This window comes from Paenibacillus wulumuqiensis, from assembly GCF_000971965.1.
Classification (GTDB): Bacteria; Bacillota; Bacilli; order Paenibacillales; family Paenibacillaceae; genus Saccharibacillus; species Saccharibacillus wulumuqiensis.
In genome coordinates this window covers 576,714-692,056 of sequence record NZ_LAQP01000001.1, presented here as the reverse complement: position 1 = coordinate 692,056, position 115,343 = coordinate 576,714, and the positions used below count along the sequence as shown (strand labels likewise).

Below are 115,343 nucleotides of genomic sequence, written 5' to 3'. Positions count from 1 at the left end.
GGAATACTTATTATGGAAAAGAAGAAATTGAGCACCAAACAGCAAAGCCCGAAGCCAAACCGAAAAGCGTACATATATACAAGTCTGACCCTGACAGCAGTAATTGCGCTCGTTCTGCTGCTGGTCTTTTATAGTCCTGCTCAAAAGGCAGCGCAGCAAGTACCAGTCGCTGCAGCTTCGTCTTTGGCACCTGCTGAAGAAAAACCTGCTCTTTTGGATTACGGCATAGGTGGAGGTACAGGGGTCAACGCGATGAGATTCCAGCATGAAAAGTCCTTTCCCATGCTGAAAAAAGACAAGCTCAATGCACCGCCGCAATCCACCAAAACGGTGTTTGTGAAACAGTTATCCGACACTCAAATGTCCCAGCCTTTTCATATACCAGAGGGTTATGGATTTGTTAAAATATGGGTGAAAAATGCAGGCAAGCAGCGTATGGCGATTTCCCTTTCCAAAGATTCGCCAACCGGCGAGCTGATCCCCGACAGTATCATTAGCATTCAAGGCGGAAGTATCTGGTCGATTTACAAAACAACGCCGTGGGAATCAGGTAACTATTATGTAAATTTCACTTCGGAGGGAGCTCCGCTCAAAGGAGTCGCTGTCGGACGGGTAGGTGCCCGGTTGGCTGAACTGAATCCCTGATTTATTGAATACACAGTATCCAAGCGAAGACCGCTCTTTCGATCGCGAAAGGGCGGTTTTTGGTATGTCGATATAGTGCTTATACAGTGCGTATGGTGTGCACAGAATAGGGCAGCGGCGAATGATGAAGCAACTTTTCACACTGACCAAAATAGGCTATGCTTAGAAGAATTGGAGAAAAGCCATTCATGTTGGAGGAATGCCAAAGATGAATACACCCGCAGAAGTGATCGCATACAATTACCAAGGAATCGAAGGCAGCTTTATTTATGATCTGCATGAACAGAATTACTTTAATCCGGCCAGCTTCCGGCAGTATGTGCAAGCGATTACCGAACTGACCCCGATAGGAGCAGACACTGCTGTAGATCGCACACTGATGGAACAGGTGTTTTTTACATACAGTTATATTTTGAAAAGTATCATGTGGCATTTTGATATGAACGATCAGTCCGTGATCGACAATCTGCCCGAGGAACAGCTGGTGGAATACGTGGATCGCCTGGAAGCAGTAGTCCGACAGTTTATTCGCGGAGAAGCTATGCTATAAGGTAGTGTATGGAAAGTAATATGTGGTGAGCGGCATACATTTGCGCAGCCATATTTTTGAGTAGGGAAAGGAAGAATATATTGATGAATAATCAACAGTATACGAACGATCCGGCTGCGCTGCAGTCGGTTAAAGGTGGAATTATTGGGCTGTTCACCGCCGATGCGCTGGGCGTACCTTATGAATTTATGAGCCGGAAGGAGATAGCGGCTCGTCCTGCAACCGATATGATCGGTTACGGGACGCATAATCAGCCGCCGGGAACATGGTCGGATGACAGTACGATGACATTATGTCTGCTGTACAGCCTGGTGATGCATCCACAGCTAGATACCGATGATCTGGGTCGGCGGTTTATCCAGTGGTATCGGCAGGGATTATGGACGGCTCATGATGAGCTGTTTGATATCGGCATTGCGACCCGGCAGGCGCTTACGCGCATGGAGAGCGGTGCTGTTCCTTACGAGCAGGCTGGCGGCGAGGATGAATACAGCAACGGAAATGGTTCGCTGATGCGCATTTTGCCGCTGGTTTATAGGTTGTCTCACACTACGATTGCAGAGCGTTATGAATGGGTGCGCCGGGTGTCTTCGCTAACTCACCGGCATCCGGTATCGCTACTGGCCGGCGTGATCTATGTGGAGCTGGGAGTGGAGCTTCTGCATTCTCCGCCGGCACGGAGTCTGCGGGACAGTTATCTGGCGGTGTGCGAGACGATCCGGAGACATTACAGCGATCATGCGGAATATGATCGGTTCACCCGCATTTTGCAGGGGAATCTGGATCAGCTGTCGGTCGATAATATAGCTTCGGGCGGTTATGTGCTGCATACACTGGAAGCGAGCATCTGGACGCTGCTGACTACAGACAGCTACCGGGAAGCCGTACTGACAGCGGTCAATCTTGGCGAAGACACCGATACGACAGCAGCGGTGACCGGCGGACTGGCAGGTCTGTATTATGGTTATGATGCCATACCGGCCGAGTGGCGCAGCCAACTGGCTCGACTGGACGATATCGAAGAGATCTGTGAACGTTTTGATCGGATGATCCAGAGCCTTTCATCACAGACCGGGGGAGGAACAAATCATGAATGAGAACATATGGGGCAGCCGTACCTTGATCGGCAAAATAGTTGTGCTGGCCGTGCTGCTTATCGGAACGCTGTTTTGCGTATGGATGGGGCAGCATCTGCGGGATTACACGGGGCGTTCGCTGTACCGTTTTCTGAACTGGGATATTTTCCTGGCCTGGGTGCCGGTTGGATTCGCCGTGCTGCTCGATGGAGTGGCTTCCATCTACCGGCAGCGCCGAATGTTCTGGCCGATGAAAATAGTGACCGGGCTGCTGATTATCGTCTGGCTGCTATTTTATCCGAACTCGGCCTATCTCGTTACGGATATGATTCATCCGTTTGTACATTACAAGCCATCCGACCGTTTTGTGCATGATCTGGAGTTCTGGTACCATCTGTTTCTGTTTATTACCGCTGCAGTAGTTGGACTGGGACTGGGTACGTATTCGCTGTCTTCGCTGCAGCAGCTGGTCGCAGAGCGTTATGGAGCGGTGCGATCGTGGGTATTTGCGTGTATTGTGCTGGTACTCAGCAGTATCGGCATTTATATTGGACGATTTGTCCGCTGGAACAGCTGGGATGTATTTACCGATCCGCACAAGATTGTGAGCGATGTGATGAATATTGTGAGTGATCCGGCTGAACTTCATTTTATGCTTGTATTCAGCGGAATGATGCTGGTGATCAGCCTGGTGAGTTATCTGATCATGCGCGGCGGTATGTTTAGGATGCAGCGGAGAGGTTACCGCTGGTGAATTGAAGGAGTGCGATGAGAGTGTACCGCTATAACTTATTTACCAAAATGATTATTCTGCTTGTCGTGATGCTGATTCCGATCATCCTTCTGTATACGTACTCCAATCAGACCACAACGAATGTACTCGGGCAGGAGCTGAATCAGTCGAATATGAATCAGCTCAGTTTTTTTCAAAATCAGGTGAATACGAATATTGAGCTGCTGTCCTCCTGGCCGAATCTGCTGATTCATGACCCGGATGTAGTGAGCTTTAACGATATGTATTTGCAAAATGGCTATCTGAATCTGGATTCGATCAATCTGGTCAAGCGGATTCAAAGCAAGCTGGCGATTCAGGAGAGCTCTTCCAACTGGAGAGCTCATCTGTCGATCTATTCGCCATCCCTGCAGCGGCTGGTCACGGACAGTGATGCAGCATCTATAGATCCGGCCGTCGCGGCGCAGGATTTTCATTCCGGCTGGCAGGTTACCCGGGTACCGGATGCCACATCTTCCGCTCCGGCCCGGTTTGTCTTTTCCTGGACCTCTATTTCTCCTTATAATGCCACAGTCGACTCATCGGATATCAGTACGGTAATCAAGGTTGAATTTGATAGCGGTAACATTCAGGATATGCTGGACAAATTCAAAAGTGACGGGCGCAGAGACCCATTTTATTATAATCCCGAATTTGGCACGATCTATAACCGCTCTGCTGATCACCGATTAACCGATGCGCTGATCAGCTCGATGCATGAGCAGTCGCTCGGAGAGGTCGAGAGCCGGACGGTCAATGTGAACCATCAGTCGTATATGGTCAATGCGGTGCGTTCGGAAGTGACCGGCTGGTATATGATCGACTACATTCCGCTTAATGATATTTTGCAGCCGATCCAGGATTCCAACCGATTGTTTTATCTGTCGGTCATTATTTTGCTGCTGATGAGCTTTATCGCTGCCTATCTGCTGTATGCACAGGTGCAGGTGCCGATGCGGCAGCTGATCGTCGGCTTTAACCGGCTCAAGCAGGAGGATTATTCGGTACGGATTACGCCGAGAGGGCGCAATGAATTTGCCTACCTGTCGGATCGGTTCAACTCGATGGTGTCCCAGATCCAGACATTATTTGAACATGTGTATCTGGAGAAAATTCATGTGCGGGAAGCCCGGCTCAAGCAGCTGCAGTCCCAAATCAATCCGCATTTCTTTTATAACTGCTTTTCCTTTATTACAAGTATGGCCAAAATGAACAACCAGCAGGCGGTTATCGCCATGTCCCAGAATCTGTCGCAGTATTACCGCTATACGACACGTCAGGAACGCGATCTGGTACCGCTGTCTGAAGAGATGGATTTTGTGTGCAATTATCTGGCGATTCAGCAGATGCGGATGGCCCGGCTGCAATATAGTATAGAGCTGGAAGATGCGCTGCAGAGCGTATTGATTCCGCCGCTGATGATCCAGCCGCTGGTGGAGAACGCGGTCATCCACGGAGTGGAGCGATATTCTTCAGCCGGGCAGATCCGGGTCACCGGACGAAGGGAAGGAGAGTACTGGCTGTTCAGTATCGAGGATGACGGCAAAGGCATGGATCCCGAGGCGATGCACCATCTGCAGGCCAGTCTGGAAGAACCGCTCGGCGAAGAGATGGGCTGCGGATTATGGAATGTGCATCAGCGAATGCAGCTGCGCTTCGGCGAGGGTGCAGGCGTTACGCTATCACCGTCTCCGCTGGGAGGATTGCAGGTAACCCTGCGCTGGCAGAGCGAATCGGGTGTCGGCACAGTCTGACTCCGGATAACCAACTTGGGTGCACGAGAACAAACAGGATATTACTGAGATCAGGGAAGTGAACAGAATGGTCAATATTTTACTGGTAGATGATGAATCCTATGTGACAGAGAGCCTCGCGCTCACGATTCCATGGGAACAGCTGCGCATTCAGGAAGTGTATCGTGCCGATTCGGTTGATCAGGCACTGGAGCTTATGAACCGGCATGATATCGATATCGTCGTTACCGATATCCGGATGCCGGATCGTGACGGTCTGGAGCTGCTGAGCGAAGTGTCGCGCCAGTGGCCGGACGTGCGCACGATGGTGCTGACCGGACATTCGGATTTTGAATATGCACAAAAGGCAATCCGGCTCAAAGCGAGCGATTATATCCTCAAGCCTGTTGATGACGAGCAGTTTATCAAAAGTGTCAGCACCGCTGTACAGGCGATCGAGCAGGAATGGGGACAGCTGGACCGGTATAATCAGCTCTCCTACCGTCGCCAGTCGGAGCTCGAGCTGCTGCGTGAAAGTCTGTTAAGCGATCTATTGCTCGGACGTGAGCCGGGCGAGCGGGAACTGCTGACCCGTCTGGAAAATTATGAAGTGGCGCTGCGTCCCGGCGACTCTGTGCGGATGCTGTTCATCCCGACCAGTCCGTCGCTGCGGGGGATGGAGGAGAGTGAAGCCCGGCTGCTTGAATATGCAGCGGCCAATATCGCTGCCGAAGTGTTATCCGGAGAACGTCCGCTATGGTCAGGCCGAGCGCCGCATAACGGACTGATTATGCTGTGGAGAAATGCAGAACAGGATACGCAGCAGGAAGATCAGCAGATGCTGGAGTCTTTTGTAGATAATGCCGGTCGTTATCTGAAGCTGCAGCTGGCTGTGTATGTGAGTGAAGTGATTATTTTCCCGGATGGACTGGCATCGGCGTACCGGCAGATGCTGCGGTTTGCCCAGTGGTCCTCTGTTGCCGAAGAGTCGCAGATTCATTATCTGCAGCCCCAGCATTACACACTGGAACGCCCGGCTATTATCAAATATATGGAGCCGCTCTACCGTCCGCCGACCCTGATCCATCTGCTTGAATCGGGCCAGTGGAATACCGCCAGGGAAAAGCTCACCGGCGTACTGGATTCACTGGAATCGCTGCCGCTGACCCATGAGCAGCTGTACGAAGTGTATCTGGCTGTCAGCAATGCACTGGTCTATATGGCCCATCATCATGGACATGTACTTGGAGCCAGCGACTCCGGTGGACTGGACCCTTTTGCCGCCCAGCATATTACCGGCTCGCTGGATCGCCTGCGCAGCTGGTGCATGAATGTGCTGACCCGGATGGAAGGCCAGCGCAGTTCGACTGTTGAACCCAGCCGCAGCCGGATCGTCAAGCAGGTACAGGAGATCGTCGCCGAGAACCTGGGTCAGGATGTATCGGTCAAACATATTGCCGACCGTGTATTCCTGCATCCGGTCTACCTGTCCAAAATCTACAAATCCGAGACCGGCGAAGGTCTGGGTGACTATATTATCCGTATTCGTATGGAAAAAGCACTGTATCTGCTGAAGCATACAAACCGCAAAATCTATGAAATTACCGCCGAGCTGGGCTATCAGAATCCGCAGTATTTCAGCAAATTATTCAAAAAGCACTATGGAATGACACCCAATGAATTCAGAGACAGGTAATTGCTTGCAAAAGGTGCAGGAATGTTAACTTCGTGACATAGGATGTATACGCTCTCCCCTTTATAATAAAAACATGAACAGCAAGTCACCAGAAATCAACCAATCCAAATAAGCACGGTCCAAGTTAAAGGGGGAGCAACATGGGAATCAAAAAAACCGCTGCGGTGCTGCTGACAACAGTACTCACTGCAGCTACTCTTGCCGCATGTGGAGGCGGGGGCGGAAGCAGCAGCAATTCCGCATCGGTCACTACTGAAAACGCATACAAGGAAAAGTACGATCCGCCGGTAACGATCAGCACCGTATGGGGCGTTGACCCGTCACTCAAATTCAAAAACGGCGAATCGGCTGAAAATAACGTAGCCACCAAATGGGCCAAGGATAAATTTGGCATCGATATCAAATCGCTCTGGTCGGTCACCGATACGAACGGGGCATTTGCCACCAAGATGCGTCTGTCCATGTCATCCGGTCAGGATATGCCTGATGTGGTAACAATCGGTGACACCGATGCACAGCTGGCACAAGATCTGATCGACTCCGGCATCTACAGTGAAGTTGGCCCGCTGTTTGACAAATATGCATCCGATACCTGGAAAGCGGCCATGGCAGAAGATCCAAATGTATGGAATCCGTACATCCGTGACGGCAAAAAAATGGGTATCCCGGTTCTCGACTACGCGTACAACCATGATTATGTACTGTGGATTCGTCAGGACTGGCTGGATAAGCTGAACATGAAAGCACCAACAACCATGGATGAGTTGGAAAAAGTCATGGAAGCGTTCAAAACCAAAAATCCGGACGGCCTGTCCCCGGACAAAGTCATTCCGCTGAGCATTGGTTTCAAAAACTCCATGAATACATGGATGGGTGATCCGTCCTGGATCTTTGGCGCTTACGGTACATTGCCACAGCAGTGGAACAAGGCTGCTGACGGTACGCTGCAATACGGTTCGATTCAGCCAGGCATGAAGCAGGGTCTGACCAAGATCAAGGAATGGTTCGACAAAGGCTATATTCCAAAAGAAGCTGCCCTGTGGGATGAGAACAAAACATCCGAGCCGGCTGTAGCAGGCACCGCAGGTATTCTGCCTGGGCCATACTGGATGAGCGGATGGCCGCTGCAGGATACGGTCAAAAATGCACCGAACGCAGTCTGGAAGCCGATTGCCATTCCGGCAGGTCCCGATGGCAAAGCGATGCGTCACGGTACAGCAACAACCAACGGCGTCACCCTGATCAACAAAAACATGAAAAATCCGGAAGCTTTCTTCACTTATCAGAACTACATGTTCGATCATCTGGCTAATCCAAAGGCCGACAGTGAATTCGACAACGGTCTATTTAAAGGCTATGACTATGATCTGGATGCCTCCGGCAAAGTAATGCCGATTGATAAAATTCCAGGCGGTTATGTGAACAGCGTACGTTACCTGCTCGTTCGTGACGGCGCTCGTATCCCGAATGCACAGATGGACGCGCTGCTCAAACTGGCGGATGGCGGCAAGCCGGAGACCCGTCTGGAACGTGATATCAGCAATAACTATGGCCCGCTGACACCAGAAGCAGCCAAAGTGCTGATGACCCAGAAAGACATTTCCTATCCGAATATGTTTACCGGTCCAACGACACAGAGCATGAAGACCAAAATGGATTATCTGAACAAAATCGAGAGTCAGGCTTTCAATGAAATCATCTATGGCAAGTCTCCGGTCGATTCTTTTGATACCTTTGTCCAGACCTGGAAATCTTCCGGCGGTGACGATGTAACCAAAGAAGTCAACGACTGGTACGGCAGTATTCAAAAATAAACCAGCTGTCAGGCGGACATATCAGCATACGGGAGGATAACGACCTGGCTTGCCGGGTCGTTATTTTCTTGGCTGTTATGATCTCTGCCAGACCTTTCACAGGAGGAAAGTAATGAAAACACTTCGCAAAACATGGCCTTTCCACGTGATGCTGCTGCCATCGATGATCTTTTTGCTGCTGTTCAGCTATGTGCCGATGGCCGGTATCGTGATGGCTTTTCAGGATTACAAACCATGGCTCGGTTTTACCGGGTCGGAATGGGTAGGGCTGGATAACTTCCGCTATCTGTTCGAACGCCAGGACAGTGTACAGGTCATCTGGAACACCCTGATCATCGCTGTACTGAAACTGGTGTTCAACCTGTTTGTTCCTTTTATATTCGCTCTTCTGCTAAATGAGATCCGCAGAGTACGCCTGCAGCGGACGATTCAGACGATGGTCTATCTACCGCATTTTCTCTCCTGGGTCATCCTTGGCGGTATTCTGATCGACCTGCTGGCGACAGATGGATTTGTGAACCGGATTCTGTCCACCTTTGGCGTACAGCCGATCTTCTTCCTGGGGGATAACGACTGGTTCCGCTTCACCGTCATCGTATCGGATGTGTGGAAAGAGTTCGGTTATAACACGATCATTTTCCTCGCTGCACTGGCAGGCATCAATCCTGCATTGTACGAAGCTGCCGAGATGGATGGAGCTTCCCGTTTCCGCCAGACGCTGCATATTACGATTCCTTCGATCGTTCCGATCGCAGCTGTGGTTGGTACACTGGCGCTTGGTAACGTACTGAATGCCGGCTTTGACCAGATCTTCAACCTGTACAACCCGCTGGTCTATGAGAAAGGCGACATTATCGATACCTTCGTCTATCGTACAGCGATTCTGAATGGCGAAATGGGCTTTGGTACAGCGATCGGATTGTTCAAATCCGTTATCAGCATGGTGCTGATCCTGCTGTCTTACCGCGCCGCCTACAAATGGGCCAACTACCGCATATTCTAATGACAGGCCAGGGAAAAGAGGGGAACTATGTATTATAAAACAACCGGTTACCGGATATTCAATGTATTCAATATCGCACTGCTGATTTTTCTGTCTATCATGTGTGTAGTTCCGCTCGTGCACGTACTGGCAGTATCGTTCAGTGCCAAGGCGGCAGCAGATGCGAACCTGGTCGGCCTCTGGCCGGTACAGTTCTCGCTGGAAGCCTACAAGAAAACAATGTTCAATCCCATATTTCTGCATTCCATCTGGATCTCCGTACTGCGTACCGTGATCGGTACGGCAATTACGCTGATGCTGACTTTCCTGGCAGCCTACCCGCTGTCCAAGGATGAATCGGCATTCCGCGGACGGACGATCTATTCGTGGCTGTTCGTATTCAGCATGGTATTTACCGGCGGTCTCGTTCCATTCTATATCGTGATCCAGAAGCTCGGTCTGATCGATTCCTTCTGGGTACTTGTTCTGCCCGGTGCGGTCAATACGTTCCTCGTCATCCTGATGATGAACTTCTTCCGCGGCATTCCCAAAGAACTGGAAGAAGCCGCCTTTATCGATGGCGCCGGACCATTCCGCACATTGTTCACGATGTATCTGCCGATCTCGATGCCGTCGATTGCGACGATCACCCTGTTCAGCATGGTATTCCACTGGAACTCCTGGTTCGATGGATTGCTCTATCTGAACAATTCCAACCAGTTCCCGCTGGCGACATTCCTGCAGACCGTTATCATCCAGCAGGACATGAGTTCCATGAGCTCCAGCCCGCAGGAGATGGAACTGATCTCCCAGACCACCGTCAAGGCGGCTCAGATCTTCATCGGTGCTGCGCCCATTCTGATCGTGTATCCATTCCTGCAGAAGTTCTTCGTTAAAGGAATGACGCTTGGCTCGGTGAAAGAGTAATAATGAAAGTCAAAAGCTGGGCTGCGATGTAGAGCAGACAGCACTCCGGGAAGGGAGCATCCTTCTGGCCTCCGGTTAAGACTGGATTTTTTTGAACGACCGCCTGCTGCGGTCAAAATCCAGTCTTAAAGGTCGGCTTGAAGGATGATTCCCTTCCCTCCGCTGTGTGGTGATTACTTTATGCCTGCTGTACTGATTACATACGGATTCGTCCTGATGGAAATGTATTGGATCAGTGCCGCAGTTTTACAGACGAGTTGTCCTTGTGTGCTGTATATGATGGAGCTGATCCGTCTACGTTGCTCATGCTGCTTGTGGTAGCTCTATTGACGCATTAATTGCCATACTTCATCCAGCGCATTCACCATACTTCTAGATGCATTGTATGAACAGTAATTAACTATACTCAGCCCATATATTGCAATAACTGCATCAACTCTTCTCTGCATATACCGCTATGTAAAAAGCTGCCCGGTCCATCTCATGTAACTCCTGCACCAAGCGGAGAAATTGGAATGATACTTCAGCAGCGAAGCGGCCTCATTTAAGATCGAATATCCTCCGCTGCAAGCGGACATTCAGGATATTTGATCTTAACGGAGGGCAGAAGAATCATCTGATTTTGGAGCGCCTGACCTATACACATACAAACATCGAAGTATACAATTCTGAACAACAAAGGAGACCGCTATGAACCCGATCAATACAACGACCGTTAGGCCAGCCTGGACACAGATGCTGCATGGAGCCGATTATAATCCCGAGCAATGGAGACATCGTCCGGATATTCTGGAAGAGGATATTCGCCTTATGAAGCTGGCCAAATGCAATGTGATGTCTGTCGGCATTTTCTCATGGGTGTCCCTGGAGCCGGAAGAAGGCGTGTATACATTTGAATGGCTGGATGAAGTGCTGGACCGATTTGCAGCAAATGGAATCTCTGCGCTGCTGGCAACGCCAAGCGGAGCACGTCCGGCATGGATGTCTGCCAAATATCCGGAAGTTCTGCGGGTGGAAGCAAATCGTGTGCGCAATCTGCATGGATTCCGTCATAATCACTGCTTTACCTCGCCCGTCTACCGGGAAAAGGTGACGGGCATGAACACGCTGCTGGCCGAGCGTTATAGTACTCATCCGGCCGTGATCGGCTTGCATATTTCCAATGAATATGGCGGCGAATGTCATTGTGACTACTGTCAGGAAGCATTCCGCAATTGGGTCAAGCAAAAGTACGGTACACTGGAGCAGCTGAATCTGGCCTGGTGGACCACATTCTGGAGCCACACGTATACCGATTGGTCCCAGGTAGAATCACCGGCTCCGCACGGCGAGACACAGGTACACGGCATGAATCTGGACTGGCGCCGATTTGTGACCGACCAGACTGTAGACTTTTGCCGTCACGAGATTGAGCCGCTTCGTCATGCGGAGCGTCTGCTGCCGGTAACGACCAACTTTATGGAATTTTTCGAAGGATTAAACTATTGGAAATTTGCTGATATTCTGGACATACTCTCCTGGGACAGCTATCCGACATGGCATGATCATGAAGGGGATACGATGCAGGCCGCCAAAATTGCCATGATGCATGATATCGTCCGCTCCATCAAACAGCAGCCGTTCCTGCTGATGGAGAGCACGCCGAGTCTGACCAACTGGCAGCCGATCAGTAAAAATAAACGTCCGGGCATGCATCTGCTGTCTTCCCTGCAGGCTGTGGCGCACGGATCGGATTCGGTGCAGTACTTCCAGTGGCGCAAAAGTCAGGGGTCCAGTGAAAAGCTGCATGGCGCTGTCGTGGATCATGCCGGTCATGAACATACCCGCGTATTTCGTGATGTGCAGAGTGTAGGCGATGCGCTGGAGCAGCTGCAAAGCATCCGCGGCAGCCATGTTCAGGCGGAAGTGGCCGTTATTTTCGATTGGGAGAATCGCTGGGCGGTCAAAGACAGCCAGGGACCGCGCAACATAGGCATTGGCTATGAAGAGACCGTGCTGAACTTCTATCGTACATTCTGGGAGCGCGGCATTGCTGTCGATGTGATCGACATGGAGCAGGATCTGTCCAAGTATAAAGTGGTCGCTGCCCCAATGCTGTACATGGTACGCGAAGGCGTAGGCGAGCGCTTCGAGAAATTTGTGGAAGCTGGCGGTACGCTGATCAGCACGTACTGGTCCGGTATTGTCAACGAGACCGATCTCTGCTTCCTCGGCGGCTTCCCGGGGCCGCTGCGTAGTGTGCTGGGTATCTGGTCGGAAGAGATCGACGGTCTGCATGAGAATGACCGAAACCGTATCGTAACAAGCGATAATAACGAGCTGGGACTGCAGGGCGAATATGAAGTACAAGATCTGTGCGATCTGATCCATCTGGAGGGCGCTGCCGCGCTGGCAACCTATGGCGATGATTTCTACGCCGGTCGTCCGGTATTGACAGTCAATCGCTATGGCAGCGGGGAAGCCTACTATGTAGCTGCCCGCACCAAAGATCATTTCTTGAGCGATCTGATCGAGAGCATCACCACACGTGCCGGTGTGAAGCGTACACTCTCGGCAGCACTGCCGCAAAATGTGACCGCTCATGCTCGTGTGCAGGGTGAGAATGAATTTGTATTTGTACAGAACTACAGTAATGAAGTGAAAAGTGTACAGCTGGATGACAACGATTACCAAGATCTGCTGAGCGCTGACAGTATGGCACCAGGCAGCATGCTGGAACTGGAACCATTTGGCATTCGTATTTTGAAAAGACAGCTGTAACTCTGCAGTTGATCCGGGGGAATAACGATCTCAGAGGATAGCAGTCTATTGTAAATGGAATACGGCAATATAACAGGGCAGCTTCGGAATCATGATCGATTCCGAAGCTGCCCTGTTACGGTTGAAAGAAAGCTGTACGCCGGTCTGGTGGAGTAAGTGAAGAGATCTTTAACAAAACAATCAAGATGATCATAAAAACAAAATGATCCTAAAAAAAGAAAGCAGCGTACCGCCTGATTCACCCGGCTGTACGCTGCTTTGTCGTTAAACTTTTTGCAATCATGTTAAAACAATCCAATCACCCGGCAAGCGATCCACCAATCAGGCAGGCCATTCGGATGATCTCCAATCTGCCGATCAGTTCAAAAACGCATCAAGGGCAATCGTTACTTTACCTTTGGAATCAAAAGCACCTTTGGTGTAGGCATACCATGTTCCATAAGACTGCGGTTCCCAGTAGAATACGCCGAGTCCTTTGCCGCCGGAGACGGAGCGTGTTTTGGCCAGAATGTCGGTCAGGAATGCTTTGGAAGTGGCCGGGTCAGAGGCATCCATGCCGACTTCGCATACCATCACTTCCTTGCCATAGCGTGCGACCATATCGTTCATATTGGCCAGTGTCTGCTGATTGCGTGACTGCCAGTTGCTTTTGTCCGGATAGAGGGACATGCCGATCACGTCGTATTTGGCGCCGTTTGCTTTGAGCCCGTCAAACATCCAACGGAACAGCGAGTTATCGTAGCCGTTGGACAGATGGATGATGACTTTGGTGCCGGCATTTACTTTTTTGACGGCATCATAGCCGGAGTTGATCAGATCGGCAAAGTTTTTCATATTTTTGGAGGCACGGCCTTCTTCCCAGAGCATGCCGTCATTGGTCTCATTGCCGACCTGTACCCATTCGGGCGTCACTCCCTGCGCCTTGAGGGCGGTCAGCACATCATACGTATGGTCGTAGACCGACTTTTTCAGGCCATTGATATCCTGGCTGTTCCAGGCAGCCGGTTTGGACTGCTGACCCGGATCGGCCCATTTGTCACTGTAATGAAAATCGATCATGATACGGAAGCCCATATTTTTGGCACGCACTGCCTGCTTGATCACATCGGCTTTGTTGGAGAAGTTGATTGCAGGATTCACCCATACACGAAGGCGGATGGAGTTGATGCCATGATCTTTCAGAATTTGCAGGGCGTCCTGTTTGACCCCGGCATCATTGTAAAAGGCCCAGTTGTAATGCTCCATCTCCGATAACCAGCCGACATCAGCACCTTTGGCAAAAGCAGAAGCCGCTTCGGCTGCAGGTGTAATTTGGCTATAACTGGTGCTGAGGCCGCCGATGAGCACAAAGCTGAGTACGAGCGCGGACGCTCGTTTGATCCATTTGTGGGCTGAAATCATAACATAAATCCTCTCCCTTTAGTTACTGTATGCGTTTACATTTTTGGTGGTTCTTCGCGAAGGAACACGATTAATTGTAGCCTGAACCTTGTAAGCGGAATACCTGCAAAAAACCAACATTTAAGCACTTTTATCAATCAGATTCGTTCAATAACCCGTTCCTATCAGGATGACAGTTCTGTAACAGGCTAATCCGCATAGCGGCGGGGCTGGCCGGGTCCAAAGTTTACAAGCCTGTTTATTCTGATTATCATAATAAAAGATATACATAATGCATTAAAATGTCCGAGCTGTGCAAACGGGCAGACAACCGGGAATATACACAACATATTTAATGCATGACAGGAAGGAGTGGATGATAGTCCTGGCGAAATAGTAATGAATACGATTAAAGCTGGTCGGGAGAGCTGCTTAATGTTCTTTCTGAATCAGCCCAAGAGCTGCAAAAGATGCAACGTCATTTTCCGATAAATAAAATAGTATACCGATACCGAGGTATATCACCGGCTCCGGCTGGTATTCACATATATCCAAAGGTTACACAGACACACATTAATACTTACTGGGATGAAGTGAGGGGATCATTCATTTCACCCGGGGAATGGCAGGGGACTCTATGAAAAAAGCAAATGTATGGATCATCAGTATGCTGATGCTGCTGTTTATGCTGGCATTGCCGTCGATCGGACATGCTGCACAGCAGACGCATATTAACCTTAACGGCAAGGAGATCAGTCTGCCGGCTGATGGTCAGGTGACAACAGTCAAGGGCAGTATCATGGTGCCGCTGCGTGTAGTCGTAGAACAGCTCGGCTACAAAGTCAGCTGGTCCAACGCGACGCAGACAGCGACGATCAAGCAGGGCAGCAATACACTGCAGCTGACGGCGGACAGCTATTCGGCATCGGTGAACAATAATCCGGTCGATCTGGAAGCAGCACCGTCCGTGCATAATGGCACCACGCTCGTACCGCTGCGGTTTATTAGCGAGAACACGGGAACGACGGTGAAATGGGACAATGCGGTTAAAACCGTCTATCTGACAACGGCTTCAGCAGCACCTGCACCAACGACGGCAGCTTCAACCGGCAAGGACACGGCTGCCCCGCAGCAGGAAGATCTGGCTCAGGTCAATGCGATCAGCTTTAGTGATAATCGCCTGACCATTACAGTGGATGGCAATGTCTCACCCAAATACAGTGCACTGAACAATCCCGACCGGATCGTTCTGGATTTGCCAAAAACGAGCTTTTCCAGTACATTCCTTCACGGACAAAAGCCAAGCGTAGGGGCAGTCAACAAAGTGGATGTTACCGGTTATCCGGATGTAGCGGGGATACGATACTCCCTGTTCAGCAGCTCTCCATCCACGGTACGGATCGTACTCGATCTGAACAATGCCCAGCAGTACAAGGTCATCAATAACCAGAAAGGCGTCGTCATGGTCGAACTGGATGGTGCACTGAATCCTGCGCCTCCGGCTGCGGGAACCGAGACGACTCCAGCAGGCACTACCACCGGCAGCGCTTCAGCTGATAACGAACCATCCCAGTCGGTACCGGCTACACCATCTTCCGGACCGGGCAAGAATGGCAAAATGCTCGTCGTTATTGATGCAGGACACGGAGGCAAGGACCCGGGTGCACCAAGCATCCAGCAGCGCAGGGAAAAAGACTTTACACTTGCGGTTGTATTGAAAATCCAGGCACTGCTGCAGCAGGAGCCGAATATCGACTTTGTATTGACACGCAGCGACGATACGTACCCAACGCTGCAGGGCCGGGTCAAAACAGCCAATGATCTGAATGCCGACCTGTTTGTCTCCATCCATGGCAACAGCACGTCTTCGGCAGTATCGCCAAGCGGCACAGAAATTTATTATACCCGCAGTGACAGCAAGCAGTTTGCCAAAGTCATTCACGATCATGTCGTTAGTGCACTCGGTCTGCCGGATCGCGGCATTCATACCAAGAGCCTGCATGTGACCCGGGAGACCAAAATGCCGGCCGTTCTGATCGAAGCCGGTTATCTGAGCAGCATGGTAGATGAACCATTAATGTACACGGATGACTTCCAACAAAAGCTCGCTCAGGCGGTTGTAGATGGGATGAAAGAATATCTGGGTGTCGAATAATTAGTACAAAAGTTACTTGAATATAATTTTTATGGTCGACAGAAACTGGTTCAGTATGGTATAAATGTGGTAAGCAACTATGATGAAAATATGACGAAGCTGTCATTTTGTTCTCTCACTCATAGGCTTACCACATTTTTTTGTTCATTTACTTTTCCCTATACATAACTCCACGAGCATACAACATAGAGAGAATTTCCCGAGGAGGACATCCATGAAACGAAATATCATTACCCTACTGACTGCAGCCGTATTATTGACTTCCACACCACAAGTGACGAGCGCAGCAGCGACACCTGTTCCGGTCGGCAAAATCAACCTTCCCGTCAACTTCCGTTCGGGTCCTACCACTGACAGTGATGTATACAGTACACTGCAGCCGGGAACCAGCATCAAGATACTGCGTGAAGTCAACAGCCACTGGTTGCGTGTCAAAGTAGGTGTAAAGACAGGCTATGTATCTGCCAGTTATGTGGATTATAAACCTACTTCTACCACCAATAGCAAAGATTCTACCAATAGCAGTACCACGACAATTGTGACAGCTTCATCAGCCTATACGAAAAGTTCGGATAGCGCTTCCACTGCCAATGCGACGATCTCTACCGAGACGACTTCTGCACCTGCAGCCGTATCTCCTTCCGCCGTATCCAATAAACCGGGTACCGGGGTAGTGGGAAAAGGTGTTAATTTCCGTGCACAGCCAACGACAGGCAGTCCGGTGCTGCGTGTGCTTGCGGTCGGAGAGAGCTTTACGGCATTGGAGCAGCCATCAGCAGCCTGGATCAAGATCAAGGATAAGAACGGTGTAACAGGCTATGTATCCGCAGATTATGTATCGTATACGCTGCCGCCTTCCGAGACTGCGGTATTGAATGAAGTGCCTGCGCAGACGATTGATGAAGTGGAGGATCTGCCATACAATCCGCCACAGCCTGCGGTGACGATGCCTTCACTGGCTACAGGTTCACCGCTGGATGAAGCGTCCGCAGACCGTATTATTGCGAGCGCACTTGCGCTGCAGGGAGTTACCCATTACGGATTTGGCAAGAATGAAGCTCCTACGCTGTTTGATTGCTCTTCTTTTACCCGTTATATTTACGGACTGGAAGGCATTGATCTGGCCTGGGGCACCCGTTATCAGAAAGACGTAGGGATTGAAGTGGAACGCGGACAATGGCAAAAGGGCGATCTGTTGTTCTTTTCCGGCGGTGATCCGAGCGTGATTACGCACGTGGGGATTTATGCCGGAGACAACAAGCTGATTCATAACAGTCCGAGTCTGGATGGGATTGCCATTTCCAATCTGGATCTGAATTACTGGGTGGATCACTATGTAACCGCCCGCCGTATTCTTCGCTAATTGATATCATCCCAATTTGTCCAGGCTTGTCTGATGCCGTTTACACTCCGGCCAGGCAAGCTTTTTTGCTGTATAGGGAATTTGATTGAAGGCTTGATATCTTTTATAGTGGAGAGAGTGGGGGAATAGAGGAAATGGTATCGACTGCCTCGCGTCAAACATTGCGAATAAACATTAAAAAACATATGTTTGTATGGTATGCTAGATTTAATTACAATATCATAGCTTACTGAGTCACTGAACAGCCACATATGCTGGGCAGCACTCATCCGCAATTAACTTATGATACCCATTTCAGGGAGGCAGCATGAATATAGATCCTAAAGCACCAGCCATAGACTGGGAATATGTAGTACAAAATTTGAAATCTTCAGTGACCATTGCAGATGCAAGAAGACCCGATTTTCCGCTTGTATTTGTCAATGGTCATTTTACGGATTTGACGGGTTATAGCCGTGAAGAGGCGGTAGGATACAACTGCCGATTTTTACAGGGGCCTGATACCGATCCGCAGGCTGTGCAGCAATTCCGCGATGCACTCGCCAAAAAAGAATCGGTGACCATCGAGATTCTGAATTATACCAAACTGGGCATACCGTTCTGGAATGAAGTGAACCTGGACCCGATTTTTGACCAGAATGGGGAATGTCATTATTTCGTTGGTATTCAGTTCGATATTACCAAGCGCAAGCAAGCCGAGCAGCAGGTGCTTCGGGCCAAAGAGCAGGCCGAGATTGCCAATCTGGCCAAAAGTCGCTTCCTGGCGAATATGAGTCATGAGATTCGTACTCCACTGAACGGAATTATCGGTATGACCGAGCTGATCCTGCTGAACGAGGTGGAGCAGGACTTGCGTGATAATATGAAAATTGTGCAAAACAGTGCAGAAACATTACTGATGCTGATCAATGATATTCTTGATTTTTCCAAAGCGGAAGCAGGTAAAATGAACCTGGAAAATATCGAATATAATCTGCATGAGCTGATGGATATGACACTCAAAGCCCACCGTCCATTAACTATGGAAAAGCAGATTAATCTGAATCTGCATATTGGCTATAATGTTCCTCAAAAAGTATACGGTGATCCGCATCGGCTAAAGCAGGTACTCAATAATCTGATCAGTAACGCAGTCAAGTTTACACATGAGGGTTCGGTCGATGTATCCGTCCATGGAATCGAGATCGATGAGATCAGCATCAAGCTGCATTTCAAAGTCAAAGACACCGGTATCGGTATTGCAGACAAAGACCGGGACAAGCTGTTCAAGAGCTTCAGCCAGGTGGATGACTCCCAGAGCCGTGAATTTGGGGGGACAGGGCTAGGCCTTGTCATCAGTCAGCAGATTGTGGAGCTGATGAATGGCGAGATTACCGTGAAGAGCGAACAGGGAAAAGGCAGTACTTTTGAATTCGTGATTCCGGTCAGAATTCCGGAGAGTTCTGGAGAACATCCGAAACTACCGGAAATCTCCGGAAATGTTGAAGATAGAGAAGAACAGCAGGAGTCGGTAGCTGCCTATACAGCGGTACAGACAAAGTATCCGGCAAATGGGGAAGCCGGCCGTCTGCGTATTCTGCTGGCGGATGATGACCGGATCAGCTGTATTATTACTTCCCGGATGTTGAATAAGCTTGGCTATCATGTGGATACCGTGGATAACGGTCTGGAAGCCATTCATATGCTGGAAGCGGATAATTCCTATGATATGGTGCTGATGGATATTCAGATGCCGGTCATGGACGGATTGGAGTCCACATACACGATTCGTCATTCCAGAAAAATTCAAAATCGGGATATTCCGATCATCGCGATCACAGCCAATGCATTCAAGGATGACCAGGAGCAAGTCCTTGCAGCAGGCATGAACGGTGCTCTCTCCAAACCGATTCAGATGGAGCGACTGGTTGAACTGTGCCGCCAGCTCGAAGAGCAGAAAAAGCAGAACAAAGCCTGATCCCAGGCAGCACCGATAGTATTCGATATATGCATGTATTGATAAGCAGAATAGGGAATACGCCAAATAAGCCGTCACGTTGATACGTGGCGGCTTATTTGCGGTTCACTTCAAAAGCATAGCAGAGAAATCAGCCTGCCTATTACAAAAATATAGCGTGGGAAGAAACTCAGTCTTCCATCGTGGACAGATCACCTGTCGGCAGTTCCAGCTCCCAGGCTTTGAGTACCCGGCGCATAATCTTACCGCTGCGAGTCTTGGGCAGCTTATCCTTGAACTCAATCTCGCGCGGAGCCGCATGGGCAGACAAGCCTTCTTTGACGAATCGCGTAATCTCCTGCTTGAGCTCGTCGGAAGCGGTATACCCTTCACGCAGGGAGATAAAGGCTTTGATCACTTCGCCGCGTACCGGGTCAGGCTTGCCGATTACACCGGCTTCCGCGACAGCCGGGTGCTCGACCAGCTTGCTTTCCACTTCAAAAGGACCTACCCGTTCACCGGAAGTATTGATCACATCATCGATCCGTCCCTGGAACCAAAAATATCCGTCTTCATCCATATAAGCGGAATCACCGGAAATATACCAGCCCGGAATACGCACATATTCTTCGTATTTGGCCGGATTGTTCCAGATTTTGCGCATCATGGATGGCCATGGTGTCTTGATCGCCAGGTTGCCCATACGCAGCGGAGGCAGCTCATTGCCCTGGTCATCGACGATAGCGGCTTCAATGCCCGGCAGAGGACGTCCCATAGAGCCTGGACGGATATCCATTCTCGGATAGTTGCAGATCAGCTGGGCGCCTGTCTCTGTCATCCACCATGTATCGTGAATCCGCTGCTTGTACACCCGGTAACCCCAGCGGATAACCTCGGGATTCAGCGGCTCGCCGACACTGAGCACATGACGCAGGGAGGAGAGGTCATATTGTTCGACCGCTTCATCGCCTGCACCCATTAGCATCCGAAAAGCGGTAGGCGCACTGTACCATACTGTGACTTTATAACGCTGAATCGTCTCATACCAATCCTGCGGACTGAAGCGGCCGCCGCGGATTACATTGGTTGCACCATTCAGCCATGGGGCGAAGATACCGTAGGAAGTACCGGTCACCCAGCCGGGATCGGCAGTACACCAGTAAATGTCATCCGGCTGCAGATCCAGCACGACCCGGCCGGTGTATTCATGCTGCAGCATCGCCTGATGCACATGATAGACCCCTTTGGGTTTGCCGGTCGAACCGGAAGTGTAATGCAGGATCAGTCCATCCTCCGGATCGACCCATTCGATTTCCGTCTCATCCGAAGCCGCATCCATTGCACTGGAGAAATGAATCTGGCCTTCCTGCAGTTCGGATTCCTCTCCATAGATAATAATATGCTTCAGATCAGGCAGCTCGGCAGCGGGAACACGACCGACCAGTTTCGGTGTCGTAACGATCGCTACCGCGCCGCTGTCCAGCAGACGGTCACGCACTGCCGTTTCCATAAAAGCTTCGAACAACGGCCCGGCAATCGCGCCGATCTTGAGAATGCCGAGCAGGGTAAAGTACAGTTCCGGCGTCCGCGGCATGAAAATGAATACACGGTCGCCTTTGCCAATCCCCAGTTCACGCAGCATATTGGCCGCTTTGTTGGAATATTGGCGCAGCTGCTCAAATGTGTACGATTCATCGCGCTGCGGATCGCTGTAATGAAGCGCAATTTTGTCTTTTAGTCCAGAGGCGGCATGACGGTCGATGGCTTCATGAGCCAGATTGACTTTACCACTTTCATACCAGCTGAATCTTTTCTCTACATCCGCCCAATCGAACTGTCTGCGGGCTTCTTCGTAATCCATCATGTTGGCCTGGCTAGCTTCTACAGCAATGACTTCCATCGTATCTTTTCCCATTAGTACCCTCCAAGTGAATAAGATATAGAGTTTCATTTACCATATATAGCGCTTACAAAATAAGATACTACCTTTTCACAGAATGTTCAAATTTATCTTTCATTCTCAAGAAAAGGTATCATATTCCATAGCGACATATTTATACATGCATTTATTGGAAAATTATATATAATCTTAAGAAAGCGTTATCAATACGACCAGGAAAGGAGCCCGGTATGAACCATCTGAAAATCAGACAAAAGGAAGTACTTCATACGGAGAACGGTCCGCTGGTATTGGAAGGTCCTGTGCCGCCGGAGCAGATTCAGCCCTGCCGGATGCATACCGAGCTGGATGCCTTCCGGCGGCCGGCAGAACAGAAGGAAGCGCTGATCGAGATCGCCGGTCTGCCGGAAGGGCGCATTATTATGGCTACCGATGAAGATCAAATTGTCGGTTATGTCACTTTTCATTATCCCGATGAGTACGAGCGCTGGTCCGAAGGCAATATGGAGGATCTGGTAGAGCTGGGAGCGGTCGAGATCGCCAATGAATATCGCGGCCTCGGACTTGCCAAAAAGCTGATCCAGCTCGCCTTTCGGGATCAGCAGCTCGATAATATGATCGTATTTACTACCGAGTACTACTGGCACTGGGATCTGGAAAATACCGGGCTCAGCGTATGGGACTATCGCAAGATGATGGAGAAGCTGATGAAGAATGTAGATATGGTCTGGTTTGCCACTGATGATCCGGAGATTTGTTCGCATCCGGCCAACTGCCTGATGGTCCGGGTGGGCAGACAAGTACCCCAGTCTTCGGTAGAGGCTTTTGACCGGATTCGTTTTCACCAGCGGTTTATGTATTAACCGGAGCAGATACAGAAGAGAGAGGAGTGAAGGTGATGAATGATGCTGTCTATGTACACCATCCCGATAGTCTGAAATATATATTTCATCAGGGACATCCGTTTGACCAGCGCAGGCTTGTATTAACCATGGAACTGCTGCAGCAGTCCGATGCGCTGCCGGCTGCCAGCATCCTGACGCCGGATCAGCCTCTCGATGAGGAATTGCTGCACCAGATTCATATTCCTGGCTATATCGAAGCAGTCAAGCAGCTGAGTGTTCCTGATCCCTCTGGCGAAGCTCTGCAAAATGCTGCGCAGTATGGATTGGATCACGGGGATAATCCATATTTCCCCGGGATGCATGAGAGCGCTGCAGCGATCGCTGCCGGTTCGGTCAAGGCGGCTGATCTGGTCATGAGCGGAGCCAGCCGCCATGCCCTGCATATGGCGGGGGGATTGCATCATGCTATGCCCCAGAAAAGTGCCGGTTTCTGTGTCTACAATGACGCGGCACTGGCGATTACCCATTTGCGCCAACGGTATGATGCCAGGGTGCTGTATATCGATACCGATGTGCATCATGGAGATGGCGTGGAGATCTGCTTTTATACTGATCCGCATGTATTCACTTATTCGATTCATGAGACAGGCAAGTATCTGTTTCCAGGCACCGGTCTGGTAGAGGAGCGAGGGGCAGGAGAAGGGTTTGGATTTACATTGAACGTACCGGTGGAGCCGTATACGGAAGATACTTCCTGGCTGGAGTGCTTTGAGAATACACTGACACAGGTGATGGAGCGGGCAAGACCCGACATTATCATCAGCCAGCATGGCTGTGATGCCCATGCCCTCGATCCACTGTCCCATATTCACTGCTCGATGGAGATCTACCGGCAGATGCCGCGCATGATTCATGAAGCAGCTCATACGTGGTGCGAAGGTCGCTGGGTCGCATTGGGTGGAGGCGGTTATGATATCTGGCGTGTCGTTCCCAGAGCATGGTCGCTCGTATGGCTGGAGATGAGCGGACATCCGCTGCTGGAGCAGATCAACAGAGACCCGCTGCTTTCCTTGCCGGCCTCCTGGCTGCAGCAGTGGCAGGGAGAGAGTCCTGTAGAACTGCCAACGACCTGGCTGGATAATGTGCAGCGCTGGGAACCCATCCCCCGGAGGGAGGAGATTACCCGTCAGAATCGTTATATCAGTGAGCTGGCTGCCTCCTATTTAAAATAAAAATCCCTGTTTTTATCTGGAAAATACACATTATATTATCCATCATAAGAAAATCCTTTTGTAAAAAAGTGGCGATAGAGGTTTTTTCGGGTATATAAGCAGTGCCGGGAAGACAGGCAGCTACAAATAAGGAAAAGTAATGAAGAAATGTGCAAATACGCTGCAAAATTGAAGGTTAATGCTGCCTCGATGTAGAAATATACCATAGCATCATTATTATTAGGGCTAATGAATCATTTCTTTGTATCCATGATTTACCTGCCGATCTCGAAAGGAAGAGATGTCTATGTGTTATATCCTGCTACCGGCAGAGATTTACCCGGACCGTTACTGGTTCAAGTACAGTTTCCATGATTCACCGGATCATTTGAATTTTAAGAAGGGTACTCCGCAGAAGGATTGGGCCAAGTCGCCCAAATTCCATCTTCAGGGCGAAGTTGAGCTTGGTCGGCTGCTCCATTTTGACTGGTTCATGACCGATGGGCCGGATCTTGTAGGTCCGCGTCTCGCTTCATTGATCCGTAAATATGCCCCCGGGGATGTACAGCTGATCGATGCGGAAGTGACCGTCAATGGCGAACCGCTCAAAGGTTTCCAGGTCCCTAATATCACGACTGTGATCAACTGTCTGGATATGGAGCAATCGGCGTATGTGCCGCTGCTTCCTGGAGTGCATGGCAGTCCGCCTCATTTTATTTCGGTAGCCTTCCGGCCTGATGCACTCAAAGGACACGGGCTGGTCCGTTCCAATGAAGATATCAGTCTGATCGTGGCGTCTGCCGAATTTGTGGAAGCGTGCCGTGCAGAGAACATTACAGGTATTCGCTTTCAGGATAACCTCTGATCTCCAGGCTCTGCTATCATCCGATGGACTGCAGCTCTGATCCGATGCGTCACCAGGAAGTCTCCCCTTTTTAAACGGTAATGATCTGGCTCAAGTGCAATTCAGTATTAGTCTCTCAGCGTTATCGTATTTCAGGTAAAGAATATGACAACTCACACCAAGGAGGCTTTCCCATGAAAAAAGAAGTAGTCGCTATGCTGCTTGCCGGCGGACAGGGCAAGAGACTGAAAGATTTGACCAAATCACTGGCAAAGCCAGCCGTCTATTTTGGCGGAACGTATCGGATTATTGACTTCCCGCTCAGCAACTGCGCGAATTCCTGCATCGACACTGTAGGAGTACTGACACAGTATGAGCCGACACTACTCCATGCGTACATAGGAGTCGGCAACGACTGGGATATGGACCGCAAAAACGGCGGTGTATTCGTACTGCCGCCGCATGAACGTCAGGAAGGCAGCAGCTGGTATCAGGGTACGGCAGATGCCATCTACCGCAACCTCAAGTTCGTGGAGAGTTTTGAGCCCGAACATGTGCTGATCCTGTCGGGTGACCATATCTACAAAATGGATTATCAAAAAATGATTGATTATCATAAAGAAAAAAATGCGGATTGCACCATCTCCGTCGTGAATGTAACGCTGGAAGAAGCGAGCCGTTTCGGTATGCTGAATACCCACGATGACCTCAAAATCTATGAGTTCGACGAAAAGCCAAAACACCCGAAAAGCACGCTGGCCTCCATGGGTGTCTATTTGTTTAAATGGGATGTGCTCAAATCCTATCTGATCAAGGATGAGCAGGACCCTGCCTCCTCTTATGACTTTGGTAAAGATCTGATTCCATTACTGCTTGGTGACAACAAAACATTATACGCATATCCATTCGAAGGATACTGGCGCGATGTAGGTACAATCGAGAGCCTGTGGGAAGCGAATATGGACATGCTGTCCGAAGAGCCCGAGCTGGATCTAAATGATCCCAACTGGCGTATCTTTACACGCAGTCCGAATCAGCCGGCCGCCTATATTGCTCCTACGGCAAAAGTACAGGACAGTATTGTCAACGAAGGCTGCATGGTACACGGTGAAGTAAATCACTCGGTTCTGTTCTTCAATGTGGAAGTCGGAGAAGGCAGTGTGATCACGGATTCCGTTATTATGCCAGGCGTCAAAATCGGCAAAAACGTACGCATTCACAAAGCAATCGTCAATGAAGGCATGGTGCTGGAAGACGGGGCACAGATTGGCGTAGAACGTACGGATGAGAAGGAAATCATGCTTGTAACCAATGAATCATAACATAAGGGACGGTGACTGGAATGAGAGGATTTGTAGGCGTTATTAATCTCGATCATGAACTGGATCAATTGAAGGAATTAACCTATTTCCGCTGCGGCGCGGCTGTTCCGTTTGCCGGTCGTTACCGTTTGATAGATTTTGCGTTATCCAACATGATGTATGCGGGTACACAGGATATATCGCTGTTCGTTCGCCGCAAATACCGTTCCCTGATGGATCATCTGGGCGAAGGCAGACCGTGGGATCTGGACCGCAAACGCGGCGGATTGTTCATCCTGCCTCCGGATTGGCATGATCCGACCGATACGTCGACAGGAGATCTGCAGCATATTCATAACAACATGGATTTCTTCGATCGCAGCATAGGTGATGTGATTATCCATACAGGTACCCAGCATGTGAACAAGATTGACTACAAGGATGTCTATGCCTATCATCTGGAAAAAGGCGCAGACGTGACTGTTATTTATAAAAAGGTCGATGAACTGATGCCCGAACATGGTGCTTGCCGCCGGATCGAAGTGGACGAAAGCGGCTTTGTAACGGATATTCATCAGGAACTGGATCATCATAATATTTATCTGGAAGCCTTTATCATGAGCAAGGATCTGTATCTGGAGCAGGTCAACTACTGCATTGCCCACGGTAAAAGTTATTTCTTCCGTGATGCGATCCAGAACAATCCCAATGGGCTGAAGATTGCCGGTTACGAGTATACAGGCTACAATGCCGTTATTAACTCGGTCGAAAGCTATTACAAAAACAGTATGGCTCTGCTTTGCCCGGATAATTATCAACAGCTGTTCCGCGAAAATCCAGTCCAGACCAAGATCAAATACGAGGCGCCTGCCAAATATCTCGAGTCTGCACAGGTGCATAATTCCCTGGTAGCCAATGGCTGTGTAATTGGCGGCGAAGTGGAGAACAGCATTCTGTTCCGCGGCGTCAAGGTCGAGAAGGGTGCCAAAGTGGTCAACTCGATCATTCTGCAAAAGTGTACCATTGAATCCGGAGCCGTTCTGGAAAATGTCATCCTTGATAAGGATGTGCAGATTACCCATGATCGCACGCTGATCGGTGATGTCAAACACCCTTATGTAACAGCCAAAAGTACTTCTCTGTAAATGCTGATGCCAATCTGACTGCAGGAGGAATACACTTTTGTTTAAAAACAAAGAAGAATTCAAACAAATTTTTCAAAATAACGTGGTCTCCAAGCTGGGCAAGCCGCTGAATGAAGTATCCAATGAAGACGTTTATACGATTCTAAGCCGGATGCTGCGCGAGTTTGCCGGTAAAGAGTGGGCAGCAACCAACCGAGAGCTGCGTCAGGATCAGGAGAAGCAGGTGTATTACCTGTCGCTCGAATTCCTGATTGGCCGCCTGCTGGGTAACAATTTGCTCAATATGGGTCTGCTGAAGATCGTCAAGGAAGGCCTGGATGATCTGGGCATTTCACTGGGTGATATCGAAGAGGAAGAAGCGGATGCAGGTCTCGGCAACGGCGGTCTCGGCCGTCTGGCTGCCTGCTTCCTCGATTCTCTGGCTTCGCTCGGTTATGCTGGTCATGGCTGCGGCATACGCTACCAGTACGGATTGTTTGAGCAGAAAATTGTCGATGGCAATCAGGTGGAACTGCCGGACGACTGGCTGCAAAAAGGTTTTGAGTGGGAAGTTCGTCGGGCCGACCGCAAGGTCGAGGTGCGCTTTGGCGGTCATGTTGAGACACGTGAAGAAGATGGCGAACTGTATTTTACCACCCGTGATTATGAAGCGGTCTGGGCAGTACCTTATGATGTGCCGGTAATTGGCTACAAAGGCAGCAATCCGGACTATCATATCAACACATTGCGCCTGTGGAGTGCGGAGCCGGTCCGCGAGATGGCCAATCGCAACATGGGCAATGGCGGTGGCAATTACTACAACTATCTGAACTACAACCGCTCGGTGGAATCTATCTCCGAGTTCCTGTATCCGGATGACAGTCATTATGAAGGTCGTCTGCTGCGTCTGAAGCAGCAGTACTTCCTCTGTTCTGCAGGTCTGCAGAGCATTCTGCGCACGTATGACAAGCTCAATCTGAGCTATGATCATCTGCCGGATCAGATTGCCATTCATATCAATGATACGCATCCGACACTGGTCATTCCGGAACTGATGCGCATCCTGATGGATGAGAAGGGCTATGGCTGGGAGACGGCCTGGGATATCACCTGCCGCACCGTCTCCTATACAAACCATACCATTCTGAGCGAGGCCCTGGAGAGATGGCCGGCACAGATGATTCGTGAACTGATGCCGCGTGTGTATATGATCATCGAAGAGATCAATACCCGCTTCTGCAAAATGCTGATGGATAAATATCCGAACGATCCGGACCGTGTGGCGCATATGGCGATCATTTATGATGATCAGGTCAAAATGGCTCATCTGGCTATTGCTGGCAGTCACAGCGTTAACGGTGTGGCTGCACTGCATACGGATATTCTCAAAGAACGGGAAATGCGTAATTTCTATGAGCTGTATCCACAGCGTTTTAACAACAAGACTAACGGCATTACACATCGCCGCTGGCTCATGCATGCCAATCCCGAGCTGTGCGATCTGATCAGCGATTCGATCGGCAGCCGCTGGATCACGCATCCACAGGAACTGGTCGGCATTCTGAAATACAGCGAAGATGCCGGATTCCAGGAAAAGGCAGCTGCGATCAAGCAGCATAACAAACAGCATCTTGCTTCGTATATCGAGCAAAAGTACGGAACAGTGGTCAACACCGATTCGATCTTCGATGTTCAGGTCAAGCGTCTGCACGCCTACAAGCGGCAGTTCCTGAATATTCTGCATGTCATGTATCTGTACAATCAGCTCAAATCGATGCCGTCCCATGATATGGTACCGCGTACGTTTATCTTCGGTGCCAAGGCCGCGCCGGGTTACTATCTGGCGAAGAGCACGATCAAGCTGATCAATACAGTCGCGAATGTCGTCAATAATGATCCGGATGTGAAGGACAAGCTGAATGTCTTTTTCCTGGAAAATTATTCGGTATCCCTGGCAGAAAAGATTATTCCGGCCGCCGATGTGAGTGAGCAGATCTCTACAGCGAGCAAGGAAGCTTCCGGTACCGGGAATATGAAGCTGATGATGAACGGCGCACTGACGATCGGTACGATGGATGGCGCGAATGTGGAGATGCACGAGATGCTGGGAGACGCCAATATGTTCATCTTCGGTCTGAACGCAGATCAGGTGATGAACTATTATCAGCATGGCGGCTACAACGCGCGTGATATCTACAACAGTGATCCACGGATCAAGGAAGTGGTCGATCAGCTGGTGACGCCAGGTGCATTCGCCCAGAATTCCTATGAATTCGATTCCCTGTATCGTTCGCTGCTGGATGGCAATGACGAATACTTTATGCTCAAGGACTTTGATTCGTATGCCGAGTCCCATGTGCAGATCGAAGCCGCCTACCGTAATCAAAAAGACTGGCTCAAAAAATCGATCCATAACATTGCTCATTCTGGTAAATTCTCCAGCGATCGTACAATCGGACAGTATGCTTCCGAGATCTGGAAGATTCATCCGGTAAACAAGTAAAATGAAAATAACCCTCTCACACTGCTGGGGAACAGCAGGGGAGAGGGTTATTTTATGCAAAGGCACAATTACACATTGGCATAATCATCAATCCATAATCCAGTAAAGGTGGCTATCGCTTGAATACTACCCGTACAACCATATTACTCGCCGGAGCGACAGGAGATATCGGTGAACGAATCGCCAGAGCGCTTGTTCAGCAAGGTGCGCATGTGCGTGCCATTGTCCGTCCGCATACATCTGCGGACAAGCTGGAGCATCTGCACCAGCTGGGTATCGATACGCTTCCTGTAGATTATAAGGATGCAGCCGCCATGCAGGCAGCTTGTGCAGATGTCTCCTGCGTCGTCTCGGCGCTGAATGGGCTGCGTGATGTGATGATGGATAATCAGACCCTGCTGCTGAATGCAGCTGTGCAGGCAGGAGTGCCGCGCTTTATTCCATCCGACTATTCGATGGATTACCGGAATCTGCCGGAAGGCTCCAACCGCAATCTGAATCTGCGCCGGGAGTTTATGAAGCGGCTCGATCAGGCGCCCATCGCGGCGACGTCCATTTTGAACGGAGCGTTTGGCGAACTGCTGACCGGGATGGCACCGATTGTGCTATTCCGTTACAAACGCATTCTGTACTGGGAAAATGCGGATCAGCTGCTGGATTTTACGATCAAGGATAATGTAGCGGCTTATACGGCAAGGGCAGCCTTGGACCCTCATACACCGCGGTTCCTGTATATTGCTGGCGATCAAGTCACTGCCCGCCAGCTGGCAGATATCATGACGGAGCTGACCAGCCAGCATTACCGCCTGTTCCGGGCAGGCGGGCATAAGCGTCTGGAGAGGCTGACTGCCATCGCACGCCGGTTCGATGGCAAGCAGGAAGATCCTTTTCCGGCCTGGCAGGGCATGCAGTATATGAACGGCATGTTCACCGGCGCAGGCAAGCTGCCGCAGCTCGACAATGACCGTTATCCTGATATGCAGTGGACTTCAGCCCGGCAGGTACTATCGGAACATATCAGCAGCTAGTCTACTCTACACATCATGAATGAGCCAGATACATCAGGAACAAACAATATCCATTGCAAACGATTAGCCCGAACACGAATCAGATAGGTTGCAAATGAGCAGTTCGAGCATGGATCAGATAGGGTGTAAATGAACAGTTCGAACACGCAGCAGCTATATGGCAGTGCTGGAACAGACAATGCAAGGACAATATTGCTCTCTAACTAGCCGACCGATGGATGAACAGCGAGTACTCCCCGCTCACCACCGGTCGGATTTTTGCGATACTGCTTGGGTGTGATACCGACGTATTTTTTGAATATTTTCGTAAAATAGCTCTGATCATGGAACTGCAGCATCGCGGCAATCTCTGCGAGAGAGTGGGCGGAGAGACCGATCAGCCGCTTAGCTTCTTCGATCCGGGCCTGCTGGATATACATTACCGGCGATACCCCGGTCTCACGCTTGAATACCTGTGACAGATAATCGACATTGAGCTGTGCTGCCGAGGCGAGTTGATGCAGGTGAATCGGCTCGTACAGATGATTGAAAATATAATTCCGGCAAATATTAATCCCTTCCGAATAGCGCTGCCGCTGTCCCTCCAGCACACGATCCACAAAGTCGGTGTGGCATTTTTGCAGGGCGATTTTTACTTCGGCAGGAGTCTGGCATTCTTCAATCGCCTGAATATGCAGATCGCTCAGTGTATATGCAATCTCCGCATTGACTCCGCCATCCATCGCAGCCCGGGTAGCGAGTGTGATGGAGCAGATCGCCAGGTTTTTCTCGCTGCGCAGCAGGCTTTTTTTGGACAATACGCCCAGTTTCTCGGTAGGAAATCCCAGTTCCCACTTGACCAGGTCTTCCTTGCGTCCTTCACGGATGTACTGCAGGAAGACTTTTTCCATTTCAGGGTTCTGATGATAGGTGGACTGGGTATGCTGCTCATTACCGTCATAGGGAGACGGCGGCTCATCCGGCACAGCCGGCAGCTCATTCATGGCAATATCGATATACAGTGTATGCTGAATGACCTCGGCGATATCCAGCTGCACCTGATACAGCATATAGTGGATCATCACCGCTGCATTATAGATCCGTTCCTTGGAGATCAGCGGCACCCGGCGGTAAAATTCCAGCACATTATCCTGCTGGCGAAAGGTAAGATGATAATCCCGGATAATGCCTTTGACCAGCTCCTCCGGCACAATTGCATGGAAAAAAGGTCCCGCAACCAGTGTCCCCTGCTGTATCCCATCCTGATGAAGCGGAATCATGAGATACTGTTCCAGAAAATTGGTCGCCTTGACCACGGGATAATCATCCGGGAGCTGAGCGGTCAGCAACGCAAGTCCCTGCAGCTTATCGTTATAAAGCGGGTTAAACGGCTGGATCGGGTATTCGTCGATTACTTTACTGTTTGTATCCAAAATATACATAGGCATATGGTACTCCACATACAGCATTTTCATCACAAAACGCAGCATGCTTAGAAATTCAGAATTCATTAGGTATTCCTCCATATGATGGCAGATTAATCCGCCGTAACAATTCAGTGCAACAAATCAATGATAATGAACAGGGGAAGTAGTCACAACGATTATTTCTGGCTATTTTACCAAAAACATAAGAATAATACCATAAATACACTGCAAATAAGCCTACATTATAGAGGAGCTTATTTCTATCTTCAGACCGGCTTTGTAATAACTTGAAGGGCATGGAATGTGCAGTGACATTCGATTGTCACTCCTCGCTGATTCGAGTGGATATTCCATTGCCACAGCAATAACACGGTCACACCCGGTCTGATCCAACTTATCATGACACAGGAGATGGGATACGATTATGAAAACGGAACAATCCAACATACATGCAGAATTGTCTGCACTGGTCGCTCCATACCGCAAGCAGGACGTTGCTCCACGCAGTGACGAGAATATCCGCGAATCTGCCGAGCAGCTGCTCGGCGAGATGACGCTATCCGAGAAAATCGGCCAAATGAGCCAGTGTGCCGATTCTGAATTTGCTTTTGGCGGAGAAATCGAAGCCGATCCGACCGAGCTGCTCGTACGCGAAGGACGTGTAGGTTCCATCCTCGGTGCCTTTAACAGTCGCCGTACATTTGATCTGCAAAAGCTGGCGGTTGAGCAGTCCAGACTGCGTATTCCGCTCATGTTCAATGCCGATGTGATCCATGGTTATCAGACCATTTTCCCAATCCCGCTCGCCTGGGCCTGCAGCTGGGATCTGGAAGAGATCAAGCGTGCCTGTATGATCGCAGCCAAAGAAGCGACAGCGTCGGGAATTACGTATAATCATGCACCAATGGTCGATATCAGCCGCGATGCCCGCTGGGGTCGTGTTATGGAAGGTGCAGGTGAAGATCCGTATCTCGGTTCACTGATTGCACGTGCCCAGGTTGAGGGCTTCCAGGGAGACACGTTGTTCAGCGAGGAAACACTGATCGCCTGTCTGAAGCACTTTATCGGTTATGGCGCTTCCGAAGCAGGTCGTGATTATAATACGGTAGATATCTCGGAATGGACGCTGCGCAATGTGTACCTGCCACCATTCAAGGCCGGTCTGGAAGCAGGCTCCGCCTCGGTAATGAACGCATTTAACTTTTACAATGGTATTCCGATTGCCGGTAACAAGTTCATCCTGCATGATCTGCTGCGCGAAGAGCTCGGATTCGATGGCATACTGATCTCCGATTATGGTGCAGTGGATGAGATCTATATCCATGGCGCCGCGAGAGATCGCAAAGACGCTGCCCGCCAATCGCTGGAAGCTACGATGGATATCGAGATGGTCACCCAGCTGTACGAGAATTATCTGCCTCAGTTGATTGCAGAAGGCAAAGTGCAGGAAGCCCAGATCGATGCGGCTGTACGCCGGATTCTGATCTACAAATACAAAATCGGTATTATGGATGATCCGTTCCGTTATATCCGTCCGGAAAAGGAAGAAGAGTACCATTTTCATGCCGATCATCTGCAGGCGAGCCTGGAGCTTGCCCGCAAATCGATCGTTCTGCTCAAAAACGAAAACCAACTGCTGCCGCTGCACACGGAAACAGCTGCAGCCGGTACACAGAAGATCGCCGTTATCGGCCCGTTTGCCGACAGCAAAGATATGCTCGGTACATGGCAGTTCTCCCGCTACAAGGAGGAGACCGTTACCCTACTGGAAGGTCTCACTGCCAAAGGAATCCCTGAACAGCATCTGCTGTATGCAGAAGGCAGCGGTGTACTGGAGCCAATCGAAGGCGGCATTGAACAAGCTGTACGTACAGCCCAAGCCGCTGATGTTATTTTGCTGGCATTGGGTGAACATAGCGAAATGTCAGGTGAAGCAGCTTCCCGCATGGATATTTCTATCCCTGCTCCCCAGCAGCAGCTGGCCGAAGCAATCGTTGCACTGGGCAAGCCGGTTGTACTCATACTTACTAATGGCCGTCCGCTTGTGCTGGACTGGTATGAGCAGCATATGGATGCAATCGTGGAGACCTGGTTCCTCGGTTCTCAAGCTGGGCATGCGATTGCGGATGTACTGACCGGCGATTACAATCCAACCGGCAAACTGACGATGAGCTTCCCCAAGCATGTTGGCCAGTCGCCGATCTACTACAACCGCTTTAACACCGGTCGCCCGGTAACAGTAGAGAATCAGCAAGAGAAGTACATTTCCAAATATCTGGACGGTCCGAATGAGCCGCTGTATCCATTTGGCTACGGACTGAGCTATGCGCAGTTCAGCTATTCCGATCTGAAGCTGGATCGTCAGCAGATGAAGCGTGGGGAGAGCATCACTGTGACTGCCACCGTAACCAATACAGGCAGCGTGGCCGGCGAAGAGACGGTACAGATGTATATTCAGGATCTGTACGGAAGCACCGTTCGTCCGGTCAGAGAGTTAAAAGGGTACTGCAAAGTGCAGCTCGCTCCGCAGGAATCGGCGCAGGTCGAATTTGTGATCACCGAGCAGGATCTGGCCTACTGTAATGCAAAGCTGGAGTGGACGGCTGAAGAAGGCGAGTTCAATATATATGTAGGTACGCATTCCGGCAGCACGCTGGAACAGACTTTTGAACTAATCGGATAAGTTTTTTCGACATTATTGTGTAAATATGCGTGTTGAAGGGTAATAAATACCTATACAAATGGCTGGATTTCCGTGTGGAGAAAAGGCTTACAATTATGGTTGTCATTTTATGTCGCCTATGTTAGTATGTTTGTATAGAAACCAAAACACGGATTGTTACTGAGAAATCAGGCAAAACCGAAACTGACAAGCATGTCATTTTTGGTTTTGCCTTTTTAGTATTTTTATAAAAAAGGTGATGAGAATGAAAATATCGCAGGTTCTGAATAACAATGTCGTCACCGTTGTAGATCCTGGCAAACAGGAACTGGTCGTCATGGGCCGTGGGATCGGATTCAAAAAGCATCCGGATGACCTCGTCGATGAAGCGAAAATTGAAAAGGTATTCAAGCTGGAAAGCCAGGAAGTATCGGATAAGCTAATGACGCTATTATCGGATATTCCGATTGAATACATGGAATGCTCGGATGAGATTATCCAGTATGCGCAGACTGTACTTGGCAGCAAGCTGCATGACAGCATCTATATTTCGCTGACCGACCATATCCATTTTGCTATTGAACGGCACCGGCAGGGATTGGAAATCAAAAATGCATTACTATGGGAAATTAAAAAGCTGTACCGCAAGGAATACTACATCGGTACCAAGGCCTTGCAAATGATCGAAGACAAGCTGGGTGTATCGCTTCCCGAAGATGAAGGCGGATTTATCGCGCTTCACTTTGTTAATTCCCAGCTCAACGGGCAGATGAGCGAGACCGTAAGCATGACCAATATCGTCAAGGACGTACTTCGCATCGTGACCCGGCATTTTGTGATCGAGCTGGATGAGGAGTCGCTCAATTACTTCCGGTTCCTGACCCATCTCAAGTTTTTTGCCCAGCGAGTAGTGAGTGGAGCGGCGAGTGATCAGGGTGATAGCCCACTGCACGATATGGTCAAATCCCAGTATCCGCAGGCTTATGCCTGTGCGCTGAAGATTCAGGATTATACCCGCAAGATTCATCAGCGGGATCTGTCCAATGAAGAATTGCTGTACCTGACCATTCATATCGAGAGAGTCACCAAGAAGGAAAATGCGGATCAGACGTAAGTGATACGGAACGATTCCAAGAATATGAAAGTGCATAACCAGCCGTTACAATTGAATACCCGACAGGGATTGTTACTTTTGGTAGGCAAAACCTAAATGTCGTTGAATGATAGCGTTCACCAGCTCCAAGGCTGGCATGACCTCATTCATCCACATTTAGGTTTTTTTGTATTCAAATACAGACAATAAATAGTGTATATTCCATAAAGAGGAGTGTTCGACGTGGACAAGGCGCAAGTGGCAAAAGACGTACTCCAACTGGTCGGTGGGGAAGAGAATATCGATCAGGTGACACACTGTATGACTCGACTGCGATTCAACCTGCATGATGACAACAAAGCAAACAAAGCCCAACTGGAGAAAACACCGGGAGTTATGGGCGTTATGAAAAATGGCGGCCAGTTCCAGGTCATTATCGGCAATGATGTGGCCGCTGTCTATAAAGAGCTATCCGGTGCGATGTCCGGTGGCAAGCGTATGGAGACGAACAGTACGACCGGACCAAAAAAGAAACGCAATCCGATCAGTGCATTATTCGACTTTATCTCCGGGATGTTCACACCGATCCTGCCGGCCATTACAGGCGCAGGGATGATCAAAGGGATTGTGGCGATTCTGGTAGCTCTGGGCTGGATGTCCGATAAAAGCTCCACATATATTATTCTGTCTGCGATAGGCGATGGCGCCTTCTACTTCCTGCCGATTATTCTAGCGGTGAGCGCAGCACGCAAGCTGGGCAGTAACATATATATCGGTGCAGCGCTTGGTGCAGCGATTATGCACCCGACGATTACGGCATTGCTGGCACCGGGGGATACGGTATCCTTTGCCGGTCTTCCGGTTCTCGCAGCAACCTATTCCTCAACCGTTATTCCGATTGTTATCGCCATCTGGATTGCTTCCTATGTAGAAAAAGCGGTAGACTGGATTACCCACGCTTCCGTCAAATTGCTGATCGTACCTACCGTAACACTGCTAATTATGGTACCGCTCACATTGATCGCCGTCGGTCCGCTCGGTTCTCTGATCGGTAACGGATTATCCGGTGGAATTACATGGTTGTTTGATAATGTATCTGTACTGGCAAGTATCCTGATTGGCGGCACGATGTCACTGCTGATCATTACCGGCATGCATTATGCACTGACTCCTATCGTGATCGGTTCCATTACGACGCTCGGTTATGACTTTATTATTCCACTGATGTTTGCAGCCAATCTGGGACAGGCAGGAGCGGCACTGGGCGTAGGGATGCGCGCAAAAAATAGACAGCTCAAATCGCTTGCCTATTCGACAGGTGTAACGGCAGTGATGGGGATTACCGAACCGGCGATGTATGGAGTAAATATGAAATATAAGAAGCCATTTATTGCCGCATTAATCGGTGGTGCTGCAGGTGGTGCATTTATGGGCATTATGCATGTTAAGTCGTATGTTATTACCGGACTGGTAGGTCTGCCAAGTATCGCAGCCTTTATCAGCCCGCAAATCAGCACACTTGTCTATGCGCTGATCGGCGGAGTGATCGCTCTGGTAGCTGCAGCCATCGTAACCTACTTTATGGGTATCAAAGAAGATAGCGAACAAGCGGAAGAAACCAAAGCCGTAACAGAAGAGGTGGCAACCAATACGGCTGTAGACACCGGCGCAGTAGCTGCCACACTGATGAATTACGAATCAGAACCGCGCACAGTAACACCGGTACAGATCATGAGCCCGATCAATGGTGAAGTGAAGCCGCTGAGTGAAGTCCCCGATCCGGCATTTGCCCAGGAAATTATGGGACAGGGCGTAGCGATTGAGCCTTCGGAAGGCCGTATTGTCTCTCCTGTCAATGGAACAGTATTTTCGGTCTCCAAAAGCGGTCATGCGATCGGTCTGGTCAGCGAGGAAGGTACCGAGATGCTCATTCATATCGGCATCGATACAGTGAAGCTGAAAGGCAAGCATTTCACTCCACATGCCCAGGCAGGTCAGGAAGTCAAAGTTGGCGATCTGCTGATGGAATTTGACCTTCAGGCGGTTCGTGCAGACGGCTACGAGACGATCACACCGGTAATCGTAACGAATATTCAGAATTACAATCAGCTGGAACCTGCAGGTGAGCCGATGACCCAGGCAGGACAGCTGCTGTACAAATTGAACTGATCCGAATAAAGATTAAAAAGATCCCGTAAATTGAACTTATCCAAAAAAGAGACGGAAGACATGCAGTGATCTGCAATCTTCTGTCTCTTTTTTATGAATATCGATATGGACTGCAGGAGATGCCATTGCTTTTATCGATCTGTAAAATGCTGCGTGTCAAAGGTCTCTGCTTGCATTCAATTCTTGCTAAACATAATAAACGGGAATACGAATACAGGTATGACAATTTGCAAAGGAAAAGCCTGATCAGCGCGCCTGCCGTATCAAGTACAGCAGCCTTGCTGGTTAGGCCTTAAATTTGCAGTGTATGCAGGTAAACGCTTCACTTCAGAGGAATCATTCAAGCGGAGAGCCGGAAAAAACCAGGCCTTCCACCATGAATGGGGAAGGCCTGGTTTGATAGTTGAATCGCTTTCAAAGAACGCTTACAAATAGCGTTTACATTTTGGAAGAAGCGACCATGTTGGGTTGTACTGCACCGACCGGATTGCGCCGCTTCTTGTCATTGGAGAGACCGAAGATCGAGACGATGGTAATAACCAGTACAATGGCACTCAGGAAGTAATACGTATTCTGGAATCCAATATTGGTATACATGTTGCCCGCAATACTGGAGAAGATAACAATGGCTGCCTGTTTGGCAAAGTTAAAGGCAAGCAGATAAATCGTAGCGGACAGTCGTACATCAAATACACTGGTAATGTATTTAAAGATGGATACGAGCAGCAGCGGCATTTCCACAGCAGCGATCAGACGCAGCAGGGAGAGGGAAATGGTATCGGTTGCAACAGCGCTTCCAAAGATACGTACAAAAGTCAGAACGCCGAACAGAATCAGACCATTTTTGGCACCGATCTTGTTAATGATCCATGGCATAAAGATCATCAATACTGCTTCAATCGCCGTCTGCAGGGATACCAGCTCACTGAAGCGCTGTGTACCAATCGCTGTCGTCGGGAAGAACTGATTGTAATAGTTCGGGAACTGCTGGTCGAACACGTCATATACGCTGGCCGTACCGACAATCAGCAGAGACAGGAACCAGAAGTTGCGTAATTTGAAAATGGAGAATATCCGTTCCTTGGTAATCTCGCCACCATCATTTGCCGGATCGGCAGCGATCGCAGCAGATGTATCGACTTTGGCTGTACGCAGCAGAATACCCAGCACAGCAGCCGAAGCGGAAGCGAACCAGAAAATGCTGATCGGATTGGCAAGATACATAATACCACCAATCAGTGTAGCTACAGCACCTGCGATAGAACCGAACAGGCGCACACGTCCATACTCAATGGAGCTGGCGCGGCTGGCACGTTCGATATACGCTTCGACGACCCCTACGCCACCCTGAAATACGGCACTCAGGTAAATACCACCAATGATTGCGCCTACCCAGACGTTGAATTGCAGAATCGGGATAAATACCCAGGTGAAGAATGGACCCATCAACAGGGCTGCGCAGACTACAAACCAGAACAGATTTTTCCGGAAGCCGAGCTTATCGGAGATAACGCCAAAGAAAGGCTGGTAACAAAGGGCGATCAGTGAGATCGCCGAGAACACTAGACCGGTCTGACCTGCATCAAGACCAGCCTGCTCCTTAAGCCAGATCGGCAGAAAAGCCAGTACAATCGCCCAGATTAAGAAGTAGAAGAAGAACAGACCGCCAAAATTCCAGAAATTCCATTTAGGTAATTTCATAATGTAAACCTCCTATCCAATATCAAGCATTGTCTCTATTTGTGGACTGCATATTATGGTATGTCTATATTCCAGTATGGCCTCTGCCTATAAAATCAGGAATGAACGAATCCTTCGTCCGGTACCGGCTTGCCAAAGTTAGGTGTGCCATCTTCATTCCACTCGATAAGCTGAGCACGGGTATGACGGTTAGGATCATGCAGCGGATCGCCTACAATCTCAGTGTAGTTGCGCGCATGATAGATCAATACATCATGCTGATCATCCTCTGAGCGGGTGAAGCTGTTGTGACCTGGACCATATTGTCCGTTCTCCGGTGCGCTGCGGAATACAGGCTGCGTCGATTTGTGCCAGGAGTTGATATCCAGCAGATCGCTGTTCTCATCTGCGCTCAGCAGACCCATGCAATAGTTGATGTCGGTAGCGCTTGCAGAGTAAGTAATGAAGATTTTGCCGTTCTTTTTAAGTACAGCAGGGCCTTCGTTAACGAGGAAACCAACGATTTCCCATTCCAGCTCCGGCTTGGTGAGCATAACTTGCGGACCTTTCAGTGTCCATGGGTTCTCCATTTCGGAAATGTACAGGTTGGAGTTGCCTGGAATATCATAATCGCGTTGTGCCCATACATAGTACAGTCTGTCATTGTGCTGGAATGTAGTTGCATCCAGAGCAAAGGATTCCCATTCCGTGATGATCTGGCCTTTTTCTACCCATTCGCCTTCCAGCGGATTGGCAGCATCGGTCTCGATCACATACATACGGTGGTTGAACGTATCATTGACCGGATGATCAACGTCTGCAGCTGCAAAGTAGATGTACCATTTGCCATGAATATAATGAATCTCCGGTGCCCAGATCAGCTGGCTCATCGGGCCATGCTCATGCTTGTGCCATACGGTCACAGCTTCGGCATCTCCCAGACCCTGAATCGTGGTGGAGCGACGGATTTCCAGGCGATCGTACGTAGGTACGGATGCCGTAAAGTAATAGTATCCGTCCGTGTGTTTGTACACCCATGGATCAGCACGCTGCTCTACAATCGGATTTTTAAATGTTTGAGATGAATTCATTATTTTCCACTCCTTTTTCAAATTAAACCATTCTATAATATTCAGGTAACGCTTACATGAACACTATAAAATAATGTACGTACAAGTTACCTTAACAAAAATGTTAATAATAAATAAGTACATACATAACTTGATTAAATCCTAGCACTTTTCTTTCAAGAAAGCAATAATGAATCCATAATGTTGTAGGACAACCTTTATAAAAAGACATCGTTTGGACAATGTTGTACGTACAATTGGACGGAAAAATAAATAATTAAACAAATGGGTTGATTTGGTCGATAAAGGTTATAAATGCATATGCATAAGCCAGAAATACATTCAAGGAGCCAACCAATATGAAAATTGAACTTATTGTCTTTTATGTGGCGAGTCAGCCTTATGCGATTAATTTTAATGAAATTGACGAGATTCAACCTGCCAAAAAAGGAACACCATTACCATTTGCAGAAGACTGGCATGAAGGACTGATCACGGTTCGTGGTTCCCTTTATCCACTCGTTAACCTGCGCAAATTGCTCGCCGTCTCTTACGACAGTCCAAAAGAAACAGATAAAATGATCCTGCTGCGCCGCTCTCGTGTAGCTCTGCTCGTCGATGAGCTGGATAACACGGCGATTATTGACGAGTCCGATCTGCGCGAGAACCCGGAAGTGAACAGCCGTGATATTCTGCCAAGCGCATTTGAATCCAATGGCAGTATCGTGCCGATCATTAATGTGGAAATTCTGCTGTCCTACACACGCAACTCCTACGTATAATCGTTCGCTGACGGATAAGAATATATACAACAATAAGCCTTGTCTGATTGCAGACAGGGCTTTATTTTTATTCAGGAAGAAAAAAGAAAAAAGAAAGGGTGCAGGAGACAAAAGGTGCAGAAAAGACTGCCCGGGATTGGAATAAGAGATGCGCATCTCTGAGCATGACAGAGAAGTCCGATATGCTTTATACTAAAAGAATTCTTTCGTTAATAGTACAGCAGCTAAGCTTATATACCAACTGGTCTGAATATCCAGACAAGCTATGCATACAACGTACAGAATAGTATGGTAAGACAGAGAGGAACTAAATTCATGAAATGGTCCAACAAAACAAAAATCACCAAAAGCCAGCCCAAGTCAATTAAAAGCATATCCATTCTAATGCTGAGTACCATCATGCTGCTCAGTGCCTGCTCGTCGGGTACAGCAAGTGATGAGTCCCAGGCTGCTGCCCAGGATAATGGAGCAGTCGAAACAAACGAAAAAAATCCCGCTCTAGACACTGATGCCAACCAACTCGGATCTGCTGCTGTCGATCCATCCAGTATAGATTACGCTTTTACTTCCGAAGGGCAGGATGGAGAGCGGCTGGTGCTTCAGACGATCAATGATGCCCGGCAGTCGATTGATCTGGCAATGTATAATTTATCACGCGGCTCCATCGTCAAGGCGCTGGCCAAAGCAGCGGAGCGCGGGGTGCAGGTACGAATTATCAGCGACCAATCTAAGGTGAACCTGGAAGATCTGCAAAAGCTGCTGGATGCGAATGTGCCGATCCGCATCAATACCTTTGACGGCAAAATGCATGAGAAGCTTATGCTGGTCGATGGACAGACCGCGCTGGTCGGTTCATTTAACTATACACGTGCTTCCAGTGAAGAGAATGATGAAGTGCTGCTGGCTATTCATGACGCCGCGCTGACCGGCAAGTGGAAAGAGGTTTTTGAAAAGATGTGGAACAATCAGGAACGATATCGGGACTGGAAAGGAAACTGATTGAATCCGTTCGTAGCAGAAGCTAAATCAAGAAAATAAGCATTACAACAAGGCCGTCCTGAAAAGGGCGGCTTTGTTCATTTTATGCGCAAATATAAGAGAGCAATGCACGCTTTGTTTATGATAAAATACGAAATAATCTTTTGATTTGAATATCTGTTTGCAGCAAGTAGTCAACAGCATTACATAATAGCGAAGGAGTGTGGGTTATGCGAGTGGAAGATGTATTTGGGCATTTGCCGGTATTGGAGACGGAGCGGCTGCTGCTGCGTCCGGTAACCAAGGAAGATCGGGAGGATATGTATCTATACGGCGCCGATTCGGAACTCACACGTTATGTGACCTGGCATACGTACCAGACGATTGAGGATGCGGATACGTTTATCGAGTATTTGCTGGATAGGTATGAGCAGGGACAGGTTGCACCATGGGCTATTCAGGATAAAGAATCCGGCCGGATGATTGGTACGGCCGGATTCGTAAACTGGAATATTACGCAATTCCGCGCTGAGGTGGGTTATGTGCTGGCACGCCCTTACTGGAACCGCGGCTATATGACGGAAGCTATGGAGGCGATTCTCCAATTTGGCTGTGAACAGATGAAGCTGATGCGGATCGAAGCCCGCTGTATGACAGGAAATATCGGTTCCACCCGTGTGCTGGAGAAGCTGGGAATGCAGTATGAAGGTCTTTTACGTAAGCATCTGTATGCCAAAGGCAAGTTCCATGATGTTCAACTCTATGCCGGCATTACACATGAATAAGGACTATAACAGCGATAGCTCTGTGAGTGGCTCCATTGCCTTTTCCGGAGAAGGACAGGACAAGGACGGCCGGCTGGTTCAATTGCAGCCGGGATTACATGTACAGGCAGCCAGACAGCTGCTGACTCTGTGCATGGGAGATGCACAGCATATCGAAGCAATATATACACAATACGCAGCAGGCAATTCCAGGTACTTATATGGATGGCTGCAAAAAGGAGATCTTGCCGGAATTCTTGGCATTCATATCTGTAGTGCTGACCGGCATGAGATAGCTCATCTGGCTGTTGATCCTGCTCACCAGCATGCTGGGATTGGCAGCCGGCTAATACAGACGTATCGCGGGAAATATGCGCATATTCAACTATTTGCTGAAACCGATCATGAAGCTGTAGGTTTTTACCGGAAAAATGGGTTTGTCATAAGCAGTCTGGGAGAGAAGTATGCTGGTGTGGAGAGATTCCATTGCGTGCTGTCAGCAGACTGTTGATGCCAGCCGTTCATTTTAATTGAGAAAGGAGCAGGGAGCGTGTCATCCGAACAGTCATCTAAGTCCAATCATTGGTCATCTTCTTCATCTGCGCCGGTCTCGCAGGCAGAGCTGGAGTTCTATCATCCCCGGCATCTGGAGGCGCTTATGCAATTTGAGCTGCCGGAGGAGCAGCATCGTTTTACCGCTTTGCCGGCCGAGGTGCTGGAGCAGGCACTTCGAGATCCTGACCGTTATCCGGTAGTGATTACTGCTGCCGGTGAAGCGGTAGGATTCTTTATTTTGCATATTGGCTCAGGAATCGCGTCCTATAGGGCATATACGAAGACGGATTTACCAGAGCTGATGCTGATTCGTGCACTGCTGGTCGATTATTCCCGCCAGGGGCAGGGATATGCCGCTCAGGCCATGTCCCTGCTGCCTGGCTGGGTGCATCAGCACTTTCCGGCGATTCGCGAATTGATCCTTGCAGTCAATGTCAAGAATGAACCGGCACAGCGCCTTTATCTCGGGACGGGATTTGTCGACCGCGGGATGCGCCGTCAGGGCATCGTAGGTATGCAGTGGATCATGCATTATTGTTTATCATCCAAATAGCGGGGAGAATTTGTCATGAACACAACTATTCAATTTGAAACGGTACAGGAGCAGCATCTTTCATCGATATTATCCATTTACAATTATTATGTTGTGCATACAACGGTGTCTTTTCATACGGAACCACTGTCGCTCGAGCAGATGCGGACGCAGCTGATGAATGTGCCATCTCATTACAAATCCTATATTATCCGCGATACCGAGGCGCCTGCCGATATTGCAGGCTACATACTGGTCACCCCGCACAAAAGCAAGCAAGCGTATGATACGACAGCCGAAGTAACGATCTATTTGCATCCGGATCATACAGGCAAAGGGCTGGGCAGTCAGGCACTGCGTTTTCTGGAGGAAGAAGCATCCGGGAGCGGATTCCATGTGCTGGTCGCAACGGTATGCACCGAGAATGTGAACAGCATTCGTTTATTCGAGCGTCATGGGTACGAGAAATGCGCACATTTCCGCCAGATCGGACGCAAATTTGATCGCTGGCTCGATATTGCCAGTTACCAGAAAATCATGGAGGAATAAAGTGTATAGAGGAGGCATCGTATGTCAGGCATTCTGATTGTGGAAGATGAACATAAAATATCCAGACTGCTGCAGATTGAGCTGGAAGCAGAAGGGTATGAAGTATCCCAGGCTTACAACGGGGCACAGGCATGGGATATGTACCGGGAGGGCAGCTGGGATCTGATTCTGCTCGATGTAATGCTGCCGGAGATGAGCGGAATCGAGATTTTGCGGCGTATCCGTGCCAATGATCCGGCGACGATGGTCATTTTATTGACTGCCAAGGATTCGGTGGAGGACAAAGTGTCCGGCCTAGATCTGGGTGCCAATGATTATGTGACCAAGCCATTTCAGATTGAAGAATTGCTGGCCCGTATTCGTGCTGCGCTCCGTCTGCGTGAGCAGCAGCAATCATCAGCGATGGAAGATGGTGAATGGCTATCGGCAGGAGGGCTGAGGCTGAATGAAGGAACCCATCAGGTCGAACGGGATGGACAGCCGATCGAGCTGACGCCGAGAGAATTTGAACTGCTGGCTTATTTGCTGCGCAACCAGCGTCAGGTGCTGAACCGGGAACAGATTCTGGCAGCGGTCTGGGGCTATGACTATTATGGCGATACGAATGTGGTGGATGTATACATACGCTATGTCCGTAAAAAAGTGGACCAGGGATATGAGCGGGAGCTGATCCATACGGTCCGCGGCGTTGGCTATGTGCTTCGGGATCACGCATGAAGCTGCGTACGAAGATTCATCTGTACTCCTCCGTTTTGTTTGCCCTGTTATTTATAATGACCAATCTGCTCGTGTATGTCGTATTCAGTACGATGACGCTGCAGCAGCAGCAGAGCCGGGTTGAATCACAGACGAACAAGACTGCGGATAACATGCGTCAGTCATCGGCAGATACGTCTGCGGCCGATCTGCTGCGTGCCTATGTTCCTGTAGAAGGCATGATCCGTATCGTGCGGGAGACCGGCAGCAATACGCTGCTCGTCACTTCTGCCGATCAGCAGCAGCTGGCCGAGCGTCCAGTCAGCTATCTGGAAGAACGCAGCGCAGAGATTATTACGTATAATCAGCAGCGCTATGTATTCGTATCGGTACCTGTCATCTGGAATGACGGTCAGGTCGTGGATATCCAGGTGACCGAGAGTCTGCGGCAGACCGAGCAGTATCTGAATGCGCTGCGGATAGTACTGCTGATCGTGACCGGTCTGGCGATGATTCCGGTATTCCTGTCAGGTCATGTGCTGGGACGGATCATTATTCGCCCGATTGCAGCCATCACCGCCACGATGCGGGATATTCGCAGAAGCGGCCAGTTCCAGCGCTTAACAGTGCCGTCACCATCCAGCGACGAACTATACGAGATGAGCGCTACATTTAACAGCATGATAGATCTGCTGGAAAGTAATTATGATAAGCAAAAGCAGTTTGTCTCCAATGCCTCGCATGAGCTGCGTACGCCGCTGACGATTATCGAGAGTTATGCCAGCCTGCTGAAGCGCCGTGGCATGAATCGGCCGGAATTGTTCCAGGAATCGGTCGAAGCCATTCATTCCGAAGCGGTGCGGATGAAGGAGATGACCGAGCAGCTGCTGCTGTTGGCGAGACACGAGGAGCAATGGAATCTGACGGTGGAGACAGTGGATTTGCTGGATCAGGCAGAGCAGTTGTCCAGAGAGTTCGATACAGCTTATCACCGCCGCATAGAGATACGGGTAGCTCCGGAGCTGCAGCGGCAGCCAGCACTGCTTTCTGTACAGACCGATGCGGGCAAGCTGCGCCAGATGATCTTTATTCTGCTGGATAATGCACGCAAGTACAGCAGTGAGGATATTACGATGGAGCTGGCACTTGATCATGCACAGCGATCCGAACAGGCAGCAGGCAAGCGCCAAACGGCTGCTGCTGAGCCGAACCGGTGTATCAAAATTATAGACCGAGGGATTGGCATTCCGGCAGAAGAGCTGGATAAAGTATTTGACCGATTTTACCGGGTCGACGAAGCCCGTGTCCGCCAGGATACCGGCGGATCAGGACTCGGTCTTACCCTGGCCAGACGGATTGCCGAAGCGCTCGATGCCTCGATTCGGCTGGAAAGTACTGCAGGAGAAGGAACCAGCGCTATTCTGTCCCTACCATCCGCTCCTGCCAATCTGCCTGCCTTCTCAGCGAATTCTAATTGAATGCCTGTATACTGATAGACAGCATATACACGGCTAAACAACAGCAATTCTGAATGAATTGGAACAGCATGAACAATACAGCACGAATCACAGGGAGGGGCAAACATGATCAAGCGTCGCTGGTGGCTCACCGGGGGAATAGCCGCACTGCTCATTATTTTCTGTGCCGGGATACTGGTCTGGCGAACATTGCTTCAGGCTTCACCGGTACTGACAGCGGAAGAAGTGAATAAGCGTATACTGGCAGAATATCCGGGAGAAATCACCCGTTTGATCCAGCAGGGAGACACATATGAAGTTCGACTGCAATCAGAGCGAGGAATCTATCAATTGGTGCTTGGAGCGCAAAATGGGGAGATTCGTTCGATTAGCCGAATCGGAGGGACGAATGCATCCGCGAGCAGTACAGCAGAAGCAGTAACCCCATCCGGTACCGCACAGACAGACACCAAGCCGCCTGCGTCCTCATCGAAACCTTCGGATGCAGCGAATTCTGCAAAAGGGCAGCAGTCTTCATCCTCCTCTGGTGCTGCAGCCGATTCCACATCCGAGGGTTCATCCTCATCGACCCCACCGTCCAATAATAACAAAAGTTCTTCCAGTGCCGTATCGCCTTCCGGTGTGATCAGCGCCGAAAAGGCAGAGCAGATTGCCCTGCAGCAGGTACGCGGTACAGTCGATGATACCGACTATGAGCATGGTGACAAACAGGGGCAGAGCTATTATCTGGTGGAGATTGATACGGCCGACGACCGGGAGGCGACAGTACAGATCAATGCCATTTCGGGAGAAGTCATGTCCGTTACCTGGGACGAAGCGGATGAGCCAGAGGCATAGACCGGCTTTGTGATCATTGTAAATGGATCTGACGGCTTCTCATCAAATTCTAATCTTGCTGTAATCTCCATCTCATTCGGGGACTTTATAGTATAAGCATACCCGATAGCAGCACATAACGAATGAGGAGGAATTACTTATGATGAACAAAAAAGTTGGAATTGGTGTACTGACCGCAGCGATTACCCTAGGAACAGCAGGCAGTGTTTTTGCGGCTGCCACCAGTAACAGTACAGCGAACACCCAGAACAATCTGAACAATGTGATTGGTACGCAAAAGGCAGAGGCCATCGCTCTGCAAAAAGTACCTGACGGAATCGTGGAAAGTATCGAACTGGATCGTGAACGCGGCCAGTTGTACTATGAAGTGGATGTAGACCGCCCGCAGGCAGCAGATGTCGACGTGCACATCAATGCGCTGAATGGCAAGGTCATCCGCACCGTTACTGATGATAATGACGATAACGATGCAACCAGCCGGGAACAGCAAAATGTGAACACAGCCAATCTGAAAGTCAAAACCAACGAACAGGCTGCCCAAATTGCCAGAGCACAGGTGAGTGGAACCGTAACCGGTATTGAACGTGATGAAGAAGACGGCCGTATCCAGTACGAAGTCGATCTGCGTATTACCGGCGGTGAAGCAACTGTAGAAATCGATGCAGCGACCGGTAAGGTAACAACGGTAGACAAAGACTATGACAATGACTCTGATGATGAGAACGACAACGATTAATATATAAATTTGAATATAACAGGAAAGCTTACTGTACAAGTGGTAAGCCTGCTCTCCTGATTACACAGAGACCGGCTAAAAATGGTAGAATACTATCATTTTCAGCCGGTCTTTTTCCTGCTTTCTTCTCTATCGGTTCAGGCTTTGCCGGGCTATAATCAATTCCACGATTTGAATCTTCATCCACATTATGTGAAAATAAATGATTAAGAAGGTAAGAAATTAATTAATAGTATAGATAAAGCTGTATATAGAAAAGGCAATCGCAACATGTACCAAAAGGAGAGGAAAAACCATGCATAAAATTAGCAGACAAAAAACGATTGAAGGAACTACAATTCCGGGTTTTATCAGCAATGGGGAATACATGTATATCAATGTGCATATTTTCGAGGATGGTATAGTCAACTGCTGGGAGCTGGTCGATATGCAGGGGTTGAGTCAGAAAATAGAACTCGGCTGGCTTACCGCCTCGGTTCCGGAGCGGGAATCCATTTTGGTTTATGAACTGGGAAGCTTCCGGGTGCTGGATGGAAAATGGAATTATGATCAACATGATTATTATGAGCGTATCGTCAATATACTGCATGATCTGAATCCCTCTATGACAAATATTTACAAGATGACCCTGGAAGAGAAGATGAAGATGGAGCAGCGGCGGATTATTCCGGTCGCAGATCCGCAGGATTTTTATGTACCTTCCGAGCAGGAGTATAAAACAGTACGGGGAGATGGCAGCTTTATCTTTATGCGCCGGGAACAGCGGAATTATCTGGTGTATCTGACTGTATACCAGGATGGCCAAATTAAATGTGAAAGTACAGAATTTGAGGAAATATTCCATATTCATGAACTGCATGATCTATTTATGGAAGGTGTATTTTTCACCCAAATCCATGCGCCATTGCGGGTTATATTTGATCATCTGGGTGAAGCAGAGATCGTAAGCAATGGTTACTCCGTCAATATGGAGCAAAAGTATGATCAGCTGCAAGCCATTTACAAAAGACTAAATAAAAAATCGGATAACGGGGAATAGTCAACTTTTTCGGATAGATAAGCAATCTCGCTAAGGTTGTGCATAGAGAATATAATAAGAATATCCTCACTACGGCAAATACCCCCATCTGCACTGCAGATGAGGGAATAATACAGATTATACGGATTATTTCAGTGAATGATGTTCCAGCAGATCATGGCGATTGCGCAGTTCCAGGTGAAAGCGGATGCTTTTCAGCAGCAGGGGGTTATGATCCTGCTCTGCTTCTTCCATACGTACTTCTTTGATGGAATCCGGACTGCATAGAAATTGGGTCATCCACAGGGATAGATCGGTATCCTTTTTCATGATGTAACCCTCCTCAATATAGAGTAAAAGCTGTTAACCAGACTGTTTCATAAAGTAAACAAAAGAAACGAATTTACAGAGTCGGCTGCAGATGCCAACCTGATCTGTATACCTATTGTATCGTCCTTTGTTTAATAAAATGTGATGATCACCTTAAAATTACATTAAATTCAGAAAATGATACATACACTTATGGCGCAAAGCATGTATGTAGATTCAATTCAAATGGGGATTATAATAAAAAAATAGGCAAACAGCCCTGTCCAGCAGATGGAAAGGGCTGTTTGCCTATTTTGATGTAAAAATGATATCCGGTATTTATCATAAATACCATAATGAATCGTTTTCGCTCAATGACGAGGAGGAGAAAATATGGAAGATTGACGCACAATCAGACGATGCGGCACAATATGACGCTGATAGACGAGCTTGTCGGGGTCCTTTTCCTGAATCGCCTGAATGAGTGCCTGAGAAGCGCTGTACCCCAGATGGTAGATGCCGATATCCACACTGCTGAGCGGCGGCGTAGACAGCTCGGAGAGTGCGATATTGTTAAAGCTGACAATGGCAATATCTTCCGGTACCTTGTAACCGAGTTCATGCAATCCGCGCAGAATGCCAAAGCTGACGATATCGTCGACGACGACCAGCGCCGTGGGACGCTCCGGCAGATTCATGAAAAAGGACATGGCCCGGTAGCCGCTCTCCTGCAGGAACTCACCTTCTACAATCCAATCTTTGTGGAATTCCAGATTGGCTTCTTTCAGTGCCATTTTGAATCCTTCCATCCGGTCAAGCGAGACGACCAGTTCCGGCGGACCGCTGACAAATCCGATCCGCTGGTGGCCCATCTGGATCAGATGCCGCGTTGCATCGGCAGCAGCCTGCACATTGTCGGTATCGACAGAAATAATATTTTTATGCTGTTCACTGCGTCCGACGAGCACGGCAGGGAAATGATTCCGGCTCAGAAACTCGACCACCGGATCGTTTTTGCGGGAATAGAGCAGGATCGCTCCATCGATCCGTCCACCGTAGACAAGGCGTGATACCGCATCCACTTCTTCCTGCTCACTGGAGCCGGAGCTGAGAACCACGTCATAACCGCTGCGGTTCGCCTGAGCGACGATACCGCGGATCAGCTCCATGAAAAAGGTGTTCAGAAAGAGCTCTTCTGCAGGCTTGGGCAGAATAACGCCCAGACTGTGAGTCGTTTTGGAAACAAGGCTCTTGGCCATAATATTGGGATGGTAGCCCATTTCCAGCATGATGGCTTTGACCTTTTCGGAAGTGGCGTGACTGATTCGCGGATGATTCGATAATACGCGCGACACGGTGGAAGGAGATACGCCCGCCTTTTTGGCGACATCTTTGATCGTAACTGACATATGTACCCCCAGATTAAAATTTATGAGCAGACAGACAATCTGTCCAACAAAATGATGCACGAAAAATACGAAAAACATAGCTGAAAACAGGTACAGAGCTGTACAAGCCAGCCATGGTATTGGGTCCGCCAGGCGGAATTGCAAGAGTTAACATACTAAAGTACATGATGTGTATCTATGGTAATCGAAACCGCGCCATCATGTAAACTGTAAAATTAACAGATCAGGGAGCAGTTGTAAAATCTCAATAAAATGCATGAGAAGAAGAGATATTAAGTATACTCTATATAATGTAACATAAATGCCTGAAAATAGCCCAAAATCATCTGTGCAAACGTTTTAACTAATAAAAGATTTGAGTTATGATGAATTTGCTTATTAAAGCGCTTTCTAAAAGCAATATGTAGGAGATTACAGATTGCGGTACATAGATACAGCTGAGTATGAGGAAAATTGCTGTAACTTGAACAAACGTTTGCACATACATAGTATTATTATGCACACCGGCAGGCATTTCCCTTCGCTATATTCAGACAGGCAGCGAAGGAACCGTATTATTATTGCATAATCCTCTTATGAACTGTGTATCGGAAAGCGCTCACAAGCCTAATACGGAGCGGAAGGATGAAGAAGATATGTCACGTAAACGGAACTGGGGAATACTGAGCTCTATCCTGATCATGATGTTGCTGGTATCGGCATGTGGAGGTCCAAGCGGTACAGGAGCAGGTCAGACAGCCGATCCCGCTGCTGGTGCCGGAGAAGAAATGCAGGAGATGACACCGGAAGATGGGGCCAAGCTGACCGTATGGGATAGTGGAGACCAAAAAGCATTTATTGAAGAAGCCGCCAAGGCTTTTAAGGAAAAATATAAAGTGGATGTAACATTTGCCGAGCTGGGACCGGATAAGTCGATGGTACAAATGGTAACCGACGGCCCGGCAGGTGTCGGTGCCGATGTATTCGCTGGTGTACATGACCAGATCGGCCAGGGCGTATCGGCAGGTGTACTAATGCCAAATGACTGGTTCGAGGAAGATACACGCGGCCGTAACAGTGAACTTGCTGTTAAAGCGCTTACTTACGAAAATATTCTGTATGGATATCCAAAGTCTGTAGAGACGACAGCTGTTTTTTACAATAAGGATCTGATCAAGGAAGTACCGCAGGACTGGAAGGGTGTAGTCGATTTCGCCAATACATTCAACGATACCAAGTCCAACAAGTTTGCGATCATGTGGGAAGTCGGCAACGGTTACTATGTATTCCCGTTCCTTGGTGGTTACGGCGCATACCTGTTTGGTAAAGAAGGTACGGACCCGACAGATATCGGCATGAATAATGAGCAGGCAGTAGAAGGTGCCAAGTTCATCCAGAGTCTGAACAAAATCCTGCCGCTGAAGACATCCGATATCAATGCGGACATCAAAAAATCCCTGTTCACTTCCAATAAGCTGGCGATGAATATCAGCGGACCGTGGGATACCGGTTCACTCAAGGAATCCGTAAAAAATATTGGTGTCGGCATGTATCCGAATCTGCCTAACGGCAAGCCGATGACACCATTCTCCGGTGTGAAAGCGTACTTTGTTAATGCTTATACCAAGTATCCGAATGCATCCAAAATGTTTGCGGACTTTATCACTTCGGAAGAGTGGCAGGTCAAGAACTTTGAGATGAATGGTGCCCTTCCGGCCAATACCAAGGCTGCCGAGAACGAAACGGTACAGAGCGACCCGATTGCATCCGTATTCCTAAAGCAGTTTGAGAATTCCGTACCGATGCCATCCATTCCTGCTACCGCACAGTTCTGGTCACCGATGGAAGCGGCAATGTCCTCGATCTGGAACGATGGCAAAGATCCGAAAGCGGCGCTGGATAACATGGTCAACCAGATGAAGAGCAATATCCAGACAGGGCAATAACAATGAATAGAGCTATTACCAATCCTAATCGTGCTGCCGGTATGGGGAATGCCGGCATAGCGGCTCTACTGTCCGTACTGGTCATGGGTCTGGGTCAGATGTATAACCGTCAATGGATGAAAGGAATTATCTTTTTGCTTGCCGAGCTGGTCAGTCTGTATCTGATTGTGACCAGCCTGGCATATAACCTGTGGGGTCTGGTCACGCTGGGTGAACAGTCTGCTCACATGGAGAAAATCGGCAGACTGTACCGTAATGTGCCCGGTGATCACTCCATTTTCATGATGATCTATGGTCTGGTGGCTCTGCTGTATATTGGTCTGCTGGTCTGCTTTTACATTGCCAATATCAAGGATGCCTACCGGATCGGCAAACGCCGCGAACGCGGAGAAAAGGTCAATAATTTCCGGGCCACATGGCGTCTGCTGGGCAATCAGGGGTTCCCTTATGTGCTGCTGACACTGCCGGCGATCGGCGTGCTTGTGTTTACGATTCTGCCGATCATATTCATGATCCTGATGGCTTTTACCAACTATTCGGCACCGGATCATATTCCGCCGAAAAGTCTGGTTGATTGGGTAGGGCTGCGTACCTTTACCAATCTGGTTACGCTGGAGGCGTGGAGCCATACCTTTGTCGGCGTATTCACCTGGACGATTATCTGGGCGGTGGTCGCTACGGTAACGACTTATTTTGGCGGTATTCTGGTAGCGCTGCTGATTGAACAGCAGGGTATCAAGTTCAAAGGATTCTGGCGGACGCTGTTTATTCTGCCGTATGCGATTCCGCAGTTTATTTCCCTGCTGGTCATGCGTAATCTGCTCAACTACCAGTTTGGACCGGTCAATCAGTATTTACGCATGATGGGACTGGGTGGTGTGCCTTGGCTGAACGATCCGTTCTGGGCCAAAGTAACTGTTATTATGGTCAACATGTGGATCGGTATTCCGGTATCCATGATTCTCGTACTGGGTGTACTGACCGCCATTCCACGTGATTTGTATGAAGCGGCAGAGGTGGATGGAGCGACCGGATTTCAGAAGTTCCGGAATATTACGATGCCATTTGTATTGTTCCAGACTGCACCGATTCTGATTATGCAGTTTGCCGGCAATATTAATAACTTTAACGTGATTTTCCTGCTGACCAACGGTCTTCCGGCCAATGGGGATTATGCGTATGCAGGCAGTACGGATCTGCTCGTCACCTGGCTGTACAAACTGACGCTTGATAATCAGCGTTATAACTTTGCCTCGGCGATCGGCATTATTATTTTCATTATTATTGCAGCCTTCTCGCTGTACAATTATCGACGAAGCCGTTCCTTCAAAGAGGAGGATATGATCCAATGAAGCAAAAAAGACGCTTTAAGCTGGCGCTCAGCTATGTACTGCTCGTGCTGATTGCGCTGGTCTGTATTTACCCGGCCCTATGGATTATCCTGTCCTCTTTCAAAGTCGGTGACTCGCTGTACAGTGAGACGTTGATCCCGCGCCAGCTGACACTGGAGCATTATATGGATCTGTTCCGTTCCCAGTCGGACAAGGATCTGCCTTATCTGAAATGGTACTGGAATACGCTTAAAATAGCGGTCACCAGCATGGTGCTTGGTACACTGCTGCAGGTACTGACCGCGTATGCGATGTCCCGCTTCCGGTTCAAAGGCAGACAGACGATGATGTCGGTGATCCTCATTCTGGGTATGTTCCCGGGCTTTATGAGCATGATCGCAGTCTATATTATTTTGCTGCAGATGAATCTGCTGAATTCACCATGGGCGCTTGTACTTGTATACACGTCCGGGGCGGCACTCGGCATGTTTGTTGCCAAAGGGTTCTTTGATACGATTCCGCGTGCGCTGGAAGAATCGGCGCTGCTGGATGGAGCGAGTCATTCCCAGATTTTCCGGCTGATTATTTTGCCGCTGTCGACACCGATTATGACGTATATTGCGATTACAACCTTTACCGCAGCCTGGGTAGACTTTATTTTCGCCCGGTTGATCCTGCGCTCCCGTGAGAACTGGACGCTGGCGGTAGGACTGTATGAGCTGGTAAGCAGTTATTCCAGTACGGAGTTTACGCTGTTTGCAGCTGGCTCGGTACTGGTGGCCCTGCCGATTACACTGCTGTACATGTTCCTGCAACGCTTCCTGGTGCATGGATTGACAGCCGGTGCAACGAAGGGGTAAAAGGAAGTTAAAAAGAGTGCTGAATAACAGTGTTCTTGTAGATGCTTGTAGATGAAAGTACGGCTTGAGATGATAATATGAGTAATTCAAGGTAATCCAAGAAGAGACCAGAATGCGCTGGTCTCTTCTTTTTGTATTTTAGCAATTTATTATTTCTATTAACCAAATAAGAAAAATAATGGAAAATGAAGAAAAGCGATGATAGTATGGTAGGTAGATTACATAAGGGAGGTTATTACCATATTCAAATCATTAGTATCCGCATGTGCAGTCGTCCTATTTTTGTTTGTCAGCTTAACGGCTTCCGCTCATCCTGGCCGCACCGATTCGGATGGAGGACATTACTGTCGTACGAATTGTGCAAAATGGGGACTTGCAGATGGAGAATATCATTATCACAATGGAGGCTCGGGAAGCTCCGGCAACTCCACATCTTCGGATTATTCATCAGGCAGTACGTATACCGCTCCAGCTGTCCAACCTGCTGTACCGACATATCAGGTTTCCGGCCTAAAGGTGTATGTGAATGGAACCAGAGTACAGTTTGGAAGTGATCCTGTGATGTATAAAGGGTCCAATTTGGTACCTTTGAGAGAAATTGCGGAAGCGCTTGGTGCCAAATTAACATTCAATTCAGATGCCGGTGCTATAAGGGTCAGTAAAGATAAATACAAAATGACACTGACTATAGGCAGCAAGACGGTCTACTATAATGGGAAAAAAGATACAATTTCTACCGCTCCAGTTGTAATGGAAGGCGTAACCTATGTTCCAGCACAGGTATTTGCCAGAGGGCTTGGAGCAGGTATTGTATATAATGCCAATACGGAAACATTAAAATTAACGATCAAATAGCAGATTTCATGACATGATGTACACACATCAAAAAAAACCAGAAGTGGCCTGTAGGGCTTCTTCTGGTTTTTGGCATTTCTGTAGGGATGTCTTGCAAATTCTATTGTATGCCGCCACTTGCTTCTCAAAAGGAATCCTGTCATCGCATAAGATTGAATCTCTATATACGCGTCACAATCCGATCTACCAACTTTCAGGCAGGCATCAGCATCCGGACTCTGCTGTCGGACAGCGTACCATGAGGCGTTTTTCCCTCCTCATGGAAATTCTGTTAGTATTATAGCATGAGTTTTCAGCCGCAACCGGCCGCTGACAGAGTGATGTACCCTGATAGGAAATGCAGATATCACTGCTTCCAAATGGAAAGACAGTATGTAACCTGCTGTATTGGTGCATGTTCATTTACTTGTGGTTAATAATTGAAATACAAGTGAAACAGATACCGATATATTGGAAAAGGAGGTGCACTATCATTGCAGGCATCCATAAGCTGCAGCAAGACAGGAGCCTTATTCCTGCAGCAGATGGAACCAGCCGGGGATTATGTTGGCGATTAACGCCAATTATATGGAACCGGAATCATACAAAGTGGAGAGTGTACGTGCGGCAGCGTGCCGAATGCCTGTCCACGGTGCAGGGTAATCTTGGGGAGGTAGTGACTATGCCGTTAGCCAGAAAAATACATATTGTGGGAGCTCCCGGAAGCGGCAAAACCGAGCTGGCTGCCAGGCTTTCTGCCAGATTGGGTATCCCCAGCTATTCACTGGAATCCGTCCTATGGAACAGTGATGGCAAAAAAAGACGTCGCAACACACCTGTAATGAGGCAGCGACTTCTATTGGATATTATTAGCAGGGACGAATGGATTGTAGAGGGCAACCTGATGGAATGGCTGATTCCCAGCTTTGCGCTGGCCGATCAGATTATTTTCCTGACTCCGCATCCGTTTGTACGGGACGGGCGAATGCTGCAGCGTTTTTTGCGGCAAAAAATCGGCACAGATCCGGATCGGGATCGGCTGAACCTGCTTGGTCTGCTGGATCGGCTGTACTGGAATCATCGGTTTGAATATGAGTCCAAGCCGGCTATTCTCAAGGTAGCCGAGCCCTACAAACATAAGCTGATCGTTACCCGGCAGGTGGATTGATGACTCTCTCGGCAGGCAGCTAGCTGCCATTTTGCAAGACTCACACAGCTCCGGCATTTGCTGCCGGTGCTTTTTTTGCGTTGACCCATAACAGGCACATCACAAAAAGCCGGGCAGGACATCCCGGCTGTACTTGTTGCTTCAATTATGCTGTGGCTTCCTCATATCGCTTCACTACAATCACCGCATTATGACCGCCAAATCCAAATGAATTCGACAGGCCGATCTGCATATCCGCATGCCGGGCTGTATGGGGGACATAATCCAGATCACAGGCCGGATCGGAATGATCCAGATTGATGGTTGGCGGAATCAGACCATGACGGAGCATCTGTACCAGTGCGATTGCTTCCGCACCGCCAGCTGCGCCCAGCATATGACCGGTAATCGATTTGTTGGCAGTCACCGGCACTTCGTATGCACGATCACCGAGCAGCTGCCGGATCGCCATCGTCTCCGAGATATCGCCGACAGTTGTACCAGTCGCATGAGCGCTGATCACGTCAACCTGCTCGGGAGTAATGCCTGCATTTTGCAGTGCATGCTTCATGGCCTGCAGCGCACCTCTTCCTTCCGGATGAGTGGCTACCATATGATAGGCATCCGAGCTGGCACCATAACCGATAACCTCTGCATAGATCGGTGCTTTGCGGCTTTGTGCATGGCTGAGTGATTCCAGTACCACGATGCCGGCTCCCTCGGCAATAACGAATCCGTCACGATCTCGGTCAAATGGCCGACTGGCTGCCTCCGGTGCATCATTGCGGGTAGAGACAGCGGTTGCGTTGCCAAAGCTGGCAAGAGACACTTCATTGGTCGCAGATTCGGCACCGCCGGCAATGATCACATCGGCATCACCCGAGCGGATCAGACGCATTGCCTCACCGATCGCCGTATTGCCGATGGAGCAGGCCGTCACCGGTGCCAGCGTCGGTCCCCAGCTGCCAATGCGAATGCTGATCATCGCTGCAGCACTATTGGCAATCATCGATGGTACTAGCGTAGGGCTGACACGTTCCGGTCCGCGCTGCATCAGTGTCTGATGCTGGTCCAGCAGGGACTGGATACCACCGATGCCAGAGCCGACATAGACACCGACACGCTCGCGGTTCACCTGATCCATGTCCAGTCCGGCATCCTGGATCGCCTGATCGGCTGCAGCGATAGCAAACTGGGTAAAGCGATCCATCCGGCGTGCTTCCTTGCGTCCAAACAGCGCATCTGCATCGAAATTTTGCACTACGCCGGCAATTCTGGACTTATACCGCTCCGTATCAAAAGCATCAATAGCACGGATGCCGGATTGTCCGCTGCTCAATTGCTGCCAAAAAGTATCTATATCATTTCCGATTGGAGAAACAATACCCATTCCTGTAATAACGACTCTTTCCATACTGCTTCCTCCTTGTAACTATGGTTATATGGGATTACTTCTGTATTTTTGCATGTAAATTATCCTATTACAAGTTACCGTTTATCCTAGTATAATAAGTAACAGGCTAACAGGTTAGTTATAAACATATACCAAGGAGGAGCTATGAATCATCAGGCACGTCTGCTGGCATTGTCGGCTTTTCTCAAAGCACAGCGGGCCAAAATTTTACCGCAATCGGTAGGATTGACTGTGGGTACACGCCGCCGGACACCGGGGCTGCGGCGCGAAGAGGTCGCCCAGCTGGCAGGAGTCAGCACCACCTGGTATACCTGGCTGGAGCAGGGGCGGGATATCCAGGTATCTGCTTCCGTATTGGAAAATGTAGCGGCAGCGCTGCAGCTGAATCCGGATGAGCGTCGTTATCTATTCTCCCTGGCACTGGATAAAGGGCATGGCGTCGCGCCCATTACCGAGGAGCTTCCGCATATTTCTCCATCTCTTGCCAAAATACTGGAACAGCTCAAATATTGTCCGACCATTGTCTCAGACAGGCACTGCCATATCGTCGGTTGGAATGAGGCGGCGCGCCATGTTTTTCTGGATTTTGAGCAGATTCCGGAGTCGCAGCGCAATATGATCAGTCTACTGTTTGCACGCAAGGAATTTCGCAGACTGGCAGTGAACTGGGATGATTTTGCCGGAGACTTTCTGTCCATTTTCCGGGCTTATTATGGGCAGTATGTAGAGGATGAGTGGTATGAGCAGTTTCTGGGCGAGATGATGGAGGTATACCCGGATTTTCGTTCATTATGGGAACACAGCAAGGTCAGCTCGGCACCGCAGGTTGTTCTTGAATTCCGTCACGCACGAGGCGGTAAGATGCTGTTTGAACTGACTTCACTGCTGGTGCATGGCAGCGGCGATCTGCGCTGCAGCATTTATACGCCTGTACAGGATTCGGCGACAGAGGTGAAGCTGATGGCGCTGATGGAGCGAAGTCGGACACAGGGAGAGTTGCCGAAGGAGTAGTGTATGGTGTACGAGCAGTTATTCTGGATTTGTTAAAAGTAAAGCCGGATCTGCAATACACAACATGCCAGCTCTGGGATGTAAAAAGATCTATTGCCATGCATCGCTCCAACAGATGCAGTAGATCATGCATGTACAGCTGCCGTTTATTAGACTGTACCGTTGGGCAGAGTGAGCAGATGTAGTACAATGGTGGAATATAGAAATAGCTTTTATTTCAGGCAGTCTGGGCAGAATCAGATTCAGACCGTATGATGAATAGCGCTACCATATATACAATTTACCATCATATCCATCTGTGCAGCCAGCTTCACAGATGGATATGAATCAGAACAGGAGATGCCGTTTTATGCAGATTATGCAGAATTTGTCTTCCCATATTAATTATCTAACCCCTTATCAGGAGACGGATCGTCCTATTCTGGCAGCCGTGACAGGCACCAGATCCACTTTGCTGATTGATGCAGGGAATTCCGCCAGTCATATTCAGCTGTTTATTGATCAGCTGGTTAAGCAGGACATCTCTCCCCGCTGGCTGGTACTTACCCACTGGCACTGGGATCATGTATTTGGCATGAATCAGGCCAATACAACCATTATCGCCCAGACAATAACGACGCAGCATATTAAGGAAATGCAGCAGCTGTCCTGGTCCGATGAAGATCTGGACCGCCGTGTGGAAGAAGGCACCGAGATCGCTTTTTGCGCAGATGCCATCAAAAAAGAATTTGTGGATGACCGTGATATTCTGCTGCCGACACCGGACATTACCTTTGACCGCAAGCTTGAACTGGATCTTGGTCGCGTACACTGTATCGTGGAACATGTCGGCGGAGATCACTCTTCCGATTCCTCCATTATTTATATACAGGAAGATAAAGTACTGTTCGTAGGCGATGCATTATATCCGAATATCCACGTCACGCCTAACTGCTACACACCAGCCACCACATTGAAGCTCATCCAATCCCTGCGCAAATATGATGCAGACCTTGTGGTGTTGTCCCATCATGCCGAGATCTGGGATACGGAGCGGTTCGAACAGGAGCTGGTGCTGCTGGAGCGTACGGCCCGTCTGGTACAGAATGCCGAGTATGACCGTGATCAAGTGGCTCAGCTGCTGACCGATCAATATGGCAGAGCGCTCAGTGACTATGAGCAGGAGACGATCGACCTATTCATCAACGGACGCGCTCTGGAAGCGCAGGCGTAAGTACCCTGTTACAAATTGTCTCCAGTTCTCATAATGTTTGGTCCAAGCCATGAGAAATACCCTGCCCGAATTATCGGAGCAGGGTATTTGGATAGCATCAGATCGTGTGCAGAAGCAGTGCCGGCGTAGAGAACCACCAGCTGACCAGGCAAAAGCAGGACAGTTAGCGCAGCGTCTGACGCAAAGCGGCCTGTGCCTCGGCATCACGAAAAATATGCAGCTTGCCATTTTCCACCATTCGCATACGCGGACCGGCAAATCCACGCTTGATCAGCTGCTTGCGCATGTATAGCATCAGCGCCCAGTGGCTGACCACAAGAACATGCTCGGCCTCCGAGGAAAGGATCACATCAAGCGCGCGGTCAATCCGTGCTTCCGTCTCGGCAACCATTCGTTTGTAACGCCGACTCAGCAGAGGAGCAATCCGGGCAAAGGCTGCCCAGCCGATAAACGGAAAGCGCAGCTCGGTCTGAAAGGTAGGGGGCGTAATCTCCCGCAGCTCCGGCATAATAATAATTTCGCCAGGGTAAATGTACTGGGCAGTTTTGAGTGCTCGCGGCAGATCGCTCGCAAAACACTTCTCCCAGTTCAGCCCCTGCAAATCCGTTTGTCCTTCCTCGATGTCGGCAACATCATACTCTTCCAGCCAGGTGACCAGTTCACGGACCGTCACCATCTGCCGGATGGGAAATTCCTTATTTACTTTGAAATGGCGGACAAGCCCTATAGTCTTCATCACGAGTCTGGTATAACTCCTTATCGTTATTATGTTACAATATAGCTTGTTGGATCGGTTCCAATCAAGTCAGGAACCCGATTTGGCCGTGCATATTCGACGATCGGCAGCAGCTTTTGTTATACATTGTATACCCGTTTCTGCGAGTGCCGAATTGTTTTGGAGAAAGGAAGATCATACCATGAGTCAGTGGGAATATAAAACATTAAAATTACCGGCAGCCGGTTTTATCAATGGCAGAGTCGACAGTCATCTGCTTCAGGAGGAACTGAACAATCTCGGTTTTGACGGCTGGGAGCTGGTCTCCTCCTTTGATACCAGTATAAGTCAGGGCGACCTGGGCGAGATCGTGCTTATTTTCAAACGCAGCGCTCTCCTGGATTAATCGGGAACTACATAGAGAACGGTACAGCAGTCTGGGTTCGACAGATGAATACAAACAGGACAGATTGGTTTAAGTTAGGAAGAAGGAGGCTTGTATATGATAGGAACATGGATCGAGGAAATCAAGTCCATTTTGAGACCGGAGATGAGCAGCCTGGAGGACTTTTTGCTGCCGCCTGCCGGGGATGTGGAGATTGCCCATGCCGAGCAGGCAATGGGAGTGACTTTTCCGGATGAATTGAGGCAGCTCTATCATATTCATAACGGGGAATCCCGCAATGGTCCCGGCCTCTTCTTCGGGCTTCAGTTTTTGAGTCTGGACGATATGGTGAGCGAATGGAAAATATGGTCTGATCTGCAGCCGGAATATCAGGAGCTGGGCGATCATTATTCCATTCCATCCGGCTGGATCAAGGAACAGTATATCAACAAAGGCTGGCTGCCATTCTGTCATGATGGCGGAGGAAATCATCTTGGTATTGATCTGGACCCTGCTGAAAAAGGAATTGTCGGACAGGTGATCAATTTTGGCAGAGATGAGGAATTAAAGCATGTGATTGCACCCAGTCTGGGCGAGTTTATCCATTTCATGCGAGATATGGTTCGTGAAGGCAATTATACGGTTGTGGAAGAGGAAGGCATGGGCTACTGGGTATACGGCCGCAGTGATCAATCCCGTCTGCTCAAGGATGCCCAGATGTATGCCATGGGTGATATTATCCAGCTGCCTGAGGGAGAAGAAAGCGACCAGCTGGATACCTGGTTTGCGAGTCTGGACCCGGTCTGGCGTGATCTGATTACGGAAGGATACGGAGATGCGGAATCTTTTGTAACGGCGAATCAGATTTATTTGCCGGATGCACAGCTGACGGATGCGAGTCCGTTGTCCCGCTGTGCCCAGGTGCGCGAGCTGCTGCTGAACCGCAATGGAATTAATGACATTACGCCTCTGGCACACTGTCGCGAGCTCAAAAAGCTGCATCTGTTCCGTAACCCGGTACGTGATCTGTCTCCGCTGCAGAATTTGCCTTATTTGCAAATTCTGAATATTGAGGATACCCAGGTACAGGATCTGAAGCCGCTGACCGCTCTGACGCGTCTGTATGAGCTGGACTGCCGGGGTACGGCAGTGCAGGATTACTCTCCACTCGCCGAGATGACTACGCTGCACAAGCTGGCGATTTCGGCTCCGACACGTCAGGCGGCTGAATTTATTGCCAGCCTGCCCGAGCTCTGTGAACTTACCATTCTGGGTGCGGATGAATGGCTGCCGGAAGACTGGGAACAGCTGGGCCGCATGCTGCCGCTGCGCAAACTGTATATTGGTGGACTGCATGACCGGAGTATTCGGTACCTGAGCGGATACAGCCAGCTGGAGAGCCTCACCTTGTACGAATCCCATATTGAGGACATCTCTGCGCTGGCCGATCTGCCGGCTCTCAAGGAAATCAAGCTGATGGAAGGGTGCCTTATCGGCAATCTAGAATCAATCAGCGGATCGGTCACGCTGGAGAAATTCACCGGAACGTTTGCCCAGTTTGAGCTGCTCAAGGACGCATTTGCACAGTATGTGAATTTCTCGCAAATGATTGGAGAAATGACGGACGAACAGCAGGATATCTGGCTTCGTCATACCCGCTAATCGTAGAGAAGAGCAGATAAACAGAACAATAAACAGAGTGATTATACAGGCATAAGTGAATTGTGAGACGGAGCGCCCGGAGCGCTCCGTTTTTTTAGCATGCAAACACCGATTCGAATCGCCGGGGCAAGATCAGTTTAGAATGGCAATTGAAAAGAATGACATAATTGTTTTCATGATTTTGCAAGAATAACTGAATACATATTTGCAAACAATGTCGAATTTAAGAAAATGAAAGCAAAATAGAGCAAAACAGAGGTGGAGATAGATAAAAAATTAATAAATGTTCTAAAGGAACAACTGTGAGCCAGCAAGGTCTATTTTGACTTTTCCTTCACCTTTACAGTTAGCAAGGACAGGCGTAATATACATTTCAGGATTTAGAGATTCACAGATTTTATGTGCAAATCTGGAGTCAGCGGCTGCCGTAAATGGACAGTCCCTATACTTGGGTTTTATGTTCTGCAATTGCTGAGTTTCCGGGTTTACCGGAAAACGGGGGAACCAATGATGCAGTAAATATTGGCGGTGTGAGAGCCACCATATTGACTGCAAGGGGTGAATCCTTCAGGCTGATCACCATGGTATCAGTCTGAAGGTAGGGCGACTCTCACCGCCCGAATCCGACAGCTAACCTCGTAAGCATAGATCGAGAGGGAGTGTGAAACTTGTGCCATGATGACACAGGGGATAAAAGCTCTGTGTTTTATTATGCTCTGAGCAGCATACAGGAAAACGTCACAACGCTTAGTTTCCATTGAACATGGAAAGCGGGGGAACCAAACGTCATGCAGACACGGACTGATACAGTTCATACATTACATGACACGGGGTGAATTCCGGATACTACCGGAACGGGCAATCTTCCAGCCCGAACCCGACAGCTAACCTCGTCAGCGTATCAGGGAGAACTTATATCCGGCTTATCACAGATGTGAAGCTTGTTTGTACTGCATTCGGTGAATGCGTATGACAGGTACAGCAGCTGCAAGGAAGCCTGGAGAAAAGTTCTGCTTTTCTCCAGGCTTCTTTTTTTGCGCCAAATTTTGCAAAAATCGCACCTGTAATTAAATTAAATACAACTAACAACCAATTGTAGACAATTTAATTTGGGTGATGATGCAGCCGTCAAATAGACAAAGGGATATAAGTAGAGAATCTGTACCCTCTACAGGCAAAGGATAGGAAGCTGAACTTATTATGAAGGAGCAACGAAATTATGCTGGACATCATGATGATTGTATTGGTAATACTCATCGCATTCGCACTTGGAGGACTGGCTGAATGGTCATCCCGAGTCATAGGAGAAAGAGGGAATGACAAGTGACCTGGTTACTGTGGATCATTATTGCTGGTTTGCTGGTGTATCTGTGTTATGCCTTGATTTATCCGGAAAAATTTTAAATAGGCAGGAGAGAGTGTTGTGAGTATTCTTCCATATATCGGCATTGTAGTAACCTTGATTATCGTCATTTTGCTGGCGCGTCCGATGGGCAGTTATATCGCCCGGGCATTTGATTATACTCCAGGGCGGCTGGATCGCTGGTTTGGCCCTCTGGAAAAAGGAATTTACCGTATTGGCGGTATTCGTCAGGACAATCAGACCTGGAAACAGTATGCAGCCGCCGTACTGATCAGCAACTCGATATTGATTTTGATTGTTTATCTGATATTCCGGCTGCAGGACAAGCTACCGCTTAATCCGGCAGATATTGGGGCAATGAGCCCGGATCTGGCTTTTAATACGGCAGTCAGCTTTATGACCAATACGAATCTTCAGCATTACAGTGGCGAGAGCGGATTATCGTTATTCTCGCAGATGACTGCTATTGTGTTTATGATGTTTGTCTCACCTGCTACGGGTATCGCGGTGGCTATCGCTTTTATTCGCGGACTGGCTGGCAAGCCGCTGGGTAATTTCTTCGTGGATTTGACCCGGGCGTTGACCCGTATTCTGCTTCCGATAGCCACTGTAGCCGCGATTATTCTGATCGGTCTTGGCGTACCGCAGACCTTGCAGACTGGAGTGACGGCCCAGACGCTTGAAGGCGCACAGCAGCAGATCGCGACAGGACCTATGGGAACTTTCCTGGCGATTAAAGAACTTGGTAATAATGGTGGGGGCTTTATGGGAGCCAACTCCGCGCATCCGTTTGAGAATCCGGGCGGGGTTAGTAATATGCTGCAAATTATGATGATGATGTTGGTTCCGGTCTCGCTGCCATTTACATATGGCAAGATGGTTGGCAATCGCAAGCAAGGACGTGTACTGTTCGTATCGATGATGATGATGTTTATCGTGATGCTGAGCGTGTCGCTCTTCAGTGAACACCAGGGCAATCCGCTGATTCAGCAGGCGGGTATCCAGCAGGGTACAGGTTCGATGGAAGGCAAGGAAGTACGCATCGGGGTAGAACAATCTTCCTTTTACTCGGTTGTTACGACGGCATCGGAGACAGGGGCAGTCAATACGATGCATGATACCTTAACTCCAATCGCAGGCATGGTCGCTATCGGCAATATGATGCTGAATACGGTCTTTGGCGGTTCGGGAGTCGGTATCCTCAACGTACTCATGTATGCCATTATCGCAGTATTCCTGTCCGGGCTGATGGTTGGACGAACCCCGGAATTTCTGGGGCGCAAGATTGAAGGTAAAGAGATGAAGCTGATTGCAGTTACGCTGTTGATTCAGCCGCTGCTCATTCTGGCGCCGACAGCTATTGCGCTCATGACATACCCGAACACCATTTCCAATCCGGGCTATCACGGATTGACACAGGTGTTGTATGAGTTCACTTCCGCTGCTGCCAATAACGGTTCGGGTTTTGAGGGACTTAGCGATAATACAATATTCTGGAATGTATCGACCGGTGCAGTGATGTTTATTGCGCGTTACTTCTCGATGGTGACGCTGCTGGCTGTAGCAGGATCTCTGCTTATGAAGAAGCCGGTGCCGGAGACAAGTGGTACACTGCGTACGGATCAGCCGCTGTTCGGTGTGGTATTCGTGGTCGCTGTAGTGATCGTGGGAGCACTGACCTTCTTCCCGGCACTGGTACTGGGACCGATTGCAGAACAGCTGACTTTGTAAAAGGATCGGCTGTCCGGAATATGAGCCGGCTGCCAACTGCAAATGTATAACCAAATCAAATCAAGCACAGCTAAAATAGAGACATTTCAAGTGGAGGAATCAGCAATGAAAAATCAAGCTTCCGTGATGAACCGGGAACTGATTAGCAAGGCTTTGCAGCAATCGGTGATCAAGTTAAACCCCAAATTGATGATGAAAAATCCGGTCATGTTTGTCGTTGAAGTTGGCCTGCTGATCAGCATTTTGCTGATCTTTATACCGAATGCTTTTGGAGAGGCGGTATCGACCGGCTTTAATATAGCGGTAGCTGTTATTTTACTGTTCACGATACTGTTCGCCAACTTTGCCGAGGCGCTGGCCGAGGGACGGGGTAAAGCGCAGGCGGATTCACTGAAAAAGACCAAAAAGGAAATCATGGCTCATCGCGTGGAGGGTGACCATATCGTCGAAGTGCCTTCAACCGATCTGCGCAAAGGCGATATTGTCCAGGTCTCCCAGGGAGAGATGATCCCGGGTGATGGTGAAGTGATCAAGGGACTGGCATCAGTGGACGAATCTGCCATTACCGGGGAATCGGCTCCGGTAATCAAGGAAGCAGGCGGTGACTTCAGTTCGGTGACCGGCGGTACAATGGTAATCAGTGATGAGATCAAAGTACGCATAACAAGCGATCCCGGCGAGTCCTTTATGGACCGGATGATCAGTCTGGTCGAAGGAGCCGAGCGGCAGAAGACACCTAACGAGATTGCTTTAAACACAGTATTGATAAGCTTGACGATCATCTTCTTGATGGTTGTGGTGACACTGCCGTTTATGGCTAATTATCTGGAGATTGATCTGGCTGTGCCTGTACTGATCGCGCTGCTGGTCTGTCTGATCCCGACGACAATCGGCGGGCTGCTGTCAGCGATCGGGATTGCCGGGATGGACCGGGTTACACGATTTAACGTACTGGCCATGTCAGGCAAAGCGGTAGAAGCTTCCGGCGATATCAACACCATCATTCTCGACAAAACCGGTACAATCACCTATGGTAACCGGATGGCAAGTGAATTTGTGCCCACAGACGGTCATTCTGCGCAGGAGGTCGGTTACTGGGCAGCAATCAGCTCGACCTATGATGAGACACCGGAAGGACGTTCCGTACTGGAACTTATGAAAAAGCAGGGCTGGAATTACGATCAGGAATTGGGGATGGGCGCGGAGATTATTGAATTCAAAGCAGAGACACGAATGAGCGGACTGAATCTACCGGATGGACGCAGAGTGCGCAAGGGCGCTGTCGATGCAGTCAAAAACTGGGTGACCGAGCAGGGCGGGACCATTCCCGCTTCGCTGCAATCCAACAGTGATGCGATTGCCTCGGCAGGTGGTACACCGCTGGCGGTAGCGGTGGACAACACGATTTACGGATTGATTTACCTCAAGGATACAGTTAAGGCCGGTATGAAAGAACGGTTTGAACAGATGCGCAGCATGGGGATCAAGACCATTATGTGTACCGGTGACAATCCGCTGACAGCAGCGACGATTGCCCGGGAAGCAGGCGTGGATGATTATATTGCGGAAAGTACGCCGGAAGACAAGATTGCCGTTATCCGCCGTGAACAGGCAGAAGGCAAACTGGTAGCAATGACCGGCGACGGTACGAATGATGCTCCGGCACTGGCGCAGGCCGATGTAGGGATTGCGATGAACAGCGGTACGGTAGCTGCCAAAGAAGCGGCGAATATGATCGACCTGGACTCCGATCCTTCCAAAATTATCGAAGTGGTAGCAATCGGCAAACAGCTGCTGATGACACGCGGCAGTCTGACCACCTTCAGTATCGCCAATGATATTGCCAAGTATTTTGCGATTATTCCGGCTATGTTCATGGTAGCTATCCCGCAGATGCAGCTGCTCAATGTAATGAATCTGCATTCACCGACCTCGGCGATTCTGTCGGCACTGATCTTTAATGCGGTTATTATCCCGATTCTGATCCCGCTGGCGATGAAAGGTGTAGCCTACAAGCCGATGAGCTCCAGCCGTTTGCTGCAGCGTAATCTGTTTATTTATGGCTTTGGCGGTGTGGTGGTTCCTTTTATCGGGATCAAGTTGATTGATCTACTGATCCAGTGGTTTGTCTGAATTCGATAGTTATCGTTCCCTGTGTACACGAGCAAGATCAACCGCCTATTCGGAAAGGAAAGAATAAACGTGAAAAATGTATGGATTACCTTGCGTACGAGTGCAATACTGTTTGTCATGTGCTGTGTACTGTATCAGCTTGTCATTACCGGGATTGCCAGAGTTGTCATGCCGCATCAAGCGGCTGGCAGTCTGATCTATAACAGCAATCATGATGTGATAGGTTCCGAACTGATCGGACAGTCATTTACCGATCCTCATTATTTTCAGGGCAGAGTATCGAGTGTAGAATATAATGCCAATGGTTCGGGTTCACCGAACTATGCACCTTCCAATCCTGAACTGATCAAACGGATAGAGGAGTCGGTTGTCACATGGCAAAAGCAGAATCCGAGTGTGCCGGTAGCTTCCCTGCCGGTGGATCTGATTACCAACTCCGGTTCCGGGCTGGATCCTGACATTACGCCTCAGGCAGCAGCAGCCCAGATTCCCCGGATCAGCAAGCTGACCGGTCTGTCTGCAGAGCAGCTGGAGTCGATCGTAAGCAATAATACGACTCCTGCACAGCTTGGTATCTTTGGTGAGCCGGCAGTCAATGTACTGAAGCTGAATCTGGCTGTACAGCAGCTGCGTGCACAGTCGTGAGTACGTTTCGACGCAAGACACCGGAAGAACTGCTGCAAATGATTGCCAAACTGCATCATGGCAAACTCAAAGTCTATATCGGGGCCGTTAGCGGCTCCGGTAAGACTTATCATATGCTGCGGGATGGTCAATTGCTCAAGCAGGAAGGTATCGATGTAGCCATGTGCGCCGTATCCACACTCCGCCGTCCGGAGACGGTACAGCAGCTGGGCGACCTTGAACGAATCCCGAGCATTCACTGGATGAAAACGGACAAGCAGGGACAGCAGACCGAACTGAAAGACCTGAATATCGAACAAATTGTGGTCCGTAATCCGGAAGTGCTGCTGGTTGACAATCTGGCTCATCACAACCGGCCGGAAGCCAGACACGCTACTCGCTGGGAAGATATTCAGTATCTGCTGCAGCGTGGTATCAGTATTATGGTCACTGTGAACGTATATGAGCTGGAAGGGGTAGCTGAACTGGCGCGGCAGTATATCGGTCGTGAAGTGGAGTGTACCGTTCCTGCCAATGTACTGGAACAGGCAGATGAAGTTCGTCTGATTGATGTAACGCCGGAGGTGATTCTCCAGCGTTATTTTGCCGGTCATTTGAATAACAGTGCAGACCGTGAGTATTTTGAAAGGGGGAACCTGGCCGTACTGCGTGAGCTGGCACTGCGCACCGTGGCAGAAGGAGTAGGCGGTACGCTGGAAAAGCATCGGGCCGAGCAGGGGCTTACCGGGCCAACCGGAACTGCGGAGCGAATTATGGTATCGGCGCAGTATCACTGGAACGGTTCGATCTATATCCGGCGTGGTCAGCAGATTGCCAGGCGACTCAGTGGAGATCTGCTGGTCGTTTCATTTTGTAATTCGAACCGAAAGCTGACAAGAGAAGAACAGACTTTCAAAAATGCATTTCGTGAGCTGACCCGGCAGATTGGTGGTACATTTGAAGAAATTCCAATTCGCTCACGGCGAATGCTGCCAAGACAGATGGTCCATTATGCCCGTGAACACCAGGTGACCCGGATCGTACTGGGGCATTCCCGGCAGAATCGCTGGCAGGAAGTGGTGAACCGGTCGGTTATTAATGGGCTGCTGCTGTATACGCGGGATATTGATATTTTCTTGATGGCCGATCGGGCGGAGCAGGAGGGAGAGCGTATTCTGCCTGCCCGCACGGGAGCAGTCAAGCGCGATGAAGTCTACCGGCGTCTGCCTTCCGAAGAAATCGAACGCAAAATTGACCGGATCAAGCGGGGAACATTTAAAGTATATGTGGGCGCAGCACCAGGTGTCGGAAAAACTTATACGATGCTGAGAGAAGGAAATGAACTGCTGAAGCAGGGCATTGATGTAGTGATCGGACTGCTGGAGACACATGGCCGCAAGGAAACAGCCGCTCAGGCTGCCACACTACCGATGATTCCCAAATCCCGAATCGCTTATGGAGACCGTCAGCTGGAAGAAATGGATCTCGATTCCATACTGAAGCGTAATCCGGAATTGGCGCTGATCGACGAGCTGGCGCATACGAATGTGCCGGGCAGCCGCAACAGCAAGCGATATGAGGATATCCGCGAGTTGCTGGATGCGGGCATTTCGGTTATTTCCACTGTCAATATTCAACATCTGGAAAGTCTGAATGATGCCGTGGAGCAAATTACCGGAATTCGTGTGCGCGAGACGGTTCCCGATTCGATCCTTCATCTGGCGGACGAAGTGGAATTGATCGATGTGACTCCACAGACGCTGCAGCAGCGGATGGAAGAAGGCAAAATCTATGCTGCTGCCAAGGTGGAGCAGGCGATGAATCATTTTTTTAAACTGGGTAATCTGATTGCTCTGCGTGAACTGGCATTGCGAGAAGTGGCAGATGATGTGGATGACCGGCTCGAATCCTGGGAGCGTCTTGATTCACTACGTGGGCCATGGCACCGGGAAGAGATTATTTTTGTTGGTGTGAAGCTGGATCATGAAGCCGAGCGGCTGATTCGCAGGGGATTCCGGATCGCCTACCGGCTAAAAGCCAAACTAATTGTGACCCATATTCATATAGGAAACCCGCAGTCGCTGACCGGAGAAGCTGCTGCCAAAGCGGATAAATTCGACAAGCTTACTACCAGGCTCGGCGGTGAATTCAATATCCAGTATGAGCCTGGCTGTAAGGGAATGACCCATCTGGCCCGGATTATCAACGAAGAGGCCCAGAAGCATCAGGCTACACAGATGCTTCTGGGCCAATCCAGTACTCCCCGCTGGAAGCGGTGGGGAAGAGAGTCAATATTACGAAAAGTACTGCGTTATGCACGGAATATGGATATTTTGGTCGTAGCCGACGGGGATTAAACCATTCAGCGGCTGCGGCCTTTTTCTGTCAGGGAGTCAGATAATCAGGTCCATGCTGGCCATAACGTTCTTCATATCTTTGCAGCACTCCGGCAATCTGGCGTTTGGATAAGGGTTCCATCAGGCATTCGTCCATCCCTGCCTGAAGGTGTACATCACATACGCTGTCCTGACCTGCTCCGGCAATCCCGACCAGATAAGGTTTCTGAGCGGAAGTGCCGTTATATACCGGAAGATCGTGTATGAATCGAACCCTATCCAGTCCATCTCTGCCAGACATTTGTATATCCATAAATACTATCTGGTAGAGGACAGAAGCCATGTTTTCGACGATCTGCTGCGAGCTGCTTATCGTAGTGGAAGTGTACCCCAGATCCAGCAATATCTTTTGCAGTTGACTTCGGCTGATGGCGGATTCCCTGGCAATTAAAATATTCAAAGGCGAACGTAGTTGAATAGGTGTACTCTGTATGAGCGGACCGCCGGGTACAGGAGGAGATTCCTCCGGCTGAAAGCTGGCAGTAAAGCAGAATCGGGTGCCCTGACCGGGCAAAGATTCGATCCAGATCCTGCCGTTCATCATTTCAACCAGACTTTTGCTAATAGCGAGTCCCAGCCCGGTCCCTTCGGTCGTTCGGGTAATATAGTTATCCAGCTGATGAAAGGGTTGAAATAAATAGTCCACTTTGTCTGCAGGTACACCGATCCCGCTGTCCGTTACACTGAATTGAATTGTCAGAGGGTCCATGCTGCCGGCCAGCAGACGTGCCGAAATCCGTACGCTGCCCTCCATTGTAAACTTAATGGCATTGCTGACTAAGTTAAGCAGAACCTGTCGCAGGCGTTTGGGGTCACCAATCAGCCACTCCGGTATATGGGGATGAATAGACAGGCTAACCTCCAGGTTTTTCTCTTTTGCACGTACAAGCATTATGTCCAGCGTCTCTGCCATCAGATGATGAATATTAAAAGGCTCTCTCACCAACTCGGTCTTACCGGCTTCTATTTTGGAAAAATCGAGGATGTCGTTAATGATAGTCAGCAGAGACTGGCTGCTTTTGGCAATAACCTGTACATATTCGCGATGCTGTTCGCCGAGATCGGGTGAATCCAGCAGCAGCTGGGTCATCCCGATTACTCCGTTCATCGGCGTGCGTATCTCGTGGCTCATCATTGCCAGAAAGTCACTTTTGGCCCGTACGGTTTGCTCGGTGATTTGCTGCTTCAGCTTTTCCGCTTCCGGCTGATTCTGCGGCGACACTATTGAGCCGTATTCATGCTGACTGTCGGCTGTTCCGTTATTTTGCCCCTTTTCTGTCCGAGTGGGTGATTCCATATACAGGGGAGAAGGCACCATTTCCTGATCGGTCATGAGATAAGGATAATCCCGCATTAGCTGCAGCTGCGCGGCTGCGGTCAATTGCTGTCCGTTGCAGGCATATATACATTTTGTTTCTACAGATGTCACCGACTGTTCGGACAATGCTTTGCCGATTGGTAGAGGACCGGAAGCAATGGCTGCTGTCTCTGTCAAATACTGATGAGACCAGATATATACGGGCAGCTGCTGGTCATAGTCAGCCTGCTGTATATTATTACGGAAATAAGTCAAAAGCCGATCAAAAGGAGAATCTGTGTACGGCAGGCTGAAGGAGGTATGATCGATATAATACAGGCGATTCGGCTGCACTGCTGCCAGTTCAGACGATAACCGTTCAACTGCCTGTTTGTAAATGGAAGCTTCCTCAGCGATCAGCACATAGCTGCCCTGCTTCAGCCCGATTTGCATATAGGAGATCAGACGGTCCAGGTAGGAAGAAGGATCATTGTATACATAAAGGATATGACTGCTGCAGTTGTCAGTTAACAATTCGCGTAATTGTTGGGGTTCGGTAGTCATGTCACACTCCAGATTGTCATTCGTAATTTCATTTCTTCTACTAGTTATAACATATTTTTTACAATTACAGATTGAAGAATGGATATTATTTACAGAATAATCATAAATATAGCCTATTAATAAAATATTTAGAGGGATTTGTCACATCCTAAAGGCATTAAACACAGAAAAATCAGGAGAAACTGTCATTCATCCTGTATCATCAGTATCTCCTGACTCTTCTTAATTGACGGTTATATTCCCTGTAGTGGTACGCACCCGTATATACTGCTGGCCGTGAGAGGAGGCAGCGGGCAGCTTTACCTGACCTGTCTCCGAATGGATATCATAATTCCCCTCAGCAGATGAATGATTATGAATAAGTACGTTACCAGTCTGAGCGTTTACCTGCAAACTATGAAGATCCGCTAGTAGGATATCCACATCTCCGGATTTGGCTTCAATCTGTCCTTCACCATCAAGGCGGCCGATATGGAGCTGTCCGGACCCGGTAAAAGAATGAACCCGTCCGCTGGCCTTATTGACCCGTATACTACCGGAGCTTGATTCCAATTCAAGCTGTTCGCCATGCCACTGTTGTACAAGAATATCGCCGGAAGATGTATACAGCTGGGCATGTCCATTCAGCTGCTGAGCCTTGATACGGCCGGAGCCGCTATGTGCAATAATCCGGTCGGCGGTGACATCGGTGAGATTGGTCTGGGCGGAAGCCAATTGGAACTCGGCCGATTCCATACTGCGTGGATCAGCGAGCCGTACGGTAATATACTGCACATGCGCAGGAGTGTTACCGCTCCATAGATCTCCAGGATAATGAGGCTGCTTCAGCTGCAGTTGAAGCGTATTTTGATGAATATCGAGCTGGCTCAGCTGCCGGATCACATAGGTAGATAATTCTCCATGGAGCTGTACACTATCCTTACCATCCGTGCTGGGTTCAAACTGGACCGCAATCTCATAATCGGAATCGATTCGCAGATGCTTGAGTTCACCATGCTGTGCAGACCAGGTTTGTATATGGGCCGTCCCTGGTCTGGCAATATGATTCATGTACAGCAGCCAGATCACTATGCCGACCATAACCATAAGGAACAGGCTGCTCCAGATTATCCATGACCGTTTTAATCGAATAGGACTCATAATGTACTTTTCTCCTCAGGACTTGTACAGTCTGAAAATTATGATGCATCAAAATATGTATGGTTATACGCGGCCCTAGTATAGCACTCGTGATAAGGTGTCACAAGTCGCAGCATCATACCAAAGTAAAACAGCCCTTTTCCAGAGAGGAAAGGGGCTGTTTTATATTAATTGGGTTATTATCGTACTCAATTGATAGGATTACAGGCTGGAACGCAGTCCCAGATTGTTCAGCATGGCATCTGTCCATTGACCGATACCATAGTAGTTCACGCTGGTTACTCCCGGCTGATTAGTACGCAGTCCATTATAAAGATTGGTTGCTGTATTGGTGTCAATATTCGCGTCTACAGCAGGGATCAGTGTTTTGTCGGCTGCTTTTGCTTTGGTGGCTGCCAGAATGCCTGTAGAGTTGTAGATCCAGTCTACCGAATGACCCAGGCCGCTGTAATTTGCCATTGGCAGCAGGAAGTCAACATACTGGCTGAACAGGGCAACATCCTGACCGGAGTTGGCTTTGTCCGGAGAAGCAGTGTAGACGCCCAGAGCCAGATCCGGTTTGATTGTTTTTACATCGGTACTGATCGATTGCAGGTAAGAAGCCATTTGCTGGGCTTTCCAGTTGTTCCATTGCGCAATTTTGCTCGCGCTGCTGCTTCTTGTGAAATCAATCTCTCTCGGATCAAAACTGTTCGATTGACGGAAAGCATTGATAGTGGAAATATTCATATCCACACGCTCATTATCAAAATCCAGACCGCTTACTACGACACCGTCAATATTGTAATTCTGTACTACTTCCTTGACGATGGAACGTTCATACTGCTGAACAGCAGGCTCAAACAGGTTGACATGGTTTTCTGTACCGGTATACCCAGTATAGGAAGAGATTTTGCCATAGTCATCAATAGTACGCATCTGCCAGGAAGAGTTGATATCGATAGCAGCTTTGTCCTGAGCCTGTGGTACCCATGCACGTACTTTGATACCATATTCATGGGCTTTATCGATTACGGCTGCCAGCGCATCGAAGCTCTCATATTCAATCGCTTCTGGAACAATCTGGCTGTCATAAAAAGCAAAACCGGAGTTGCCATTCACATCGCTATCCTGTTTTACACTCATATTGATCACTGATACATGATTACGCGCAGCTTTGATAATGAAAGAATTAACATCATCTGCATTGCGGAAATTGGCTTCAGTCTGTACCGTGATTTCATTGGTCAGCGGTGTTACCGGAGCAGCCGGTTCAGCTGCACTGGCAGTAGAAGTCTGCCATGGCATAATGGTCAGGGCCAGTAGAGCAGCAGAGAGCGAATAAGCTATTTTTTTCATGTGAGATCGGTCCTTTCGTGAATCCGTATGTTTTTGAATTTGTGTAAGTGCCGTGCCGATTCATTATTACTTTTCGTAACTATACCATTATAATATGAATAAATGATGAACGGTAACATCGTTACAATACGTTAGAAGCAGCTGCAGTCTGCAAAAGTGATAATATCCCGTAATAAACTGTTCTGTATCTATCTGACAGAGCATTTTAGCGAAATTTGTCACGCTTTGATTAGGTATACTATATATTACGTATCCTAATCATAAAATGTTTCACATATTCTACCGAAAATTAAAATTATTTTTGAGATAGACATAAAATTTTCACAATTTCTATGAAAAACAAACAATAATTATGATTTTAATGTATAAATAGGTTGTTACCTGCATATGGGACTCGCCAAATTTTAACTTGCTGCGAAAACGTGTTAATGTATATATAGGTTTTATACCCATTGTGAGGGAGCATTCTAGCTAGCCGGATGATCTTTTATTAAATAAATTACAGATCCAATTCTCTGGCTGCATCTTCTGTAGGATTTGGGCAGTGTCCCAGATAGGAAAAGCACGTTCTGCCGAAAAACCTACAACTATACTTAAGGAATTGAAAGGAAATACTTATGAAAACAGCTAAAATGGTATTATCACTTGGAATGGCAGCATTGTTCAGTTTGCCTTTCGCAACTGCTTATGCAGAAAGCAACACCCCTGTAAATCAGGAGCCGCAGCCAGCCTCCAGCACTGCAGCCTCCGATATCGACTCGGACTTTTTCCAGCAGCAGAAGAGAGCGGTTATTCGTGATACAGCCGGCACTGCTGCAGATGTGAAGGAACAATCCACTTCTGACAAGCCGGATGTTCAGGCGGAAGAAACACAACAATTGGTGAACGCGGATTATACGTATATGACGGTAACCGGGGAAGTGTACAGCTCCAAGCGCGGTTATCTGGGTGCTGCCAAACGGGAGGACGAGGTTAATAATCTCACCAGTTCCACACAGTTCAATCCGAATAATACATTCCCGGTTAATCAGATCAATGGTGGAACAACAGGTGCGTTTGAGCGACGCCAGCTCGGCTTTGAGGGATTTGACAGTATTACTTCGGATATTACACTTCCGGCTGTAAGTGGCTTGGGTGAAGGAGAGCAGCCATGGGTATATTATGGATTTGACTCGGAGCGAGGCGCAATCGAAGCAGGCTATTCCTACCAGACCGGTACACATCGCTGGCTGCCATACATCCGTTCAAACGGATTCTATTACGGAGATTCGACCAATCAGAAGTATGATGGCAATCAGGTCAAAAACGTCAAATTCTATCTGTCCAAAACAGTGAGTACGGATACGTATTACAACGCCTATTTTGTTGTTAATAACACCCAGGTGCTGATTGCGCCAACCAAATGGACGGACAGCGATACGGATTCCACATCGGTCAAAAGAGTAACGTCCATTGCCAAAAAGGCGTTTGACGGCAATAATATCCAGGGAACAACGATGAACCAGCGCTACGAGAACGTGCAGGTGTCCCGCTTCAATGAAGAGCAGGCGTATCCGTGGAGTCAATATACCGAATACACAGAGCAGCGTAATGGCAAATGGTACGGTACGCTTGATAACTCACCTGCCTATGTACATCGGAACTGGATTAACAGCTCCATTTTCAAATCAACCAATTAAGTGGAGTAACCAGCAGTAAATCGCATATCAGAATAATAGACGGCATATTCGAATTCGGCGAGAATATATGCTGTAACGATTGTAAAAATACAGACTGCAACCATCGCGAGAATCGACTCTGGAATTATCAAAAAGGACAGGCAGGCGAAGAAATGCGCCATGTCTGTCCTTTTTGATATGCAGTCTGCAAGTTTACTTCTATATAACAGAGAAGAGTTTGCAACAATCCATTGTAAATTAACACATTATCAAGTTCATAAATCGTCCAATCGCTGTAGGATGAGCATGGAAGAAATAGTACTTCATGCCAGGATTGTTACCTGGCCTCATACATTGGACAGTACCTCGATCAGTTCAAGATGAACATCTACCGTATCGGTATCCTTTTCAAACTTTGGAACCGAGGTAAAGTAGTTGTGCACAGCAGCCTGAAATTGCAGCTGGCGATCAGGAACCCGGACATCTACTGTCGGATTGTAGAGCAGGATGGTTACATCATGATATTCCTGACTGCCGGTAATCACAAAATCAAATGTAATCAGTCTAAGCTCTGCTGAATCGGGTTTACTGGCATCGGCGAATTGCTTTTCCTCATAATGGAGTCCGTGAATCTCCAGATCGCCCAGCTGGATCAATACGGATGAATCGGAATGTGGCATGATCAACGGTTCCTCCTTCATTAAATAGTCTGTTCTCCTCACTGTTACCCGGCTGCCGGGAGGTGTTAATCAGCAGGGGTAGGGTACGCTAGGATTTTTGCTCAATTTGTGCTTGCAGCTGTCCGATCGCATCATCTATAGGCATCATAATCTGCGCATCATCATTGTATCTGCGTACATTGACGCTGCCAGACTGTTGTTCCTTTTCCCCGACGACGAGAATGTAAGGAATCTTCTCCTGCTGGGCTTCACGCATTTTGTAACCGAGCTTGTTGCCGCTGATATCGGCGTCGACTCGCAGCCCGGCATCGGACAGAATCTTCTTGACCTGTAGAGCGTAATCGATGTAATGATCGGACACAGGCAGAATTCTCGCCTGTACCGGAGCGAGCCACAGCGGGAATGCTCCTGCATAATGCTCAGTCAGAATACCGAGGAACCGGTCTACTGATCCGTAGATGGCCCGGTGGATTACGACTGGACGATGCTTTTGACTGTCCTCGCCGATATAGCTCAGATCAAACTTCTCCGGCATCTGGAAGTCCAGCTGGATAGTACCGCATTGCCAGCTGCGCTTGAGAGCATCAAGAATGTGAAAGTCGATCTTCGGTCCGTAAAAGGCACCGTCGCCTTCATTGAGACGATAATCGACGCCGCGTGCTTCCAGTACATTGCGCAGTGCCTGCTCGGCCTGGTCCCACAGCTCTTCAGAGCCCATGGAATCTTCCGGGCGAGTGGACAGTTCAATTTCATAATCGAAACCAAAGACAGCATACATATCATCAATCAATTCCATCGCCTTGTGAATCTCGGCCTCCATCTGTTCAGGCAGAGCATAGATATGAGCATCATCCTGGCAGAATGTACGTACACGCATCAGTCCGTTTAATGCGCCGGAGAATTCATGGCGGTGTACCTGTCCGAATTCCATCATCCGAATCGGCAGATCGCGGTAGGAGCGCAGCTCGTTTTTGTAAATAAGCATATGCCCCGGACAGTTCATCGGCTTGAGGGCAAAGCTCTCCTGATCGACCTGTGAAAAGTACATATTGTCCTTGTAATGATCCCAGTGACCGGATTGCTCCCACAGCTGCTGATTCATCATGATCGGTGTACGAACTTCCTCGTAACCACGGCTCAGCTGCTGTCTGCGGGAGAAGTCTTCCAGCTCAGTACGCAGTGCCATACCTCTTGGCAGGTAAAAGGGCATTCCCGGTGCTTCATCCGAGAACATGAACAATTTGAGCTCGCGTCCGAGTTTACGGTGATCCCGCTTGCGGGCTTCCTCCAGCATGAGCAGACGGGACTGCAGCTGCGCTTTATCGGCAAAGGCAGTACCATAAATACGCTGCAGTACCGGATTCGCCGCATCACCGCGCCAATAGGCACCTGCTACACTCATCAGTTTGAAAGCCTGTAATTTACCAGTGGAGGGAAGATGGGGACCGCGATCCAGATCGATAAATTCACCCTGGGCATATACGGAAAATGCGATATCCTCCAGCTGATTGCGGATCATCTCCAGCTTGTAATGTTCTTGCTGGGAAGTAAATAAGGTAATCGCTTCGTCCCGGTTCAATTCCTGCCGCTGGATCGGCAGATTCTCGGCAATAATCCGCTGCATTTCCTGCTCGATCTGCGGGAAATCGGCTGAAGAGAGAGGACGATCCAGCTCAAAGTCATAATAAAATCCATCGGCCACAGCAAGCCCGATCCCTAGCTTGACCTGCTCTGCACCGTACAGCCGCTTGATCGCCTGAGCGAGAATATGAGCGGCACTAACGCGGTAGATGGGAAGGCTGAGTTCATTTTCGGATGTAATAATCTCCAGTTTACCGTGATCCTGCAAAGGTGTACCGAGATCAACGAGCTGACCGTTCACTTTGGCAGCAATCGCACTTTTGCCAAGACTGCTGCTGATGGAATGAGCAATTTCCCCGGCAGAAATGCCTAGATGGACTTCACGGCTGGAGCCGTTGGGCAGCTGAATCTGAATGGATTGTAAGTTGGGCATAATGTGTACCTCCAATGATTTAGTGGTTATCCGGCACAGCATACCAGCTATCAGATGCTGTAATACCAGCAGCCTGACCACGGATCGGCCGGATAGGATAGATAAAGAACAAATAAGCGCAAAAAAGCACTCAATCCCAGAAGGGACGAGTGCGCTTGGCTCGTGGTTCCACCCTAATTCGACCTGCCTGCAGACGAGTAGTCATCACAGGACAGAGTCCTCATTGGAATCCGTTAACGTGGATTAGACGGTGACATTTACTAAACGCCTGGACAGCGACAAAAGGCAGCGTGCAGATCTCTGACATACAGATTTCTGCAAAGCACCCAAACGATCCGGCACCGGTTCAATATCACAGCTGCAAAGGGGTAATTCCTCAACCGTCGACTGAAGAAGCTCACAGCAGATGCTTCTCTCTCTGGACAGCGCATGAAGGGAATCATGTCTTTGGTCGTTGCTGAAATGTGTTATTGGTTCTCGATTATAGGATTGGATTGGAGAAAGGTCAAGCTTAAATTTTAAGATACATAAGACAGGGCTCTTAAATAGCAAAGAACAGGTATATTCAATAACAAGTATAAATTTGCACGTTAATAAGTGTTTATTTGTATTATAAATACATGGATTAAATTGAAAAAATAAAAAGAATAACAGAAAATGCACTGCGATTTTAATCGCAATAATTCCTTGAATAGGAGGGGCATTTACAATTTCCAACCTCCAATCATTATTATTTCATCATGTGAAAAATTCATAATAAAAAGATGAAAAATAGCAACCTACAACATACCTGCATATCCCCCACTTCTGGAGTTCCCTAATCTATATCTATCAAGAAAAAAAGGAAGTTAAGATCTTTATCCATGATCAAAAATCAAGAAGAGAAATAAGATGCAATTCAGTAGGTAACGTCAATTAGAATTCAAAATGCAGTGCCGTCTGCGTGCTTAATACACAAGCTTTTCAGACAACAAAAAAGCGCTATCTGCCTTCTATTTCGGGCAGATAGCGCTTTGGTCAAACTTTTGCAAAGGTGGTAACACGTTGATCTTATAGTTGGCAGAACATACTCACCAAAACTTCACCATCAAATCCTCTACAGAATCGGTGATAACAGACGTGCAAAAGACTCCACAGTTTTCTGGTAAAGTGGCCGATTATTATAATCGGTCAGCGTGAGTATCTGGCTGTCCAGGATATCTTTGAGGAACAGATCTTCCAGCTGCTTGGCTGCCTGACTATCGTAAATTACGGCATTAATCTCAAAATTCAGCTTGTAACTGCGAATATCCATATTCGCTGTACCGACCGAAGCGATTTTGCCGTCGATCACCATCGTCTTGGCATGCAAAAATCCTTTTTCATACAAATAGCAGTGTGCATCCAGTTCCAGCAGTTCACGTAAATACGAGTAGGATGCCCAGTAAACCATCTGGTGATCCGGTTTCTTGGGAATCATCAGATGTACCTGTACCCCAGAGAGAATCGCCGATTTCATCGCGGTGACCATGCTCTCGTCCGGAATAAAATAAGGAGTCTGGATCATAATGCTTTCTTTGGCTTCATACATCATTTTGATATAAGAATATTTGATCGTCTCCAGACTGCTGTCCGGTCCGCTCGACACAATCTGCATACCGATATTGCCGGTAAAAGGCTTGGATACCGCAAACAGTGAATAATCTCCGGACATATGCGTATTCAGCGCCAGATGCCAGTCACGCAGGAAATGCGTCTGCATTTGCAAAATAGCCGAACCTTCCACCCGCAGATGGGTATCGCGCCAGTAACCGAATTTCTCCACCAGGCCCAGATACTCGTCTCCCACATTGAAGCCGCCGACATAGCCGACCAGCCCGTCAATAATGACGACTTTGCGGTGATTGCGGTAATTCACTTTGAAGTTAATGAGAGGAATACTTGGCGGGAAAAAGGCGGCCGCATGACCTCCTGCAGCCACAAATTCCTTGAGGAACGATTTGTTCACATTGGAGCTGCCCCATGCATCATAGATCAGCCGGACGGTTACGCCTTCAAGCGCTTTGGCAGTCAGAGCTTTTAGCAGCCTGCGACCAAGATCATCTTTTTGAATAATATAATACTGAATATGAATATATTCCCGGGCATTCGCAATATCCTCAAAAAGGGCATCGAATTTCTCCCGGCCATCCGCAAAGATACGTACCGCATTATCCTGTGTATACAGGGAATAATTGCTGATCAGATGAAGATGCACCAGCTCATGATAGCGGCTGATGGAGGGATCATTGAATTTGAACTTCTTTTCCTTGAATTCAATTCGCTGATCCTCAACGACGGATTCGATAATGGAGCGGAATTCCTTGCGCAGGCGAAACCGTTTGACACGGCTAAGATTCTGTCCGAGAAACAGGTAGACGAGGAAGCCGGCAATTGGTATAAACAGCAGCACCATCAGCCAGGCCCAGGTCGCTCCCACATTGCGCCGCTCCAAAAATACGATGAACAGCGCCAGAAAAAGGTTGATAATAAGTAAAATCCAGGAGAAATGCGCGTAAAAATCGACCATTCCCAGCGTCCCACCTTATTTAAAGTAGTAAATAATAAATAAACAGTTCACCAAACAGCATACCAAAAAATCCATTATTACACACTAAGAAATATAAACAGCCTGTGCCGTGTCTGCCCTCAGGATAATCCCGGCACAGGGGAGCAGCATCTCATCGATCAGGAGGCTTTTTATATTGCATCTCACTTCTTACTAATCTATAATGATAATCATTATCAATTGTAAAAGGTTTCTGGATACATAGCTGATGATGAGCAGCAGTCGGAGAATGTGCCGATTTATCATCTCAGTCTCAATATTGCATGAACATGAGGAGGCTTACCTACTAATGCAGCAGCTTGAATTATATGATGTAACGATAATCGGAGGCGGCCCGGCCGGTTTATATAGTGCATTTTACAGTGGAATGCGTGATCTGAAGACCAAGATTATTGAATACAATCCGACACTGGGTGGGAAAATACTGATGTATCCCGAGAAAATCATCTGGGATGTGGGCGGAGTACCGCCGATCAGCGGAGAAGGTCTGATTCGCAATCTGACAGAACAGGCGATGGTCTTTGAACCGACTATCGTGCTGGACCAGCAGATTACCCGCCTGGAGCGTCAGCCGGATGGTACCATTGTGTTACTGTCCCACACGGGCGAAGTTCATTATACCCGTACAGTGATTCTCGCAATGGGGCATGGCATTCCCAAAATGCGCAAGCTGGAGCTTGCCGGAGCAGACCGCTATGAGGTAACCAATCTTCATTATACAGTGCAGGAACTGAATGTGTTTGCCGGTAAACATGTCGTAATCTCCGGTGGAGGCAACTCGGCGGTAGACTGGGCGAATGCGCTGCAGCCGCTTGCTGCCAGTATAACGGTAGTGCACCGCCGCGAAGAGTTTGGCGGTCATGAACGTAATGTACTCCAGATGAAGCAGAATTGCTCCCGAGTGTTCACTTCCTATGAACTGACCGGACTCCAGGGGAAAGGAAGCCTGGTCGAAGAAGTGACGATTACTCATATCGAGACCGGTGAGCAGGAGATTCTGTCTGTCGATGCAGTCATCGTCAATCATGGGCTGACAACAGATCTCAGCCCATTGCTTGGCTGGGGAATCGAGATGGATGAGCATGGCAAGCCTGTCGTCGATGAGAAGCGGCAGACCAATCTGCCCGGCGTATTTGCAGCCGGTGATCTGATTCATTATGATGGCAAGCTGCATCTGATCAGCGGCGCGCTGGTGGATGGAGCAACAGCCGTGAACAGTGTGAAAAAATACTTGGAGCCGGAAGCATATGATCAGGCCTATGTATCCTCGCACAATAAGAAATTTGCCGAAAAAAATCGCCAGCTGGAGCAGCAGCCGGTAAAAGCATAATCGGCATCGAATACTGAAGATCAATTTTTTGCAAAAGTCTGGCCCTAAAAAGGTCAGGCTTTTTATGTGCTGATCAGGTAATAGCGGAATACCCCTGCAGAGCGGGAACCAGTATGCATACGCGTCATAGCCGAGTAGAAAGCCCAGTCTTTATCTAAAGTGATACCTAAAAATGAGTTTTAATTTTTCTTATATTAAAGCGCTTAAACTTCTGTTATATTAAGACTAGGATTAAATGTAATACTATGGAATTAATGCATCTATATTACATCCTGGGAGGTTGCACTATGTATAACATTCTAATTGTAGATGAAGAGCCGATAATGCTTCAATTGTTGATGAAATTGATGATGTCTTCCGGTCTGAATATAGGACATATCTATACGACTTCCAGTGGAAAGGAAGCGCTTACTTATGCTCGCACCTGCCATATTGATCTGCTGATCAGTGATATACATACACGTGATCTGTCCGGTATTGAGCTTATGCAGCAGATTCGTATGCTGCAGCCGGATATCCAGCTGATCGTCATATCTGTGCATGAACAGTTCGAGTATGCCCAGACGGCGATCCGGCTCGGCGTGCGTAATTATCTGGTCAAGCCGCTGAATTCCGAACAGTTCCTCGATTCGATTCGTGAGGTGCTTATTCATTTGGAGAAGCCGGTTGTTGAACGAAGTGAAAGACAGCCAGTATATACCGTACCTGGGGGATTGACACGTTTTAAAATGGAGCGATTGCCTGAGCGTGAATACGAGCTGCTGAGCAAGCTGCTTACCGGCTCGATCCGAATGGAAGAACAGGAGCAGTTGCAGCAATATTTACCGCTGAAAGGACCTTATTATGCGATGCTGAAAATGAACTTTGACGGAATACAATTCGCCGGGAGTACCGGTCAGCCGAACGATTACCGCTGGCTGTGTTATGCGATATGGAATGTAACCGAGGAACTGCTGGAAGTGGAGGATCAGGAGAATACGATCATTTTCGAGTCGGGAGACAAAGAGCTCAGCGTGATTTTTCAGTGGAGAGAGACAGATGCGGCAGACCGGATGTCCCATATTATCCGCCAGCTTGAAGCGCTCGGTCAGAGTTTGCATTTTCATATCCACAAATTCCTGCGTATTCCCTGTGTGATTGGTATCAGCCAGATTCTGAGAGGCATTCATTTTCTGAGCCAGCTGAATACCCAGACTGATCGCGCTATCGATCTGCATCGTGAGTATCAGGATCATTATGTATTTTATTATGGCAAATACTACTGGAAAACGATCCGACCAGCGGAAGAGGCGGAATGCCTGCGCAACAACCTGATCGTCTCCCAGGTCAAGTCGTACCTCGATAATTACTACAATCAAAAAGGACTGACCATTCATGAGGTGGCTCGGAAAAATCATGTGAGTCCCAATTATCTGAGCTATCTGTTCAAAAAATACACCGGGTTCAAGCTGTGGGAATACGTGATCAAGCTGCGTATGGAAGAAAGCCGCGAACTGCTGACGAGTACCGATCTGCGTCGTTATGAAGTGGCTGACAAGGTAGGCTATGAATCTCCGGAGCATTTCAGCAAAATTTTCAAAAAGTATTATGGTATCAGTCCGAGCGAGTTCAAACAGCTTCAGATCTAATGCCGTCAAAAGAAAATCTATATCCATGTGAACAGATAAGAATAATTGGCAAAAGATATATTTGCTGATATGATTTCTGATAGTGCAACTCATACCACTACAGGAAGCAGGAATTCGAAGATGCCTTACAGTTATGCGTCACACCTCAAATGCCCGATCTGTGACAATGAATATGATCTGCATGAGATTCACCAGTTATGCGAATGCGGCTCACCGCTGCTGGTAGAATATGATCTGGAACGTCTGCAACAGGAAATGGATATTCAGCAGCTCAGAGATCGCAATAATGATCTCTGGAGATACCATGAACTGCTTCCCGTTGCCTTTGAGCATAATGTAGTAACGCTGGGAGAGGGAATGACTCCGCTGCTGGATATGCCCAGACTCGGAGCACATTATGGAATAGAACATCTCTATATGAAGGATGAGAGTCTGGTGCCAAGCGGGAGCTTCAAAGCACGCGGGGCAGCAGTAGGCATCTCACGGGCCAAAGAGCTGGGTGTCGAAGAATTCGCGATGCCAACCAACGGCAACGCTGGAGCAGCCTGGGCACTATATGCGGCAAGGGCCGGAATCCGGGCGACAATTGTCATGCCGCAGGATGCGCCCATGATCACCCGCAGTGAAGTGGCGCTGGCGGGAGCTTCGCTGTATCTGGTGAATGGATTGATCAGCGATGCCGGTAAAATGGTCGCCGAGAAAGTGCAGCAGCAGGGTGTCTATGATGCTTCCACGCTCAAGGAGCCTTACCGGATCGAAGGCAAGAAAACAATGGGACTGGAGATCGCAGAGCAGATGGGCTGGACGATGCCGGACGTGATCCTTTATCCGACCGGCGGTGGTGTCGGGCTGATCGGCATTCACAAAGCACTGCAGGAGCTCAAATCTATAGGCTGGATTGCAGGTAAACTGCCTCGTCTCGTTGCAGTACAGGCTGAAGGCTGCGCACCGATCGTCAAAGCCTGGCAGGAGAAAAAAGAAAGGTCCGAGTTCTGGCAGGAGTCCACTACCGTAGCTTTTGGTATCAACGTACCAAAGGCACTGGGGGACTTTCTCGTTTTGCGTGCCCTGTATGAGACTGAAGGGGCGGCAGTAGCTGTATCGGATCAGGAACTGCTGCAGGTACAGCAGGAAGTAGCCGCTATGGAGGGAGCATTTATCTGCCCGGAAGGAGCAGCTACCTTTGCGGCCGCCCGACGCCTTGCAGCCGAAGGATGGATTCGCTCTGGTGAATCTGTCGTTGTGCTGAATACGGGAGCAGGAATCAAATACCCTGACACGGTCCAGACTGAAGCTCCGATACTGAAGATAGGTAACTCCATTCTGTAGGAAAATTATAAGCAACCCAAGTTGATCCAGTCGTATTCGGGCGAACAGGATCACATTAATAAAATAGTACATGTTCTTTATATTCCAGTATCCCAATATTTAAAAATAATCTTTGACCTTGACGTTACGTCAAGGTCTATTCTTCGTGTAGGGCATCTACATACCTGCCTATCAAAAGATAAATTGGAGGAGATTTTAGTGAGTATACAAATTCGCAATGCCACCATTATCACCATGTGCAACACACATCCGTATCCTTTTCTCGGCGATATTATGATTGATGGAGATCGGATCGAAGCGATTGTACCGACAGCCAGTAATGGAGAGCATCTCCTGGAACATGCAGCGTTCGATAAGAAAGAATGGCAGATCATCGATGGTACCGACATGGCCGTCATGCCTGGACTGATCAATGCCCACCAGCATACTCCCATGAGCCTGCTCAAAGGCTTCTCGGATGATTTGAAACTGATGGACTGGCTGGAGCAGAAAATGTTCCCGGCAGAAGCAAGAATGACGGCAGAAGATATTTATTGGGGCAGTAAGCTGTCCATGGCCGAGATGATCCGTTCGGGTACGACGACATTTGCCGATATGTACATTCATATGAATGAGATTGCTTCAGCTGTTGAGGAGACCGGAATGAGGGCTTCCCTGACACGGGGTCTTGTCTTTGGCGATGATCGGGCGGAAGCGCGGATCATGGAAGCTATTGATCTGGTGAAGCGCTGGCAGGGAGCAGCAGACGGACGGATTACAACTATGTTCGGCCCACATGCTCCTTATACTTGTCCGCCGGAGCAGATGCGCGAGATTATCGCTCTGGCTGAACAGTATGAGCGGCCTGTTCATATTCATCTGGCAGAGACAGTAGAGGAAGTATCTATCATCCGGGAGCGATACCGGCAGACCCCGGCAGAGTACCTGTATCAGCTGGGACTGTTCGAGAAACTTCATGTGATGTTGGCTCATGGCGTACATCTGAATCACCGGGATATTGGTTATTTGCGCGGAATGCGAGGAGGAGTCGTGCATAATCCGGTCAGTAATCTGAAGCTTGGCTGCGGTATTGCACCGATTGTAACTTTACAGCAGCAGGGCATTACGGTAGGGCTGGGTACGGATGGTGCCGGAAGTGCGACTACACTGGATATGTTCGCCGAGATCAAGGCTGCGGCATGGATGCAAAAGCTCGATTATGGCGATCCCACCCGACTGTCTGCCTATGAAGCTCTGCAGCTGGCAACCATCGGAAGCGCAAGGCTGCTCGGTCTGGATCATGAGACCGGTACACTGGAAGCCGGAAAAAAGGCGGATCTGATCATGATCAATCTGGCCCAGCCTCATCTGCAGCCCGTACATCATCTCTACTCGACGCTCGCTTACGCAGCTGTAGGAGGAGATGTGCATACGACTATGGTAAACGGTCAGTTGCTGATGCATAAGCGACGGCTGCTTACCCTGGATGAACCGAAAGTGCTGGAAGAAGCCGGTACAAGAGCAAAGCGGATTGTAGCAGGCATTTGATCAACTGCCGATCAAATAAATATAAATAAGAAAATGCAGCCGGATTACTCGTCAGCGGGGAATCCGGCTGTACTGATTTGTGCAAATTTTACACTGGGTTAACAAAAGTGTTAAACTAGCTAACGGTAAAAGCGACTATCGCTGCATAGGTGCTTGCGATACATAGGTGCATAAGGCATTCAACAAGAGGAGGTAATCACAGAACATGTCAGAGCTGGACTATGAGATTTTTCGCTGGATTAACGGAGGGGCAGGTCATGCCGCCTTCTGGAATCCGTTAATGATTTTCCTTTCCAAATATGCGGTGCTGCTGTTTATGATCGGAGCGATTGTATACTGGTTTACACGTGCACGGGCGAATCGGAGAATGATTACGGAAGCGCTGGTATCTGCTGCTGTTGGAGTGACGATTAACTGGGTGCTGGGAGAATTCTTTTACAGGGATCGGCCGTTTGTTAGTCATGAGGTCATTCAGCTGGTGCATCATGAAGCGAATGCTTCTTTCCCGAGTACGCATTCGCTGGGGTCTTTTGTTATTGCGATGACAATATGGCAGTTCCGGCGCCGTGACGGATGGATGTGGCTGGTGCTGGCCGCAGGTATTGCACTCAGTCGTGTATGGACCGGTGTCCATTATCCGGGCGATGTATTGGTCGGTGCATTAATTGGTGTGCTCGTATCGGTACTCGTACATCGGATGTTCGCACGTATCTCGCTGGCTAACAGTCTGATGGAACTGGGCATTTACGGATATGAACGCCTGGAAATGAAAATATGGCCGCGTTATCGAAGACGCAGTCGTCATCATTCCATGCATCGCTAACTCCATACATCCTTAAATGAACCAATCAAAAACCAAAGTCAAAAACCCAAATCTGCAGCCGACAATATGTTGGTTGCAGATTTGGGTTTTATTGTTGCGGATGTACGAAGAAAAAAACTCTTATTCCGGCATGCACCCGGTAGTTCAGATAATCGATTGTATAAAAACCTTGTTATCTGCCGGGTAGGAGCCAATATTAGGCTTTATCCGCCTGCACCATGCGTACCAGCATATGTGCCAATTTATGACGCTGATCTTCATCGCCGACTTTCCACAGTTCATACAGCAGTTTTTCCTCACTGTTTTGCGGTTCTTCATGCTTGGCGAGATAGTCTGCAATCTTTTGCGCGACTTTTGCCATGCTTTCTTCACTCAGTCCGATGCTCTCTGCCATACGAATACGTTTGCCGAGGTAGGATTTGAAATTATCAAAGTCGTCCAGTATCTGTTTTTTGCGTTCGTCACTGATTCGATCCATTACTGGCTCTACCTGATCCGTAGAGACCTGCCCGGCTTTGTTCACGACATGCGGTTGTTCTGACATAATGTAATTCCTCCTCAAAAATTGTAATTTGGCTTCCCTCATATATTTAACCATCGCTTCAATAACGAATCTTCTGCCTATACAAAATGCCGGTATAACAAGGTTTTAGGACTAGGTATTAATTTTGTAAATCAGTATTAACATTATTGCAACTTTTTCAAGCTCATATCCGTATATAGTAGGGTTAGGAAGCAAACAAGAAACAGATATGGTCGGAACACCATTTTATCTTTTATTTTATTGATAAAAGCCAAATTGGAAAAAATTGAATGGTTCTTGAAAAAGGCAATCTGGTTAATAAAAGTTACACACCGCTTGAAGCGAAGCGGAGATTCATACCGAATGAATAGTACGTCAATCAATCATGAGCAACAGGTTATTGTCAGCCGATACTGCTGACTGACCAATTAGAAGGGGAGATGCAGCGATGATTAAAACAATGATGGGAATTTTTGGAGCGGGTGCTGCTTCTTTAATCTTTTTGACTTCGGGCAGCTTGAGTCAGACCGGAGCGGTCAGTACAGCTGAGGCCTCAACTGTAACTCAGAGCGTATATCAGAATACGTATGCCGAAGATACCACTCCGGCAGATGGAACATACACCGTATTTATTAACGAAATCCAACGTGACAGTAATGGTGGATTCGATCTTACGATTGATCCGATTAACTGGTACACCGGCGAAGCGGCCAACAAAGTATTCGCCAAGGAAAATCCGGACAGCGGCATGGATGGGGCACCGGATGGCTATTACATTACCAATACCGACACAACTACCTTTAATTATACAGCCCCAGCGAATGCACAGGTACTGATGCAGATTTATGATCATACCGGTCAGTGGGAAGATATTGATACCAAATGGAATGAACCGGTCAGCATGTCCAAGTTGAATGCCATTTTCCAAAAGCCGGACCTGCTGGATCCAACGGTGTTCCCGTATCATATCACTGTCAAGGATGGAGCGGTTGTGAAGATCGTTCAACAGTTTATCCCTTAAATCGACGGTTGGAGGGAAAGCTTGCCTGATACCTGCCGATCAGGAAACGCGAATGTAGATGATCGCAATAGGTTTATTATTATTTGATCCAAAGAGTTCTACTGCTATTTGACCTAAGGAATCGTTACTCTGGCGCAATCTTGTGTGGCCGGCTCTGGCGATTCCTTTTTTAATGATAAAGCAGCAGAGGCCTGGCGAATAACAGGAGAGCATATGTAAATTTTATTACCAGGCTGGAATCTGTTATGATTTTGGTATAGGCTCTCCTGCCATACAGCAGTTCGCTGCAACTTTTGGCTTGAAGATGCGTTACACTATTGAGGAGGTGCATTAACGATGCAACTAAATAAGCAATCATTGTTCAAACGTATTCCCTTTGCATTTATCCTGCTTGCAGGGGTGCTGATTCTGGCAGCCTGTGGCAATAAGGCAGAGCAGCAACCTGCTGCAGCTCCGGCTCCGACCAGCAGTACAGAAGCTGAAGTGACCGAGCAGACTCCGGCTGCACCAGACACGACGACGACACCAGAGGCTAGCAGTGAAGCGGCTGCCGGTACTACGGAGACGTCTTCTCCAAAGACAGATGATGGTACAACCAGCGAAGGCACAACCAAGGGTACAACCGATACGGCAGTAGGAGACGATACAACTGCCAATGCGGAGACTCAGGTCGCTACAGGCACATTCTCCGGGCTTGCAGATGAGCACTCTGCCGAGATCATGGTAGACGGTACTCCAGTAGTGTATCAGCTGAATGACAGCGTACAGAGCGCTATGAGCAAAGTAAAAGAAGGCTCCGAGATTACTTTCAAGTTTACGGAGAAACCGATCCCTGGTGATGCTACCACCAAGCTGAGAACGATTGTAGAAGTGGAACAATCCAAGTAATTGCCGGGTCTAATGAATCACATTCGAGCATTTTCAGTCAAGCAGGCAGATGCTCGGAACCAGCAGAAACACAAAAAGAACCCCCTGATCTGCCAACGCGGATCAAGGGGTTCTTTTCTGTATGCTCATAGAGGGTGAAAGTCAATTCATTCGTAGCGCCTGAAGCTGCTTGCTATACCGTCTCGATCGAACGCGGTCTGCGCGAGACCAGTCGCACCAGATCAATCGTCAGGATCGGCAGCGGGATGCCTGCCGGATAAGCGAGGTAGCGTCCTTCCCATTCAGGTGAGAATTTCTCCTTGTAGCGCCGCAGACCTTCAAATCCGTACCAGTGACCACCATACTGGAAGACCAAACGGGCAAGTTTCTCTTCCCGGTGGGCATTCATATTCTCTCCAACGCTGGAGAGCGGAGACATGCCGAGATTGAAGTAGGCATACCCACTTTCCTTGGCCCATTCAATCAGACGGACAAACAGCACATCCATGGTACCATTCGGTGTATCGTTCAGATGGCGCATCAGATCGATCGAGATGACACGATGATTATCATAAGCCGGGGCCAGGGTTGCAAAAGCCAGAATACGATGATCAGCATCACGCAGCAGGGCAATCGGCGACTTCTGAATGTAATGTTCATTAAACCAGCCAAGCGAATAAGCTTTTTCCTTGCGATCCCCAAGCCACTCATCGGAGATGACTCGCAGTTCTGCCAGCAGCTCGGCTGAGAATGGTGGCTGCAGGACTTCAAACTGCTGGCCTTCACGCTCGGATTTATTTTTGGCCGTGCGCAGACCTTGATTGCTTTTGCCGGATAATGTGAATTTATCAAGAGAGACCAGCGCTTCTTCGCCAAGCTTGAAGAAATTGTAGCCATTCTCATGATAAATGGACAGATACTCCGGTGCCGCCTGGTAAAAGACGACAGTAAGCGCAAAATGATCCGCATAACGCTGGAACTCCTGAATGGCTGCACCGACCAGACTTTTCTCGCCAATCGGATCTCCAAGCACGACCAGCTTGTCTCGGACACGTGCATAAGGGATCAGAATCTGGTCATTTTGTGCCCAGTAGAATGATTTGTCACCCAGATACAGCAGATGGGTAAGGAGATTCCCCTGTTCCTTTTGCAGGAAGGTAGTGAATTTATCCATCTCCTCCGGCGTCGGGCGATCCTCAATATGACGATTCGGGCGCAGTGCAAAGATGGCTGCCAGCAGGACAAGGGCGCCGATAAAACCAACCGCAGCGGTAATCGCATATTCATGTGGGTCCAGAAACCACTGCTGGGCACGTAGCGGCAGATGGCGCAGCAGCGCTGGGTGGATCTGTGTGCCGACTATATAATAGGACAGAGACGAGACAAAGGCCAAAATGATCCAGATCACGATATTACGCGGCGCGATGCTCACACTTTCCCGGTTGAATCGAGCCCGGGATACCCAGAGAATAACGGCAACGATCAGCAAAATGATCGCTTCTTCGTAATCGAATCCTTTGGCAAAGGTAAAGATCGCACCGGCGAGCAGCAGCCCGGCCGTCCATACAAATGCACGACGAATCCGCATGGAGATCGCACGGGAGACGATAATCAGCATAATGCCAATCACCACTGACAGCTGTTCGGAAAAGCGCATAATCGGCAGCGACAGAATATGTTCCATAAACCGCAGACGCTCGATCAGCCCTGGCGTTGCTGCAGACAGCAGCAAAATAATACCACTGGCGAGCACCAGCTTGCCAAGCGCCCATGCTCCCAGATCACCGAGAAAGCCAAACTGTGACGGCCAACCCCAGAATTTGAGCCAGGCACTGCGTGAAGCATCATAACCGGTAGTTACCATTTCCTTCATCTGCTTGCGGCTTGGTGTAATCTCGAAGGCTGCCAGTATCAGACCGATCAGCCACGGGACCAGAAAGTAGAAAATACGGAATAGCAGAAGGGCGGTAATCGCAGGGGTCGTCTCAACACCGAGAGACTGCAGACCAAGCAGGGCTGTCAGGTCAAATGCACCGATACCGCCTGGTGCCATACTGATAATACCGGCAATTGCCGCAACGATATACACACCGATCGTATCCTGCAGTGGCAGATGCGCCAGATCGTGATAGATAACGATCCAGAACAACAGACCGGCACAGGCCCATTCCAGAAAGGAGGCTACCAACGAAGCGATAATGACTTTCCAGGGAAGCTTGCCTTCTCCTTTGTGGAACCATTTGGCAAACAGGGATGAACGCTGCATCAGTAGAAAGAACGGCAGATACAGGGAAATTCCCCATACTGCCCAGCGCAGCCATGGGTGGCTGTTGAATAGCGGCTCAGCCGGGAAGACACCGACAATGGTCAGCCAGCCGAGCAGTGATAGGCCCACCAGTATCATCGGGGAAAGAAACAGCACCGCTGCTCCCATCGTTTTCATTGGTATGCCACTTTTTTTGTACAGAATTGTACGCAGACCGACACCGGTCAGTCCGGCAAATCCAATCATGTTATTGAACGTATTGGCGATCCAGGCGTAACGGAAAGTGGCTTTCCAGTTTACATCCAGCTTGAAATGATGACGCAGCAGGTAATCATATGCACTCATCACCGATACCGCAACAAAGGAAGCGATCAGAATCTGAATAATCGCGGACGGAGGCATATGACGCAGTTCAAAGAACACACTGGCCAGATTAATATGTTCGATTTCTTTTCGTCCCTGCATATAAATAACAGCAAGGATAATCAGGGGAATAAGTATTTTGATAATTCTGGCCCTGAATAAGGCAGTCAACAGCTGCAGGATCTTAAGTTTGCGTAAAGACTCTCTCATGGGGTATTTAACTCCACCTTTATAGATATGATTAGGGTTCATCTTGAAAAGAGTATGTTCATGTAACAATTGATATAGTCTATCTCTATGATCTGAATAGTTCAGATACTTACTATCATACTACATCGGTATCTGAAAAACATTTTGTGATGCTTTGATTCCAATTCTCACTATGTATTACACAGAAAATGTTATTTTGTTGCACGATTAACACAAAAGCGTCCTGCACTAAGTAATAGAGATATTCTCTATCATAGAACAGGACGCCTGCTTTTTTGCTACATAAATGTAATAACTGTCAGTTCACGGCAGCAAGAAATCATTCAGAAATATTATTGGCGTGCGGATCCGGCTTATAGGCAGATGTGTAGTCCTCATAGACCAGATCGATCATCATTCCCATCGAAGCGTGATGCAGTTCATGGCAGTGGAACATCCAGATCCCTGGATTGTCTGCCAGCAGAGCGACTGTATACGTCTCGCCCGGACGCACATTCAGTGTATCTTTCCAGAGTGGGGAGCCGGAGACCGGCTGACCATTTTTGGATAACACTTGGAAAATATGACCGTGCAGATGCATGGGATGATCTTCGTTTACGGATTTATTGGTCATGGTGATCTTTATCGTATCTCCGGTCTTGACGGTCATATTGTCTGCTTTGGGATAAGCCTGGTCATTGATTGTATACATGGTCTGTCCATCGCTGACTCCCATATTGAGCGTCATCTGATAATCCCGATCATAGGATTGCTGCAGATTGAACGTTGAAGAGGCAGGCTTGCCGTAACGGGTAAGATCAAGTTCGGGCCAGCCGGAGACAATCTCGGTCGTGAGCTTGGACTGCTGGCTGCTTATCTGATCATTAATCTGCTGATCGGTCCATGTGTCAGAATCCGTCTCGGTCACAACAGGTATACGCATGGAGCGTGCAAAGTCAGAATCGCCCACTGTTCCTATTACCTGTACGCCCGGTTGGCCGGCTCTGAATTCCACATCATAGCGTTCACCGGGTGCGATACGCAGCAGTCCATGTCTGAGCATCTGCGGATCATTAATATCCTCGCCATCGGACGATACGACGCGGTAGGCGGGCTGATTAATGTAAAGCAGCTGAGTCATATTGCCTGCATTGACGAAGCGAAGGCGTACCTGCTCACCGGGATGCGTACGCACCGGTTCGATACTGTCACCGCTGCGTCCGTTGATGGTATAGATATTATACATGCCCATATTGCTGCTGAGTGCAGCCGTATTGGCTTCGCGATCGGGAGCATGGGTATTCGGATCATTCCATTCATCCAGCACCAGCGTACGATCAACATCTGCCGACTCAGCATTTTTATTTTTGACGATAAAGGTACCGTATAAACCCTTGCCAATCTGGTTCAGGCTGTCCTGATGGGAATGATACCAGTACGTTCCGGCATGAACCGCTTTGAAAGTGTAGGTAAATGTACCTCCAGGCTGAACGGCATCCTGGGTTACGCCAGGTACACCATCCATGGCGACCGGCAGTACGACCCCGTGGAAATGAATGGAGACAGGCACATCCAGTTCATTTTTGAGATGAACGGTAACGGTATCTCCCTGGGTCACTTCAATCTGTGGACCGGGCACGGAGCCGTTGAACGTCCAGACGGGCAAATATTTGCCTTTCTCAATCTCCAGATGTGCTTTGCGTGCAGTAAGGGTAATTTCCTTGCCGGTCAATGTCTGCTGTTCGGTAGTGATGTCTGCCGGCTTGGCGGTGACGCTGCCTTCCGGTGCAGCAGTTGTTGTCCCCATATGAGCACTGTGATCCATATTTATGGAGTGACCGGACATGGAGGTGTCGGATGAATCGGCGGCAGCAGGCTGCTCGGTATGGGATGAACTGCTGCAGCCTCCCAGAAGCAGCAGAGCAGCCATCAGCATGACCAGAAGGCTGAGCGTCTGATAGGAAAACGGGCGAGCAGAGTGAAAAGACGCAGAATTGGATTTGAAATGCAACATCATCGCTCCCTTGATATATAAATATGCCATCCGGATTGCCCTCAAAAGAAGACAAAAGCGGATCGGACAAAATTGAAACGGAAACTAGGCCAAAATACATAGCCTGGGTACTGGGTAAAAAAGACATACATAACTTATCCATTCTATTATGCCTCAAATTGCGAAAGAGTAGGACTTATGGAATTGTCATTTTGTTGACGATTAGCACTTGCTGTCTATCTTCAAGTGGTAACAAAAATGTTATAATTTGAGCTTGCCAAGTGTTTTGTTTGTTATATTACTGTTTAATAATCTCTCACCGGGCTCAAAATTCGCGCTGGTATCAGCTGGCTGAACCAGCCGATTCAAGGTGATGGATAAACTGCAAAGGAGGAGAGAAGTAGCCCCCAACATAGAGGTACTGAGCCAAATACTTAACAGCACGATTCGCACAAACCCAAACTTATTCCAATACGGAGGTAGATGACGAAATGTTTAATTATTCCAAAAAGGCTTCGATTCTGGTAGCCGCTTCAATTTTTGCTGCAGGAGGAAGCCTTGTGGCAGCGCCAAGCGCGCATGCTGCAATCGAAAGCAATGTGGTTGCCAATGATATTGCATGGACCAACACATCCGCTCCTGCTGCACCTAGTAACGTGCAGGCGCGTGCAGGTTCCAAGCAGGTTGTGCTGACATGGGCACCTGTACAGGGAGCAGCCAGCTATGATGTAAGACGATATGATGTAGTCAACAATACGTATGACAGCGTAGCAGCCAACACCTACACCGTTCATACGACTGGTGTAACGGAAGCGGTATATGCAGATACTTCGGTCATGAATGGCAAAGTATATGGATATGTTGTTAATGCAGTATATGGAGATGGACAGATTAGCCAGATGTCCATGCCAGTTGTAGCTGCACCGATGGCTCAATCCGGCAGTGTGGCACAATCTCTGATAGTACAATCCAGCTCTCCATCCGGCAGCACTTCCGGTGCGATTCGTCCGATGATCAACATCATGAACACAGGCAGTGAAGATGTGAACCTGAGCGATATCCGTGTTCGCTACTATTTCACAGGCGGTAAAGGACTGACAGCCAAAAATGTCTCCATGGGCAATGTTGGCTTTGGCGCGAACAATGTAGAGCCATACATCGTGAACATGGAACAGCCTCAAACTGGCGCGGACAGCTACCTGGAACTGCGCTTTAATGCAGAAGCAGGTATTATTCCTGCAGGTGGCGAGACAAACGATATGAGCTTCACGATCCAGCGTTCCGGCGGTTCCGCTGCACCGGATTACTCCTCCAACAGCAGTACTACGATGAGTGATAATAATCATATCGTATTGTATTATCAAGGTGCACCGGTATGGGGACAAGATCCGGGTGTAACTGAAGAATAAGTTATCGTTTGGCAAATATAACCGCAGATCCATCGGTAAATGCGGATATTAAAAAGCAGGCAATTTCCATTGGGGAACTGCCTGCTTTTTTTCGCTTTCGTGCGGTTTCGTATATTCTATTCATTACATTCTTGATTAGTAACTTACAAAATGTTAATATACTTATAAAAAATAAGTAAATATAGAGAAGAGGAATTCATCATGACTACTCACGTAATTAGTCCTGCGCTGGAGATTGGTCTGGTCAAGATCAAAGTCAGCCAATTGGAGCGCTCGATAGCTTATTATACGAATGTAATCGGTCTGCAGGTGCTGCAGCAGGATGAGACAACAGCTCAACTGTCAGCAGATGGAATACACCCGATTGTCATTATTGAGGAAATCGCCAATGCGGTCATCCTGCCCCAGAATTCCACTGCCGGATTGTATCATTTTGCTATTTTATTGCCGGATCGGGTCAGTCTGGGAATTGCTCTGCGCCATCTGCTGAAGCATCGACAAAATATTGGCCAGGGAGATCATCTGGTGAGCGAAGCACTCTATCTGAATGACCCGGATAACAATGGAATCGAGATTTATGCAGACCGGCCGAGAGACACCTGGCAAAAGGATGAGCATGGTCATGTGATGATGGGGACAGAGCCTGTTGATGTGGATGGACTGCTGGAACTGGCAGAAGGCAAAGCGTGGAATGGACTGCCTGCAGGCACAAAAATAGGCCATGTACATTTTCATGTATCTGACCTGATGGAAGCGCGCCGATTTTATGTGGATATCCTCGGGTTTGAAATGATGCTGACGGATAATCGTTCGGTCGCCTTTATATCGGCGGGAGGTTATCACCACCACTTGGGACTCAATACCTGGGCAGGCGTTGGGGCACCCAAGGCACCGGCCAACGCTACCGGTATGGACTACTATTCATTGCAGCTGCCGGATCATCAGTCCCTCGATGAAGTCGCTGAACGGCTTCGGGCAGCAGGAATCCCGGCTGAGCAGGATGGGCCGGCCCTGTGGGTTACGGACCCTAGCAATATCCGGATTCTTTTTTATACAGCATTGGTTTAATAGAAGTCGGTGTCACCATTCTGTTCAATGGTCGGTTCCCAGTCATCCGAACCGACCGGCGAATAGCTGGCCAGGGAAGCTCCGATAATAACCACGATAAACAGAACGACCAGAATATGAATAACAAATCCGATGATCCCGCATACCAGTCCTCCAATCGCAAGTCCGCGTCCCTGCTGATAGCGATGCCGCAGTTCTTTCATGGCGATAACAGCAAAAATAATTGCGAGAATGCCAAGAATAACTCCGATTCCCGGAAAAATCATAATCGATACGATCGATGAAATTCCCAGTACCAGTGCGGCAATTGCCTTACCATTATTGGGTGCGGGTCCATATTGCTGATGATAAGGATCATACTGATTATATGGGGGCATGCCACTTCCCGGTGGGCGTGAATACGGATCTTCAGGTCCCATTGTAATTCCTCCTTCGTAAGGGTATGTATGAGGCTTCTTGAATACAACTGTTAGTATCTATTCAACCATCTTTTACATAATACCAACATTTCTTTATAAAAGCATTTCAAATTGCACTTATAATGAAGAAATGAACATAAATACGGGACTTCCCGGTGTGGAGAAGTCCCGTATGGGTAATATGAATAATTACAGCGAGCTTGGCAGGGAGCGGTTCATATTCAGATAGCTGGCCGTGAGCTCATCAAACCATTGTTTGTCTTTGACAACGAGTGCCAGATCGATCAGACTTTTGAGCTGATCGGCTTCCAGAAGCACTTGATCCTGGAAAGAGATTTCAGCTGTAGCGGATACAGTGCCGTCAGTATCCTGCTCCATGAATACACGGATGGTGCTGTCCATATACTCCTGTCTGAGGAAGTAGATGATTTCGCTCATCAGGATCGGACGGGAATGAGTTGGATAGATGCAGTCCATCACTTTAACCCAGTAATGTTTGTTTGTCAGGGAGACGCTGCCAGTTTCATTGATCAGGCGGGCATCCGCTTCAATATGATATTGCAGTTCCATAGTTTGTACAGGAAAGTTTTTGTTCAATTGTTTATGGAGGACAGCATAAATTTGCTCTTCGTTTAATTTAATCATGCTAATCATTCCTTTTCGATATTATAGTTTTGAGATCTGAATGTTAAGGTTCATCGTTAACGTTAAGGGAATTTCGACTTGGTAATTCTTGCTTGTTGAATAAATATATCGGTCAATAGTCTTATATATTGTATAGCACCTTTGTCGAAAAAGAGAAAATAATGAAGAAAATATTAGAGGTGAAGTTATGCCAGCGATTGCAGATCATCTTCAGCACAATCTTTCCATTTTGTTCATCGGATTCAATCCAAGTCTCCGTTCCGGGGAAGTGGGACATCATTATGCCAATCCACGCAACCGCTTCTGGCAAATCCTGTACCGGGCAGGCATTACACCACATCTGTACCACCCGGAAGAGGATGGCGATCTGCTGGAACTGGGATACGGATTTACCAATATTGTGTCTAGGCCTACCCGCGGAGCGGAAGATATTTTACCGGAGGAATACCGTCAGGGCAGAGAAGAGCTTCGTCATAAACTGTCCGTGTATCAGCCGCGGATTGCCTGCTTTGTCGGCAAAGGGGTGTATACCCAGTACAGTCAGCGTTCCCAGGCACCCTGGGGATTTCAGGATGATCCGGTTACACCGGGTATTCATGAGTTTGTAGCGCCATCGTCGAGCGGTCTGGTACGTATTCCACTGGATGATATCGTTCATATTTATAGTCAGCTACGAGAGCGGTTGTCTGCAGATGAGTAGGAGTCTTCCTTTGTTATTTCGATTGGACTGGTTTGGATTGCATTTAATGTAGGAGAGTTCAGGAAGAGAGGCGTCCTGCAGAAAATATTAAAGCTGTTAAGGTATCATCGGAGAAAAGGAATTACCAGTTTATAGTTATTGACAATCCTTTTCGAAAAAGCTTTAATTATATAGACCGATCGTTATAATTAATTGGAAGGATGTGATTCCATTGAGTGAAAAGTCGAATGCTAGACAGCTGATTGTCGATACAGCAGCCAGACTTTTCTTTTCACAGGGATATCATGCCACCGGTCTTAGCCAGATTATTAAAGAGAGTGAGACGCCGAAAGGCTCGCTATATCATTATTTTCCGCGCGGCAAAGAAGAACTGGCTCATGAGTGTATCCAGCAGACCAATCAGCATATTCTGGGTAAATTCAGGGAGACATTTGCCATGCATGACAATACGGGAGATGCGATTCGCTATTTTATTCATCAGACGGCTGAAGATGCGGAGAAGGCAGGATATACCGGTTTTTTGCCTTTTAGCTTCTGGGCGGCAGTAGAGACTTCCTGCATTAGCGATAAGCTGCGCCAGGCGTGTCAAAATGTATTTGCAGATTGGCAGCTGATTATTGCAGAACGGTTGGAACAGGAGGGAGCTTCCAAGCAGAGAGCCAAAGAGGCTGCACTGCTGATGATTTCCATGATGGAGGGCGCTCTAATCATCAGTCTGACCAATCAGAGCAAGGAACCGATGCTCACGGCAGCGGATTATTTGTCTGTCGTCATGAAGAGCGCCACCATGAAGCATTAAACCATAACTTAGATAGAGAGATTAAAGGAGGATGGGAACGTGGATGTACCCATGAAAACAGGTCCTGCAGAGGACCAGCAAGAAACAAAACAATACAAGGTGCTGCCGATCCTGTTCGCGATGCTATTAAGCGGATTTATTGGATTGTTCAGTGAAACAGCGTTGAACGTAGCCATTACACCGTTGATGGGCCTGCTGCAAGTAGGACCAACGACTATTCAATGGTTGACCACCGGCTATCTGCTCGTAATGGGAATTCTGGTACCAATTTCGGGATTGCTGCTGCAGTGGTTTACGACAAGACAGTTATTTACGACGTCGCTTATTTTTTCAATTGCAGGAACAATTGTTGCTGCACTGGCGCCAAGCTTTGAAGTGCTGATGGTGGCACGGGTGCTGCAGGCAGTAGGTACGGCACTGCTGCTGCCGCTCATGTTCAATACGATCCTGGTTATTTTCCCGATTGAGAAACGCGGTTCTGCTATGGGATTGATCGGACTGGTCATCATGTTCGCTCCGGCGAGTGGGCCGGCAATCTCGGGTCTGATTCTGGCGAATCTGTCCTGGCACTGGATTTTCTGGATTTCACTGCCGTTCTTTATTATTTCCATTGTATGCGGACTTCTGTTCCTGCCGAATATCTCCAAATTGACCAAGCCGAAAATCGATATTCTGTCGATTGTTCTGTCTACGCTCGGATTCGGTGGTATCGTATACGGATTTAGCAGTGCCGGAGGCCATGGTGAAGCAGGAGGCGGCTGGACCAGTCCTGTCGTTATCGCTGCTCTGCTGATCGGTGGTATATCGCTGCTCATCTTCTGTATCCGTCAGCTGCGGATGGAACAGCCGGTCATGAACCTGCGCGCATTCAAGTTCCCGATGTTCACGATCGGTCTGATTCTGGTATTTATCTGTATGATGATCATTCTGTCGTCGATGCTGATCCTGCCGATGTATCTGCAGCAGGGTATGGCTCTGACAGCGCTGGCGGCCGGTCTTATCCTGCTGCCGGGCAGTTTGCTCAACGGTCTGCTGTCGCCGATCATGGGTCGCCTCTTCGATAAATTCGGACCGAAATGGCTCGTCATTATCGGTCTGGCAGTTGTATCGGTAATCCTGTTCATGTATACAGGTATTAATGCTGCCACTCCTGTAGGCATGATTATTGCCATGCATCTGTTCATGATGGTCGGTATCTCCATGATTATGATGCCTGCACAAACAAATGGTCTGAATCAGCTGCCAAGCGAGTTTTATCCGCATGGTACAGCAATTATGAATACACTGCAGCAGGTGGCGGGTGCTATTGGTACCGCACTGGCTGTCAGCATTCTGAGTGCCGGACAGACCGGATATCTGAGCCACATCGCTAATCCGCAAAGTCCGGAGAATCAGCTTGCCGGCTTTACGGTAGGTATCCAGCATGCATTTATCTTCGCTCTGGTACTGTCACTGATCGGTCTGATATGTTCGTTCTTTATCAAACGGGTACAGGTAGGCAACCAGGCGGGCCAAGGCCCAATGCATTAAAAGCCAGTCTGCTCGGATTGATCCATCTATGCCCTGTCATCCCTTATGGGAAGGCAGGGCATTTTCATTTAAAGATGGATAGACACTGTAACTTACTTCGCTGCAGGGATCGGGTGTGATATCTGATCATAAAAGAAGCATCTACATCTGTGTACAGATCCTGTAGCATGTCTGTATGCGTGCCCAATATAATGTATAAGTAATGTGAATATGCAAAAGTTATAGGGTGGGCCAAGTATAATAATCGTCTTGATGCGCAAATTACGCTATAGTAGTAGAAATAAACCCACCATCCAAGGAGGAACAAATATGATAACTATACATGCCGAATCCATATCCACTATCGAAAACTACAAGCTGCTCACCGGTTCGGTGGTTCCCAGACCGATTGCGATGGTCACCAGCCTGTCGGAAAATGGAGTGCTTAATATCGCACCGTTCAGCTACTTTAATATCGTGGCTTCCGATCCTCCGATTCTGTCGGTATCAATTGCCCGCAAACAGGGACAAATGAAGGACACCACACGCAATATTATGAACAGCAAGGAACTGGTTATTCATATTGTTCATGAAGAAATGACAGAACAAATGAACCATACGGCGGCGAACCTGCCTGCCGATCAGAGTGAACTGGATCTGACCGATCTACATACGGTGCCGAGTGAAAAGGTGGCTGTACCGGGAATTCAGGAATCGCTCGTCCGGTATGAATGCCAGCTGGACCAGCATGTGGCCATCACTAACGATGAAGGCATCATTGTACAGGATCTGCTGCTGGTGCGGGTGTTATGTTATCACTTTGACGAGACGGTTATTGATCATGAGCATATGTATATTCTCACCGAGCAGTTGAAGCCGGTGGCTCGTCTTGCGGGTAATAATTATGCAGGGTTGGCACAGCAGTTCAGCTTTGACCGTCCGAGCTGATTATTCGTCCGTTTTTTATTGTCTAATGGTATGAGAGAGATTCAACATATAGAGGGGGATATATATGGCAAAGGCACTGGATGGCAAAAAGGTAATTATTGCAGGATCACGCAAACTGGAAGAGATGGGTTCGCTCATCGAACGTCAGGGTGGACAGGCCGAGGTACGTTCGCTGCAGGGAATCAGCATGTTCAGAGAGCAGGAGATGGAGCAGGAGCTGCGCCGCTTTATTGAAGAACAGCCGGAATGGGTGATCTTCACCACAGGCATCGGCGCTTCTGCCCTGTTCGAAGCTGCCGAGCGGCTCGGTATCGGCGAAGCGTTCACAGCGGCTGTTCGTCAGGCAAGCATCGCGATTCGCGGTTACAAAACCTATAATACACTCAAAACAAGAGAACTGGCTCCTGATGTACGTGATTCGGATGGCACGGTCAAGGGACTCGAAGAGCAGCTGCAGCAGGTCAGTCTGGAAGGGTCACAAATCTGGGTGCAGCTGCACGGCGATCCGGCGCCTGAGCTGGTACGTTTCTTGGAGGAAAAAGGAGCGGCTTCGGTTCATACGCTGCTGCCCTACCAGAATCTGGGTCCTGAACCCGAGACGCTGGCGCAGCTCAGACAGGAGATTGCAGACGGTAAAGTCGATGCGATTTGCTTTACGACAGCGGTACAGGTGCGTAATCTGTTCGCGGATGCGGCTGAGCATGGATATACGGATCTGCTGAAGGAAGCACTCTCCTCCCGCATACTCGCTGTATCCGTAGGCAAGGTTACTTCCGAGGCACTGCGACAGGAAGGTATAGAGCGGATCATCGCTCCGGATAATGAGCGGATGGGTGCCATGATTATTGAAATGAGCAAGTACTACGAACAGCAGTCATCCCATCACGAAACGGAGTGAATATAGATGAGTCAGCGGTGGACAGCAAGTCAGGTACCTGATCAGCGTGGCAGGCGTATCATCATAACCGGGGGAAGTGGTGGACTGGGGCTGGAGACAGCGCTTGAACTGGCTGCCAGAGGCGCAGAGCTAATCCTGGCTGTTCGTAATGCCGGTAAAGGAGAACAGGCTGCGAAACAGATCAGACAGCGTTATCCGCAGTCACAGGTTGAGGTGATGCCACTGGATCTGGCGGACCTCGATAGTGTAAAAGCATTTGCCGATATGTACCGGAGTCGTTATAATTCTCTGGATATTCTGATCAATAATGCAGGCGTCATGATTCCGCCTTACCAGAAAACCCGGCAGGGATTTGAACTGCAGTTTGGCAGCAATCATCTGGGACACTTTGCATTGACCGGACATCTGCTGCCGCTGCTGCTTCGTACTCCTCGTGCCCGGGTGGTGACACTCAGCAGTATTGCCGCCCGAACCGGATATATTTACTTTAACAATCTGGATGGGCGAATCGGCTATAGCGCCGGCAAGTTCTACTGCCAGAGCAAGCTCGCCAATCTACTGTTTGCCAAGGAACTGCAAAAAAGGCTGACCGAAGCAGGAGCGGATACGATCAGCGTAGGCTGCCATCCGGGAATCGCCAATACAAATCTGGTCTCCCGCGGTTCCGGCAAACAGGCGATCTGGCCGGTACGCTTTGCCTGGGGGCTGTTCAGCCAGACAGCAGCTTTTGGTGCACTGCCTACGTTATATGCGGCTGCAGAGCCGTCGCTGATTGGCGGCGAATTTATCGGGCCTGACGGTCCGGGCAGCCGCAAGGGTTATCCGCATCATGATATTTCCTTTGAACACAAGGTGAATTACGAGACTGCTGCCAAGCTGTGGAACATATCCGAGCAGCTGACCGGAGTGTATTACGAGTTTGCGGCAGCACATCCGACCCAAGAATAAAGTAAGTTGAAACTTACATATCCTTTTCATGAAAAGGATGTATTCTCATGTCAGGTTGTGCTAGAATAAAGGGACTATAAGCGAAGGAGAATTACAACTATGACTATACCAAAAACCTTAACGATAGCCGGCTCGGACACAAGCGGCGGAGCAGGAATTCAAGCGGATTTGAAAACCTTTCAGGAATTAGGCGTTTATGGTATGACCGTGCTGACGACAATCGTGGCGATGGAGCCGGAGACATGGAATCACCAGGTATTTCCGGTGGAACTGAATGTCGTCGAAGCGCAGATGCGTACAGTACTGGAGGGAATCGGATTTGACGCCATGAAGACAGGGATGCTCGGTTCGGTAGAGATTATCGAACTTGTTGCCAGCTACCTGAAGCGTTATCCGCTGAATCGTATTGTGATCGACCCGGTTATGGTCTGCAAAGGAACGGATGAAGTGCTTCAACCCGAAAATACGGAAGCCATGCTCGAACTGCTCATCCCGGGCGCTGATCTGGTAACTCCGAATCTGTTCGAAGCTTCCCAGCTGGCGAAGACCGGTCTAATTACCACGGAAGAGCAGATGAAGGAAGCGGCAGTGCGCATCTATGAGCGCGGAGCCAAGCACGTACTGATCAAGACGCGCGGCAAAGTCAAAGAAGGCAAAGCGCTTGACCTGCTGTATGATGGTCAGAGCTTTGACTGGTTTGAAGTGGATGCGATTGCGACCGATTATACGCATGGCGCAGGCTGCACCACTTCCGCAGCGGTAACCGCAGGTCTGGCGAAAGGACTTGCCGTGAAGGATGCCTACAGCGATGCCAAAAACTTCATCACTCAGGCGATTTCCAACGGATTCCCGCTGAACCGCTATGTAGGTCCTACACTGCATGCGGCTCACCGTCTGCAACTGAAATAACAGCCTGTAGAGTGGAGGAAATGCTATGAATCGCTTATCCAAATGGCTGCTGGGTACCGGGCTGGTGCTGATGCTTATCCTGGTCAGCGCCTGTTCGTCCGATAAGGACCAACCGGCTCAGCCGCCGGCAGCAAGTGAGAATACAACCGGTACCGCAACAGACGCCCAGCCGGGAGGCACCGGTACGACGACACCGGAGTCCGGCAGCGACGCAGGGACTACCGGTTCGACAGACGGCAGCTCAGAAGCGACCGGTACTGCACCGGACAGCAGCTCAGGAGCGTCAGGCGGTACTGTCAATCCGGGCAGCGGCACAGGCAGTACGGATGCAGGTAACGATAAGGGGACCAGCAACAATGCCAATCCCGAGCTCACACCCGAGACCAAAGAACTGAAAATCAGTTCGGTCCAGCAGGGTCCAGGCCAGCTGTTCCTGCGTGTCGAATCTTTACCGCAGGGCTACAAAGTAAGCAATATGGAGTGGCAGTCCGACAACTCCAATGAGACAGCTTCGTTCGAGCAGGCTGTACAAAATGGTAAAAATGGCAAGGATGGATTTTTCGCCAGCAGTGACCAGCGCAATTTTGGTTTTATTTATAATCAGAGCCACAGTGGAGAACAAGGAAAAGTAACGCTTACGCTTCGGAATGAAGCGGGAGATGAATTGACCTGGTATGAAGATGTGACCTTGCAGTAGATAAAATCATATGGTACTTCGGACAATTCCAAATGCCTCTGCCGCTCATCACGGCAGGGGTATTTTGGCGCCGAAATACCCCTGTATTTATTCTGTAACAACTAATTTTTTCATGAAAATGATCATGGCATATTTACTTGAAATAATTTGTGGAGAGTAGCTATCATTTGCCGAGAAAACAGGTAAATGTAAACTATATATAGCGTGTTGAATTGTTAAAGCGGTTATATTTCATTGCACATGACAGGCAGGACACGGCTGTAATCGTTCCCGCTGTCTATTCGTTATAATAGATGTCTCCTGATCGTTCAACAGGCAGCTCACAAATGGATCAATCCCATTATGCCAACACGAGAAAGGATATGAGAACATGAGAGTACATCAATTCACCGTTCAAAGTAATCTGGATCGCGCACATTTGCTGCGCATCGCCAATGAAGCGTCACGCTTCGCTTCCGATATTCGCGTATCCTTTGGTCCGGACAGTCATCGCAGAGAGGTAGATGTAAAAAGTCTGCTCGGCATGATGCTGACCATCATCTCTGCCAACACCGAGATTTGTCTGACTACACGCGGCAAGGATGAACTGGAAGCACTGGAATATGTACAGTCGCTGTTTGAGCAGCCTATTATTGCTCCATCCATGTAGTCTGCGGAATGCGGATATAATGAAATCCCCGTCACCGGAGTCAGGTCATTGCAGACCTGCTTTCGGCAGCGGGGATTTTTGGCATGCGCCGACAGAAAAGCAGCAGTTCACGGTGTCAGCAGCAGGGAGAGAGCAGTGAAAGAACGAACAACTTAAAACCGGTCATATGCCGGATCAGCCATATAACAATAAAGCTCTGTTAAAACTTATGCAGTCGGTACCGTTTGGGAGTATAACCGCTGTGTTTTTTGAATGCCTTGGAAAAGGAAAACACATCAGGATAACCTACCGCGAAAGCAATCTCGGCCAGGGAGTCATTGGTATCGGATAGCAGGCGGCGGGCTTTTTCCATTTTGAGGCTGCGGATATATTCGGCCGGGGGGATTCTGTATTTCTCATGAAACTGCTTGCTGAAATGAGTGCGGTGGATGCCTACATAACTCGCGACCTGGGTCACGGTCAATCCTTTGTCAAAATAAGCATGAATATATTCAATCGCCTGCTCCATCCAGGGCAGCGGGTCCCGGGTGGGTGTATAGTCGGTGCGCGCCGCCTGATTGGCAGACAGCAGTGCAAACATGCCGAAAAGCAGTTCCAGACGATGGAGTTCCGCACTAAAGGTATCAGAACGATGATTCGTGTTTAATATAAGATTATAGTAATGAATCATCTTCTCAAACAGCTCTGTGCTGAGCTCACTGTAACCATCCTTCATATTACTTTCCTCGATAAGCAGGTCTGCCTGAGGACCGGTAAAGCCGACAAAGTAAGTGTCCAGCGGTTCATCGGTATTGTTAATATATTCAATGGTGGCCATCGAAGGAATACACCATGTATTATTCGTGCCGAGTACATAATTATGACCATTCTTGATGATCATGCCACCCTGCCGGTTAGCTACCCAGAAACAGGTGGGATTGCTGGAAAATAATCGCCGACAGCCGGGTTCTATGGAATAACGGCCTGCCTGTGTAATCCACAGACCACCGGTTTGTATAAAAGAAGAAGGGCAGAGTATAAAGCGTTCCAGACTTTCCCTATCTGCCTGAATGTTAAAGTCACTAGCCATTCGCTTGGATTCATCCTTTCTATTTTAATAGGCTGCCCCACCATTATACAACACATATTGACAAATAAAAACAACACAAAATGACATTGTTTGATATTCTTCATTTTTGCTATGATTTAAATCACGGTATTCCTACTAAATTAATGGGGATATTTTAATTTAGTTAATTTACATAGATTAGTGGGTTATGTTAATTGACGATATGAAAATGGAGGATGGTTAATGAAAACTCAACGAACACGATTGGCTCTACTGCTGGTTATGGTACTGGCGCTTACTGGAGTGCTGTCCGCATGCGGAGGTGGATCGGATCAGGCTGCCAATGGCAAAGTAACGATCAGTTTCCTCCATTGGCGCGGGGAAGATACACAGACCTTCCAGAAGATCATTGATGCTTTCGAGCAAAAAAACCCGAATATTGTCGTAGATATGCAAACGCTCACTTCCGATCAATATCAGACGACTGCACAGGCAAAGCTGACAGACGGCTCGGTAGGAGATGTATTTGCTTCGTTCCCGGGTGCACAGTTTGAAGCACTGGCCAAAGCCGGATTGTTCACCGATCTGACAGGTGAATCCCTCCTCAAAAACTATAATGCCAATCTGATTGAAGCCGGCAGCAAAGACGGCAAACAGTGGGCTGTACCTTATCAGCTCGTGTACAACATGCCGATTTACAATAAAGCGATCTTTGAGCAATATGGTCTGACACCACCCAAGGATTGGGATGGTTTCCTCAAAGCCTGCCAGACGCTGAAAGATAACGGGATCATCCCGATTGCCTTTGCCGGTGGAGATATTGGACCAGGGCAATTCATGAATACAATGGTAATGAACAACGAACCGAGTGAAGACATTTTCACCAAGGTCGAATCCGGACAAGCCAAGCTAACCGATGAATTCTGGGTGAAGACACTGACCCAGTTCAAGGAACTGAATGATAAAGGCTACTTCCAGCCAAATTCACTGGGTACCAAGGACCCGGCTGCAGGTGCACTGTTTATTCAGGGCAAAGCAGCAATGCTGGCCAGTGGTTCATATCAGTTGAGCCAGAATGCCAAGCAGAATCCGGAACTGCAGCAGGGTCTGCTCGCGCCGATCACCGTATCTGCCGATCAGGCCAAATATGAAGGCGTGCATACAAGCACATTTATGCTGGCGGTCAACAGCCGCTCCAAGCATCCGGAAGAAGCGAAGAAATTCCTTGAGTTCCTGAGCCAGCCGGATATCGCTGCCCAGTATGCCAATGAAACCGGTCAAAACGTAACGCTCAAGGATATCAAGTATGACAGCAAGGAACTGAACATCGCTCAGGAATGGGCAGACAAGAAGACACTGTTCCAGCCTCGTTATACAATTGTGAATGCCGAGAATCAAAAAGCGGTAACCAACTCGATTCAAGCGGTTCTGGGCGGTGCGACACCGGAACAGGCTGCACAGGATGCACAGGCCATTATTGACCAGCAGATCGGACGTTAATCCGGTCTGCTCCTGTTCCAGGAATAGTATCAAAGTTTGCAAAAGATAAAGTAAAGGGATACGGTAACGCTTATGATTAATCGTAAATTACTATGGCTGTTTATGCTTCCGGGAATATTGCTCTATACCGGACTGTTCGTATATCCGGCTTTATCGGGACTGTTTTATTCTTTTACCAACTGGGACGGTGTATCGCCGTCCTATGATTTTGTCGGGGTAGCCAACTACAAGGACAGCTTTGACAGCATCACGTTCCGCAAAGCCTTTATGAACAATATCAAATTTATGATCGTCGTGGTCGTGCTGCAGACCGTTATCTCTCTGGTGCTGGCACTGGTGCTGGCCAAAAACAGTCGCACCCATGTCGTCTTTCGGGCACTGTATTTCTTCCCGGCGATTCTGTCTTCTGTATCGGTAGGTCTGATCTGGTCATTTATCTATGATCCATCGATCGGACTGCTGAATATGTCGCTGCAAAGTGCGGGGCTGGACAGCCTGATGGGCAGCTGGACAGGGGATGCCAAGATTGCGCTGTATGCCATAGCCTTTGTGCAGATCTGGGCACATGCCGGGCAGATGATGATTATCTTTATTGCCGGCCTGCATGCGATTCCGGGTGAGCTGATGGAAGCTGCGCGTATCGACGGTGCCAACCGAATGCAGATTTTTGGCCGAATCACCTGGCCGCTGCTCGCTCCATCGGCAGCCATTGTTATCTCGTATACGACGATTCAATCGTTCAAGGCGTTTGATCTGATTTTCGTCATGACCGATGGTGGGCCTAACTATGCGACCGAGATTCTGACGACATATATTTATCATCTGGCGTTCTCCAACTACTCCTTCGGACTGGCATCTGCCGGATCGATGATCTTCCTGGTACTGCTGGGCATTCTGACGTTTTTCCAGTTCCGGGCGCTGCGTCAGGAAGGGGCAAGAGGATGAACCGGTATTTTACAGGAAAACGAGGTGAGCTGCTGCAATGAAATGGGTTGGACGTATCATCATGATTCTGTACGGGCTGCTGGTTGCAGCACCACTGTACTTTGTCGTCGTATCTTCATTCAAGACGAGCCAGTCTTTCTATGCCAATCCGCTGGGCTGGCCGGATACATGGAGTCTGCAGAACTTTATTACTATTTTTGATGCACAGCCGATGCTGCAGTACTTTTGGAACAGTGCGCGGGTGACGCTGTTTACGGTAGCGATCGTATTGTTCCTCGGCAGTCTGATCTCGTATGCGATCGTGCGGCTGGGCGGCAGACTGGGCAAGTTTGCTTTTGCCTACTTTGTGGCTGGTCTGATTATTCCGTCACAGGTGATCATGCTGCCGCTGTATTCACTGGTGCGCCAGCTGGGCTGGTCGGATAGTCTGACGGCGCTGACGGTGGTCACGGCGGCCGGACTGCTGCCTCTGACCGTATTCACACTGACAGGATTCATGGAGATGCTGAGCAAGGAAATGATGGAGGCAGGGAGTATGGACGGAGCCGGAGAATGGAAAATTTACTGGCGTCTGGTACTGCCTTTATCCGGACCATCGCTCTCGGCGACAGCTGCATTCCTGTTCGTCATGGTATGGAATGATCTGCTGATTCCACTTATGCTGCTTAACAGTACGGAAAAGCTGACCCTACCGCTGGCGCTGATGCAGTTCCGGGGCGAGTATGTGACAGATTATACGATGCTGCTGACCGGCGTTGTTATCACGGCGCTGCCGATGGTAATCTTGTTCGTCTTCTTGCAGCGGTTCTTTGTTACCGGTCTGACAGCGGGTTCGGTCAAAGGTTAAACAAGCGTGGGAACGGAAATACAGAAATGGAAATGGTAAAAGCCCGACCGGAACATGGAAGAATCACTTCCAAATGTTCCAGTCGGACTTTTTTTGTTGTATAAAAAACCTGACGGCAATTTATGAAGAAAGGAAGAAGCGGCGCAATGAAGAGATAATCAGCTGACGATGCCCTGGCGAATCGCCACGACGGCTGCCTGGGTACGGTCCTTGACCCCGAGCTTCTGGATAATATTGTGCACATGTGTCTTCACTGTACTCTCGGATACATACAGGTCCGCAGCGATCTCAAAATTACGCTTGCCGTAGGCAACAGCCTGCAGCACTTCCAGTTCCCGTTCGGTGAGCGGCTCTGCCAGAGGTACGGAAGCAGCGGATGAATCTTCTCCATGCTGCACCGAGAGCGGACGTCCGAGCAGCTCTACGAGTGCGCTGCCGGCTGTAGTCGTATTGTAAATGGCCCCGCCTGCACAGACCGAGCGGATGCCCTGAATCATTTCGTTCATATCGATATCCTTGAGCAGATAACCGGAAGCGCCTGCACGGATACCATCAATTACATATTCCTGTACATCAAAAGTAGTCAGCAGCACAATCTTGGTCTCCGGCTGCTGCTGTAAAATGGCACGTGTCGCTTCGATACCGGTCCTGCCGGGCATCTGAATATCCATCAGGATCAGATCCGGTCGGTGTTCAACGGCCATCAGTACAGCTTCATCACCGGTGGAAGCTTCGGTCACGACCTGCAGATCCGGCTGCAGGTCCAGTATATACCGGATTCCCTGCCGGATGAGTGACTGGTCATCGGCCAGCATAATACGAATAGGATGGTCAGGCTGGTTCATGGCGTACTCCTTTATTATTCATGATGTATTGCAAATGACAGCGGCAAACGAGCTTCAACGATCAGTCCGCCGCCTTCACGGGCACGAAATGTACATTGACCCTGCAGCTGTTCACAGCGCCGGATCATATTTTGCAACCCAAAGCCGTGGATTAAAGGCTGTTCTTCACGGTAGACCCCATTATCGGCGATATGCATAATCACCTGATCGCCCTGCTGGTCAATCTTCACTTCCACAGCCGAAGCCTGGGCATGGCGGACGATATTGGTAAGTGACTCCTGCAGAATCCGATATAGAATCCCATCGACAGCTTCCCCCCACTGGGAGTCTGCTGCATCCGCCTGGAAATCCAGTGTCATTCCCGAACGCTCCGCCACCTGGGAAGCCAGCGTATGCAGCTCGCTGACGCCGCGTTCGCTGACCGACCAATCCCTCACCACGCTGCGCACCTCGGCAAGTCCCTGGCGCGACACATCAAGCAGCTGATTGACGGTATGCTCCGCCTGATCCGGATTTTGCCGAATCATCCATTTGAGAGCCTGCAGCTGGACGATGATGGAGGTGAAATGATGACCAAGACCGTCGTGGATCTCCCCGGCAATCCGGGTGCGTTCGGCCAGTGCGGCATAACGGATCGATTGCAACGCATTTTCCTGCAATTCGTTGTGGGCATGCTGCAGCTCATTATGCACGGTCTCCAGCTCCTGCAGCTGCTCGCTGTTAATGCGAAGTACCGAGATATACCGGTAAATACTATGTACGCCAAAATAAATACTTACCAGCGAGATCAGCATAGAATACGGAAACCCGCGATCATAATCCGCAATCAGCATCAGCACACCGGTTAACAGGGCGAAGAAGGAAGCGATACTCTTCTCCCGTACCGAGATGGTACAGAGAATGGCAAACCATACCCACAGCAGTGCCAGAAAATTGGCCGGGGCATTGGCCATGCGTTCATTTACGAACATCATGACATACAAAAACAAACTGAAAGCGATAATGAACAGCGTATGAAGCTTGAGGGGAGCCCAAGTCAAAATGACAAAGATCAACATGGTCACCGTATAGATGGACCAGATGAAAAGGGACTCCCGAAAATAGATGGTAAAGCAGCTGTACAGCATAATGATGGTCACAGAAAGACGGAATACCAGTGAATGGTTGCCCATCAGCCTGTTCAGATTCTCCATAGTGATGAATTCCTTCCTGCAGTGGCACCTGTTCCTGAAGCTGACGGTATCATATTCCATGAATCAGCCGGTTATAATCGAGATAAATCATAATTCGGGTAGTAACGACATTAGCCAGCGCTATAATTAGCAGGCTGTTGGAAATGAGTGTCGCTGTATCGCTATGATCGGGCAACAGATACCCTGAATGAATAAGATAACCGGTGAATACGCGTACA

At 48.8% G+C, this 115,343-nt stretch carries 93 protein-coding genes, 2 pseudogenes and 2 riboswitches (1 of these 97 only partly in view); of the genes and pseudogenes, 71 read left to right on the top strand and 24 right to left on the bottom strand.

Annotated elements, in window-relative coordinates; translation table 11 throughout:
• Positions 1–12: 12 nt before the first annotated feature.
• The 10 genes from WH45_RS11075 (at position 13) to WH45_RS11030 (ending at position 12,955) form a co-directional block, all read left to right on the top strand.
• On the top strand, positions 13–645 hold the full coding sequence (locus tag WH45_RS11075; RefSeq protein ID WP_046214384.1) for a hypothetical protein: 633 nt from the start codon (positions 13–15) through the stop codon (positions 643–645).
• 208 nt (positions 646–853) lie between these two features.
• Positions 854–1,195: an Imm41 family immunity protein gene (locus tag WH45_RS11070; RefSeq protein WP_046214383.1), complete on the top strand. Its 342-nt coding sequence runs from the start codon at positions 854–856 to the stop codon at positions 1,193–1,195.
• An 83-nt stretch (positions 1,196–1,278) separates the two neighbouring features.
• A complete protein-coding gene (locus WH45_RS11065; RefSeq protein ID WP_046214382.1) occupies positions 1,279–2,292 on the top strand; it encodes an ADP-ribosylglycohydrolase family protein in 1,014 nt (337 codons plus the stop codon).
• A complete protein-coding gene (locus WH45_RS11060; RefSeq protein ID WP_052723732.1) occupies positions 2,285–3,025 on the top strand; it encodes a DUF1361 domain-containing protein in 741 nt (246 codons plus the stop codon). Before WH45_RS11065 ends, WH45_RS11060 begins: the two co-directional genes overlap by 8 nt.
• A gap of 14 nt (positions 3,026–3,039) precedes the next feature.
• Positions 3,040–4,797, top strand: coding sequence for a sensor histidine kinase (locus WH45_RS11055; RefSeq protein ID WP_052723731.1), 1,758 nt, complete (start codon positions 3,040–3,042; stop codon positions 4,795–4,797).
• A 67-nt stretch (positions 4,798–4,864) separates the two neighbouring features.
• Positions 4,865–6,472 (top strand): response regulator, encoded by a 1,608-nt coding sequence (locus WH45_RS11050; protein ID WP_046214380.1) that lies wholly within the window; start codon positions 4,865–4,867, stop codon positions 6,470–6,472.
• A gap of 140 nt (positions 6,473–6,612) precedes the next feature.
• Positions 6,613–8,286, top strand: coding sequence for a type 2 periplasmic-binding domain-containing protein (locus tag WH45_RS11045; RefSeq protein ID WP_046214379.1), 1,674 nt, complete (start codon positions 6,613–6,615; stop codon positions 8,284–8,286).
• A gap of 112 nt (positions 8,287–8,398) precedes the next feature.
• Positions 8,399–9,289, top strand: a complete 891-nt coding sequence (locus WH45_RS11040; protein ID WP_046214378.1) for an ABC transporter permease — start codon at positions 8,399–8,401, stop codon at positions 9,287–9,289.
• A gap of 27 nt (positions 9,290–9,316) precedes the next feature.
• Positions 9,317–10,195 (top strand): carbohydrate ABC transporter permease, encoded by an 879-nt coding sequence (locus WH45_RS11035; RefSeq protein WP_046214377.1) that lies wholly within the window; start codon positions 9,317–9,319, stop codon positions 10,193–10,195.
• 690 nt (positions 10,196–10,885) lie between these two features.
• Complete coding sequence (locus tag WH45_RS11030) at positions 10,886–12,955, top strand: beta-galactosidase (protein ID WP_046214376.1); 2,070 nt, start codon at positions 10,886–10,888, stop codon at positions 12,953–12,955.
• A gap of 357 nt (positions 12,956–13,312) precedes the next feature.
• Here the strand turns inward: WH45_RS11030 and WH45_RS11025 are convergent, their stop codons facing one another.
• Positions 13,313–14,356, bottom strand: a complete 1,044-nt coding sequence (locus WH45_RS11025) for a glycoside hydrolase family 53 protein (protein WP_046214375.1) — start codon at positions 14,354–14,356, stop codon at positions 13,313–13,315.
• A 616-nt stretch (positions 14,357–14,972) separates the two neighbouring features.
• Here WH45_RS11025 and WH45_RS11020 point away from each other — a divergent pair.
• The 3 genes from WH45_RS11020 (at position 14,973) to WH45_RS11010 (ending at position 19,810) form a co-directional block, all read left to right on the top strand.
• Positions 14,973–16,490 carry an N-acetylmuramoyl-L-alanine amidase family protein gene (locus WH45_RS11020; protein WP_046214374.1) on the top strand — a complete coding sequence of 506 codons (1,518 nt, stop codon included), beginning with the start codon at positions 14,973–14,975 and terminating at the stop codon, positions 16,488–16,490.
• 214 nt (positions 16,491–16,704) lie between these two features.
• Positions 16,705–17,853: a C40 family peptidase gene (locus WH45_RS11015; RefSeq protein ID WP_046214373.1), complete on the top strand. Its 1,149-nt coding sequence runs from the start codon at positions 16,705–16,707 to the stop codon at positions 17,851–17,853.
• Positions 17,854–18,160: 307 nt separating this feature from the next.
• Positions 18,161–19,810, top strand: coding sequence for an ATP-binding protein (locus tag WH45_RS11010; protein ID WP_052723730.1), 1,650 nt, complete (start codon positions 18,161–18,163; stop codon positions 19,808–19,810).
• Between the two features lie 169 nt (positions 19,811–19,979).
• On the opposite strand, the gene acsA is transcribed toward WH45_RS11010, so the two are convergent.
• A complete protein-coding gene (gene acsA, locus WH45_RS11005; protein ID WP_046214372.1) occupies positions 19,980–21,704 on the bottom strand; it encodes an acetate--CoA ligase in 1,725 nt (574 codons plus the stop codon).
• Between the two features lie 215 nt (positions 21,705–21,919).
• Between acsA and WH45_RS11000 the strand changes: the two genes are divergently transcribed.
• The 7 genes from WH45_RS11000 to WH45_RS10970 all read left to right on the top strand — a co-directional run bounded on the left by WH45_RS11000 (position 21,920) and on the right by WH45_RS10970 (position 30,545).
• Entirely contained in the window at positions 21,920–22,552 is a 633-nt protein-coding gene (locus WH45_RS11000) for a GNAT family N-acetyltransferase (protein WP_046214371.1), read from the top strand.
• A 35-nt stretch (positions 22,553–22,587) separates the two neighbouring features.
• Complete coding sequence (locus WH45_RS10995; RefSeq protein WP_200897676.1) at positions 22,588–23,766, top strand: acetoin utilization protein AcuC; 1,179 nt, start codon at positions 22,588–22,590, stop codon at positions 23,764–23,766.
• 286 nt (positions 23,767–24,052) lie between these two features.
• Positions 24,053–24,610, top strand: coding sequence for an imm11 family protein (locus tag WH45_RS10990; protein ID WP_046214369.1), 558 nt, complete (start codon positions 24,053–24,055; stop codon positions 24,608–24,610).
• 173 nt (positions 24,611–24,783) lie between these two features.
• On the top strand, positions 24,784–25,911 hold the full coding sequence (locus WH45_RS10985) for a glucose-1-phosphate adenylyltransferase (RefSeq protein ID WP_046214368.1): 1,128 nt from the start codon (positions 24,784–24,786) through the stop codon (positions 25,909–25,911).
• A gap of 20 nt (positions 25,912–25,931) precedes the next feature.
• Positions 25,932–27,035, top strand: a complete 1,104-nt coding sequence (glgD, locus tag WH45_RS10980) for a glucose-1-phosphate adenylyltransferase subunit GlgD (protein ID WP_046214367.1) — start codon at positions 25,932–25,934, stop codon at positions 27,033–27,035.
• A 37-nt stretch (positions 27,036–27,072) separates the two neighbouring features.
• The gene (locus WH45_RS10975; protein ID WP_046214366.1) at positions 27,073–29,517 is read left to right on the top strand and encodes a glycogen/starch/alpha-glucan phosphorylase; all 2,445 of its coding nucleotides are present in this window, start codon (positions 27,073–27,075) and stop codon (positions 29,515–29,517) included.
• Between the two features lie 119 nt (positions 29,518–29,636).
• Positions 29,637–30,545 (top strand): NmrA family NAD(P)-binding protein, encoded by a 909-nt coding sequence (locus tag WH45_RS10970; RefSeq protein ID WP_046214365.1) that lies wholly within the window; start codon positions 29,637–29,639, stop codon positions 30,543–30,545.
• Positions 30,546–30,748: 203 nt separating this feature from the next.
• Here the strand turns inward: WH45_RS10970 and WH45_RS10965 are convergent, their stop codons facing one another.
• Positions 30,749–32,035 carry a helix-turn-helix domain-containing protein gene (locus WH45_RS10965; protein WP_046214364.1) on the bottom strand — a complete coding sequence of 429 codons (1,287 nt, stop codon included), beginning with the start codon at positions 32,033–32,035 and terminating at the stop codon, positions 30,749–30,751.
• Positions 32,036–32,375: 340 nt separating this feature from the next.
• On the opposite strand from WH45_RS10965, the gene WH45_RS10960 reads away from it, so the two are divergent.
• The 3 genes from WH45_RS10960 (at position 32,376) to WH45_RS10950 (ending at position 37,875) form a co-directional block, all read left to right on the top strand.
• Entirely contained in the window at positions 32,376–34,634 is a 2,259-nt protein-coding gene (locus tag WH45_RS10960) for a glycoside hydrolase family 3 N-terminal domain-containing protein (RefSeq protein ID WP_052723729.1), read from the top strand.
• Between the two features lie 244 nt (positions 34,635–34,878).
• Positions 34,879–35,727, top strand: coding sequence for a BglG family transcription antiterminator LicT (gene licT, locus WH45_RS10955; protein WP_046214363.1), 849 nt, complete (start codon positions 34,879–34,881; stop codon positions 35,725–35,727).
• Between the two features lie 222 nt (positions 35,728–35,949).
• A complete protein-coding gene (locus WH45_RS10950) occupies positions 35,950–37,875 on the top strand; it encodes a beta-glucoside-specific PTS transporter subunit IIABC (RefSeq protein WP_046214362.1) in 1,926 nt (641 codons plus the stop codon).
• Positions 37,876–38,313: 438 nt separating this feature from the next.
• Here WH45_RS10950 and WH45_RS10945 read toward each other — a convergent pair whose 3' ends face one another.
• Together WH45_RS10945 and WH45_RS10940 are read right to left on the bottom strand one after the other, a co-directional pair.
• Positions 38,314–39,576 (bottom strand): MFS transporter, encoded by a 1,263-nt coding sequence (locus WH45_RS10945; RefSeq protein WP_046214361.1) that lies wholly within the window; start codon positions 39,574–39,576, stop codon positions 38,314–38,316.
• Between the two features lie 95 nt (positions 39,577–39,671).
• Entirely contained in the window at positions 39,672–40,646 is a 975-nt protein-coding gene (locus WH45_RS10940; protein WP_046214360.1) for a glycoside hydrolase family 43 protein, read from the bottom strand.
• Between the two features lie 338 nt (positions 40,647–40,984).
• Here WH45_RS10940 and WH45_RS10935 point away from each other — a divergent pair, with 338 nt between their 5' ends.
• The 11 genes from WH45_RS10935 (at position 40,985) to WH45_RS10885 (ending at position 49,571) form a co-directional block, all read left to right on the top strand.
• On the top strand, positions 40,985–41,407 hold the full coding sequence (locus WH45_RS10935) for a chemotaxis protein CheW (RefSeq protein ID WP_046214359.1): 423 nt from the start codon (positions 40,985–40,987) through the stop codon (positions 41,405–41,407).
• 315 nt (positions 41,408–41,722) lie between these two features.
• Positions 41,723–42,406 (top strand): phospholipase D-like domain-containing protein, encoded by a 684-nt coding sequence (locus tag WH45_RS22850; RefSeq protein WP_052723728.1) that lies wholly within the window; start codon positions 41,723–41,725, stop codon positions 42,404–42,406.
• 209 nt (positions 42,407–42,615) lie between these two features.
• Positions 42,616–43,170, top strand: coding sequence for a GNAT family N-acetyltransferase (locus WH45_RS10925; protein ID WP_046214358.1), 555 nt, complete (start codon positions 42,616–42,618; stop codon positions 43,168–43,170).
• The gene (locus WH45_RS24130) at positions 43,088–43,660 is read left to right on the top strand and encodes a GNAT family N-acetyltransferase (protein ID WP_082096705.1); all 573 of its coding nucleotides are present in this window, start codon (positions 43,088–43,090) and stop codon (positions 43,658–43,660) included. Before WH45_RS10925 ends, WH45_RS24130 begins: the two co-directional genes overlap by 83 nt.
• A gap of 39 nt (positions 43,661–43,699) precedes the next feature.
• Positions 43,700–44,257, top strand: coding sequence for a GNAT family N-acetyltransferase (locus WH45_RS10915; protein WP_046214357.1), 558 nt, complete (start codon positions 43,700–43,702; stop codon positions 44,255–44,257).
• Positions 44,258–44,272: 15 nt separating this feature from the next.
• Positions 44,273–44,785, top strand: coding sequence for a GNAT family N-acetyltransferase (locus WH45_RS10910; protein ID WP_046214356.1), 513 nt, complete (start codon positions 44,273–44,275; stop codon positions 44,783–44,785).
• Between the two features lie 21 nt (positions 44,786–44,806).
• Entirely contained in the window at positions 44,807–45,502 is a 696-nt protein-coding gene (locus tag WH45_RS10905) for a response regulator transcription factor (RefSeq protein ID WP_046214355.1), read from the top strand.
• Positions 45,499–46,959: a sensor histidine kinase gene (locus tag WH45_RS10900; protein ID WP_046214354.1), complete on the top strand. Its 1,461-nt coding sequence runs from the start codon at positions 45,499–45,501 to the stop codon at positions 46,957–46,959. The genes WH45_RS10905 and WH45_RS10900 overlap by 4 nt, the downstream gene beginning before the upstream one ends.
• Positions 46,960–47,064: 105 nt before the next feature.
• Positions 47,065–47,796 carry a PepSY domain-containing protein gene (locus WH45_RS22845; protein WP_052723726.1) on the top strand — a complete coding sequence of 244 codons (732 nt, stop codon included), beginning with the start codon at positions 47,065–47,067 and terminating at the stop codon, positions 47,794–47,796.
• A 139-nt stretch (positions 47,797–47,935) separates the two neighbouring features.
• Entirely contained in the window at positions 47,936–48,532 is a 597-nt protein-coding gene (locus WH45_RS10890) for a PepSY domain-containing protein (RefSeq protein WP_052723725.1), read from the top strand.
• A 295-nt stretch (positions 48,533–48,827) separates the two neighbouring features.
• On the top strand, positions 48,828–49,571 hold the full coding sequence (locus tag WH45_RS10885) for a DUF7638 domain-containing protein (RefSeq protein ID WP_052723724.1): 744 nt from the start codon (positions 48,828–48,830) through the stop codon (positions 49,569–49,571).
• Positions 49,572–49,697: 126 nt separating this feature from the next.
• On the opposite strand, the gene WH45_RS10880 is transcribed toward WH45_RS10885, so the two are convergent.
• Together WH45_RS10880 and WH45_RS10875 are read right to left on the bottom strand one after the other, a co-directional pair.
• Positions 49,698–49,880, bottom strand: coding sequence for a hypothetical protein (locus tag WH45_RS10880; RefSeq protein ID WP_046214353.1), 183 nt, complete (start codon positions 49,878–49,880; stop codon positions 49,698–49,700).
• Positions 49,881–50,230: 350 nt separating this feature from the next.
• On the bottom strand, positions 50,231–51,268 hold the full coding sequence (locus WH45_RS10875; RefSeq protein ID WP_046214352.1) for a LacI family DNA-binding transcriptional regulator: 1,038 nt from the start codon (positions 51,266–51,268) through the stop codon (positions 50,231–50,233).
• 635 nt (positions 51,269–51,903) lie between these two features.
• Between WH45_RS10875 and WH45_RS10870 the strand changes: the two genes are divergently transcribed.
• The 6 genes and pseudogenes from WH45_RS10870 to WH45_RS10850 all read left to right on the top strand — a co-directional run bounded on the left by WH45_RS10870 (position 51,904) and on the right by WH45_RS10850 (position 57,386).
• Entirely contained in the window at positions 51,904–53,193 is a 1,290-nt protein-coding gene (locus WH45_RS10870) for a sugar ABC transporter substrate-binding protein (protein ID WP_046214351.1), read from the top strand.
• 2 nt (positions 53,194–53,195) lie between these two features.
• Positions 53,196–54,545 (top strand): carbohydrate ABC transporter permease, encoded by a 1,350-nt coding sequence (locus WH45_RS10865; protein WP_200897675.1) that lies wholly within the window; start codon positions 53,196–53,198, stop codon positions 54,543–54,545.
• A complete protein-coding gene (locus tag WH45_RS10860) occupies positions 54,542–55,384 on the top strand; it encodes a sugar ABC transporter permease (RefSeq protein WP_046214350.1) in 843 nt (280 codons plus the stop codon). Before WH45_RS10865 ends, WH45_RS10860 begins: the two co-directional genes overlap by 4 nt.
• A gap of 282 nt (positions 55,385–55,666) precedes the next feature.
• Positions 55,667–55,750 (top strand): annotated as a pseudogene (locus WH45_RS24125) (YHYH domain-containing protein); the annotation flags it as partial.
• Positions 55,751–55,906: 156 nt separating this feature from the next.
• Positions 55,907–56,239 carry a copper amine oxidase N-terminal domain-containing protein gene (locus WH45_RS24120; protein WP_324292933.1) on the top strand — a complete coding sequence of 111 codons (333 nt, stop codon included), beginning with the start codon at positions 55,907–55,909 and terminating at the stop codon, positions 56,237–56,239.
• A 661-nt stretch (positions 56,240–56,900) separates the two neighbouring features.
• Positions 56,901–57,386: a P-loop NTPase family protein gene (locus WH45_RS10850; RefSeq protein ID WP_046214348.1), complete on the top strand. Its 486-nt coding sequence runs from the start codon at positions 56,901–56,903 to the stop codon at positions 57,384–57,386.
• A 145-nt stretch (positions 57,387–57,531) separates the two neighbouring features.
• Here the strand turns inward: WH45_RS10850 and fabF are convergent, their stop codons facing one another.
• Positions 57,532–58,779 carry a beta-ketoacyl-ACP synthase II gene (gene fabF, locus WH45_RS10845; protein ID WP_046214347.1) on the bottom strand — a complete coding sequence of 416 codons (1,248 nt, stop codon included), beginning with the start codon at positions 58,777–58,779 and terminating at the stop codon, positions 57,532–57,534.
• Between the two features lie 144 nt (positions 58,780–58,923).
• On the opposite strand from fabF, the gene WH45_RS10840 reads away from it, so the two are divergent.
• Positions 58,924–59,790 carry a helix-turn-helix transcriptional regulator gene (locus tag WH45_RS10840; protein WP_046214346.1) on the top strand — a complete coding sequence of 289 codons (867 nt, stop codon included), beginning with the start codon at positions 58,924–58,926 and terminating at the stop codon, positions 59,788–59,790.
• 349 nt (positions 59,791–60,139) lie between these two features.
• Positions 60,140–61,003, top strand: a complete 864-nt coding sequence (locus WH45_RS10835; RefSeq protein ID WP_046214345.1) for an MBL fold metallo-hydrolase — start codon at positions 60,140–60,142, stop codon at positions 61,001–61,003.
• Between the two features lie 163 nt (positions 61,004–61,166).
• On the opposite strand, the gene WH45_RS10830 is transcribed toward WH45_RS10835, so the two are convergent.
• On the bottom strand, positions 61,167–61,739 hold the full coding sequence (locus WH45_RS10830) for a histidine phosphatase family protein (RefSeq protein WP_046214344.1): 573 nt from the start codon (positions 61,737–61,739) through the stop codon (positions 61,167–61,169).
• Between the two features lie 181 nt (positions 61,740–61,920).
• Here WH45_RS10830 and WH45_RS10825 point away from each other — a divergent pair, with 181 nt between their 5' ends.
• The 7 genes from WH45_RS10825 to WH45_RS10800 all read left to right on the top strand — a co-directional run bounded on the left by WH45_RS10825 (position 61,921) and on the right by WH45_RS10800 (position 71,973).
• Positions 61,921–62,124: a DUF4177 domain-containing protein gene (locus WH45_RS10825; protein WP_046214343.1), complete on the top strand. Its 204-nt coding sequence runs from the start codon at positions 61,921–61,923 to the stop codon at positions 62,122–62,124.
• Positions 62,125–62,220: 96 nt separating this feature from the next.
• A complete protein-coding gene (locus WH45_RS10820) occupies positions 62,221–63,765 on the top strand; it encodes an SMI1/KNR4 family protein (protein WP_046214342.1) in 1,545 nt (514 codons plus the stop codon).
• A 459-nt stretch (positions 63,766–64,224) separates the two neighbouring features.
• A riboswitch (cyclic di-AMP (ydaO/yuaA leader) is annotated at positions 64,225–64,426 on the top strand.
• 73 nt (positions 64,427–64,499) lie between these two features.
• A riboswitch (cyclic di-AMP (ydaO/yuaA leader) is annotated at positions 64,500–64,679 on the top strand.
• A gap of 409 nt (positions 64,680–65,088) precedes the next feature.
• Positions 65,089–65,169 (top strand): K(+)-transporting ATPase subunit F, encoded by an 81-nt coding sequence (gene kdpF, locus WH45_RS24225; RefSeq protein WP_064505584.1) that lies wholly within the window; start codon positions 65,089–65,091, stop codon positions 65,167–65,169.
• Between the two features lie 19 nt (positions 65,170–65,188).
• A complete protein-coding gene (kdpA, locus tag WH45_RS10815) occupies positions 65,189–66,859 on the top strand; it encodes a potassium-transporting ATPase subunit KdpA (RefSeq protein ID WP_082096702.1) in 1,671 nt (556 codons plus the stop codon).
• A gap of 105 nt (positions 66,860–66,964) precedes the next feature.
• On the top strand, positions 66,965–68,992 hold the full coding sequence (gene kdpB / locus WH45_RS10810) for a potassium-transporting ATPase subunit KdpB (protein ID WP_046214341.1): 2,028 nt from the start codon (positions 66,965–66,967) through the stop codon (positions 68,990–68,992).
• A 117-nt stretch (positions 68,993–69,109) separates the two neighbouring features.
• Positions 69,110–69,637, top strand: a complete 528-nt coding sequence (kdpC, locus tag WH45_RS10805; protein WP_046214645.1) for a potassium-transporting ATPase subunit KdpC — start codon at positions 69,110–69,112, stop codon at positions 69,635–69,637.
• On the top strand, positions 69,634–71,973 hold the full coding sequence (locus tag WH45_RS10800; protein WP_046214340.1) for a histidine kinase: 2,340 nt from the start codon (positions 69,634–69,636) through the stop codon (positions 71,971–71,973). The genes kdpC and WH45_RS10800 overlap by 4 nt, the downstream gene beginning before the upstream one ends.
• Positions 71,974–72,001: 28 nt before the next feature.
• Here the strand turns inward: WH45_RS10800 and WH45_RS22840 are convergent, their stop codons facing one another.
• The 3 genes from WH45_RS22840 to WH45_RS10785 all read right to left on the bottom strand — a co-directional run bounded on the left by WH45_RS22840 (position 72,002) and on the right by WH45_RS10785 (position 76,351).
• Positions 72,002–73,873, bottom strand: a complete 1,872-nt coding sequence (locus tag WH45_RS22840; RefSeq protein WP_052723723.1) for an ATP-binding protein — start codon at positions 73,871–73,873, stop codon at positions 72,002–72,004.
• Between the two features lie 222 nt (positions 73,874–74,095).
• Positions 74,096–75,013 (bottom strand): DUF4097 family beta strand repeat-containing protein, encoded by a 918-nt coding sequence (locus tag WH45_RS10790; protein WP_082096698.1) that lies wholly within the window; start codon positions 75,011–75,013, stop codon positions 74,096–74,098.
• Between the two features lie 201 nt (positions 75,014–75,214).
• Positions 75,215–76,351, bottom strand: coding sequence for a family 10 glycosylhydrolase (locus tag WH45_RS10785; protein WP_046214338.1), 1,137 nt, complete (start codon positions 76,349–76,351; stop codon positions 75,215–75,217).
• A 617-nt stretch (positions 76,352–76,968) separates the two neighbouring features.
• On the opposite strand from WH45_RS10785, the gene WH45_RS10780 reads away from it, so the two are divergent.
• Positions 76,969–78,030 (top strand): hypothetical protein, encoded by a 1,062-nt coding sequence (locus tag WH45_RS10780; protein WP_046214337.1) that lies wholly within the window; start codon positions 76,969–76,971, stop codon positions 78,028–78,030.
• Between the two features lie 326 nt (positions 78,031–78,356).
• Here WH45_RS10780 and WH45_RS10775 read toward each other — a convergent pair whose 3' ends face one another.
• From WH45_RS10775 to cls, 3 genes are all read right to left on the bottom strand, one after another.
• Positions 78,357–78,689 carry a DUF3219 family protein gene (locus WH45_RS10775; protein ID WP_046214643.1) on the bottom strand — a complete coding sequence of 111 codons (333 nt, stop codon included), beginning with the start codon at positions 78,687–78,689 and terminating at the stop codon, positions 78,357–78,359.
• An 88-nt stretch (positions 78,690–78,777) separates the two neighbouring features.
• A complete protein-coding gene (thrS, locus tag WH45_RS10770; RefSeq protein WP_046214336.1) occupies positions 78,778–80,703 on the bottom strand; it encodes a threonine--tRNA ligase in 1,926 nt (641 codons plus the stop codon).
• Positions 80,704–81,799: 1,096 nt separating this feature from the next.
• The gene (cls, locus tag WH45_RS10765) at positions 81,800–83,251 is read right to left on the bottom strand and encodes a cardiolipin synthase (protein ID WP_046214335.1); all 1,452 of its coding nucleotides are present in this window, start codon (positions 83,249–83,251) and stop codon (positions 81,800–81,802) included.
• Positions 83,252–83,579: 328 nt separating this feature from the next.
• Here cls and WH45_RS10760 point away from each other — a divergent pair, with 328 nt between their 5' ends.
• From WH45_RS10760 to WH45_RS10740, 5 genes are all read left to right on the top strand, one after another.
• The gene (locus tag WH45_RS10760) at positions 83,580–84,620 is read left to right on the top strand and encodes an NAD(P)/FAD-dependent oxidoreductase (protein ID WP_046214334.1); all 1,041 of its coding nucleotides are present in this window, start codon (positions 83,580–83,582) and stop codon (positions 84,618–84,620) included.
• 287 nt (positions 84,621–84,907) lie between these two features.
• A complete protein-coding gene (locus WH45_RS10755) occupies positions 84,908–86,248 on the top strand; it encodes a response regulator (protein WP_046214333.1) in 1,341 nt (446 codons plus the stop codon).
• Between the two features lie 120 nt (positions 86,249–86,368).
• Positions 86,369–87,577: a threonine synthase gene (locus WH45_RS10750; protein WP_046214332.1), complete on the top strand. Its 1,209-nt coding sequence runs from the start codon at positions 86,369–86,371 to the stop codon at positions 87,575–87,577.
• A 198-nt stretch (positions 87,578–87,775) separates the two neighbouring features.
• Positions 87,776–89,104: an amidohydrolase gene (locus WH45_RS10745; RefSeq protein WP_235338342.1), complete on the top strand. Its 1,329-nt coding sequence runs from the start codon at positions 87,776–87,778 to the stop codon at positions 89,102–89,104.
• A gap of 205 nt (positions 89,105–89,309) precedes the next feature.
• On the top strand, positions 89,310–89,927 hold the full coding sequence (locus WH45_RS10740; protein WP_046214331.1) for an undecaprenyl-diphosphatase: 618 nt from the start codon (positions 89,310–89,312) through the stop codon (positions 89,925–89,927).
• Positions 89,928–90,123: 196 nt separating this feature from the next.
• On the opposite strand, the gene WH45_RS10735 is transcribed toward WH45_RS10740, so the two are convergent.
• Positions 90,124–90,471, bottom strand: a complete 348-nt coding sequence (locus tag WH45_RS10735) for a DUF3243 domain-containing protein (protein WP_046214330.1) — start codon at positions 90,469–90,471, stop codon at positions 90,124–90,126.
• 427 nt (positions 90,472–90,898) lie between these two features.
• Here WH45_RS10735 and WH45_RS10730 point away from each other — a divergent pair, with 427 nt between their 5' ends.
• On the top strand, positions 90,899–91,471 hold the full coding sequence (locus WH45_RS10730) for a hypothetical protein (protein ID WP_052723721.1): 573 nt from the start codon (positions 90,899–90,901) through the stop codon (positions 91,469–91,471).
• Between the two features lie 336 nt (positions 91,472–91,807).
• Entirely contained in the window at positions 91,808–92,359 is a 552-nt protein-coding gene (locus WH45_RS10725) for a hypothetical protein (RefSeq protein WP_046214329.1), read from the top strand.
• 172 nt (positions 92,360–92,531) lie between these two features.
• Here the strand turns inward: WH45_RS10725 and mprF are convergent, their stop codons facing one another.
• Both mprF and WH45_RS10715 read right to left on the bottom strand, forming a co-directional pair.
• Positions 92,532–95,177: a bifunctional lysylphosphatidylglycerol flippase/synthetase MprF gene (mprF, locus tag WH45_RS10720; protein WP_046214328.1), complete on the bottom strand. Its 2,646-nt coding sequence runs from the start codon at positions 95,175–95,177 to the stop codon at positions 92,532–92,534.
• A gap of 319 nt (positions 95,178–95,496) precedes the next feature.
• Positions 95,497–97,200 carry a multicopper oxidase family protein gene (locus WH45_RS10715; RefSeq protein WP_052723720.1) on the bottom strand — a complete coding sequence of 568 codons (1,704 nt, stop codon included), beginning with the start codon at positions 97,198–97,200 and terminating at the stop codon, positions 95,497–95,499.
• A 440-nt stretch (positions 97,201–97,640) separates the two neighbouring features.
• On the opposite strand from WH45_RS10715, the gene WH45_RS10710 reads away from it, so the two are divergent.
• Together WH45_RS10710 and WH45_RS10705 are read left to right on the top strand one after the other, a co-directional pair.
• Positions 97,641–98,558 carry a cellulose binding domain-containing protein gene (locus tag WH45_RS10710; protein WP_046214327.1) on the top strand — a complete coding sequence of 306 codons (918 nt, stop codon included), beginning with the start codon at positions 97,641–97,643 and terminating at the stop codon, positions 98,556–98,558.
• A 201-nt stretch (positions 98,559–98,759) separates the two neighbouring features.
• Positions 98,760–99,626, top strand: a complete 867-nt coding sequence (locus WH45_RS10705) for a VOC family protein (protein ID WP_046214326.1) — start codon at positions 98,760–98,762, stop codon at positions 99,624–99,626.
• On the opposite strand, the gene WH45_RS10700 is transcribed toward WH45_RS10705, so the two are convergent.
• Together WH45_RS10700 and WH45_RS10695 are read right to left on the bottom strand one after the other, a co-directional pair.
• On the bottom strand, positions 99,623–100,045 hold the full coding sequence (locus WH45_RS10700; RefSeq protein WP_052723719.1) for a DUF4190 domain-containing protein: 423 nt from the start codon (positions 100,043–100,045) through the stop codon (positions 99,623–99,625). The genes WH45_RS10705 and WH45_RS10700 overlap by 4 nt on opposite strands.
• A gap of 189 nt (positions 100,046–100,234) precedes the next feature.
• Positions 100,235–100,690 carry an IDEAL domain-containing protein gene (locus tag WH45_RS10695; RefSeq protein ID WP_046214325.1) on the bottom strand — a complete coding sequence of 152 codons (456 nt, stop codon included), beginning with the start codon at positions 100,688–100,690 and terminating at the stop codon, positions 100,235–100,237.
• A gap of 187 nt (positions 100,691–100,877) precedes the next feature.
• Here WH45_RS10695 and WH45_RS10690 point away from each other — a divergent pair, with 187 nt between their 5' ends.
• The 9 genes and pseudogenes from WH45_RS10690 (at position 100,878) to WH45_RS10645 (ending at position 108,747) form a co-directional block, all read left to right on the top strand.
• The gene (locus tag WH45_RS10690) at positions 100,878–101,390 is read left to right on the top strand and encodes a mismatch-specific DNA-glycosylase (RefSeq protein ID WP_046214324.1); all 513 of its coding nucleotides are present in this window, start codon (positions 100,878–100,880) and stop codon (positions 101,388–101,390) included.
• A 211-nt stretch (positions 101,391–101,601) separates the two neighbouring features.
• Positions 101,602–102,189 carry a TetR/AcrR family transcriptional regulator gene (locus WH45_RS10685; protein ID WP_046214323.1) on the top strand — a complete coding sequence of 196 codons (588 nt, stop codon included), beginning with the start codon at positions 101,602–101,604 and terminating at the stop codon, positions 102,187–102,189.
• 64 nt (positions 102,190–102,253) lie between these two features.
• A pseudogene (locus tag WH45_RS10680) lies at positions 102,254–103,719 on the top strand (DHA2 family efflux MFS transporter permease subunit).
• A 309-nt stretch (positions 103,720–104,028) separates the two neighbouring features.
• A complete protein-coding gene (locus WH45_RS10675; protein WP_046214322.1) occupies positions 104,029–104,646 on the top strand; it encodes a flavin reductase family protein in 618 nt (205 codons plus the stop codon).
• Between the two features lie 64 nt (positions 104,647–104,710).
• Positions 104,711–105,544: a uroporphyrinogen-III synthase gene (locus WH45_RS10670; protein WP_046214321.1), complete on the top strand. Its 834-nt coding sequence runs from the start codon at positions 104,711–104,713 to the stop codon at positions 105,542–105,544.
• Between the two features lie 6 nt (positions 105,545–105,550).
• A complete protein-coding gene (locus WH45_RS10665; protein ID WP_046214320.1) occupies positions 105,551–106,492 on the top strand; it encodes an oxidoreductase in 942 nt (313 codons plus the stop codon).
• Positions 106,493–106,591: 99 nt separating this feature from the next.
• Positions 106,592–107,401: a pyridoxine/pyridoxal/pyridoxamine kinase gene (gene pdxK / locus WH45_RS10660; protein WP_046214319.1), complete on the top strand. Its 810-nt coding sequence runs from the start codon at positions 106,592–106,594 to the stop codon at positions 107,399–107,401.
• 25 nt (positions 107,402–107,426) lie between these two features.
• Entirely contained in the window at positions 107,427–108,098 is a 672-nt protein-coding gene (locus WH45_RS22835; RefSeq protein WP_052723718.1) for a hypothetical protein, read from the top strand.
• 370 nt (positions 108,099–108,468) lie between these two features.
• Positions 108,469–108,747: an HPr family phosphocarrier protein gene (locus tag WH45_RS10645; RefSeq protein ID WP_046214318.1), complete on the top strand. Its 279-nt coding sequence runs from the start codon at positions 108,469–108,471 to the stop codon at positions 108,745–108,747.
• A 199-nt stretch (positions 108,748–108,946) separates the two neighbouring features.
• On the opposite strand, the gene WH45_RS22830 is transcribed toward WH45_RS10645, so the two are convergent.
• Positions 108,947–109,816, bottom strand: a complete 870-nt coding sequence (locus WH45_RS22830; protein ID WP_052723717.1) for a helix-turn-helix transcriptional regulator — start codon at positions 109,814–109,816, stop codon at positions 108,947–108,949.
• A 222-nt stretch (positions 109,817–110,038) separates the two neighbouring features.
• Between WH45_RS22830 and WH45_RS10635 the strand changes: the two genes are divergently transcribed.
• The 3 genes from WH45_RS10635 to WH45_RS10625 all read left to right on the top strand — a co-directional run bounded on the left by WH45_RS10635 (position 110,039) and on the right by WH45_RS10625 (position 113,087).
• Positions 110,039–111,295 (top strand): ABC transporter substrate-binding protein, encoded by a 1,257-nt coding sequence (locus tag WH45_RS10635; protein WP_046214317.1) that lies wholly within the window; start codon positions 110,039–110,041, stop codon positions 111,293–111,295.
• 72 nt (positions 111,296–111,367) lie between these two features.
• Complete coding sequence (locus WH45_RS10630) at positions 111,368–112,240, top strand: carbohydrate ABC transporter permease (RefSeq protein ID WP_200897674.1); 873 nt, start codon at positions 111,368–111,370, stop codon at positions 112,238–112,240.
• A 37-nt stretch (positions 112,241–112,277) separates the two neighbouring features.
• Positions 112,278–113,087 (top strand): carbohydrate ABC transporter permease, encoded by an 810-nt coding sequence (locus WH45_RS10625; RefSeq protein WP_046214316.1) that lies wholly within the window; start codon positions 112,278–112,280, stop codon positions 113,085–113,087.
• Positions 113,088–113,245: 158 nt separating this feature from the next.
• On the opposite strand, the gene WH45_RS10620 is transcribed toward WH45_RS10625, so the two are convergent.
• The 3 genes in view from WH45_RS10620 to WH45_RS10610 are tightly spaced (at most 49 nt apart) and all read right to left on the bottom strand, a layout consistent with a single transcriptional unit that may run on beyond the window.
• On the bottom strand, positions 113,246–113,932 hold the full coding sequence (locus WH45_RS10620) for a response regulator (RefSeq protein ID WP_046214315.1): 687 nt from the start codon (positions 113,930–113,932) through the stop codon (positions 113,246–113,248).
• 14 nt (positions 113,933–113,946) lie between these two features.
• On the bottom strand, positions 113,947–115,125 hold the full coding sequence (locus WH45_RS10615; RefSeq protein ID WP_052723716.1) for a sensor histidine kinase: 1,179 nt from the start codon (positions 115,123–115,125) through the stop codon (positions 113,947–113,949).
• 49 nt (positions 115,126–115,174) lie between these two features.
• Positions 115,175–115,343 carry the end of a CcdC protein domain-containing protein gene (locus WH45_RS10610; protein ID WP_046214314.1) on the bottom strand. It continues 314 nt past the right edge of the window, so only the last 169 of its 483 coding nucleotides appear in the window; the start codon falls outside the window, past its right edge — the gene reads right to left on this strand; its stop codon occupies positions 115,175–115,177.

What these genes read in the sequence shown, in the direction of transcription:
- WH45_RS11075 (WP_046214384.1), top strand. Translation starts at nt 13, where the DNA reads ATGGAAAAGAAGAAATTGAGCACCAAACAGCAAAGCCCGAAGCCAAAC.
- WH45_RS11070 (WP_046214383.1), top strand. Translation starts at nt 854, where the DNA reads ATGAATACACCCGCAGAAGTGATCGCATACAATTACCAAGGAATCGAA.
- WH45_RS11065 (WP_046214382.1), top strand. Translation starts at nt 1,279, where the DNA reads ATGAATAATCAACAGTATACGAACGATCCGGCTGCGCTGCAGTCGGTT.
- WH45_RS11060 (WP_052723732.1), top strand. Translation starts at nt 2,285, where the DNA reads ATGAATGAGAACATATGGGGCAGCCGTACCTTGATCGGCAAAATAGTT.
- WH45_RS11055 (WP_052723731.1), top strand. Translation starts at nt 3,040, where the DNA reads ATGAGAGTGTACCGCTATAACTTATTTACCAAAATGATTATTCTGCTT.
- WH45_RS11050 (WP_046214380.1), top strand. Translation starts at nt 4,865, where the DNA reads ATGGTCAATATTTTACTGGTAGATGATGAATCCTATGTGACAGAGAGC.
- WH45_RS11045 (WP_046214379.1), top strand. Translation starts at nt 6,613, where the DNA reads ATGGGAATCAAAAAAACCGCTGCGGTGCTGCTGACAACAGTACTCACT.
- WH45_RS11040 (WP_046214378.1), top strand. Translation starts at nt 8,399, where the DNA reads ATGAAAACACTTCGCAAAACATGGCCTTTCCACGTGATGCTGCTGCCA.
- WH45_RS11035 (WP_046214377.1), top strand. Translation starts at nt 9,317, where the DNA reads ATGTATTATAAAACAACCGGTTACCGGATATTCAATGTATTCAATATC.
- WH45_RS11030 (WP_046214376.1), top strand. Translation starts at nt 10,886, where the DNA reads ATGAACCCGATCAATACAACGACCGTTAGGCCAGCCTGGACACAGATG.
- WH45_RS11025 (WP_046214375.1), bottom strand. Translation starts at nt 14,356, where the DNA reads ATGATTTCAGCCCACAAATGGATCAAACGAGCGTCCGCGCTCGTACTC.
- WH45_RS11020 (WP_046214374.1), top strand. Translation starts at nt 14,973, where the DNA reads ATGAAAAAAGCAAATGTATGGATCATCAGTATGCTGATGCTGCTGTTT.
- WH45_RS11015 (WP_046214373.1), top strand. Translation starts at nt 16,705, where the DNA reads ATGAAACGAAATATCATTACCCTACTGACTGCAGCCGTATTATTGACT.
- WH45_RS11010 (WP_052723730.1), top strand. Translation starts at nt 18,161, where the DNA reads ATGAATATAGATCCTAAAGCACCAGCCATAGACTGGGAATATGTAGTA.
- acsA (WP_046214372.1), bottom strand. Translation starts at nt 21,704, where the DNA reads ATGGGAAAAGATACGATGGAAGTCATTGCTGTAGAAGCTAGCCAGGCC.
- WH45_RS11000 (WP_046214371.1), top strand. Translation starts at nt 21,920, where the DNA reads ATGAACCATCTGAAAATCAGACAAAAGGAAGTACTTCATACGGAGAAC.
- WH45_RS10995 (WP_200897676.1), top strand. Translation starts at nt 22,588, where the DNA reads ATGAATGATGCTGTCTATGTACACCATCCCGATAGTCTGAAATATATA.
- WH45_RS10990 (WP_046214369.1), top strand. Translation starts at nt 24,053, where the DNA reads ATGTGTTATATCCTGCTACCGGCAGAGATTTACCCGGACCGTTACTGG.
- WH45_RS10985 (WP_046214368.1), top strand. Translation starts at nt 24,784, where the DNA reads ATGAAAAAAGAAGTAGTCGCTATGCTGCTTGCCGGCGGACAGGGCAAG.
- glgD (WP_046214367.1), top strand. Translation starts at nt 25,932, where the DNA reads ATGAGAGGATTTGTAGGCGTTATTAATCTCGATCATGAACTGGATCAA.
- WH45_RS10965 (WP_046214364.1), bottom strand. Translation starts at nt 32,035, where the DNA reads ATGAATTCTGAATTTCTAAGCATGCTGCGTTTTGTGATGAAAATGCTG.
- WH45_RS10960 (WP_052723729.1), top strand. Translation starts at nt 32,376, where the DNA reads ATGAAAACGGAACAATCCAACATACATGCAGAATTGTCTGCACTGGTC.
- licT (WP_046214363.1), top strand. Translation starts at nt 34,879, where the DNA reads ATGAAAATATCGCAGGTTCTGAATAACAATGTCGTCACCGTTGTAGAT.
- WH45_RS10945 (WP_046214361.1), bottom strand. Translation starts at nt 39,576, where the DNA reads ATGAAATTACCTAAATGGAATTTCTGGAATTTTGGCGGTCTGTTCTTC.
- WH45_RS10940 (WP_046214360.1), bottom strand. Translation starts at nt 40,646, where the DNA reads ATGAATTCATCTCAAACATTTAAAAATCCGATTGTAGAGCAGCGTGCT.
- WH45_RS10935 (WP_046214359.1), top strand. Translation starts at nt 40,985, where the DNA reads ATGAAAATTGAACTTATTGTCTTTTATGTGGCGAGTCAGCCTTATGCG.
- WH45_RS22850 (WP_052723728.1), top strand. Translation starts at nt 41,723, where the DNA reads ATGAAATGGTCCAACAAAACAAAAATCACCAAAAGCCAGCCCAAGTCA.
- WH45_RS10925 (WP_046214358.1), top strand. Translation starts at nt 42,616, where the DNA reads ATGCGAGTGGAAGATGTATTTGGGCATTTGCCGGTATTGGAGACGGAG.
- WH45_RS24130 (WP_082096705.1), top strand. Translation starts at nt 43,088, where the DNA reads ATGAAGGTCTTTTACGTAAGCATCTGTATGCCAAAGGCAAGTTCCATG.
- WH45_RS10910 (WP_046214356.1), top strand. Translation starts at nt 44,273, where the DNA reads ATGAACACAACTATTCAATTTGAAACGGTACAGGAGCAGCATCTTTCA.
- WH45_RS10905 (WP_046214355.1), top strand. Translation starts at nt 44,807, where the DNA reads ATGTCAGGCATTCTGATTGTGGAAGATGAACATAAAATATCCAGACTG.
- WH45_RS10900 (WP_046214354.1), top strand. Translation starts at nt 45,499, where the DNA reads ATGAAGCTGCGTACGAAGATTCATCTGTACTCCTCCGTTTTGTTTGCC.
- WH45_RS22845 (WP_052723726.1), top strand. Translation starts at nt 47,065, where the DNA reads ATGATCAAGCGTCGCTGGTGGCTCACCGGGGGAATAGCCGCACTGCTC.
- WH45_RS10890 (WP_052723725.1), top strand. Translation starts at nt 47,936, where the DNA reads ATGATGAACAAAAAAGTTGGAATTGGTGTACTGACCGCAGCGATTACC.
- WH45_RS10885 (WP_052723724.1), top strand. Translation starts at nt 48,828, where the DNA reads ATGCATAAAATTAGCAGACAAAAAACGATTGAAGGAACTACAATTCCG.
- WH45_RS10880 (WP_046214353.1), bottom strand. Translation starts at nt 49,880, where the DNA reads ATGAAAAAGGATACCGATCTATCCCTGTGGATGACCCAATTTCTATGC.
- WH45_RS10875 (WP_046214352.1), bottom strand. Translation starts at nt 51,268, where the DNA reads ATGTCAGTTACGATCAAAGATGTCGCCAAAAAGGCGGGCGTATCTCCT.
- WH45_RS10870 (WP_046214351.1), top strand. Translation starts at nt 51,904, where the DNA reads ATGTCACGTAAACGGAACTGGGGAATACTGAGCTCTATCCTGATCATG.
- WH45_RS10865 (WP_200897675.1), top strand. Translation starts at nt 53,196, where the DNA reads ATGAATAGAGCTATTACCAATCCTAATCGTGCTGCCGGTATGGGGAAT.
- WH45_RS10860 (WP_046214350.1), top strand. Translation starts at nt 54,542, where the DNA reads ATGAAGCAAAAAAGACGCTTTAAGCTGGCGCTCAGCTATGTACTGCTC.
- WH45_RS10850 (WP_046214348.1), top strand. Translation starts at nt 56,901, where the DNA reads ATGCCGTTAGCCAGAAAAATACATATTGTGGGAGCTCCCGGAAGCGGC.
- fabF (WP_046214347.1), bottom strand. Translation starts at nt 58,779, where the DNA reads ATGGAAAGAGTCGTTATTACAGGAATGGGTATTGTTTCTCCAATCGGA.
- WH45_RS10840 (WP_046214346.1), top strand. Translation starts at nt 58,924, where the DNA reads ATGAATCATCAGGCACGTCTGCTGGCATTGTCGGCTTTTCTCAAAGCA.
- WH45_RS10835 (WP_046214345.1), top strand. Translation starts at nt 60,140, where the DNA reads ATGCAGATTATGCAGAATTTGTCTTCCCATATTAATTATCTAACCCCT.
- WH45_RS10830 (WP_046214344.1), bottom strand. Translation starts at nt 61,739, where the DNA reads ATGAAGACTATAGGGCTTGTCCGCCATTTCAAAGTAAATAAGGAATTT.
- WH45_RS10825 (WP_046214343.1), top strand. Translation starts at nt 61,921, where the DNA reads ATGAGTCAGTGGGAATATAAAACATTAAAATTACCGGCAGCCGGTTTT.
- WH45_RS10820 (WP_046214342.1), top strand. Translation starts at nt 62,221, where the DNA reads ATGATAGGAACATGGATCGAGGAAATCAAGTCCATTTTGAGACCGGAG.
- kdpB (WP_046214341.1), top strand. Translation starts at nt 66,965, where the DNA reads ATGAAAAATCAAGCTTCCGTGATGAACCGGGAACTGATTAGCAAGGCT.
- kdpC (WP_046214645.1), top strand. Translation starts at nt 69,110, where the DNA reads ATGTGCTGTGTACTGTATCAGCTTGTCATTACCGGGATTGCCAGAGTT.
- WH45_RS22840 (WP_052723723.1), bottom strand. Translation starts at nt 73,873, where the DNA reads ATGACTACCGAACCCCAACAATTACGCGAATTGTTAACTGACAACTGC.
- WH45_RS10790 (WP_082096698.1), bottom strand. Translation starts at nt 75,013, where the DNA reads ATGAGTCCTATTCGATTAAAACGGTCATGGATAATCTGGAGCAGCCTG.
- WH45_RS10785 (WP_046214338.1), bottom strand. Translation starts at nt 76,351, where the DNA reads ATGAAAAAAATAGCTTATTCGCTCTCTGCTGCTCTACTGGCCCTGACC.
- WH45_RS10780 (WP_046214337.1), top strand. Translation starts at nt 76,969, where the DNA reads ATGAAAACAGCTAAAATGGTATTATCACTTGGAATGGCAGCATTGTTC.
- WH45_RS10775 (WP_046214643.1), bottom strand. Translation starts at nt 78,689, where the DNA reads ATGCCACATTCCGATTCATCCGTATTGATCCAGCTGGGCGATCTGGAG.
- thrS (WP_046214336.1), bottom strand. Translation starts at nt 80,703, where the DNA reads ATGCCCAACTTACAATCCATTCAGATTCAGCTGCCCAACGGCTCCAGC.
- cls (WP_046214335.1), bottom strand. Translation starts at nt 83,251, where the DNA reads ATGGTCGATTTTTACGCGCATTTCTCCTGGATTTTACTTATTATCAAC.
- WH45_RS10760 (WP_046214334.1), top strand. Translation starts at nt 83,580, where the DNA reads ATGCAGCAGCTTGAATTATATGATGTAACGATAATCGGAGGCGGCCCG.
- WH45_RS10755 (WP_046214333.1), top strand. Translation starts at nt 84,908, where the DNA reads ATGTATAACATTCTAATTGTAGATGAAGAGCCGATAATGCTTCAATTG.
- WH45_RS10750 (WP_046214332.1), top strand. Translation starts at nt 86,369, where the DNA reads ATGCCTTACAGTTATGCGTCACACCTCAAATGCCCGATCTGTGACAAT.
- WH45_RS10740 (WP_046214331.1), top strand. Translation starts at nt 89,310, where the DNA reads ATGTCAGAGCTGGACTATGAGATTTTTCGCTGGATTAACGGAGGGGCA.
- WH45_RS10735 (WP_046214330.1), bottom strand. Translation starts at nt 90,471, where the DNA reads ATGTCAGAACAACCGCATGTCGTGAACAAAGCCGGGCAGGTCTCTACG.
- WH45_RS10730 (WP_052723721.1), top strand. Translation starts at nt 90,899, where the DNA reads ATGATTAAAACAATGATGGGAATTTTTGGAGCGGGTGCTGCTTCTTTA.
- WH45_RS10725 (WP_046214329.1), top strand. Translation starts at nt 91,808, where the DNA reads ATGCAACTAAATAAGCAATCATTGTTCAAACGTATTCCCTTTGCATTT.
- mprF (WP_046214328.1), bottom strand. Translation starts at nt 95,177, where the DNA reads ATGAGAGAGTCTTTACGCAAACTTAAGATCCTGCAGCTGTTGACTGCC.
- WH45_RS10715 (WP_052723720.1), bottom strand. Translation starts at nt 97,200, where the DNA reads ATGGCATATTTATATATCAAGGGAGCGATGATGTTGCATTTCAAATCC.
- WH45_RS10710 (WP_046214327.1), top strand. Translation starts at nt 97,641, where the DNA reads ATGTTTAATTATTCCAAAAAGGCTTCGATTCTGGTAGCCGCTTCAATT.
- WH45_RS10705 (WP_046214326.1), top strand. Translation starts at nt 98,760, where the DNA reads ATGACTACTCACGTAATTAGTCCTGCGCTGGAGATTGGTCTGGTCAAG.
- WH45_RS10700 (WP_052723719.1), bottom strand. Translation starts at nt 100,045, where the DNA reads ATGGGACCTGAAGATCCGTATTCACGCCCACCGGGAAGTGGCATGCCC.
- WH45_RS10695 (WP_046214325.1), bottom strand. Translation starts at nt 100,690, where the DNA reads ATGATTAAATTAAACGAAGAGCAAATTTATGCTGTCCTCCATAAACAA.
- WH45_RS10690 (WP_046214324.1), top strand. Translation starts at nt 100,878, where the DNA reads ATGCCAGCGATTGCAGATCATCTTCAGCACAATCTTTCCATTTTGTTC.
- WH45_RS10675 (WP_046214322.1), top strand. Translation starts at nt 104,029, where the DNA reads ATGATAACTATACATGCCGAATCCATATCCACTATCGAAAACTACAAG.
- WH45_RS10670 (WP_046214321.1), top strand. Translation starts at nt 104,711, where the DNA reads ATGGCAAAGGCACTGGATGGCAAAAAGGTAATTATTGCAGGATCACGC.
- WH45_RS10665 (WP_046214320.1), top strand. Translation starts at nt 105,551, where the DNA reads ATGAGTCAGCGGTGGACAGCAAGTCAGGTACCTGATCAGCGTGGCAGG.
- pdxK (WP_046214319.1), top strand. Translation starts at nt 106,592, where the DNA reads ATGACTATACCAAAAACCTTAACGATAGCCGGCTCGGACACAAGCGGC.
- WH45_RS22835 (WP_052723718.1), top strand. Translation starts at nt 107,427, where the DNA reads ATGAATCGCTTATCCAAATGGCTGCTGGGTACCGGGCTGGTGCTGATG.
- WH45_RS10645 (WP_046214318.1), top strand. Translation starts at nt 108,469, where the DNA reads ATGAGAGTACATCAATTCACCGTTCAAAGTAATCTGGATCGCGCACAT.
- WH45_RS22830 (WP_052723717.1), bottom strand. Translation starts at nt 109,816, where the DNA reads ATGGCTAGTGACTTTAACATTCAGGCAGATAGGGAAAGTCTGGAACGC.
- WH45_RS10635 (WP_046214317.1), top strand. Translation starts at nt 110,039, where the DNA reads ATGAAAACTCAACGAACACGATTGGCTCTACTGCTGGTTATGGTACTG.
- WH45_RS10630 (WP_200897674.1), top strand. Translation starts at nt 111,368, where the DNA reads ATGATTAATCGTAAATTACTATGGCTGTTTATGCTTCCGGGAATATTG.
- WH45_RS10625 (WP_046214316.1), top strand. Translation starts at nt 112,278, where the DNA reads ATGAAATGGGTTGGACGTATCATCATGATTCTGTACGGGCTGCTGGTT.
- WH45_RS10620 (WP_046214315.1), bottom strand. Translation starts at nt 113,932, where the DNA reads ATGAACCAGCCTGACCATCCTATTCGTATTATGCTGGCCGATGACCAG.
- WH45_RS10615 (WP_052723716.1), bottom strand. Translation starts at nt 115,125, where the DNA reads ATGGAGAATCTGAACAGGCTGATGGGCAACCATTCACTGGTATTCCGT.